Origin of the sequence: Pseudomonas sp. HMSC066A08, assembly GCF_001813025.1 — a bacterium.
GTDB classification, from domain to species: domain Bacteria; phylum Pseudomonadota; class Gammaproteobacteria; order Pseudomonadales; family Pseudomonadaceae; genus Pseudomonas; species Pseudomonas aeruginosa.
Window position 1 is genome coordinate 1 of the sequence record NZ_KV811390.1, and the last position, 86,948, is coordinate 86,948.

Sequence of the window (86,948 nt, forward strand, 5' to 3'; positions counted from 1 at the left end):
GCGCCCCGGCGCTATCCGCCAGCGCAGCGGAACCGCGCCCTACCCGAGCGCCCCGTGCGCCCAGCGCCGGTAGAGTCCGCGCGCCGCCGCGTCGAGCAGGTAGCCGAGCAGGCCGATCAGCAGCACCATCGCCATCAGCTCGGAGTACGCCAGGCGATCGCGGGTGTCGAGGATGTAGTAGCCGAGCCCGGCGCTGACGCCGAGCATCTCGCAGGGCACCAGGACGATCCAGAGGATGCCGATGGCCAGGCGCACGCCGGTCAGCACATGGCCGAGGATGCCCGGCAGGATCACCCGGCGCAGGGTTTCCCAGGGCGTGGCGGCGAGGCTGCGGCTCAGTTGCAGCCAGCGCGGGTCGAGCTGGCGCACACCGGCGGCGGTATTCAGCAGGATCGGCCAGAGCGCGGCGAAGGCCAGCAGGAAATAGATCGGCTGGTCGCCCACGCCCATCAGCATCACCGCGATGGGCATCCACGACAGCGGCGAGATCATCCGCAGGAACTGGAACGCCGGAGTGGTCGCCGCTTCCAGGTTGCGCGAGGCGCCCACCAGCAGCCCCAGCGGCACTCCCACCAGCAGCGCCAGGAACAAACCCAGCAGGACCCGCTTCAGGCTCACCAGCACGTGCTCGTAGAGTTCGCGGCGTTCCAGCAGTTCACCCAGGCTGAGCAACGTCGCCTGCGGCGAGAAGCGCGCCGAAAGGCCGTCGGCGGCGCCGAACAGGGCCACGCCGAGCCACCACAGGGCGAACAGCGTCAACAGCCCGGCGACGCCTAGCGCGCCCTGGCGCAGCGTCTGCCTCACGGGCTGATCTCCTCGCTGCGCTGGAAGCCCCCGGCGAGGCCGAACGCCTGCAACCCGCCGACCTCTGCCAGGGCCTGGCGGACGAAGCGGTCGTCCACCAGGTCACTGGCCACCTGGCGCGGATCGAGGCTGGCGAGGAAGGCATTATTGCCTTCGATCAGGGTATCCTTCAGCCGCCGCACCAGTTCCTCGGTGTAGCTCGGATAGGGATAGGGCTGGAAGTCGATGCGCCGCTCCTGCCAGTCGGCGTGACGGATCGCGCCGCTGGCGAGATAGGCCTGCTGCTCCTCGGCGCCCGGCGCCAGCACCCGGCCGAGGACCTCCGGCGCGTGCGGCGTGTAGCGGTTGGCTCCGGCCTTGGACAGCAACTGTGCGGCCTCGGCGCGGTGCTCGCGGGTCCATAGCTGGGCCTTGACGATGGCGTTGACCACCTTTTGCGACCACTGCGGCCGCCGCTCCAGGTCGTGTTCGTGCATGAACACCACGCAGCAGGCGTGGTTGCGCCAGACATCGCCGGTGAAGCGCTGTACCCGGCCGACCTTGAGGTTCTCCGCCAGGGCGTTGAACGGCTCGGCGACGATGTAGCCGTGGATGCGCTTGCTGGCCAGCGCCGGTGGCATGTCCGAAGGCGGCAGCACCACCAGGTTGACCTCGTCGGCGGCCAGCGCCGCGCCCACCGCGCGGCTCACCGCGCGCAGGCCGTTGTCGCGCAGCAGTTGCTGCAACACCACGTTGTGGATCGAGTACCAGAACGGGATCGCCACGCTCTTGCCGCCGAGCTGGCGCACGTCGGCGATCTCCGGAGCCACCGTGAGCCCCGAGCCGCCGACGTGGTTCCAGGCCACCACCTTGGCCGGCACCTTGCTGCCGTAGCGGGCCCAGACGGTCATCGGCGACAGCAGGTGGATGACGTTGACCTGGCCGGAGATGAACGCCTCGATCACCTGCGCCCAGCTGCGCAGCAACACCGGCCGTTCGGCCTGGATGCCCTCGGCCTCGAACAGGCCGTTGGCATGGGCCACCAGCAAGGGCGTGGCGTCGGTGATCGGCAGGTAGCCGATGCGCACCGGCGCGTCGGGTTCGGCGGCGGCACGCGCCTGCAGGCTGCTCAGCAGCGGCAACGCGCCGGCAGCGCTGAGCAGCGCGGCGAGCTTGAGGATGTCACGTCGGGAATGGGTCGGGTCGTCCAGGCACATGGGAGGCCTCCGGCTGAGCGATGGGATGGGCATGGGTGCGGCTCGCCCGCCGTAGGGTTTTCAGGATCTCGATGCGCAACGCGCCCAGTTCCTCGACCAGCTCCGCGCGTGGCTGCGGCAGGTCGATGCGCCACTCGCCGAGGGTCCGCGCCGGGCTGTCACCCAGTAGCAGGATGCGTTCGGAGAGCAGCAGGGCCTCGTCGATATCGTGGGTGATCAGGACCACGGCGGTGCCGCGCTCGTGGATCGCCCGCAGCAGCAGCTGCTGCATGTCGGCGCGGGTCACTTCGTCCAGCGCGCCGAAAGGTTCGTCGAGCAGCAGCACCTTCGGCTGCCGCGCCAGGCAGCGGGCCAGCGCGGTGCGCTGGGCCATGCCGCCGGAGAGTTGCGCCGGGTAGCGGGCACGGGCGTGCTCCAGGCCGACCGCGGCGATCGCCTGGTCGACGCGGGCCTGGCGGGTCGCCGCGTCGAGGTGCGGCTGGCGGGCGAAATCGAGGCCGAAGGCGACGTTCTTCTCCAGGTTCAGCCAAGGCAGCAGGCTGGGGTCCTGGAACGCCACCGCGACGCCCGGATGCGGTCCGCGCAGGGGCTCGCCGAGTACCCGCACGCTGCCGGCGGCCGGTTCCTGCAGGCCGGCCAGCACGCGCAGCAGGCTGGACTTGCCGACCCCGCTGGGACCGAGGATCGAGACTACCTCGCCGGCGCCCAGGCGCAATTCGAAATCGCCGAGCACCGCCTGCCAGCCGGCACCGCGCGGATAGCCGAGGGCGATCCCGCGAGCGTCGAGGAGCGCCTCGCTCATGCCTTGGCCTCGGCCTGGCGTTGCAGTTCGGCGCGCAGTTGCACCAGGCTCGGCGTAACGATCGGGACGAACGCCGACTCGCGCCAGCGGCGGGCGAAACCGGCGCCGTGCTCGCTCAGGTAGGCCTTGCCGCCGCTGGCCTGCAACTCCAGTTGCACGGCATTGGCGGCGGCTTCGGCGAGCCCGATGCGGATGCGGAACAGGCGTGCCGGCTGGCTGGCGAACTCGCCGCTGGCCAGGCCGGCGTGCAGCGCCGCCACGTGTCCGTCGAGGGTTTCGCGCTGTGCCGCCAGCTCGCCATCCAGCAGCGAACGGCTGCCGCCCAGGTGCCGCTGCACTTCGTCAAGCGCGCGGCGCGCCAGGCCGATGGCCATGCCGCATTGCAGGCCGAGGAAGGCCGGGCGCACCCGTGGCAGGAACTGCCGGGCGTCGTCGTGCAACAGCCAGTCGCGACCGACCGCCACCGCGCGCAGGTCGAGGGCGGCGGTGTTGCTGCATTGCAGGCCGAGCAGGCGCAGGTCCGTCGAGCGCTGCAAGCCGGCGAGGCCTTCGGGAATCGCCAGGACGAAGGGATTGCCGCCCTCCCCGCGTTCGATCGCTGCCGCCACCACGAAATCGCCGCTGCGCAGGTTGGTCACCCACGGCAGGCGACCGTCCAGCCGCCAGCCGGTCTCCTCCGCTTGCGCCACCACCTGCAGCGCCTCGATCCCGGAGAGGAACTTCATCGCGTTGGACAGCCCGGTGGCGCCGGCCAGGCGGCCGGCCAGCAGGTCGCCGAGCAGGCGTTGGCGCAGTTCCTGGTTGGGACTCTGCAACAGGTACTCGATGAAGGCACGCTGGCCCCAGAAGACGAACGCCGCGGTCAGCGAGCGCGCCGCCACCGCGGCCACCCGCTCCACCGCGTCGGCGAGCGTGCCGCCGGCGCCGCCGAGGCGTTCCTCCACCGCCACGCCGAGCACGCCGGCGGCGGCCAGGCGCGGCAGCAGCGCGGCGGGATCGGCGTCGCCGCGGTCGAGGGCGTCGGCCTGGCGGTCGAGCCAGTCGCTCAGGGTCGGGTCAAGCATGGTCGTCACTCCTTGCGCCGGCGCGGCATGCCGCCCGGCAAGCGCAGGCTCAGGCCCGCGGGTTGGTCCAGCGATATTGCTCCAGCTCGGCATTGAGCGGCGTGCGGGCGAACACATTGGCGAAGTTGCAGAGCGTCGCCAGGCTCACCCCGAGGATCACTTCCAGGGCCTGGGCCTGGTCGAAACCGGCGGCGCGGAAGGCTTCGAACTGCTCGTCGGTGACCGCGCCGCGGCTGGCGATCACCGCGCGGGTGAAGTCGGCCAGGGCTTCGTAGCGGGCGTCGGGCAGTTCGCCGCGGGCGCGCAGGGCCTCGATCACCGGCTCCGGCAGGCGCGCCTTGTTGCGCGCCACCGCGGTGTGCCCGGCAACGCAGAAGTCGCAGCCATGGGTGGTGGCCGCCACCAGTTGCACCACTTCCCGCTCGGGCAGGCCGAGGCTGGCCTTGGCGTTCAGCCCGGACACGGTGAGGTAGGTTTCCAGGGCGGCCGGCGCATTGGCCAGCACGCCGAGCAGATTCGGGATATAACCCGAGTTGTTCAGCGCGGTCTGGAGGAACGGACGCGCCGCCTCGGGGGCGTTTTCCAGGGTGAGCACGGGAACGCGTGACATGCTTTCGACTCCGGTGGTTGAGGTGTCGAAGAAGTCTCTTGGTAATAAGAAATCCATTCAATATTCTAAAGTCGCTATCACTTGCTCTTGAGTCTTTCCCTTAGATGAATTCGTCCAACCCGCTTGTCGATTGGTTATTAGACAGCCTCGAAGTCGACACCAGCCTGTTCCATGTCGGTCGCTACTGCGGCGGCTGGCATGCCTCCACCCACGGCCTGGCGCGTGCCAGCTTCCACCTGGTGGTGCAGGGACACTGCTGGGCGCACGTCGCCGGAAGCGCCCGGGGCTGGCGACTGGACAGCGGCGACGCGCTGTTCTTCCTGCGCGACGTCGAGTTCCGCCTGTCCAGCGAGGCCACCGCCGAGGCCGCGCGCTGCCAGCCGCGCGGCGAAATGCAGGCGCTGGAGTGGAACGCGACGGACGGTGCCGGCCTGGTCTGCGGGTTCTTCCACTTCCATTCGGGATTGTCCGGGCTGATCGTCGACGCCCTGCCCGACTGGCTGATCCTGCGCGCCGGCGATCCAGCGCTGGACGCGGCGCGGCGCCTGTTCGCCCTGATCGTCGACGAGTGCCGCCGCCAGCCGGCGCCGTCGCCGGTTCTGCTGGAGCGCCTCAGCCACCTGCTGTTCCTCTACGTGTTGCGCCAGCAGGTGCTCGACAACCCGACCCTCGGCGGCCTGGTGGCACTGGCACGCCAGCCGCAGTTCGCCGGCCTGCTGGAAGCGCTGATCGAGGCACCCGAGCAGCCTTGGAGCCTGGAGCAGATGGCCGAACGCACCGGACTCTCGCGCTCGGCCTTCTTCAAGCGCTTCAACGAACTCAGCGGTCAGTCGCCGGGGCAGGTCCTGCTGGCCCTTCGCATGCACCGCGCCTGCGCACTGCTGCGCGCCGACGTCAGCGTCGCCGAGGTCGCGGCGGCGGTCGGCTACCAGTCCACCGCCGCCTTCACCCGCGCCTTCCACAAGGCCACCGGACAGCAACCGGGGGCCTATCGCAAGGCCAGCCGCTGATCACCAGAGGCCGATCGGTACCAGGCGCCCGCCTTCCGGCTCGCCGTAGCGGAATGCCTGGCCGCGCAGGTCGATCTCCGCGTTGCTGATGGTAGTCCGCCGCTTCAGCCCGCGCAGCCAGTCGAACAGCATCCCGGCATGGGCCTCGCGCACCGCCGCATGCGCCGGGTCGGCGCCGAGGTCGCGCAATTCGCCGGGGTCGCTGGCAAGGTCGAACAGTTGGGCGCGGAAGCCGTCGTAGGCGATGTACTTCCAGCGCTCGCTGCGCACCATGTACATGCGGCAGGCATCGATGGGTCGGCCCAGGCGCTCCCGCGCCGGTGCCTGGAAGGCGTAGTCGTACTCGGCGATGGCGTAGCGGCGCCAGTCCGCCGGCGGCGCGCCATGGACGAAGGGCAGCAGCGAACGGCCCTCGATGCGATGGCTGGCGGGCTCGACGGCGAAGGCTTCGAGGATGCTCGGCAGTACGTCGATGGACTGCACCAGCGCCTCCTCCACCCGGCCGCGGGTGGCGTCCGCCTCGGGGCGCGGATCGCGGATCAGCAACGGCACGCCCACCGCCGCCTCGAGGAGGAACTCCTTCTCGCCCAGGCCGTGGTCGCCGAGGAAATCGCCATGGTCACTGGTGAAGACGATCAGGGTATCGTCCCAGCGCCCGCTGGCGCGCATGTGCTGGAAGAGCTGGCCGAGCTGGTCGTCGACCTGGCGGATCAGCCCCATGTAGGTAGGTATCACCTGCCGGCGCACGTCTTCGCGGGAGAAATTGAGGCTCTCGCGATGTTCGCGGAAGGCGCGGTACACCGGATGGTCGCTTTCTTCGCCGGGCGCCGCGCGTAGCGCCGGGAGCACCTGGTCGGCGCGGTACAGCGCGTGGTACGGCGCCGGCGCGATGTAGGGCCAGTGCGGCTTGATGTAGGACAGGTGCAGGCACCAGGGACGCTCGCCCTGCTCGTCGATGAAATCCATGGCGCGACGGGTGGTATAGGCGGTCTCGCTGTGCGCCTCCGGCAAGCGCGTCGGCAATCCGGCATGGCGCATCCGCCAGCCGCTGAGGATTTCCCCATCGGCGCCGGCGGCGGCGTTGGCCCAGTCGTGCCAGGGGTTGTCGCCGGTGAAGCCGAGGCGCCGCAGGTAGTGGGTGTAGGGCGCGCTTTCGCGCTTGTCGGCGAACGCCGGGTCATCCGGGTAGACCCCGTCATTGCGGTCGTAGGGCTCGAAGCCGGCTTCGGCGAGGGCCGCGCCGCGCGCGCTGGCCGGATCGATGCCGAGCCGCCGCATGCCTTCCAGGTTGGCCGTGGCGTGGGTCTTGCCGACCAGCGCGGTGCGGACTCCCGCGGCGCGCAGGTAGTCGCCCAGGGTCAGCTCCTCCAGCGGCAGCGGCACCGCGTTCCAGGCCACCTGGTGGCTGCTGACGTAGCGCCCGGTGTACGAGGACATCCGCGACGGCCCGCAGATGGTGCCCTGGGTATAGGCACGGGCGAAGCGCACGCCCTCCGCGGCCAGGCGGTCGATGTTCGGCGTGTGCAGATAGGGATGGCCGTAGCAGGACAGGTAATCGCGACGCAGTTGGTCGCACATGATGTAGAGGACGTTGCGGATCGGCTTGGGCTGGCTCATGACGGCTCGCGAAAAGGAAACGACGCTTCATTTCGCGGTCCGCCGCGTCCGGCGGCAAGCGCATTCGGAACATAGTTGGCATGCGTGCGACGCAATTCAGGTGGCGTCGTCGACCCGCTTCAGTTCGTCGATCATCGCCTCCGCCAGCGGCGACAGGCTGTAGCCGGCGCGGCTGACGATGCCGTAGCGGGTATGCAGTTCGTCGAGGTCGTCGGGCAGCTCGCGCACCCGCAGCGGACGCAGGCCTCCCTGTCCCGGCGGCGCCAGGTCGCCGAGGCCGCTGCTGATGCCGATGGCATCCGAGGCGAGAACCACGCCGAGCAGGCTATGGCCGTTCTCGCACTCGATGGCCGGGCGGAAGTCGGGACGCCCGCTGAGGTCCACCAGCACCTTGCGGATGTTCGGCGGGCTGATGTTGGTCGCCAGCGGGAAGCTCAGCAGCTCCTCGGCGGAAACGCTCTCGCGAGCGGCCAGCGGATGCCCCTCGCGGCAGCAGAAATGCCAGCGCCGGGGACGCAGGCGCGAGGTGCGGTATTGCGGGTCGGCCTCGAAATGCCGGGTGTCGGCGACGAAGAACTCGAACTCCTCGGCCTGCAGGCGGCGGTTCAGCGCCTGCCAGTGTTCGACCTGGAAACTCACCCGCGCCTTCGGATAACGCACGTTGAAGCGCCCCACCGCACGCGGCACCAGCCAGGTGGCGGGAGCCGGCCCGGCGCCGAAGCGCAGCTCGCCGGCCTCCAGGCCGTTGAACAGGGCGATCTCGTTGGCCAGGTTGTGCGCGCCGCTGACCAGCCGGCGCGCATGTTCGAGGACGATCAGGCCCTGCTTGGTCGGACGCAGGTCCTTGGCCGCGCGGTCCACCAGGCGGCAGCCAGCGCTGTGTTCGAGCGCCTGGATGCTGCGGCTGAAGGCCGATTGCGAAAGGTTAACCGCCAGCGCCGCGGCGACGAAGCTGCGGTGCTCGTGAAGGGCGATGAAGTGGCGGAGCTGGCGGAGATCGATATGCATTTTCTACATGGAAAATATCGGGCGAATGCAATTGCCGGGGACGGCGTGGGCTTTTTATAAAGGCAATCTCTTATTCCGTAAACGCAATATAAAACATAAATAAATAACCATACGGAATTAGCAGTCACCCCTTCATCCAGGACCCACACATGAATCGCCGACCCGCGTACCGCTCCATCCCGTCGTCCCGCAGCGCACCGTTCCGCCGTCGCCTGCTGCCCCTGTCGATCTGCCTGGCCTGCGCCGGAGGGGCGCAACTGGCCGGCGCCGACGACACCCCCGCGGGCACCGAAGAGGCGCGCCAGGCGCAGCCGGCCACTACCCTGCAGACCGTCACGGTGACCTCGCGGCGACGGGTGGAAAACTCCCAGGATGTGCCCACCGCGATGAGCGTGCTCGGCGGCGAAACCCTGGAGAGCCAGCGCATCTACCGGGTGCAGGACCTGCAGCAACTGGTGCCGAGCACCAACGTCGCCTACGTCCACGCGCGCCAGTCCAGCGTGTCGATCCGCGGCCTCGGCAACAACCCGGCCAGCGACGGCCTGGAAGGCAGCGTCGGGCTGTACCTCGACAACGTCTACCTCGGCCGCCCCGGCATGGCCTCGTTCGACCTTCTCGACATCGAGCAGCTGGAGGTCCTGCGCGGCCCGCAGGGCACCCTGTTCGGCAAGAACACCACGGCCGGGGTGATCAACATCGGCACCCGTGCGCCGAGCTTCACTCCGGAGCGCAGCGTGGAGATATCCGGCGGCGAGGACGGCTACTTCCAGGCCAGGGGCACGATTTCCGGACCGCTCGGCGAGACCCTCGCCGGGCGCCTGTCGGCCTACCGCACCCGCGACGACGGCTACGTGAAGAACCTCCACGACGGCAACACCCTCAACGGCGGCGCACGCCAGGGTTTCCGCGGGCAGTTGCTGTTCGAGCCGAACGACGACTTCAGCCTGCGCTGGATCGGCGACTACAACGAGGAAGACTCCGACAACGGTGTCCTCACCCTGTTCAGCAGCGGCCCCACGGTGAACGGCGTGAACCGCTACGAACAGCGCGCCGCCGCGGCCGGCGCGACGCTGGTGGACGGCCATCGGCGCAAGGTCAACTTCGACTCGGACCAGCAGGTCACGGTGTTCCAGGGCGGAACCTCGGTGGAAGCCAACTGGAAGCTGGCCAACGACTTCACCCTCACTTCCATCAGCGCCTACCGCTGGTGGGATTTCACGCCGCGCAACGACGACGGCCTGGACGTACCGGCGGCCTATAACGCCGGAGTCTCGGTGCGCGACAAGCAGTGGTCGCAGGAAATCCGCCTGGCTTCGCCCAGCGGCGGCTTCTTCGACTACGTGCTCGGCGCCTACTACTTCGGCCAGGACCTCGACAACAAGTCCTTCACCGACTACGGGCCCAGGGCAGACATCTGGAACGGAACCCCCGCCGGCGCCCTGAGCGACGTCAGCACCCGCGGTCGCGGGCACATCGACACCGACAGCTACGCGCTGTTCGCCCAGGGCACCTGGCACCTCACCGAGCGCCTGGACCTCACCGCCGGCGTGCGTGGCACCTACGAGGAAAAGTCCGCCTGGGTCGAACGCTACGCCCCGCTCGGCGGCGCCGCGGTGAGCGGCGCGGCGGCGGCCGCGCGCAACGGCAGGGTCGGCGCCTACGACAGCGGCGACATCGGCCTGCACAGCGTCAGTCCGTCCGCCCTGCTCAGCCTCAGCTACCGCTTCAGCGACCAGGTTCTGGGCTACGCCTCGCTGTCCCACGGCGAGAAATCCGGCGGCGTCAACCTGACCGTGGCCAGCGCTCCCAGCGCCGGTGCCGACTCGCTGCTGATCGGCACCGAGCGCGCCAACGATGCCGAGCTGGGCTTGAAGACCACCCTCCTCGACAACCGCCTGATCCTCAACGGCAACCTGTTCTGGACCGTGGTCCACGGCTACCAGGCCAATGCCTACGACGAGGCCAACCGCACCCAGTACCTGACCAATGCCGGCGACGTGCGCTCGCGCGGCCTGGAGTTCGAAGCGACGGCCCTGCCGATCCGCGGCCTGACCCTGAATTTCAATGCGTCCTACAACGACGTTCGCTACCTGTCCTACAAGAACGCCCCGTGCGCCCCCGAGGTGGCCTTCCAGGCCGGCGCCCCGGCGTCCTGCGACCTCAGCGGGCACCAGGTGGTCGGTGCCTCGAAGTACATCGCCAACCTCAATGGCGAGTATCGCTGGAAGCTCGACGATGGCCTGGAGCCCTACCTCACCGCCAGCTACGCGTTCCGCTCCAGGGCGGTGGGCACCATCGACGATTCCGCATACGGACAGATCCCCAGCTACGCCCTGGTCAACGCCTCCGCCGGCCTGCGCGGCAACTACGGGGACGGCCAGTGGGACCTGTCCCTGTGGCTGAAGAACGCTTTCGACAAGACCTACTTCACCAGCCTCTGGAATTCCGCCAACGGCGGCTACGCCGGCGTGCTCGGCACGCCGCGCACCCTGGGCGTGACCGCCCGCTACGACTTCTGAACCGATCGCCGAGGAACCCGCCATGCCCAGATTCCCGCTGCTCCTGCTCAGCGCCGCGCTGCTCGCCGCCGGCGCCCATGCCGCGCCCAGCGTCTACCCCACCGGAGTGACCCGCTACGACCCGCAGAAGGCCTTCAACCAGTACGTGATCTTCAGCGGCGCCGACCGCAAGACCCACCTGATCGACATGAACGGCAACGAGGTGAAGCGCTGGGACTACCCCGGCTTCCCCGCCGCCGTGATCGACCCGGCCCTGAACGGTGGCAAGCGCGGCCATGTGCTGCTGCAACTGGCCGACCTGGCCGCTCCGGACAAGCTGGCCTCGCCCGGCAACGGCCTGGCCAACCAGGCCCTCGGCGAGCTGGACTGGGATGGCAAGGAGGTCTGGCGCTGGGGCGACCAGGCGCCGGGCGGCGCCGCCCATCAGCACCACGACCAGCGCCGGCTGGCCAACGGCAACACCCTGCTGCTGGCGAACAAGGTCCACGCGGTGAAGGGCTTCGCCGTGCCCCGGGTAATCGATGACGTGATCTACGAGGTCACGCCGCAGGGCAAGCTGGCCTGGAGCTGGACCGCTTCGGAACACCTCGACGAGTTCGGTTTCACCGCCGACCAGCTGAAGCGGGTGCGGGCCAGCGAGAACCCCGACTACCTGCACATCAACAACCTCGCCCCGCTCGGCGAGAACCGCTGGCACGCCGCCGGCGACCGGCGCTTCGCCCCGGACAACCTGCTGCTCGACTCGCGCAACGCCAACTTCATAGCGATCGTCGACAAGGCCAGCGGCAAGGTGGTCTGGCGCCTCGGCCCGAACCTTCCGCCGATCGACCCGAAGAGCGCCCGTAAGCTGCCGCGCCCGGTGGACCAGATCAGTGGCCAGCACGACGCCCACCTCATTCCCGAGGGCCTGCCGGGCGCCGGCAACCTGCTGGTGTTCGACAACCAGGGCGACGCCGGTTACCCCTCGGTACAGCGCGGGCTGGTCTCCGGCTCGCGGGTACTGGAAATCGACCCGCTGAAGAAGCAGATCGTCTGGCAATACACCGCCGAGGACTCGCAGCAGCCCGGCTGGGCCTTCTACAGCGCCTTCATCAGCAGCGCGCGGCGCCTGCCCAACGGCAATACGCTGATCGACGAAGGGCAGAACGGACGCTTCTTCCAGGTAACGCCCGGCGGCGAGATCGTCTGGGAGTACGTCAGCCCCTACTTCGGCAAGGCGCCGCGCGGCGATGCCCGGAGCAACTGGGTCTACCGCGCGCTGCCGGTGGCCTACGACTGGGTGCCCGAAGGTACGCCGCGCGAGGAGAAGGCGGTGAACCTGGCGGTTCCCGGCGCCACGCCGCAGGTCACGGCGCGGCGTTGAAGCGGATGGCGGCGGATTGCGCCGGCGGGCGCTATCCGCCCTACCGCCCCGGCCGCGCCAGCCACTCCCGGCCCTTGAGCATGGCGTTCCAGTACACCCAGGGCAGTACGTGGCGCTTGAGCAGCCAGGCGAAGCGGCTGGCCGCGGTGGGCTCCAGCGGGAAGGTCGGCAGCAGCTTGCCGGCATAGCCGAACTCCGCCAGCACCACCCGGCCGCGCTCGACGGTCAGCGGGCAACCGCCGTAGCCGTCGTAGCGCAGTGGCAGGCCACGGCCGCTGCGCAGGCCGAGAAGGTTCTCGGCCACCACCACGATCTGCTTGCGCGCCGCCGCCGCGGTCTTCGCGTTGGCGGTGCCGCAGACATCGCCGAGGGCGAAGATCTCGCCATGGCGGACATGTTGCAGGGTCGCCGGGTCGACTTCGCACCAGCCGGCCGCGTCGCCCAGGCCGCTGGCGGCGACGAAGGTCGGCGGCAGTTGCGGCGGTACCACGTGCAGCAGGTCGAAGTCCTTCTCCGCCAGGCTGGCGTTGCCGTCGGCGTCCTTCACCTCGAACCAGGCCTTGCGCGCCGCGCCGTCGACCTTCACCAGGTTGGAATTGAACGCCAGCTCGGCCGAATACTTGCGCACGTACTCCATCAGCGGCGGAACGAAATCGGCGACGCCGAACAACGCTGCGCCGGCCAGGTCGAACTCGACCTCGATGTCTTGCAGCACGCCTTCCCGCAGCCAGTGGTCGCAGGACAGGTACATGGCTTTCTGCGGCGCCCCGGCGCACTTGATCGGCATCGCCGGCTGGGTGAACAGCGCCTTGCCGCCGCGCAGGCCGCGCACCAGCTCCCAGGTGTAGGGCGCCAGGTCGTAGCGGTAGTTGGAGGTGACGCCGTTGCGCCCCAGGGTCTCCTCCAGGCCCTCGATGCGCTCCCAGGCCAGGCGCAGGCCGGGGCAGACGATCAGGTTGCGGTACTCCAGGCTGCCGCCGCTCTCCAGCAGTAGCCGGCGCGCCTCGGGGTCGACCCGCTCGACGCGGGTGCGCAACCACTCCACGCCGGGCGGGACCAGCCCGGCCATCGGCCGCGCGGTGTCGCCCTGTGCGTAGGCGCCGCCACCGACCAGGGTCCAGCCCGGTTGGTAGTAGTGGGTGTCCGCCGGCTCGATCAGACTGATGCGCAACCCCGGCGAACGTTTCAGCAGGCTGGCGATCACGCCGATGCCGGCCGCGCCGCCGCCGATCACGGCGATGTCGGTGGTGAGTTCTGAAGCGTTAGCGCTCTGCATGGGAGCTCCTTCGACGGTCCGAGTGGGTGGGCGCGCGACAGACCGCCGCGCGCGAAACCCTATCACCCTAGCAGCACGGCGCCGGCGCGCGGCATCCGGCTGTAATCCGCCGGTAACTGTTGCCCTGGCAACAGCGGAGCAACAGGCAGCGCCCGCGAACCAGCAAAAACTGTTGGAGCAAATCGGCAACTCATTGATTTTTCATTGGATTATCGAACGGCACGGCTTGTGCAAACAGACCCGGCAGAGGCTTGGCGATCGCGCCAGCCACCTATCCGAACTGCCAGAGGTGCCCAGCGAGCATGTCGTTACCGCCTGTTTCCCCTCCCTCCTCCAGGCGTTCCACCCGCACCACCGAACCCGCGAGCCGCGCCACACCGATGCCGCTGGCGGAACCACCACGCTGCAAGGCTGAACCATGACCGACGAAACCGCACCCAAGGATCTTCGTGACCAGGCGCCCCGGCTACTCCCGGCACGCCTCATCGAGAACGACGCCCAGGCGTTGCAGGCCGCCCACGAGGTAGCCGGACTGGCCCGTCGCGAAGCGGCGCTACGCGACCGCGAACGACGCCTGCCCTGGCAGGAACTGGAACTCTTCACTCGCCTCGGCCTGGGCGGCATCTGCATTCCCCGCGCCCATGGCGGCGCGCAGGTTTCCCACGTGACCCTGGCCGAGGTGTTCCGTGTCATCTGTGCCGCCGACCCGGCCCTCGGACAGATTCCGCAGAACCAGTTCGGCCTGCTCAGCGTGATCGACAACGTCGCCAGCCCGGCGCAGAAACGCAAGCTGTTCCGTGGCATCCTCGACGGCCGCCGGCTGGCCAACGCCGGCCCGGAGCGCAATACCCGCCATACCCTGGAGCTGAAGGCGCGGGTCCGCCGCGACGGCGACGGCTACCGGGTCAGCGGCGAGAAGTTCTACTCCACCGGCGCCTTGTTCGCCCACTGGGTGGCGGTCAAGGCCATCGACGAGGAAGCGCGCGCGGTGATGCTCTTCGTCGAGCGCGGCGCTCCCGGCCTGCGCATCGTCGACGACTGGTCCGGCTTCGGCCAGCGCACCACCGCCAGCGGCACGGTACTGCTGGACGAGGTGCCGGTAGCCGGCGACATGCTGATCCACAACGGTCTGCTCGCCGAGATCCCGAGCATCCAGGGCGCCGTCTCGCAACTGATCCAGGCCGCCATCGACGCCGGCATCGCCCAGGCGGCGCTGGACGACGCCCAGGCGTTCGTCCGCGACCGCAGCCGGCCCTGGATCGACGCCCAGGTCGAACGCGCCAGCGATGAGCTCTACAGCATCGCCGAGGTCGGCCGTCTGCAAATCGAGCTGCACGCCGCCAACGCCCTGCTGGAGAAGGCCGGCCAGGTCCTCGACGAAGTGGCCGAGCGGCCGGTGGACGCCGAGTCGGCGGCACGCGCCTCGATCGCCGTGGCCGAGGCCAAGGTGCTGAGCACCGAGATCAGCCTGGCCGCCAGCGAGAAGCTCTTCGAGCTGGCCGGCAGCCGCGCCACGCTTGCCGAGTTCAACCTCGACCGGCACTGGCGCAACGCCCGCACCCACACCCTGCACGACCCGGTGCGCTGGAAAGTCCACGCGGTCGGCGACTACTACCTGAACGGCGCCCGCCCGGCGCGTCACTCATGGATCTGAGGAGCGCCCGATGAACCTCGCACACGCTACGCGCGACAATCCCACGACCGCTGCCCATCGCATCGGCAGCGACGACGAAGCCCTGGAAACGGCCCGTGAGCTGGCCGCCCTGTTCGCCCGCGAAAGCATCCAGCGCGACCGCGAGCGGCGCCTGCCGCTGGAAGAACTGGAGCTGTTCTCCCGTTCCGGCCTGTGGGGTATCGCCGTGCCCCGCGAATACGGCGGGGCCGGCGTCTCGCGGGTGACCCTGGCGAAGGTGGTGGCGATCGTCAGTGCCGCCGACAGTTCCCTGGGGCAGATTCCGCAGAACCACTTCTACGCCCTCGAAGTGCTGCGGGTGAACGGCTCGCCGGCGCAGAAACGTCGCCTGTTCGGCGCCGCCCTGGCCGGCGAGCGTTTCGGCAACGCCCTGGCCGAGATCGGTACGCGTACCGCCAGCGAGCGCCGCACCCGCCTGCGCGCCGACGGCGACGGCTACCGCCTGGACGGGCGCAAGTTCTACTGCACCGGCGCACTCTACGCGCAGCGGGTGCCGACCCTGGCGGTAGACGACGAGGGCCGCCAGCAGCTGGTCTTCGTCCCGCGCGACAGTGCCGGGCTGGAAATCGTCGACGACTGGTCCGGCTTCGGTCAACGCACCACCGGCAGCGGTTCGGCGCTGTTCGACCGGGTAGCGGTGGCCGCCGAGGACGTGGTCTCGTTCCAGGACGCCTTCGAGCGCCCGACCACCGTCGGCCCGCTGGCGCAGATCCTTCACGCGGCGATCGACGCCGGGATCGCCCGCGGCGCCTTCGAGGACACCCTGCGTTTCGTCCGCGAGCGTGCCCGCCCCTGGGTCGACTCCGGCGTCGACAAGGCCAGCGACGACCCCTTGACCATCCATGAGATCGGTCGCCTGGCGATCCGCCTGCACGCCGCCGAAGCGCTGCTGGAGCGTGCCGGGCGGGTGCTCGATCGGGCCACCGCCGAACCGGACGCGGAAAGCGTGGCGGCCGCCTCGATCGCCGTCGCCGAAGCCCGCGCGCTGACCACCGAGGTCGCCCTGCTGGCCGGCAGCAAGCTGATCGAGCTCGGCGGCAGCCGCGCCTGTTTCGCCGAGCTCGGTCTCGACCGTCACTGGCGCAACGCCCGCGTACACACCCTGCACGACCCGGTGCGCTGGAAGTACCACGCGGTCGGCGACTACTACCTCAACGGCCGCCTGCCGCCGCGTCGCGGCACGCTCTGAACGCCGAAGGAACCGCCATGAGCAAGAAGCAGATTCTCCTAAACGCCTTCAGCATGAATTGCGTCGGCCATATCAACCACGGCCTCTGGACCCACCCGCGCGACCGCTCCAGCGACTACCGCAAACTGCGCCACTGGACCGAGCTGGCCCGGCTGCTGGAGCGAGGCCTGTTCGACGGCCTGTTCATCGCCGATATCCTCGGCGTCTACGACGTCTACCAGGGCGGCATCGAGGTGACCGCCCGCGAAGCCGTCCAACTGCCGGTGAACGACCCGCTGATGCTGGTCTCGGCCATGGCCGGGGTCACCGAGCACCTGGGTTTCGGCGTCACCGCCAACCTCACCTACGAGGCCCCCTACCCGTTCGCCCGGCGGCTCTCGACCCTCGACCATTTGAGCGACGGGCGGATCGGCTGGAACATCGTCACCGGCTACCTGGAAAGCGCGGCCAAGGCCATGGGGCAGTCCGCGCAGATCGAGCACGACCGCCGCTACGACCGCGCCGACGAGTACCTGGAGGTCCTCTACAAGCTCTGGGAGGGCAGTTGGGAAGACGACGCGGTGCTCGCCGACCGCCAGCGACGGGTCTACGCGCGGCCGGAGAAGATCCACAAGGTCCGCCACCATGGCGAGTTCTACCAGGTCGAGGGCTACCACCTCGCCGAGCCCTCTCCACAGCGCACCCCGGTGCTGTTCCAGGCCGGCTCCTCGGAGCGTGGCCTGGCCTTCGCCGCGCGCCACGCCGAATGCGTGTTCGTCTCCGGACAGACCCGCGAGGCCACCCGCCAACTGGTGCAGCGCATCCGCGCGGCGGTGGTCGACGCCGGCCGTCGCGCCGAGGACATCAGGATCTTCATGGGCATCAACGTGATCGTCGCCGCCACCGCGGCCGAGGCCCACGACAAGCATGCCGAGTACCGCCGCTACGCCAGCCCCGAGGCCGGCCTGGCGCACTTCGCCAGTTCCAGCGGCATCGACCTGTCGCGCTACGGGCTCGACGAACCGATCCGCTACGAGAAGAACAACGCCATCGAGTCGGTGGTGAAGAACCTCACCGTGGCGCGCACCGACTCCACCGTGCGCAAGCTCCTCGACCAACTGGCCCTGGGCGGCCGCTACGTGACCCTGGTAGGCGACCCGCGCCAGGTCGCCGACGATCTCGAAGGCTGGATCGCCGATACCGGCCTGGACGGCTTCAACCTGACCCGCACCGTGGAGCCGGAGAGCTACGCCGACTTCATCGACCTGGTGGTGCCCGAGTTGCAGGCACGCGGCAGCTACAAGACCGCCTACGCCCCCGGCACCCTGCGGGAGAAGCTCTTCGGCGGCGGCCGCGCGCGCCTGCAGGCGGAACACGCCGGCGCCGCCTTCCGCCAGCGCCCGGCCGCGCGCCAGCGCCAGGCCTGACCCCACTTTCCCTTTCGTTCAGGAGCCCACCATGCTGAACACCCTGAAAACCCTGAGCCTGGCCGTCCTCCTCGGCAGCGGCCTGGCCCAGGCCGCCGACGCCCCGCTGAAGATCGGTACCACCGCCGCCTTCGCCCCGCCGCTGGAGGTCGCCGTGAGCGAAGCCGGCAAGCAGGGACTGAAGGTCGAACTGGTCGAGTTCAGCGACTGGAACGCCCCCAACATCACCCTCGCCCAGGGCGACATCGACGCCAACTACTTCCAGCACGTGCCCTTCCTGGAAAACGCCAACCGCGAAGGCGGCTTCCAGTTGAAGCCGTTCGCGCCGGGGATCATCAACAACGTCGGGCTCTATTCGAAGCGCTACGCCAGCCTCGCAGAGTTGCCGGAAGGCGCCAGCGTGGCCATCGCCAACGACCCGATCAATGGCGGCCGCGGCCTGCAACTGCTACAGAAGGCCGGCCTGCTGAAGCTCAGGGACGGCGTCGGCTACAAGGCGACCCTCGACGATATCGTCGACAACCCGAAGGACATCCGCATCACCGAGCTGGAGGCGGTACAACTGGCGCGCGCCCTCGACGATTTCGACCTGGCCCAGGGCTACCCGCACTACCTGCGCCTGGCCGGGACCATAGACCCGACCCGGGCACTGCTGTTCGACGGGATCGACAACCGGGAATACGTGATCCAGTTCGTCACCCGCGGCGACTACCAGGACCGCGACGGCCGCCTGGCGCGCTTCGTCGACATCTACCAGCATTCGCCGGTGGTCCGCGCCGCGCTGGACAAGGCCCATGGCACGCTGTACCAGCCGGGCTGGGAGTGACGGCCATGACCGTTCCCCCGAGCCTGCTGCCCCTCGAACCGTTCCCGACGGCGCCCGACACGCGCGCCTCCACGCCGCACATCCGTCTCCACGGCCTGGGCAAGCGCTACCCCGGTGGAGTCCAGGCCCTGCGGGAGATCGACCTGGAAATCCACCGCGGCGAAGTGTTCGGCATCATCGGCCGCAGCGGCGCCGGCAAGTCCTCGCTGATCCGCACCCTCAATCGCCTGGAGCGTCCCAGCGAGGGGCAGGTGCTGATCGACGACGAAGACATCGGCGGCTACGACGGCCAGCGCCTGGTCGCCCTGCGCCGACGCATCGGCATGATCTTCCAGCACTTCAACCTGATGTCGGCCAAGACCGTGTGGCAGAACATCGCCCTGCCGCTGCGGGTGGCCGGGGTGCCCCGGGCACGGATCGAGGAGCGGGTCGCCGGGCTGCTGCAACTGGTCGGCCTGGAGGAAAAACGCGACGCCTATCCGGCGCAGCTCTCCGGCGGGCAGAAACAGCGCGTCGGCATCGCCCGCGCGCTGGTGCACCAGCCGCAGATACTGCTCTGCGACGAAGCCACCTCGGCGCTGGACCCGGAGAGCACCCAGGCGATCCTCGCGCTGCTGCGCGACATCAACCGCCGGCTGGGCCTGACCATCGTCCTGATCACCCACGAGATGGCGGTCATCCGCGAGATCTGCGACCGCGTGGTGGTCCTCGAACGCGGCCGCATCGTCGAACAGGGCGAAGTCTGGGAAGTCTTCGGCGATCCGCGCCATGCCGTCACCCGAAGCCTGCTCGGCAGCCTGCGCGCCGCCCTCCCGGCCGACCTCCAGGCGCGCCTGCGTCAGGCTCCCGGCGCCGGCGACCCGGTGCTGCTCGATCTCCAGTACACCGGAGCCAGCCGGCGGGTGCCGGACCTGCTGGCCATCGCCAGGGCCATCGGCCAGCGCGTCGACCTGCTCCACGGCGGCATAGAGCGTATCCAGGGCCGCACCCTGGGGCGCCTGCTGCTACAGGTCGGCGCGCCGCCCGGCGAGCTTCCCGGCGTGCTGGCCAAGGCCGCGCTGGTGGCGGACAAGGTGGAGGTGCTCGGCCATGTCGCCCATGCTTGAACGGCTCTGGCAAGGTTTCCTCGATACGCTGCTGATGATCGGCGCGTCCTCCGCCATCGTCCTGCTGGTGGGTATCCCACTGGCCCTGGTACTGGTCACCACCGGGCCGGGCGGGATCTTCGAGGCACGCCTGCTCAATCGCATCCTGGGCGGCCTGGTCAACGTGCTGCGCTCGGTACCCTTCCTGATCCTGATGGTGGCGCTGATTCCCTTCACCCGGATGATCGTCGGCACCAGCTATGGAGTCTGGGCCGCGGTGGTGCCGCTGACCATCGCCGCCACGCCGTTCTTCGCGCGGATCGCCGAGGTCAGCCTGCGCGAAGTCGACCACGGCCTGGTGGAAGCGGCCCAGGCGATGGGCTGCGAACGCCGCCACATCATCTGGAACGTACTGTTGCCGGAGGCGCGACCGGGCATCGTCGGCGGCTTCACCATCACCCTGGTGACCATGATCAACTCCTCGGCCATGGCCGGCGCGATCGGTGCCGGCGGCCTGGGCGACCTGGCCTACCGCTACGGCTACCAGCGCTTCGACACCCAGGTGATGCTCACCGTGATCATCGTCCTTGTGCTGCTGGTCACGTTGATCCAGTTCGGCGGCGACCGCCTGGCCCGCCTGCTGAACAAACGCCTGTAGAATCCGCCCTCCCGGCCTGGGAGGGCTGGCGCTTTGCCGAGGGCGACAGGAACCAGCGTCGCCGCGACAGCGCATCTTTCCCCGCGCCGGACAGACCTGTATCTGTCGTCCTCCGGTCATCCGGCGACGCCAGACTGGTCGGCAATCCCGTGAAAAAGAAAGAAGGAAAGGCGCCTCATGCGGCAAAGATTCTGGCAAGGAACATTCAAGACCCTGGGCCTCCTCGGCCTGACGGCGGGGCTCGCCGCCCAGGCCGCGGAGCCGTCCGGCAAGGCCCTCAGCGCCGCCGCCGGCGTGCCCTGGCCGGCGGTCATCGCCCACCGCGGCGCCTCGTACGACGCCCCCGAGGAAACCGCCGCGGCCTACCTGCTGGCCCGCGACCTCGGTGCCGACTACCTGGAAGCCGACGTGCAGCGCAGCCGCGACGGCGTGCTGGTCGCCCTCCACGACGACACCCTGGAGCGCACCACCGACGTCGCCGAGGTCTTCCCGGGGCGCGCCAAGGACCCGGTGAGCAGCTTCACTCTCGCCGAACTCAAGCGCCTGGACGCCGGCTCCTGGTTCAATCGCGCCTTCCCCGAGCGCGCCCGGCCCGGCTTCGTCGGCCTGCGCATCCTCACCCTCGACGAGATGCTCGATATCGCCGAGGGCGGCGCCAACAAGCCCGGCCTGTACCTGGAAACCAAGGTACCGGCGCAATTCCCCGGCATCGAAGACGATTTGCGCAAGCTGCTGGAACGCCGCGGCTGGCTGCAACCCCGCGAGCGTGCCGCCGCCGGGCATGTCGACGTGGCCCACGGCAATGGCCGGGTGATCCTGCAGACCTTCGAGAAGAGCAGCCTGGAACTGCTGCAAGAAAGCATGCCGCAAGTGCCGAAGATTCTCCTGCTGTGGCTCGGCGACGGTTACCTGGAAGCCCGCTCGCCAGTGACTTTCAAGGAATCCGGGGAAACCGACAAGGCAGCCTTCTACGCCAGGCAGGAAGTGAAGTCCGAAGCCGAGTTCGGCGCCTGGCTGGACTGGGCCAAGGCCCACGGCGCGCTGGGCACCGGACCCTCGGCGACCCTCAGCGAACGCGGCGAACAGAGCTACGCCGACCTGGTGAAACCCTGGATGAACCGCATGACCCACGCGCGCGGGCTGTTCATCCATGCCTACTCGGTGGACTCGGCGGAAGACTTCAAGGCCCTGGGCGCGGCCGGCGTCGACGGTTTCTTCACCAACCGCACCTCGGAACTGCTGAAGTTCCAGGGCCGCCCGGCGGCGCAAGACATGGACGCGCTGCTGCGCCGGCACGGCTACTGAGCCTCGGCCTGGCCGGCGGATGAGCGCGGGCGGCCATCCGCAGTTACCGCTTCGGCGGCGCGGCGCTAGCCGGCGCTGTCGCTGCCGAAGCGTGCCAGCTGCATCTCGCGCAGCCGGCTGAGGGTGCGACGGAAGGCGAAGGCCAGGTAGCCCTCGGTGTAAAGTGCCTCCAACGGCACCCTGGCCTCCAGGTAGAGCGGCACCTTGCGGTCGTAGCATTCGTCCACCAGCGCGATGAAGCGCCGCACGCCGTCGTCGTGCACCGACAGCTGCGGCAATTCGCGATCCCCCGCCTCCACCAATTGCGCGCCGTCCTCGGTGCCACGGGCTATGCGACCTTCGCGCTGGCTGGCACTCAGGCACGGCAGGTCGTCCATCAGGATCGCCCGGTAGCGGTCGCAAAGGCCGATGAAGTCCAGCGCCGACAGCGGCGCCTCGCAGAGCTGCGCATAGCTGCACCAGAGCACCGACTCGCTGTGCCGGTGCACCGCCAGCGGGCGGTGCCCCAGTTCGATGGGCTGCGTGGATGCCGCTTCGCCGGCACTCAGGCGCGCGAAGAGTTCGGCGAAACCGCTCGCCTGCCCCGCCTCCACCACCCAGTAGCGTTGCTCGGCCCGGCCGGGATGCAGGCGGTGGTCCTGGCCGCCATCCACCGCGACCACCGCCATGTGCCGCTGGATCGCCTCGATCGCCGGGAGGAAGCGTTGGCGGTTGAAACCGTCGGCGTACAACTGCTCCGGCGGCTGGTTGGAAGTGGCCACCAGCACCACGCCCTCTTCGAACATGATGCGCAGCAGGCTGCCGAGCAGGATGGCGTCGCCGATATCGCTGACGAACAGCTCGTCGAAGCACAGCACCCGCACGTCCCGCGCCAACTCGCGGGCCAGGGCGCGCAGCGGGTCGGCCGTACCGGTCAGTTCGAATTGGCGCTGGTGCACCCATTGCATGAAGTGGTGGAAGTGCTGGCGCCGCGCGGGCACGCGCAGGCACTGGTAGAAGTGATCCATCAGCCAGGTCTTGCCGCGCCCTACCGGTCCCCACAGGTAGACGCCCTGGATCGCGCCGTGGCGGTGAGCTTCGTGCAAGGCCTGGAAACAACGCTCCAGCGCCTCGGCGGCGCGCCGCTGCGCCTCGTCGGGAGCGAAACCGCGCTGTTCCACGGCCTGGCGATAGACGGCGAGCGGCGACGTGGCCGGCAGATCGGGAGAGGTATCGGGCATCGGGCAGTTCCACCTGGCGCAGAGCGCGGAGCCAGACGCTCCGCAAAGCGCCGAGTCTACTGCGCCCGGCTGGGTTTGGGCGAATGCCGTAGCGCCGGAACGGCGGATAACGCCCGCGACGGTCTTCACGGGCGGTAGGGTGAATAACCGCTTGCGGTTATCCGCCGCGATCCCGAGCGCCTGGACTCAGATCGACAACCGTACCGCCCGCTCGCCATCGATCCGCTGGCCACCGCGCTTGTTCACCACCAGCTCGCCGATGGCGATCAGCCGTGTGCGCGTGACGTTGCGGCTGAGTCCCAGCAGGTTGGCGGTATGCACCTGGTTGCCGTGGCAGAAACGGTACGCCGCGCGCAGCAGGGCATCTTCGACCCGCCCATGGAGGTTCTCGCCCTGCTCTTCGAACAGACGCTGGAAAGCCTGCTGCAACAAGTGCTCGGCGGCACCGCTCGCCGGGCCCCCGCGCGCCAGCTCCTCGCCACGTTCCAGGCGCAGGTTGGACAGGTGCAGGTCATCGGCGCGGATCAGCCCGTCGCGGCAGATCAGCAAGGTATGGTGGATGACGTTCTCCAGCTCGCGGATGTTCCCCGGCCAGGAATAGGCACGCAACTTCTGCGCCGCCTCCGGGCTCAACTGGCTCTGGCCGTAGCCCAGGCGACGGCTGTATTCGGCGATGAAGTGGCGGGTCAGCGGCAGGATGTCGCCGGGTCGCTCGCGCAACGGCGACAGCTCGAGGCTAACGACATTGAGCCGGTAGTACAGGTCCTCGCGGAAGTGCCCGGCATTGATCGCCCGTTCCAGTTGCACGTTGGTCGCCGCCAGCACGCGCACGTCGATGGGGATGCTCTTGCGCGACCCCAGGCGCACCACCTCGCGCTCCTGCAACACGCGCAGCAACTTGACCTGGATCGGCATCGGCAGGTCACCGATCTCGTCGAGGAACAGGGTGCCGCCGTTGGCTTCCTCGAACCAGCCGGCCTTGGCCGCCAGGGCGCCGGTGAAGGCGCCCTTCTCGTGGCCGAACAGCTCGGCTTCCACCAGCGACTCGGAGAAGGCCCCGCAGTTGACCGCCACGAACGGGCCGTTGCGCCGCGCGCTGAGGTTGTGGATATGCCGCGCCACCAGTTCCTTGCCGGTGCCGGTCTCGCCGATCACCAGCACGCTGGCCTCGCTCGGCGCCACCTGGCGCAGGTGTTCGAGCAGGGCCTGGGACTTCGGGTCCTCGAAGACCTGGGCGGTGGCGCGGATCGAGGTCGCCAGGTTCGGCGAACGTGGCAGCGTCAGCAGCCGGTCGGCAGTACGGGTAGAAGCGTTCATGAGTAGAAGGTCGGTTGCGGCGGTGACTGGTTCAGCGCCCAGTCGCCCAGCTCGCGGATCTTGTAGTCCAGCGGGTCGTGCAGGGTCTGGGTGCGCAGGTTGCGCCAGTAGCGGTCCAGGCGCAGGGCGGCGTGAGTGGAGCGGGCGCCGGTGACTTCGAACATGCGGTTGCACAGGTCGAGGCCGTTGCGCGTCGCGGCGACCTTGGCGGCGGCGATGGCCAGGGCCAACTGGCCGCGCTCGCTGGCGTCCAGCGCCGGGCCCCTGGACCAGGCGGCGTCGAGGCGCTGCGCGGCGCGCTCGACCAGCGCCCGGGTGCTTTCCAGGCCAACCCAGAATTCGCCGTAGCGCGCCAGCACATAGGGGTCGGCATTGGCCTCGGCGACCTCGGAGCGGAACCACGGTCGCGCCTCGCGCAGGGTGTACTGGCGAGCCTCCTCGAAGGCGCCTTCGGCGATGCCGAGGAACACCTCGGTGAAGATCAACTGGGCGATCAGCGGCCGCAGGCAGGCGAACGGTGTGCTCAGCGGCCCGGGATCGAGCAGCAACTCGCTCTCCTCCACCCGCACCCGCTCGAAGATCGCGCTGCCGCTGTCGGTCTGCCGCTGGCCCATGTTGTCCCAATCCTGGCCCAGGCTGATACCGCTGCGCGCGGTGGGGATGGCGGCGATCAGCAGCGCCCCGCCCTCGCCGTCCAGCGCCGAGGCGATGAGCATCTCCGAATCGCGGGCGCCGGAGCAGAAGCTCTTCTTCCCGGAGAACTCGCGCCAGCCGTCGAAGCGCCGGGCCACGGTACGGTTGTCCAGCGGGTTCAGCGCGTTGCCCCAGAACCAGCGGTTGCGCGCGGTCAACTCGAACCACGGCTGCCATTGCTCGGGCCGCGAGAACAGGCGCACGGTGGCCAGCATCAGGTGCTGGAAGCCGTAGACGTGGGCGACCGAGCTGTCGACCCGGGCCAGTTCGCGCACGGTTTGCAGGGTTTCGCTCCAGCTCGCCCCCAGGCCGCCGTATTCGCGCGGGATGATCAGCGACAACAGGCCGCTGCGGCGCAACGCGTCGCGCTCGGCCTTCGGGGTGCCACCGGCAACGTCGCGCTCGGCGGCGTTCTCGGCGAAATCGGCAGCCAGGCGCCGGGCGATCTGCAACGGCGTTTGCGCCTCGGGGCGGGTCTTCGCATTCACAGGGGGGTTCTCCTCGGGGGCACGGCCGCTCAAGCGCCGGCGCGAGCCGGCAGCACATCGTTGGCGATCATCTCGCCGAACGGCCCGGTCAGGTTGGTCAGCCCACGGCCGGCCAGGCTGGCGTAGGGTTCGGGCAGCAGCGGGAAGACCAGTTCGGCGAAGCGGTAGGCCTCTTCCAGGTGCGGATAGCCGGAGAAGATGAAGCTGTCGATGCCGAGTTCGGCGTATTCCCCGATCCGCTCCGCCACCTGCCGCGGATCGCCGACCAGCGCGGTGCCGGCGCCGCCGCGCACCAGGCCGACCCCGGCCCAGAGGTTCGGCTGGATCTCCAGGCGATCGCGGCGGCCGCCGTGCAGCGCGGCCATGCGCCGCTGGCCTTCGGAGTCGAAGCGGGCGAAGGACTGCTGCGCGGCGGCGATGGTCTCGTCGGAGATGTGTTCGATCAGCCTGTCCGCGGCGCGCCAGGCTTCTTCGGCGGTTTCGCGGACGATCACATGCAGGCGGATGCCGAACTTCACCGTACGCCCATGGCGAGCCGCCCGCTGGCGCACGTCGGCGATCTTCGCCGCCACCGCCGACAACGGCTCGCCCCAGGTCAGGTAGACGTCCACCTGTTCGCCGGCCAATTCATGGGCGGCCTCCGAGGAGCCGCCGAAGTACAGCGGCGGATACGGCCGCTGCACCGGCGGATAGAGCGCCTTGGCGTTCTCCACGTGGATGTGCTTGCCGTGGAAGTCCACCGCCTCGCCTTGCAGGACGCGCCGCCAGACCCGAAGGAACTCGTCGGTGACCTCGTAGCGCTCGGCGTGGCCGAGATGGATGCCGTCGCCGCGGTTCTCGTCCGGATCGCCGCCGGTGACCACATTGATCAGCAGGCGCCCGCCGGACAGGCGGTCGAGGGTCGCCGCCATCCGCGCCGAGACGGTCGGCGAAACGATTCCCGGACGGATCGCCACCAGGAAGCGCAGGCGCTCGGTCAGCGGTGCCAGCGCCGAGGCCACTACCCAGGAGTCCTCGCAGGAGCGTCCGGTGGGGATCAGCACGCCATGATAGCCAAGGCTGTCGGCCGCCTGAGCCACCTGCTTCAGGTAAGGCAGCGAGACCGGCCGCGCGCCCTGGCTGGTGCCGAGGAAGTGGCCATCGCCGTGGGTCGGGAGGAACCAGAACACGTTCATCGGCGCACCTCAGGCGATCTTCAGCAGTTCGGAGCGTCCGCCGAACAGTGGCGCGGCGCGCTCGGCGGCGAGGCGGATGCGCGCCTTCAGCGGCTCGCTGACGATCCGGTAGTTGTCGAAGTCGGCCTCGCTGGCGTAGACCCCGATGGGCAGGGTGATCGCCTGGAAGAAGCTGAACAGCGGGCGCAACTGGTGGTCGAGGACCAGCGCGTGGCGCTCGGTGCCGCCAGTGGCGGCGAGCAGCACCGGGGTGTCGATCAAGGCGTTGAGGTCGATCAGGTCGAACAGGTGCTTGAGCAGGCCCGGATAGGAGCCACGGTAGACCGGCGAGGCGACCAGCAGCAGGTCGGCGCTTTCGATCTCGTCGAGCACCGCCTGCAGTTCCGCCGGCGCCTGGTTGCGCGCCAGGGTAGCGCCCAGCGGCGCGGCGATGTCGGTCAGCTCGATGACCCGGCTGTCGATCGGCAGCGACTGGCCAAGTTCGGCGATCAGGGCCTGGGTGAGTACCAGGGTGCGGGACGGGCGATAGGTGCCGCCGGAGACGGCGACGACTTTGAAGGGGCTGGTCATGGGATTTCCCTGTGGACTGTTGCGCTAGGTGCAGTGCCCTGGAGCAAGGGCCGTACCAACAGGGAAATGTGCGCTTTCCGGGCAGTTGCGGCGGGCCTCCGGCCTCGGCCTGTCAGCCACGCAACAGCGCTGCTGTCCAACTGTTGCCCGGGCAACAGTTCAGTTCAGCTTGTAGGCCTGGAGCAGGAATATCTGAAATGCCCGCACCGAATGCTGGTCGCCCGGCGGCAGGACGAACGGCGGCAGGCGCCCCTTGCGGCGCTTGACGTCGGCCCAGCGCTGGCCATTGCGCGAATGGAACTGGCAGAACGGCTGGTCGCCCAGGTAGAACACCCCCGGCCGCGGCTCGCGGATGCGCGGCCAGCGGCGCACGCAATCCAGCAGCGGGCCCAGGTCGGCGAGTTGTTCCGGCGAACAGTACGGCATGCAGCGATCCTCTTCGCCGGGTCGGGAAACCAAGGTTGCTGTGACTGCAGGACCGGGCGGACTCGGCGCGGCCGGGAAAGCGGCTACCGAGAGCGAGCGACACAGGCGAGCGGAGCGAAGCATGGCGACGTCCCTGGTCCGGCCAACGAGATTCACCGCTCCGTTGTAGAACAGCCGCCGTCCGGGTTCTTGCCGGTTTTGTGGGGGAATTGTGAAAGACTGTAAAGCGCCCCGCTCACTTGCCCACCAGCGAGACCACGTTGTGCCGTGGCGAGGTTTCCAGCTCGCCGATCTTCTCCAGGCGGGCGCGCACGATGTTGCGGCTGATCCCCAGCAGACGTCCGGTCTGCAACTGGTTGCCGTGGCAGAAGCGATAGGCGGCACGGAACACGGTTTCCTCGATGTGCTCGTAGAGATCCTCGCGGTTTTCCTCGAACAGCGCCTGCAGCGCCGCCTCCAACGCCGAGGCGGCGGCGCTTTCGGGAGCGCGGCGCAAGCCGTTCGGCTCCTGGCGCGCACGCATGTCGATGAGGTGCAGGTCGGCCGGCTGGATCAGGCGGTTGCGGCAGACCAGCAGCGCGTGGTGGATGGCGTTCTCCAGCTCGCGGATATTGCCCGCCCAGGAATGCCCGAGCAGCTTGCGCTCGGCTTCCGGGCTCAGGCTCGCGCTGGTGTAGCCGAGGCGCCGGCAGTGCTCGACGATGAAGTACTCGGCCAGCGGCAGGATATCGCCGCGGCGCTCGCGCAACGGCGGCAGCTGGATGGTCGCCACGTGCAGGCGGTAGAACAGGTCCTCGCGGAAGTGTCCGGCGACCACCGCGTCGGCCAGGTCGACGTTGGTCGCCGCCACCAGCCGCACGTCGATGGGGATCGGCCGGCGCGAACCGAGCCGCACCACCTCGCGCTCCTGCAGCACGCGCAGCAGCTTGACCTGGATGCTCGGCGGCAGGTCGCCGATCTCGTCGAGGAACAGGGTGCCGCCGTTGGCCGCCTCGAACCAGCCGGCCTTGCTTTGCAACGCACCGGTAAAGGCGCCCTTCTCGTGGCCGAACAGCTCGCTCTCCACCAGGCTCTCGGCGAAGGCTCCGCAGTTGACCGCGACGAACGGGCCGCCGTTGCGTCCACTGAGGGCGTGGATATGGCGCGCCACCAGCTCCTTGCCGGTGCCGGTCTCGCCGATCACCAGCGCGTTGGCCTCGCTGGGCGCCAGACGTTCGATGCGCTCCAGCAACTCGCGGGATCGGGGATCGTTGAACACCAGCACGGTGGCGCGCACCGATTTGGTCAGCTCGCGGGCGTGGGGATGGGTGATGACGGACATGCTGGGTTCCGAGCCGGGGAATGTGCGCCCATCTTGCCCCAGGAACCCATAGATTAAAAAATTCTGAATTCGTATTTATATATTCGAATAAAAAATATAACCCCGTTCCTCAGGGCAGTACGCCAAGCAGCGACCAGACCCGGCGCGCCTCCGAGTCCGCATTGATCAGCTCCGCCAGCAGCTCGCTCAGCGGCTTGTTGCCCCACTCCACCGCGCGCTTGATCAGGTAGGGAACCGGGCTGTGCGGCTCGGTGCGCGCCAGGTAGTCGGCGATCAGCAGCAGTTGCCGGTAGGCGTCCTCGCGACTGGTCGGCGCGCCAGCCGGCCCGCTCGGCGCGCTCGCCGGGAGGCTTTCCTCGCCGTCCGCGTCGCCTTCGGCGGCATCCGCCTCCGCGACCGGGGGCTGTTCTTCGGACAGCGGCGCTTGCGGGTGCATGGCGATGAACTCCTTGAGCAAGGCCAGCCATTGCGCGATGACCTCGCGCAATGGCTGGCAACTGGGGGCGAGTTCGCCCAGGCAGCGCTCGCACCACTGTTCCAGGCGCTGCAGTTGCTGCTGGCAGGCGAGCAGGCTGGCCTGCTTGCGCTGCCATTGCACCAGGGGCTCCGCGCGCAACGCTTCGTCGAGCTTCTTCTGCTGAAGTTGCGCCGCTTCCAGCGCCGCCTTGGCGCTCTTGCTGTCGCCGCTGGCGACCTGCTGGCGCTGCAACCTCTGCCAGGCATAGAGGGTGATCTCGGCGAACGCGCCCTGCCCCATCAGCGGCAGGCGCGTGTGCAGCAGCTCGGCATAGCGGCGCAACAGCCAGTCGATGGGCGGCACCCGCCACGACTGGTCGCCGTCCTGGGCTTGCGGATGCACCTCCTCGGGGTAGCGCTCGCAGAGTTCCGCCAGCAGCACCAGCGCGCGCTGCAATCCGCCCAGCCCGCCGCGTTGCAGCCAGGCCTCGCCGAGCCAGGCGGCGAGCATCAGGTCCTTGCTGCGCCGCTGCAACAGTTCGCTGGCCAACTGCTCCACCGCGGCCCAGTCGGCGCGCTTGGCCTCCGCCTGCCAGACGCCGGTCGGCAGGCTGCTGTCGTCCTCCCGGCGCAACTCGCGCAGGCGGTCGTAGTCCGGGTCGTAGCGCAGGCTGGGGCCGCACGGCTGTCCGGGGTCGATCGGTTCGAGCAGCACTTCCAGGGACAGGGCGTTGCCGGAAAGAGGCAGGGTCATGGGGTACCTCCGGTGCTGGCGACGGTGGCCGGCAACAGCGTCGCGAACGGCGATTGCGGCGCGCGCACCGGCAGCGGCTGGATGGACAGCGGGGTCTTGCCGCCCAGGCTCATCAACGACAGGCGGAGGAACATCCGCGCCTCGTTTTCCGGGCTGTAGGGCGCATACACCGGCAGTTGCAGGACCAGCGGAAACTCCGTGTAGTCGACGTTCGGCGGGCGCTGCCGGGAGAAGTGCGCGCGCATCATGCGCAGCAGCGCCCAGGAGCCCTGGTAGCTCCAGCCGGCCTCGAGGTCGGCCACCGCCAGGCTGGCCTGGCGCGGGTCGTCTGCCGGACGCTGCGAGCCGTTCTTCGCCCAGCGCAGCATGATTTTCAGCGGATCGCCGACATTCCAGGTCAGGCCCTTGTCCTGCGCGCCGGGGAAACGGCTTTCCTGGTCGCCCGAGTACAGGCTCCAGGCGATCACCTGGTCGGCGCCGCGTTCCAGGCTGCGGTCGCTGCGCCAGTCGATGTCCAGGGCGACGCCGAGCAGGCCCGACTTGTCGCGCTCGAACAGCGGGCCGAGCCAGCGCTGCGCCTGCTCCAGGCGGCGGACGAAGTCCTCGGCGGCCGGCAGGTCCGGCGAGCGAACCTGGGCCAGCCCTTCGCGCACCTGCGGCAAGCGCGTCTCCATCAGTTTCAGCAGGTGCCGCACCCGCCCCGGCTCGGCATCGGCCGCTTCCAGGCTGTAGGCGAACGGGAAGCGTCCGGCGAGGTACTGGTTGAAGTAGTCGGCGAGGTCCTTCCAGGCCTGCGCCGCCTGCTGCTGTTGCAACGACTGGCAGCGCCCGAGCGCGCCCTGGCGCAGGTCCACCAGGCGCGTCGCCAGGTCGCTGCGGCTGGACGGCAGGAGCACGCCGTTGAGAATGTCGGCGCAACTGCCGATGTCCATCTGGTTGAAATCGTTACCCACCAGCTTCGCCAGCTGCGCCGCGGTGCTCGCCGGGTTGTCGGCCTTGAATTTCTGCAGTTCGGCGTTGAGCGCGCTGAAGCGCACGAACGCGTTGTAGTCGGCGGTGGCCAGGCTGGATTGCTGCGCCTGCAACCACTCCAGCGCCGGGGCGTGGCGCTCGGCGACCGCCGCCATGGCATTGAACTGGCTGTTCAGGCTTTGCTTCAGCTCGGCACTGTCCTGGGCGCGGAACATCTGCAGGCCGAAATTCGGCGCGCCCGACCAGCGGCTGAAATCGACCGGCTCGCGCAGCACCGCCTGCTCGTCGATGTCGCGCAGGGCCTGGCCGATATCGGCCACGGCCAGCGCGTTGAGGCTGAGCAGCAGGCGCGCGCCGGCCTGCAGGTCCTGCAACTCCAGCAGCGCCGCCTGCAACACCTGGACCTGCTTGACCTGCACGTCGAAACGCGAGGCATTGCGACTGGCCAGGCTGCGACTGCGCGGCCCGAGGCTCTGCCACATGGCCTCGGTCGCCGCGCTGGCGGCGGCGTGCAGGACCGAATAGCGATAGCGCGGGTTGAGCGACGGCAGGGTGCTCTCGTAGTAGCCGGTGAAGTCGTTGAAGAAGCTCAACGCCTGAGTCACGCCGATATCGTCGACGCTCAGCAAGGAGTGGTCCGCCAGTGTCTTGTCCGCCAGGGCCACGGAGACGAAGTCCTTGGTCTTCAGGTCATCGATGGCGCGTTTCAGACCGAGCAGGTCTTCGGCCAGCTTGAGCGTCGCCCCCTGTTTCACCAGCAGGCCGTCGCCGGCAGCCTCCGGAGGCGCGATCCATTCGCTGCGAAACTGCTGCTGCAACTGCACGGTGAGGTTCTGCAGTTCCTCCACGCGATCTCCCAGCAGGCTGCTTTGCTGGGCGCTCTTGAGCAGGTTCTGGTAGCCAGGGACGAGATCCTGGCCGACGCCATTGCCCCAGATCAGGTTGATGCGGTTGACCTGTTGCTGCAGGTGGTTGATCAATTCGCCGATCCCCAGCAACTGGGCCGCCGTGGCGTCTCGTTCCTGGCCGAGCTGCGCGAGTTCCTGGGTCAGGGCATTGCCGGTGCGTTCCAGGCTGTCGGTGAGGAAGTAGGCGTTCAGCCAGCGTGCCATCAGGTCATGGAAGTTATCCGCCGCCGTGGCGGCGACCCGGCCCAGGTCGAGGGCGGCGAGATCGGCCGGACGCTCGGCGAACAGCGTGCGGTTGTAATAGGCCAGGCGCGCCAGGCTGCCGGCGTTGTAGCTGCTGCCCAGGGCATCGTTACTCAGTTGCAGAAGGTCGTCGAGCGGCGTCCTGCGGTTGTCGATGGCCTGGGCGAACAAGCGATTGTGGCGCTCCAGCGTAGTGGCGCGGGCGACCAGGTCCTTCGCCGCCAGGTAATCCTTCCACTGGCTGGGATCGTCGCCCTCCTTCAGGCCGGGTTGGCCATCGCTGCGGATCGCCCGCAGGTCGCTCGCCTCGCCTTCCAGCAGGCTGCGCAGCGGTCGCACCAGCAGGCGCTCGGAAACGCGGCGATACGCGTTGTCGATACGTGCATCCAGGGAGGAAAACCAGGAACTGGGAAACGCCAGCGAAGTGAAGCGCCAGCGCGGCGCCTGTGACACCAGTTGCCACCAGGCCTGGACGTTCTGCCGGACCTGGGCGGCGCGCCGAGTATCGTCGTCGAGCGGCTGGTAGCGCTCGCTGGCGCCATGCAGCAGTTGCGACAGTTCACCGGCGTCGCGCAGCGCGTCGCGCCAGACCCAGGTCATCAGGCCGCCCCAGAGCAGGCACAGGCACAGCGCGGCGAGGCCGATCCCGCGCTGCCAGCGCTGGCGCAGCTGGAGGATGCGCGGCACCGCCTGGGCCAGGCCTTCCTCGGCAAGGATCCGCCGTGCCCACAGTTGGCTGGCGAAGCTGCTGCGCCGACGCGGCGCGTCGACCGCCGGCAGGACTTCGTCGGCTGCCGCGCCCGCCGCCTCGCTGCCGCTCAGGTAGAGACCGCGAAAGCGCGGCGCCTCGCCCCTGGCGTTGCCCTGGAAGACCGGTTCGAGCAGCGCCTGCAACGAACCGCGGAGGCTTTCCAGGCGTGGCGGCAGGCAATACAGCTCATTGTCCACCTGGCCGCGCAAGGTACCGAGTTCGACGATCGACTCGGTCAGGGTGGCGGTGATTTCCTCCAGCGCCTGCTCGCACCAGCGCGACTGCCAGGCCGCTTCGGCGGCGTACGGCGAGGACCAGCCGAGGGCGCGCTCGCGCGCCTCCTCGGGCAGCGCCGCGAGAAGTTCCTGGAAGCCAGGCAGGTCTTCCATGCCAGTGACCACCACGTAGACCGGCAGGCTCAGGCCAAGGCGCTGGGTCAGTTCCACGTAGCGACGGCGCGCGGCGAGGCCGAGGTTGGCCGCCTGCTCGCCGTCCTGCAGCCGCGCCAGCGGAATGTTCCAGACCACTCCGTCCAGCGCGCGCCTGCCACGCAGGCGCAGGAACAGACGCAACAGGCGCAGCCAGGCGCCGCTTTGCCGGCGCAGGCCCTCGTCGGGCAGGAACACCGACTCGGGCACCAGCAGGATCGCCCCCTCGCCGTCCGACCACCAGCGGCCGAACCAGGCCGGGCGCGCCACCGGCAGCAGGCGCCAGGTGGAGCACAACTGCTCGCCCTCGGTCTCGTTGCCGAGCATCAGCAGCCACGGCGCTTCGTAGCGGCCCTGCCAGCCCTGCTCACGCTCCATCTGCCGGACCGCCGCGTAGAAGCTGCGGATCTCCGTACCACCGCGGGTTCGCCACCACCAGCCCAGCGCCCCCAGCAGCAGCGCCAGCAGCACCAGGAGGAGAACCAGCATGAACAGCGTCGCGCCGCTCATGGCGCCTGCTCCGGATCGGCCAGGTGGGTCACCGCCGCCATTTCGTGCTGGATGTCGCGCCAGAACAGGTGTCCGATACCGCTCATCAGCAGCACCAGCCCGAGCACCGCCAGGCCCAGGCGGAAGCCGTCCGGCAGCGCCGCGCGCACCGGCAGGCGCCGGGGCGGCGCAGCGGCGGGCTGCTCAAGGCGGCGGCCGAGGTCGGCGGCGTCCGCCTCGCGCTGCCAGGCGAAGGCGAACAGCGCCTGCCGCCACTTCTCGTGCAGCGCCTCGCCGCGCGGCCCGCGCAGGCGACCGCGGAAGCCGAGGATCAGGCATTGCAGGTAGACGTTGGCCAGGTCGCGACTGGCCGGGGCGCGTTCGTCGAGCAGGCGCTTGATCGCCAGCGGCAGGTATTCGCCCGCCTGGCGACTGCCGTAGAGATGCGACTCCAGCGGTTTGTCCTGCCAGGCGCCCTGCCCCGGCCAGGCGCTGAAGACCAGGGTCTCGTCGACCAGGGCGACGAAGGCATAGACCATCGCCTTGACCTGCATGCCCGCCGCGTCGCCGACGCTGGCGAAGGCGCTGCGCCACAGACGCCGGGTGATGCGGGTGGACAGTTCGAGGGCGCGCTCGACCATCCGCGGCACATCCTGGGCGTCCCGGTCGAGGGCGCCCCAGGCCTCCAGCCATTCCTGCCAGGCCTGGCGGAACGCCGAGCTGAGCGGCTGTTCCAGGTACGCCTGGGGAAAAGGCCCTGCACTCCCTTCGGGCATTGGCGGCTCCTTCCTGTCTAGGTGTTGTCGCTGCCGTCGGCGACGAACAGCACGATCTGCCAGGGATTGCTGGCAACCCCGCTGACCGGCGCGACGATGCGCAGCGGCTGGCCGGCATCGAACCAGTCGCCGGCGCCCTGCACGACGAACAAACGGGTGTCGTCGCCGACGCTGTAGGCCACCTGTTCCTGGCGATTCATCGGCTGCCGCGCCAGCCCGCTCATGCGTTGCCGGGCGAGCAACGGCAGGTGCGGGTCGGAAGCGACGATGGCGCGCTCCAGCCAGTCAGCCGCCGCTTGTTCGCCGGCGCCGGCGGGCATCCGCAGGCCGACCACCAGGCGCTGGCGCGGCGCCGGATCGGGCAGGCGCACGGAAAATACCTGTTCCTCCTGCTCGAACGGCAGGCAGCGGTAGCCCGCGCGGATCGACTCGATGGCCCGCTCCAACCAGTCCAGCAGCGGCTCGTAGCCACGCCGCAGGTCGAGTAAGTCGAGCGCTTCGAAGGCCGGCACGCCGGCCAGCGGATCGAGCGCCGCCCAGGCACCGGCCAGGCCCAGCAGGCAGCCGTGCAGGGCCAGCGGCGAGGCCGCACGGCTTGCCAGCAGGCCTTCGACCTCCGGCAGGCGGGTCCAGAGCGCGGCAAGCTGGCGACGGATTTCCACCGCGTCGTCCTGGTTGCCCGCCTGCTGCGCCAGGCGCAGGCGCCCGCCGAGGAACAGCGCCTTCTCCCGGGCCCGCGCGCAGAGCGACTGCACGCGTCTGCCCAGGGGCGACTCCGGCAGGATCAATGGCGTCGGCGGGACGTAGGGCAGGCTGACGTAGGCGCCGCCCTCCTTCGCCACGCGCAGCAACGGCAGGCACACGGAGTCGGCCTTGCCGTCGTCGCCGACCAGCCGCAGCGACGCTCGCCAGACGGTGATCGGCTCGGGGTGCTCGCCACTGGCCAGGTCCGGCAGCGGCGCGCCGACCCGCGATTGCAGACGGCCCTTCAGCGGCAGCAACTGACCCGCCCGCCACAGCGGACTGACCGCCAGGTGGACGTTCAGCAGCGGCCCTTCGGCGGCCGCCAGCGCCGTCTCCAGGTCGAACTCCAGCGGCGCGTCGACACCAGCCTGCACGCTCACCGGCAGGCCGTCGGGCAGGATCGCTTCGAGGTGCAGGACCCGCACCTGGCCGGCGCACAGCGCCGAGGGGTCCAGTTCCAGGGCGGTCACTCCCCAGAACCAAGGGTTGCAGGCCTGTCCGATGCGCGCCGCCAGCGCCTCGGCACGCAATCCCTGCAACTGGAAATGCTGGGGAAGCAGTTGCATCCCTTCGTGCCAGCACACCGCGTCAGGCAGAACACTCATACGACTCCCCTTCGACGTCCTACGTTGTCGTGCACGACGGTCGCTCGCCTGCCCCTTCGCTAGCGCGTGGCGGGATCGTTGACCAGTCGCATTTCCCGGGTATCCAGACGCAGCCAGACGCGCTGCTGCTGGTCGAGGCGCAAGCGGTGCGCGCCGGGTGTGTTATAGCCGGCGAAGACCAAAAGTCCAGTTGCGCGGTCGCCGCGCAAGGGGAAGGACTCCGACTCGATGAACTGCCCCGGCACCAGTTCCAGGCTCCACACAGCGAACTGCTGCCGGTAGTCGCGGCGGTACTGCTCGCGATTGGCGAACCACTGGCTGGCCGGCAGTCCGGCCAGTTCCTTGAACAGTTCCGCATCCTTCACCGCGACGAAATCCACGGCGATCGGCGAGTCGTCGTTGGCGCGCGCGGCGACATCCAGGGTCAGCCGCTGCAACTCGACCCGCGGCGCGAAGAAATACGAGCAGCCGGCCAGCGCCAGGATCGCCAGCGCCAGGGAGGATTTCCGACATATGGTGAAACATCCGTGCTTCATGGGAGTCCAACGAAAATTTTATTTTGCAAATCCATAGACCTGTTCTAGCGTCTTTTGTAGTTCGTCGCCAGTGACGGACCAGAGGGATCGCCAAGGACAGGTTCTGCGCCGTTTTCCCTGTCATGCCTGTGATCCAGCAAGGGACTGCGATGATCAGGGCATCCCCCCCGATGCATTGCGCCCCCACCATTGCATCGGAGTCAGCCGCCATGGCCGAGAGTACGCAGCACAAGCTGGACCGGGTGCGCCCGCCGCGCGTGCAGATCACCTACGACGTCGAGATCGGCAACGCCATCGAGAAGAAGGAGCTGCCCCTGGTGGTCGGCATCCTCGCCGACCTCTCCGGCAAGCCGGATACCCCGCCGGCGAAGCTGGTCGAACGGCGTTTCGTCGACATCGACCGCGACAACTTCAACGAGATCCTCTCCTCCATCTCTCCCCGCGCCACCCTGCAGGTCGACAACACCATCAGCGGCGACGACAGCAAGCTGAACGTCGAGCTGCGCTTCAACCACATCGAGGACTTCGACCCGGTCAACCTGGTGAAGCAGGTGGTCCCGTTGCGTCGCCTGTTCGAAGCGCGCCAGCGCCTGCGCGACCTGCTGACCAAGCTCGACGGCAACGACGACCTCGACCAGTTGCTGCAGGACGTGGTGGCCAACACCGAAGGCCTGCAGGAAATCAAAGCGGCCCGCCCGGAAGCCGAAGCGGCCCCGGCCGGCGACAGCGAACCCCCGGCCGACCAGCCGGCCTGACCCTCTTCCCGGAGAAGCCGCCATGCCCAAGTCATCCGCCGCCGAACAATCCGGCGAGAGTTCGACCCAGACCCTTTCCCTGCTCGACGAGATCATCGCCAAGGGCCGCATGGCCCACGACGACAGCCAGCAGGACTATGCCCGCGACATGCTCGCGGAATTCGCCACCCAGGTCCTCGACGAGGGCATGGCCGTCGACAAGGACACCGTGGCGATGATCAACGACCGCATCAGCCAGATCGATGCGCTGATCAGCGACCAGCTCAACCAGATCATCCACCACCCCGAGTTGCAGAAGCTGGAAGCCTCCTGGCGCGGCCTGCACCAACTGGTGAGCAACACCGAGACCAGCGCGCGGCTCAAGCTGCGCCTGCTGAACGTCGGCAAGAACGAACTGCAGAACGACCTGGAGAAGGCGGTCGAGTTCGACCAGAGCGCACTGTTCAAGAAGATCTACGAAGAGGAATACGGCACCTTCGGCGGACACCCCTTCAGCCTGCTGATCGGCGACTTCACCTTCGGTCGCCATCCGCAGGACATCGGCCTGCTGGAGAAGCTGTCGAACGTCGCCGCGGCTGCCCACGCGCCGTTCATCGCCGCCGCCAGCCCACGCCTGTTCGACATGAACAGCTTCACCGAACTGGCCGTGCCGCGCGACCTGACCAAGATCTTCGAGAGCCTGGAGCTGATCAAGTGGCGCGCCTTCCGCGAGAGCGAGGATTCGCGCTACGTGTCGCTGGTGCTGCCGAACTTCCTCCTGCGCCTGCCCTACGGCCCGGAGACGCGCCCGGTGGAAGGCATGAACTATGTCGAGGACGTCAACGGCACCGACCACTCCAAGTACCTCTGGGGCAACGCCGCGTGGGTCCTGGCGCAGCGCATCACCGAGGCCTTCGCCAAGTACGGCTGGTGCGCGGCGATCCGCGGTGCGGAAGGCGGCGGCGCGGTCGAGGGCCTGCCGGCGCACACGTTCCGCACCAGCTCCGGCGACCTGTCGCTGAAATGCCCGACCGAAGTGGCGATCACCGACCGCCGCGAGAAGGAGCTCAACGATCTCGGCTTCATTTCCCTGTGCCACAAGAAGAACAGCGACGTGGCGGTGTTCTTCGGCGGCCAGACCACCAACAAGGCCAGGCTCTACAACACCAACGAGGCCAACGCCAACGCGCGCCTGTCGGCGATGCTGCCGTACGTGCTGGCGGCATCGCGCTTCGCCCACTACCTGAAGGTGATCATGCGCGACAAGGTCGGCAGCTTCATGACCCGCGACAACGTGCAGACCTACCTGAACAACTGGATCGCCGACTACGTGCTGATCAACGACAACGCACCGCAGGAAATCAAGGCGCAGTACCCGCTGCGTGAGGCGCGGGTGGATGTCAGCGAAGTGGCCGGCAAACCGGGGGCCTACCGCGCCACGGTGTTCCTGCGGCCGCACTTCCAGCTCGAGGAACTCAGCGCGTCGATCCGCCTGGTCGCCAACCTGCCGCCGCCGGTAGCGGCGTGAGCCCGCCCCCGCCGGCAGCGCCGGCGGGGCGCCCTTCCCGTTCCAGACAGCCCCTCTCCAGGAGTCAGATGCGATGGATGCGATCATTCTCGATTTCGGCAGCGACATCAAAGGCGACAGCCTGCTCGTCGGCTACGAAAACAAGATCGAAATCATGTCCTACAGCCACAACGTGGCGATGCAGGTCACCAACGACGTCAGCAACTCGGAGCGCACCTCCGGCAAACCCCACGTCGGCGAATTCACCCTCACCAAGTTCATCGACACCTCGACCCCGACCCTCAACGAGTATTGCTGCGCCGGCAAGCCGATCGCCGAGGCGACCATCACCATCGGCCGCAACGCCGCCGAGGGCAACGGGCAGATCATGCCCTTCATCGTCTACACCCTGAACAACGTGGTGCTCTCCAACGTCAGCGTCAGCGGCGGCGCCGGCGGCAAGCCGGTGGAAACCCTGTCGCTGAACTTCACCAAGATCAAGTGGGAGCTGACCGCGCAGAAGGACGACGGCACCAAGGAGGGCACGGCTGCCTCGACCTGGGACCTGGCCGCCAACCAGTTGGTCAAGTGACCGGGCGCCGACATGTCCGGAGTCCTGCCGCCGCTGTTCGAGCGCCTCAGCGCCGAGGCCGACGAACATCCCGCGTTCGACGACCGGGCGCTGGCCGAGTCGGTCCGCGGCGAGCTGCTGCGCCTGCTCAATACACGGCGTCCGGCGAATGCGCGCAGCGGCATCCTCGCCTACGGGCTCGCCGACTGGACCGCCGTGCAACGCCTGCGCGCCGAGGACCGGCGCCAGTTGGCGCGCGAGGTGCGGGCGGCGGTCGGGCATTTCGAGCCGCGCCTGCAACTGGCCGAGGTCGAGGTCGAACCTGACCCGGGCAATCCGCAGCGCCTGCGTATCCAGCTCGGCGGCAGCCTGCGCAGCGGGTCGCGCCTGACGCCTGCGCTATTCGTCATCGAACAGGGCAGCGATGGCCTCGAGGTGCGCCATGAGCGATTCGATTGATGCCGACCTGCTCGACTACTACCAGCGCGAGCTGACCTGGCTACGGCACGCCGGCGGCGCCTTCGCCGAGCGCTATCCGAAGGTCGCCCGGCGCCTGCAACTGGCCCCCGGCGAATGCCCCGATCCGCACGTCGAGCGTCTGCTGGAAGGCTTCTCGCTGCTCACCGCGCGCCTGCAACGGCGCCTCGACGACGACTACGCGGAGTTCAGCGACGCCCTCCTCGAACAGCTCTACCCCCTGGCGCTACGCCCGCTGCCGTCCTGCGCGATCGTCCAGTTCGAACCGGACCCGACCCAGGGCAACCTCGCCGAGGGCTACCGGCTGCCGCGCGACACCGCGCTGTTCGTCACCACCCGCGGCGGCGACAGCGTGCATTTCCGCAGCAGCGCCGAGGCGACCCTGTGGCCGCTGGCGATCGACGAAGCGACCCTGCTCGGCGGCGAGGAGGCGCAAGCCCTGACCGGAGTCGGCGCCGCCCGCTCGGCGTTGCGCCTGAGCCTGCGCTGCCTGGGCGAGTACCGCTGGGACGAGCTGTCGATCGAGCACCTGCGCATCCACCTGGCGGCTTCGCCGATGGGCTGCGCGATCCTCTACGACCTGCTCGCCGCTCATACCGTGCAGGTCATGGCGGGGGCGCCCGGCACGCCGCCGGCGGCGCTCTGCGGAATGCCGGCGATCGTCGGCTTCGCCGCCGACGAGGCGCTGCTGCCGGAGGAAGACGGCGGACATCCGGGCCTGCGCCTGCTCGCCGAGTACTTCGCCTTTCCCGACAAGTTCCACTTCTTCGACTTGCCGCTGTCCGGCGCGCTCGCCGACGGACAGGCGCTCTACCTGTACCTGGTCTTCGATCGCGCACCGACGGCACGCCTGCATTTGCAGGCGGAAGACTTCCAGCTCGGCTGCGCGCCGGCGATCAACCTCTTTCCGCGGACCTCGGAGCCGCTGCGCCCGGACGGCACCCGCAGCGAGTACCGCCTGGTCGCCGACAGTCACCGCGAGAACAGCGTGGAAATCCATAGCATCCGCGCCGTGCGCTCGGTTGCCGGGAGCACCGTGCAGCCAGTCCCGGCCTACTATGGCTGCCGCCACGACAGCCACCTCGGCACGCTCTACTGGCACGCCCGGCGCATCGCCGGGCTGACCCCGAACCGGCTGGGCAGCGACCTGCTGCTGAGCCTGGTGGATACCGGCTTCGACCCGTTGCGCGAGACCCCGGCCTTCAGCCTGACCGCCGAGCTGCTATGCACCAATCGCTATCTGGCCGAGCGCCTGGGTGCCGGCACCGCGCTGGGCTTCGAACGGCCCGGGCCGGTCGCCGCCGCACGCCTGCGCAACGCGCCCAGCGCGCAGAGCCAGCCGCGCCTGGACGGCCAATCGCGCTGGAGACTGGTCTCGCAGCTGACCCTCAACCACCTCTCGCTGGTGGAAGGTCCGCGCGCCCTCGAAGCCCTGCGGGAAATCCTCGCCCTGCACAACCTGCGCGACGACGCCAGCGCCCGCCGGCAGATAGAAGGCCTGCGGCAACTCGACTGCCAGCGGGTGGTGGCGCACGTCGGCGAGGATGCCTGGCGCGGCTGGCGCAATGGCCTGGAAATCCGCCTGCGACTCGATCCGCAGCACTTCGTCGGCGCCAGCGGCGTGCTGTTCTCCGCCGTGCTGGCGCAGTTCTTCTCGCTGTATGCCACCGCCAACCGCTTCGTGCGCACGGTCCTGGTGGAAGCCGACAAGGAGGTGAAGACATGGCAACCCCAGGCCGGCTCGCCGCTCTCTCTCTGAGTCAGCGGCTGCGCCGCACGCCGCAGCGCTTCGAACTGTTGCAGGCGCTGCTGCTGCTCGAACGCGAGCGTCCCCAGGCGTTGCCGCTGGGCACCGGCAACGCGCCGCGGGCGGAGGCCCTGCGCCTGCGCGGGCCGCTGCTGCCGCTGTTCGCCTCGAGCGAGGTGGAAAGCCTGCTCGACGACCCGCAGCAACCGGTGCTGTCCACCCCGGTGTTCGGCCTCGGCGGCCCCGACGGCCCGTTGCCCTATGCCTACCAGGAATGGCTGCAACAACGCGCCCGGCAGAAGGACCATGCCCCCGCCGAGTTCCTCGACCTGTTCCAGCACCGCCTGCTCAGCCTGCTCTACCGGGTGCTGCGCAAGCATCGCGTGGCGCTCGGTTTCGCGGTGCCGGCGGCGACCCCGGTGCAGGCGCAGCTACGTGCCCTCAGCGGCCTGTTGCCGAAAGCCCTGCATGAGCGCCTGGCGCTGCCGGACAGCGCGGTGCTGGCACGCACCGCGCTGTTCGCCGGCGGGCGTCGCTCCCTGGCCGGCTTCGCCGGCCTGGTGCGCCAGCACTTCGGCGTGGAGGCACGGCTGGACGCCTACCAGGGCGCCTGGAAGGAAATCCCCGCGGCCAGCCGCAGCCGGCTGCAACGCGGCGGGCGCAACCTGCGCCTGGGTCGCGACGCCATAGCCGGCACGCGCACCTGGGACGAACACGCCGGCATCGCCCTCAGCCTCGGTCCGCTGGATGCCCGCGAGGCCGCCCGCTTCTTCCCCGACGGCGACGCCCATGGCCAGTTGGCCAGCCTCGCCGCGCTGTACTTCGGCCCCGACCTGGATTGTCGCCTGAGCCTGCTGGTGAGCGGCGGCGCGCCGCTGCGCCTGGAGCGCGGTGCACCGCCCAGGCTGAGCTGGAACACCGGCCTGCGGCGCATCGAAGACGGCCAGCGGCAGCGCATCGATCTCGACCTGCGGCAGCCGGAGGTAGCCTGAAATGGAACTCGCCGCCCTCATCGGCCGCCTCAACCCGGACTGTCGCCGCGCCCTGGAGCGCGCCGCGCAACGCTGCCTGCAACGCACCCATCATTACGTAGAGATCGAGCACCTGCTGCTGGAGCTGCTGGACATCGACGGCGGCGACTTCGCCTGCCTGCTGCCGCGCTTCGGCCTGGAGCGCGACGCCCTGGTCGCCGAGATCAACCTGTCGCTGGAACTGTTCAAGGCCGGCAATACCCGCACTCCGGCGCTGTCCGCGCACACCATCGGCCTGCTCGAGGACGCCGTGGTGCACGCCAGTGTGCTCGGCCAGGCGCAGATCCGTTCCGGCCTGCTGCTGCTCGCCCTGCTCGACCGCGAGGAGCGCCGCGCCCTGTTGCTGAACAGCGCGTCGTCGCTGCTGCGGATTCCCCACGAGGCCTTGCAGGCCAACCTGCTGGAGTGGATCCAGGCCTCCCGCGAACAGCCGCCCGCGCCGAACCGTCCGGCGGCAGGCGGCGACAAGCCGGAAAGCGCCCCGGACCCGCTGCTCGACCAGTACACCCAGGACCTCACCGCCGAGGCCCGCGCCGGGCGCATCGACCCCATAGTCGGGCGCGACGGGGAAATCCGCCAGTGTGTCGACATCCTCCTGCGCCGGCGGCAGAACAACCCGATCCTGGTCGGCGCGCCGGGCGTCGGCAAGACCGCGGTGGTCGAGGGCCTGGCCCTGCGCATCGCCGCCGGCGAAGTGCCGCCGTCGTTGCAGGAGGTGATCCTGCGGGTGCTCGACCTCGGCCTGTTGCAGGCCGGAGCCAGCATGAAGGGCGAGTTCGAGCAGCGCCTCAAGGGCGTGATCGACGCCGTGCGCAACAGCGCGCAGCCGATCATCCTGTTCATCGACGAGGCGCACACGCTGATCGGCGCCGGCGGCGCGGAAGGCGGCAGCGACGCCGCCAACCTGCTCAAGCCGGCCCTGGCGCGCGGCGAACTGCGCACCCTGGCGGCCACCACCTGGCTGGAATACAAGAAATACTTCGAGAAGGACCCGGCGCTGACCCGGCGCTTCCAACTGGTCCAGGTCGAGGAGCCGGACGAGACCACCGCCGTGGAGATGCTGCGCGGCGTCGCCGGCAAGCTGGAACAGCATCACGGCGTGCAGATCATGGACGCGGCCATCGTCGACGCAGTGAAACTGTCGCACCGCTATATCTCCGGCCGCCAGTTGCCGGACAAGGCGATCAGCGTGCTCGACACCGCCTGCGCGCGGGTCGCCCTCGGCCAGCACGACGTGCCGCCGCCGCTGGAAAGCCTGCGCCACCGCGAGCAGGCGCTGGAAGAGGAGTTGCAGCGCCTGCGCCGGGAACAGGCCACCGGCCTCGACCACAGCGCGCGTATCAGCGCCCTGGAAAGCGAGTCGGGCGATAACCGCCGGACCATCCGCGAGCTGGAGAGCCGCTGGGACGAGGAACGCGAAGCGGTGCGCGAACTGCTCGACACCCGCCGCGAATTGCTGGCCCTCAGCGAAAGCGCCGACGCGGCCAAGCCCGACGAGGAACTGGACGGTCGCATCGACCACCTGGCCGCCGAACTGGCGCGCCTGGCGGCCGGCCTCGAAGCCATCCGCCAGGACGACCCGCTGGTTCCCGAGCAGGTGGACTCGCGTACCGTGGCCGCGGTGATCGCCGGCTGGACCGGCATCCCGGTGGGCAAGATGCTCGCCGACGAAGCCCACGCCATCCGCTCCCTGGCCCAGCGCATGGGCCAGCGGGTGATGGGCCAGGAGGCCGCCCTAGGCGCCATCGCCCAACGCATCCAGGCCTATCGCGCCGGACTCAGCGACCCGGCCAAGCCGGTCGGCGTATTCCTCCTCCCCGGCCCCACCGGCGTGGGCAAGACCGAGACCGCCTACGCCCTGGCCGACGCCCTCTACGGCGGCGAACGCAACCTGATCAGCATCAACCTCTCCGAGTACCAGGAAGCCCACACCGTCAGCCAGCTCAAGGGCGCCCCGCCCGGCTACGTCGGCTACGGCAGCGGCGGCGTGCTCACCGAAGCGGTGCGCCGCAAGCCCTATTCGGTGGTGCTGCTGGACGAGATCGAGAAAGCCCATCCGGACGTGCTGGAAGCCTTCTACAACGTGTTCGACAAGGGTGTGATGGAAGACGGCACCGGCCTGGTGGTGGACTTCAGGAACACCGTGATCCTCGCCACCAGCAACGTCGGCGCCGAACTGCTGCTGGACAGCCCCGCCGACCAGCTCGGCAGCGACGCCTTCAACGAACGCCTGCGCAAAGTCCTGCTCCAGGCCTTCCGCCCCGCCTTCCTCGCCCGCATGACCATCGTGCCCTACCGCCCGCTGGATGAAGCGACGCTGGAGGGCATCGTCCTGGCCAAACTGGAAAAACTGCGCGAGCGCTACAAGGCGGCGACCGGCAAACAGTTCGACTTCGACCCGGCCATCGTCAAGGCGGTACTCGCCAAGTGCAGTTCGGCGGGCGCGCGGGATATCGAGAATGTGTTGATGGCCCAGGTAACGGGGAAGCTGGCGGAGTGGGTGTTGGAATGATCATCAGCGAGAGGTTGCCGAGATGCCTTACGTATACCTGAGCGAAGCAGAGATAACCCAGATCAACCGTTCGGTCGGCGGTGTCACCACGATTAATGCGGGCGGCTTGACCGCAGCCGCTCAGGGGCCGGCCGCGGGTTTTGCCGGTGTCGACCTGCGTCCCACGCTGGCGGACAAGGCGGCGACCCTCATCATCGAGATATCCCAAGGCCACCCTTTCAACGATGCGAATAAAAGAACCGCTACCGAGGCCCTGGACCAGTTCATTAAAAAGAATCGCGGAGGCCGCGGCATCATCGGTGGGAAACACAAGGCCATCTATGTCGTCAATCAGTGCGCCGACCAGCATCCGGCCCTGACGATAAACAATGGAAAGCTCGTACCGGCGTTGACCAAGCTCATTCCGGCAGCCCAGCCCGGAGAGCCCGCCTGAGGTCAAACCATCATGTGCCACATCATATTGACCATCGCCAATGCTTATGACGAAGAAACACACCAGGGCGGAATCGCACTTTATTTCAAGCACATGTCAAGAGGCAGAGAGGTCAGGTGGTATGACGCGCACATCGAAAAAACAGACGAACTGAACTCAACGATCTCTTATAGGTTGATGTGCGCAACCTCCGATAGTCCTGTCTCCGACAACGTTTCCCTCTATGTCATCTCCCACAGTGTCGGCGGAACTTTCGCAGGCTTTCCCGCCGATCTCCTGGTGCCTCTGCTCAAGGGCTTCTTGAAATACACGGTCAAACTTCCAAAAGATCTCCCCGTGGAAAAGCTGAGCCTCATCGGCTGCGGTACAGCCCGTGGCGATGGCGGCGCCACGTATATAGCGAAAGTCGGAAGTTGCTGGAAGAGCGGTCACCCACTGAAGGTCGTTGCATGGCAGGCCTACGTCACGCTGTTCGACATACGCTTCCTGATAAAGCTCCTGGAGGACGATATCCAGCTTCACCGGGTAGTAGACGCCTACATCGCGGAGTGCCTGAAGTTCCTTGAAGGCAGCGTTTCCATACATGCGCGGACATTATCCGAAAGGCTGTCCAGCGAACTGAGCCAGACCCTTGCCCTGCATAAGAACTTCAGAGCCTTCACCAACATTTTCAACAATAGTGCCTCGTCCCGGCTCGAGGCACTCAGCGACCAAGCGATCCTGGCGCTCGTCGGCAAGAAAGTCGTAAAGCTTCCTACACCTGGAAATTACTTCTCCAACCCTCCCGAGGGCTGGGCAATAACCACCAGCCTGGAAACTTCCGGAGCACGGGGACAGCGCACATTCGGAGACTCCAGGGATGCCCTGGACCTGCTCGGCCCCTTGAACGCCAGCAGGCGTCACTTCATTCAGATGGCCCTGCGCCGATATTTCAGCGCAGCGCTAACCCGACTGGTCCTGCAGTACGTCGAGGACTTGTTCGAGTGGCAATACTTCCCGGCAAAAGCCAAGGTCTCGTTGCTTCGACATTCGGCCTATGAGCAATGAGCGCTATCGGGCAGGGACAGGCTTGAAATGCTTTGAAAGAACGCAAGCCTGCCCGGCACGGACGAGGCGAGGAAGCGGTATCGACAAGCCTGCGAAGCGGGTGCCGGGAATGGACATGGAAAGGAATCGAACAGCGCGTCAGGAACCTAGTCGCAGGTCCGGATCATGAGCCGCTACAACCGCATCCTCTACATCATCGTCGGAACGCATGGCCATCACGAGTGGGACGAATTTGCCACGGCGATCCAGGGAATGGCGCTGTCGGACAAAGGCAGGGCATATCCCGTCGACCGGAGCAACCACTCCTCGCTGCCGCAGATGCTGGAGGGCTACAACAACCCGAAGTATCCGAAAGCCATCGCACTGCTGAAGCTCGAAATCGAAGAGGTCATCGGCGGCGCCGATTTCGCCTTCGTCTCCGACTACGTCTGGGCCACGCACAATTGCGGAAATCCGGGAAAGGTGGTGCTGCTGGGGCATGGTTCGCTGCTGGCCGAGATCGGCGCCTATGCCGATCTGCAGAAGACCTCCTACCTGCAGGTCGCCCAGAGGACCTTCATCGAGACCGTTTTCCCGGACTGGCCGCCAGCGCAGCCGGCCAACCTGCCCCCGAACCCCGACGGCAACCGCCTGGGGCTGAAGACCGTCGCCTTGAAACAGTGCTACGCCGCGCGCACCCTACTGGCCTATGTCAACAAGGACCCGTCCGGCAACTCTCATTCGGCGGCCGCCGGCTCGGCCGCGGACATCACCGCGCAGACCTTGCGTGACAAGGGCTGGGGAGGCACCGGCATGACGCTGACGGCCTCGCCCGAATACAACATCTTCAGCCCCGATAGCGCCGAGATACGGATGTCCACGCAGATGCCGATCGTCGAAGGCGGCAGCTCCGGCCAGACCATCACGTTCCCCGGTTCCCACACGGTGACCACCGACTCGGGAGCCGCCCATGTGAAGACCCGCCTGAGGGTCTTCACCCCGGACGGCACGGCGACGAAGAAGAACGGCGACGACTACTGGAAGGCGGATGCGGCCTCCAGCGTGCTCTACCCCTCGCACTGGATCAGGACGTACAGCTTCCCTTACTGGAGGATCTACCTTCCCGAGTACGTCACCGCGAACCCGTCCGCCAATTCGATCACCTGCGTCGCGCCGGGCAACGCGCTACACCTGAAGAAGACCGAGCTGAAGGTACGTATCGTTCTCTGAACGCCATTTCCCAGGCCGCCTGGGCACAGGAGCGTCGATGCCCCGTTCCACCGATGAAACCACCAGCCTTTCGCTGACCGCTGCCGCATTGGGAGCGCTCTTCCCCGAATCCTTCTCCGGCGAGGAACACCTCGGCCGGCTCGGCCAGTTCCAGCTTCACGGCGTGACCGATGAGGCTCCAACCCTGGACGGCGCCATCGCCACCCACCTCACCGCCACCCTGCACGACGACGCTGGGCTGCGTCCGCTCGACGGCCTGGTCGCGGAGGTCCGCCAACTCCCCGGCGATGCCAGCGCCGAGCGCTACCAGGTGCTGTTGCGCCCCTGGCTCTGGTGGCTGACGCTGGCCAGCAACAACCGGGTGTTCCAGAACCTCGCCACCAGCGACATCGTCACCCAGGTCTTCGACCAGCACGGCTTCAGCGACTACCAGTTGCAGCTCAGCGGCAGCTACCAGCCCCGCGAATACTGCGTGCAGTACGGCGAGAGCGACCTCGCCTTCGTTTCGCGGCTGCTGGAGGAAGACGGCATCTTCTGGTTCTTCACCCATGCCGCCGGCAAGCACACCCTGGTGCTGGCCGATAGCAACGACGCCTTCCCGCCGATTCCCAACGGCCCGCAAGTGGCCTACCTGGGCCAAGGAATCGGCGTGCGCGAGTTGCAGGGCGTGCGTTCGGCGCAGTACAGCCTCCAGGCGGTATCCGGGACCTACAGCGCCACCGACTACGAGTTCACCACCCCGGGCACCTCGCTGTACTCCCAGGCCGAGGCGGTTTCCGGCGCCGCCGGCGTCTACCAGCACCCCGGCGGCTACACCGCCAAGGCCCAGGGCGACAGCCTGACCAAGCAACGCATCGACGGCCTGCGCAGCGAGGAAACGCGCCTGATCGGCGAGAGCGACTGCCGCTGGCTGGTGCCCGGCCACTGGTTCACCCTCAGCGGGCATGACGACGATTCGCTGAATATCGACTGGGTGCTGACCTCGGTCACCCATGACGCCAGTCACGCGCACTACCGCAACCGCTTCGAGGCGATCCCCAAGGCCACCGCCTACCGCCCCGCGCGGGTCACGCCCAAGCCGCGCATGCACACCCAGACCGCCCTGGTGGTGGGCAAGGCCGGCGAGGAGATCTGGACCGACCAGTACGGCCGGATCAAGCTCCAGTTTCCCTGGGACCGCGACGGCAAGAACGACGAGACCTCGTCGTGCTGGGTGCGCGTGGTGCTGCCCTGGAGCGGCAAGGGCTTCGGCATGCAGTTCGTGCCACGCATCGGCCAGGAAGTGATCGTCACCTTCATCGACGGCGACCCGGACCGCCCGCTGGTCACCGGCTGCGTCTACAACGGCGACAACGCCCTGCCCTACGCGCTGCCGGACAACCAAACGCAGTCCGGGATCAAGACCAACTCGTCGAAGGGCGGCGGCGGTTTCAACGAGCTGCGTTTCGAGGACAAGAAGGACGCCGAGGAAGTCTTCCTCCAGGCGCAGAAGGACCTCAACGTCAACGTGCTCAACGACAGCACCGCCAGCATCGGCCACGACGAGACCCTGACGGTGCAGAACGCCCGCACCCGCACGGTGAAGGAAGGCGACGAGACCGTCACCCTGGAGAAAGGCAAGCGCACGGTGACCATCCAGACCGGCAGCGACAGCCTGGATGTGAAGGACACGCGCACGGTGACGGTGGGCGCCGACCAGACCCACAGCACCGGCGGCAACTACAGCCACAAGGTCAGCGGCGACTTCGAGCTGACGGTAGACGGCAACCTGACCATCAAGGTCAACGGCACCCTCGCCCTGCAAAGCGGTGGCAGCCTGACCCTGAAGAGCGACGCCGACCTCGTCGCCCAGGCCGGCACCTCGCTGACCAGCAAGGCCGGGACGTCGCTGACCAACCAGGCCGGCACCTCCCTCGCCAACAAGGCCGGCACGAGCCTGACCAACGATGCCGGCGTCAGCCTGACCAACAAGGCCGGCGCCGAACAGACGGTGGACGGCGGCGGCATGCTGACCCTCAAGGGCGGCCTGGTAAAGGTCAACTGAGGAGAAGCGCATGGCGGCATCCGGCAAGCTCGACCTGGTCCGTGGCGACAGCCATCTCGCCGGTAGCCTGCTCGACGGCAGCCTGGAAGGCCCGTTGCGCATCGACGAGCACGACAGGCCGCAGGCCAGCCTCGGCTACCGGCAGGGCCAGTTGCACGGCGCCAGCACCCTGTTCCATCCCAACGGCAAGGTCTCCGCGCAACTCGCCTTCGTCGACGGCAAGCTGCACGGGCCGGCGAGTTTCCATGCCGCGGAAGGCTGGTTGCAGCGCAAGGCGCACTACCGCAACGGGCTGCTCCACGGCGAAGCGCTCAACTATTTCGCCAACGGCCAGGTGGCCGAGCGCGAGCATTACCGCGACGGCGTACGCGACGGGGTCTACCAACGCTTCCATGGCAATGGCCAACTGGCCTTCGACGGACGCTACCTGAACGGCCAGCTACTGGACGGCGCCCAGCCGTTCGCCGACGACGGCCGGCCGCTGGACAGCGAGGGCAAGCCCATGGCGCGCTGGCGCTGGTGGTGGAGCAGGCTGGCGGAGCCCTAGGCGCGCATCGGCCAGGCGGCGCTCAGGGAATCAGCATCTGCACCTGTCCCGGCACGCTGATCTTGATCACCCCGCCCCAGGTGCAGATCAGCGTGCCATTGGCGTCCAGCGCGGGCATCCCGCCCAGCAGCAGGGTCGGCGGACCGCCGGGGATCCACGGGCTGGCGGTGGCGGGAATGCACGGCATCGGCGTCAGTACGCCGAGGGCGGCGGCGGTGGCGGCGGCCACCACGGGGTTGGCCGGGCTCTGGCAGAGGCCGAAGGTGGGAATGTTCAGCAGCGGGATGTGGTCCATGATGTTCGCCGCCGGCATCCCGCTGGTCAGGGTGCGGTTCTGCGGCAACACGTTGAGCACCGTCGGCGCCGCCCCGAAGCTGCATTGCAGGGTGGCGCCGGCGCAGACCTGCGGGCAGCCCATGCCGTCCTCCCGAGCGCGATGGCGTTGTAGCAGGATAGACCAGCCCATCGCGCTCGCCGTGGGGCTGGCTGCTGTTTTTCTGACGAATGCCCGACATGCGTGTCGCCAGCGGCGCTAGAATTCCGCTGTCATGCGGGGCGGAGCCCCGCGACAGGGATCGACGAAAAAGGATTTTCGGCGGATCGAACGGTGCCCGCAGCGCCCTCGCCGGCCGGCCTGCGGCCGGTCGATGCAGGGGTTGCCGCACCCTGGCCGCCCCCAAGGACGGGACGACAATGCCTAGCACAAGAAGCCTCCCCGCGCGGGTCATCGTCGCCGATGACTATCCCCTGTTCCGCGATGGCCTGAGACGGGTCGTCCGCCGCTACCTCCCGCAAGCCGCCGTGAGCGAAGCGGGCAGCTTCGACGAGGTGCTGCGCCTGGCCTCGAGCGTCTCGTCGGAACCTCCCGCCCTCTTCGTCCTCGACCTGCTGCTCCCCGGCTTCGCCGCCTCCCGGTCCATCGAGCGCTTGCGCCGCGCCTATCGGCACAGTGCAATCGTCATCGTCTCGATGCTCGACGACCCGCGCCTGGTGGACGAGGTGCTGGCCGCCGGCGCCGACGGCTACCTCGGCAAATCCCTGGAGGCCGGGGAGATCGGCACGGCGTTGCAGACGCTCGGCAGCGGCGAACCGGTGGTGCGCCTGCGCGGCGGGTCGAGCGCCGGCAGTCGGCAACGCGCCCGCCTGGACGCACTGACCCCACGGCAGCAAGCGGTACTGCGGCTGATCGCCGATGGCCTGTCGAACAAGGAAATCGGCCGCGCACTGTCGATCTCGCCGTTCACCGTGCGCGTGCACGTTTCCTCGCTGCTGCGCGCCCTGGAGGTGAACACGCGGACGGCCGCCGCGGCGCTGGCGGTGAAGGCCGGCTTCTAGGCAGGTTCTAGGCGGCCGTACCCGGAGTTCCCGCGCAACCATCCGAGAATGCCGAAACGAGAAGTCTGCCGCGATTTTCCGCGAAGTCTCCTCGCAGCGCTGAAGCCCGTCGCGGCGGACCAGTCCCATCCATGAGGGGCGCGCCTGCGCGCCGGCCTCATCGGGAGCGGCGACGCTCGTTTTCAGCAGAGGAACGGCACATGATCGACAGGGTGAAGCCGCTGATGGCGGCATGGGTTCTGGTCTTCGCATCTTCTTCGTTCGCCGGCGAAACGGCGGGAAAATTGCCACGAAAGCCAGCTCTAGGGCCGGAAACCGCGGGGGCGACCCTGGTCATTCCCGGCGAGACCGACAGGCTCGCGTCGCTCTACGCCCGCGCACGGGGCGAAGGCGGCAAGGTGGTGCTCTGGGCCGGCGGCGACGCGCCGAACCAGATGGACTGGTTGAAGACGGCCTTCGAGAGCCGCTTTCCCGGCGTGATCCTGGACGTCACGGTGGACCTTTCCAAGTTCCACGACCTGCGCATCGACCAGGAACTCGCCGCCGGCACCCTGACGCCGGACGTGGCGATGCTGCAAACCACCTTCGATTTCGACAAATGGAAGGCCCGCGACGTGCTGCTGCGCTACAAGCCGGTCGGCTTCGCCCGGCAGAAGAAAGGCTACGCCGATCCCGACGGCGCCTATGTCACGGCCTACAACAACGCCTTCGTGCCGACCTACGCTTCCGTCCTGCTGCCAGCGGAGCGCTATCCGACGCGCTTCGCCGATTACCTGAAGCCGGCCTTCAAGGGCAAGCTGGTGCTGACCTATCCCCATGACGACGATGCGGTGCTGTACGTCTACGACAAGCTGGAACGGCGCTACGGCAGCGGGTTCCTGCGCGCCCTGGCGGCGCAGAAGCCGAACTTCCTGCGCGGCACGGCGGCACCGGCGGCCTCGGTGGGCACCGACTCCATCGGCTCGCTGGGCAACCTGACCGGCTATGCGACCGACAGCGATACGCCGGCCGGCTACTTCATCCCGACCGACGAGCCGTTCATCGTCTGGAACCAGCGCGCGGCGATCTTCAAGGCCGCCCGTCATCCGGCCACGGCCAAGCTGCTGCTGTCCTACCTGGGCTCGGCCGAGTTCCAGTCCAGCTACGGCGGCTGGCGTGCCCGCGCCGACGTCGGCGAAGCGCCTGGGTTGCCGCCACTGGAGTCGCTGAAGAACGTCGACGTGCACGATTTCACCCGCTGGATGGCCGATCGCCAACGGGTGGCCAGCCTGCGCAGGCACATGGCGGAAATCTTCGGCCCGGTACGCGGCGAGTCGCCGTTGCGCGACCCGGCGCTGATGAGCCTGCTGGGGCTGACGGCGAACGATATCGTCGCCCTGCCCGAACCGGACCTGCCGATCTACTGAGCCGCCATGACGGCCTCGCGCACGGACGACGCGGGGTCGTCGCTCCTGGAGAATTGCGCATCCGGCTTCGATGGCAAGCAGGCGGCCTGGAGCGGCTGGGAAGACCCTCATTTCTTATAAAATACTTTTAATAAACTATTCATCTTATTGATTAATAAGAAAAATAAAATACTAGAATTCACTTTAAGTTGAGACGACAAGGCGGCGCATAACGCTGCGCGTTGTCCGCCCTGGCATCCGCTTGCCGCCTCCGCTGCGCAGGGCGAACGAGGCCTCGCGCGTTATCCGCCGACAGGCCTCTGCCAGGGAGGGACGGCGGCCCGGAAAACTCTTCTTCGACAACGACTTCCACGTAGAACCTGATCCATCGCCTGCGCTCGCGCGAACTCACGCAGGCGACGACCAGGACGAAGGACCTAGGCCTTCCGCCACCCCTGCAACTGATTGCGGATCGGCAACTCGCGGATGCGCTTGCCGGTGGCGGCGAAGATCGCGTTGCACAGCGCCGGCGCTATCGGCGGCACGCCGGGCTCGCCGACCCCGCCCAGCGGCAGGTCGCCGTCCGGCTTGAGCAGATGCACCGACACCGCCTTGGGCGCCAGCGGCATGCGCGCCAGCTCGTACTGGTGGAAGTTGTCCTGCTGGACCTTGCCCTCCTTGAAGCTGATCTCGCCCAGTGCCGCCAGGCCCAGGCCCATCACGCAGGCGCCTTCGAGCTGCGAGCGGATGCGCTCGGGGTTGATCTGCGGACCGCAGTCGGCGGCGATGGTGGCCTTGTGCACCAGCAGCGCGCCGTCGTCCTTCACCTCCACCTCGATCACCACCGCCACGTAGGTGACGAAGCTGTAGTGCGCGGCGATTCCCCGCGCCCTGCCCCTGGGCAGCTCGCCGCCCCAGCCGGACTGGCGCGCCGCCTCCTCGATCACCCCGCGCAGGCGGCCGACATCGAGCGGATAGCGTTCCGGCGACTCGCCGTAGTTCCAGCCGTCACCGAGTTCGGCGGTGTCGATCCGCCGCGCCGGGCCGAGCAGCTTGAGCAGGTAGTCCTTCGGGTCCTGGCCGGCCTTTGCCGCCAGTTCGCCGACGAAGCTCTGGATGGCGAAGGCATGGGGGATGTTGGAGACCGAGCGGAACCAGCCGACCCGGGTGTGCGCCGCTGCCTCGGGGTTCTCCAGGCGCACGTTGGGGATGGCGAACGGCAGGTTGGTCAGGCCCATGCCCAGTTCGAAGGCGCCCTGGTGCTTGCTGTCCGGGCCGAACAGCGCGGTGATGCTCGGCGCCACCGAGCGATGCAGCCAGGCCTGCGGCAACCCGTCGGCACCGAGCACGGCCTGCAGGCGCTCCACCGAGACCGTGTGGAAATAGGAGAAATGCAGGTCGTCCTCGCGGGTCCACTGCACGCGCAGGTGGCGACCGGGGAACGCCTTGGCCAGGATCGCCGCTTCGAGCACGTAGTCGGGCTTGGACTTGCGGCCGAAACCGCCGCCGAGCAGGGTCACGTTGACCGTGACCTTGTCGAACGGCAGTTCAAGGCGCTCGGCGATGCGCTCGCGGGTCACTTGCGGCGCCTGGGTCGGGGCCCAGACCTCGCAGGCACCGTCCTTGTACCAGGCGGTGGAGACCGGCGGTTCCATCGGCGCCTGAGCCAGGTGCGGCAGGTAGTACTCGGCCTCGACGATATCCCCGCCCCTGGCGAACAGCGCCGCGGCATCGCCGCTGTCGCGCACCACCTTGCCCGGCTTGCGCGCGGCCTCTTCCAGTTGCTTGCGGTAGGCCGCCGAGTCGTAGCCGCCGTTGACCCCGGCGTCCCACTCGACCACCAGCGCCTCGCGTCCCTTGATCGCCGCCCAGGTGTTCTGCGCCACCACGGCGACCCCGCCCAGCGGCTGGAACTCGGACGGGATCGGCCGGCCCTCGATCTCGATCACCTTGACCACCCCCGGCACCTTCAGCGCCGCGGCGGCGTCGTAGCGCTTGAGCTTGCCGCCGTAGACCGGCGGCCGGGCGACCACTGCGTAGAGCATGTCGTCGAAGCGCGCGTCGAAGCCGAAGCCGGCGCGGCCATTGACGATATCGGCGCCGTCGATGGCGCGCGCCACGTCCTTGCCGATGTAGCGGAACTGCTCGGGTTTCTTCAGCAGCAGCTTGTCGCGCGCCGGCACTTCGAGGCCCGCGGCGGCCTCGGCCAGCTCGCCGAAGGACAGCGAACGGCCGCTGGGCGCATGCAGCACCTTGTTCTGTTCGGCGCGGCACTCGCCCAGCGGAACCTTCCACTGGTTGGCCGCGGCCTGTTCGAGCATCTGTCGCGCCGCCGCACCGCAGCGGCGCATGGGTTCGAACCAATGGCGCATGCTGCGCGAGCCATCGGTGTCCTGGTTGCCGTAGCGCGCTTCGTCGCCGGGCGCCTGGATCACCTTGACCCGGCTCCAGTCGGCCTCAAGTTCGTCGGCCACCACCATCGCCAGGCTGGTGCGCACGCCCTGGCCCATTTCCGAGCGGTTGCAGACGATGCCGACCGTGCCGTCCCGGTCGATGCTCACGTAGATCTTCGGGTTGTCCACCCAGCCGTGGGGCATGGCGTCGGCGCCGAAGGCCTTCTTCTCGGCGGCCAGGGCGTCGCGCCAGCCCCAGTTGGCAGCCACCAGCAGCACGCCGGTGGCGCCGACGCCCTTGAGGAAACCGCGGCGGCTGAGATTGCCGATGACCAGGTCGTCGGGGAACGAGCGCTTCATGCCTTGGCCTCCTGCAACTTGGCGGAGGCGTTGTGGATCGCCGTCTTGATCCGGTTGTAGGTGCCGCAGCGGCAGATGTTGCCGGCCATGGCCGCCTCGATCTGCTCGTCGCTGGGCGCGGGGTTGCTCTTCAGCAACGCCGTGGCCGACATGATCTGCCCGCCCTGGCAGTAGCCGCACTGCGCCACGCCGATGTCCAGCCAGGCCTGCTGGACGACTTCGCCGACCTTGTCGGTGTGCAGGTGGTCGATGGTGGTGACCTTCCTGCCCTGCGCCAGGCTCACCGGCGTGATGCAGGAACGGGTGGCCTGGCCGTCGATATGGATGGTGCAGGAGCCGCACAGGCCCATGCCGCAGCCGAACTTGGTCCCGGTATAGCCGACGACGTCGCGGATGGCCCAGAGCAAGGGCATATCCTCGGTGACATCGAGCTGATGATCCTTGCCATTGAGGTTCAGGGTAATCATCGGTGCACGCCTTTTCTGGTTTCTGGTTATGAAGTCGCACGGCGACTGCGCCGCCCTCCATGGGCGCGGCGAGTCTCTCATCGGACTGAAGGGAGATTATTGGCGAGAGGACTGCGGCGCATAACCTGGCAGAACTGAACGTATCGTTGAATGGAATTCAACGATACCCAAGCCGGGCGGGAATCGCCCGGGCGAGGCAGCATTCCCGGTGGCCCGCTCCTCGCCGCTTCGCCGGAAAGCGAGCGACTCAGCCAGGGGAAACGGCGCTAGCCGCGCCGCACGCGCAGGCGCTCGGCGTGGTAGATCAACGGCCCATGCTGGTCCTCGGCACCGCTGGGGTCGTCCAGCAGCACGCCGGTGATGCGGCCCTGGCGGAACAGCAGGCGGATCGCCAGCAGGTTGGCCCTGGGGTCGCCCTTGAGATCATGGAGGGAACGCGGGGTGTCGGCATCCAGCTGACAAAACACCGATTCGAGCAAAACATCGGAAGGTTCTAACGCCATGCAGTCGTATCCGTCGAGAAGTACCGGTCACCTTGCCTTGCACTGGGTGCCGGTCAAAGCCCATCCCTGGAAAAACGCCTTTCCGCGCATTGAAACAATGCGCAACGATTTTCCTCGCGACGCAGTGTCGCCTACCGCCAGAGCCGTTGCCAAGAGCCGTACATCCCTGCGGCGTGCCCCTGCGACAACGTTGCAATACTTTCTTCACACGAGTTCCGCTACAAAGGTATCTCGCCGGAACCGAGGGTTCCTTGTCCACCCACCCATAACCGAGAAAGCAAGCGGAGGCACCCATGAACCACACTGCATCGATCCCCGCCCTGCCCACGGCCTATGACCTGCTGAACACCCGCATCCAGCGCATCATCCACGCCCCGGCTGCGCAACAGGCCTGCCAGGCCTGCATTTCCCGATTGCCCGGCGAAGACGAGGGCGACTGGGCCCACCTGCTGGAAAGCTTCGACCGTTCCAACCAGTGGCTGCTCGACCCGCAGTGCGACGGCAGCATCGTCCTGCGCTGGAGTTCCGCCGCCTGATCCTGTTTGCCGCGCGGCCGTCGAGCCGCGCGGCCTCCGCTCTTTCCTCCCCTTCGCCGTTCGCGGCTATCGCGGATAGCTTCCCGGCAACAGGATGTCCCGGCCGACCTCGCGGATGTCGGTATGGCCGCAGAAGGCCATGGTCAGGTCCAGCTCGCGGGCTATGATCTCCAGCGCCCGTGTCACTCCGGCCTGCCCCAGCGCGCCCAGCCCGTAGAGATAGGGACGGCCGATCATGGTCCCGCGTGCACCGAGGGCGATGGCCTTGAGCACGTCCTGCCCGGAACGGATGCCGCTGTCGAGCCAGACCTCGATGCGCTCGCCCACCGCCTCGACGATCGCCGGTAGCGCGCTGATGGTCGAGGGCGCGCCGTCCAACTGGCGTCCGCCATGGTTGCTGACGACCAGCGCATCGGCGCCGGAGTCGGCGGCCAACCGCGCATCCTCGGCATCGAGAATGCCCTTGAGTACCAGCTTGCCGCCCCAGCGCCGCTTGATCCATTCGACGTCGCCCCAGTTCAGCCGCGGGTCGAACTGGCGGGCGGTCCACTCGGACAGTGAGCCCATGTCGTCGACGCCCTTGACGTGCCCGACGATGTTGCCGAAACCGCGACGCCGGGTGCCGAGCATGCCCAGCGCCCAGCGCGGCTTGCTGGCGATGTTCAGCAGGTTGGCCAGGGTCGGCCGCGGCGGCGCCGAGAGACCGTTCTTCAGGTCCTTGTGGCGCTGGCCGATGATCTGCAGGTCGAGGGTCAGCACCAGCGCGTCGCAGCCGGCGGCCTTGGCCCGCTCGATCAGGCGTTCGATGAAATCGCGGTCGCGCATCACGTAGAGCTGGAACCAGAACGGCTGGCCGACTTCCGTGGCGATGTCCTCCAGGGAACAGATGCTCATGGTCGACAGGGTGTAGCGCACGCCGAACTCGGCGGCGGCGCGGGCGGCGAGGATCTCGCCGTCGGCATGCTGCATGCCGGCCAGCCCGGTGGGCGCGATGGCCACCGGCATGGCCATCTCCTGGCCGAGCATGCGGGTGCGCAGCGAGCGGTTCTCGATGTTCCGCGCGACCCGCTGGCGCAGCTTGATCGCGGCGAAGTCGTCCTGGTTGGCGCGGTAGGTGCCTTCGCTCCAGGAACCGGAGTCGGCGTAGTCGTAGAACATCCGCGGTACGCGCTTGCGCGCCAGGCGGCGCAGGTCTTCGATATCAGTGATGACGCTCATGCAGTCCACTCCTTCGGGGGTGGCTGGATGGTAGAGCGCGACGCACCGCCGCAGGCGGAATAATTGTCGGCATCGGCGGAAGGAAATTCCGCCGCTTCAGTCGTCCGCCGCCGGAAGGAATTCCCTGCCCTGGGCCACCGCCTCGCGGCAGATCGCCGCCAGCCAGGCGGCGAAACGCTGGCTGGCCGGCGAGGCCTGGTGGCTGCGCAGGTGGTAATGGTGGGTCGGCGCCGAACGCAGCGGGAACAGCGCCACCAGCCGCCCCTCGGCAAGCCAGGCGCGCGCCAGCGACGGTCGCGCGAGGGCCACGCCCTGGCCGTTGGCGGCTGCCTCCAGGGTCATGCCCAAATCGAGCAGGCGCGGCCCGGCGCAGGGCTCCGGCCAGTCCAGCCCGGCCACGCGGAACCACGGCTGCCAGGGCTCCAGCGGCGAGCGCAGCAACGGCAGGCCGGCGAGCATGGCTGGCGTCCAGGGCCGCGGCAGGCCGAGCAGCAGCCCCGGCGCGGCCATCGGTAGCACGCGCTCCTCCAGCAGCCGCTCGCCGGCCGCCACGCCATGGCTGTCGCCGCGCACCTCGACGTCGGCGAGCGGCAGGTCCTGGCCGTCCGAAGGACTCGACAGGAGAATCTCCAGCTCGATTTCCGGACAGGCCTCGGCGAAGGACGCCAGGCGCGGGATCAGGATCTGCCGGGCGAAGGTCGGCGGCGTGCGCAGGGTCAGCCGCTGCTGGCGCTGCACCTGGCGACGATGCAGCGGAACCGCCGCGAGCTGGGCGAGGATCGGCGCGATCTGTTCGAGGTACTCGCGGCCGTGGGAGGTCAGCGCCAGTGAGCGGCCGTCGCGCTGCAACAGGCTCACCCCGAGCATCCCCTCGAGACCGGAAACCCGCTTGCTGGCGGCGCTGCCGGTGATCGACAGGAGTTCGGCGGCGCGCTCGAAGGTACCCAGCCGGGCAGCCGCTTCGAACGCCTGCAACGCTTCGATGGAAGGAAAACGGAAATCGTCGGGATTGAGCATGGGGCAGACTTTACCCGCTGCCCGAGATCAGGGATACCGCGTCAGAGCCGCTGCTCGTTGGCCGCAGCGCGGCGCTCGGGCGCCGCGGAACCGGCGGCACCGCCCCAGGAAGCCTTGCCGGGGCTGTAGACATCCTGTTCGTCGAGGGTCACCAGGCCGCTTTCCACCAGGCGCCCGAGTACCTGGCGGATGCTCACCAGGGACAGCGGCGTACCGGTTTCGGAGAGACGCCGGTGCAAGGTGCGGATCGGCACCCGGCCCTGCTCCCCCGAGGCTTCCCAGAGCGCATCGATCACTTTCAGCCGGGCCAGGCTCATCTTCAGGCCGGCCTCCTTCAACATCTGTTTGACGGGCGAATGGGTCATCGTGACGCTCCTTTCGTGGACGAGTGGGTAGCGGGTCCCCGCCGAAGCCGAGCATCCCTGCTCGCTGCCTGCACGTGTTCCCTGAAACCGGGCGGCTGTGGGCCGCCTCTATGGTTAAAGACGAACGAGCGCGGAAAAACCGTCAGTTTTTTTCCCATCAGATCTGATAGGCATTGCTTATCATTCGCGAATGCTTAGCCGTTGCAGTTGCGGGTCGGCGTCGATCTGCCTGTCGCTGAACGGCAAGGTCTGCCATTGCTGGCGGGAAAACAGCTCGGTCTGGTCGCGGTAGTGCGGCGAGCGCGGATCGCTGGACTGGGAGAAAGCCAGCAACCCGCGAGCCTTGGGCCCTTCCTCGGGAAAGGTCACCAGTTGGATGTAGCTGGTGCCGCCGACCACCTCCAGGTGGTCGCCCTTGCGGACGCTCTGGATCGCGTTGTAGACCCCGAAATGGCCATCGCCGCCGGGAATCGCGATGCGTTCCTGGCCACGGGTGCTCACTTGCAGGTCGCCCCAGCGCGCGCCGTCGGGAATCCCGCTCTTCTCCACCTCCGCCGCCGCGTCCGCCAGCGCCTGGCGCACCTGGGCCGCCACCTGCGGCCGGTCGAGGGCGATGCCTTGCGGCGTATCCAGGGGACGTTGCGCATCGAACGGTTCCTTCCACGCGCCGTCGAGTTGGGCGAAACGTTGCATGAAGCGCTGGAAGTAGACGAAGCCGCTGCCGCTGTCGAGGTTGGCGCCACGGTCCCACTGCGCCAGGGCCGCGCAGGCGCGGGCAAGGGAATTCTCGCCCTGGTTGTCGCGGCACAGGCGGAGCAGGTCCGGCAGCACCTGGTCGGCGCTGAAGACATGGTTGGCGGTGACCATCTCCTCGAGCGTCTTCGCCTCCAGCGGCTGCTTGCCCTGTAGCCGGCTCAGGGCGTAGCGCGCCCGCGGACCGATGGGCTTCTCCTGGCTGACCAGGGGCGAGAAGCCCTGCAGCGGGCTCGCCGGGTTGGTCAGCCAGGCGCTGTCGTTGGAGTTCTGCACGAAGTCCCTGCGCAACAGCACCGGCAGTTGCGCCGCCGGGGTGATGCCAGCCTGGGCCGCGGCCGGGTCGCGGCTCCAGGCACAGCGGCTGTCCTGCCCCTGGAGGGCCGGCAGGCCTTCGGCGACCAGTTGCGGAATGGCGCAGGCGGGAATCAGTTCCGGCTTCAGGTAGGGCACCACCGACTGGTTCATGTACAGGGCGTTGCCCTGCTCGTCCGCGGCCAGGGTGTTGACCCAGGGGATGCCCTGTAGCGCCTCGACGCGCCGGCGCAGGTCGGCGACGTCGCTGGCCTGGTTGATCGAGTACCACTGCTGCAGTACCCGGGTGTTCTCCAGGTTGGCGTCGCGCAGCGCATAGGCCTCGCTGCGGTTCCAGTCCAGCTTGCCGGGCCAGACCACCAGCGGGCCGTAGATCGACTGGTAGACCTTGTGCTCGACGCGCGACAGCTTGCCGTCGGCACCGCGCACCTCGATCGCAACGGACTTCTCTTCCAGCGGCAGCGAACGACCGTCGACCAGGTAGCGCCGCGGGTCCTTCGGGTCCAGCGCCAGGCGATACAGGGTGAAGTGACTGGAGGTATCCACCGTGTGGGTCCAGGCCAGGTGGCGGCTGAAGCCGATGTTGACCACCGGCAGGCCGGGCAGCGAGGCCCCCATCACGTCGAGCCGGCCGGGAATGGTCAGGTGCATCTGGTAGAAACGCATCGCGCCGTTCCAGGGGAAGTGCGGGTTGGCCAGGAGCATGCCCTTGCCGTCCGCCGAACGTTCGCTGCCAACGGCAATGGCGTTGCTGCCGCGCTCCAGGCGGAAGCGCTGGCGCCGCTGCTCGGCGACCTGGAACGCCTGCTCGCCGCTCAGGGCGACCTTCTCCGTGCCGGGCGGCGCGGCGGCCACCAGCGCGTCGGCGAACTGGCCGACCCCGCCCTCCACCAGCAGGCGCCGGGTCAGGCGCAGCAGGTCATCGGTCGCGATGGCCCGCAGCCAGGGCTGGCCAAGGCAACTGGTGGTCTTGCCGTCGGCCTCGCGGAGGAAGCGGTTGAAACCGGCGGCGTAGCCTTCGAGCAACTGGCGTACCGCGGGCGTCTGCGCCTGCCAGAAGGCTTGCAGTGCCTCGGGCTGGTTGAGCCAGGCGTAGAAGATGTCGGACGGCAGGTTGTCCAGCTCGGCCGACGACTTGCCCTCGCTGCCGAAATAGCGCGCCCGCTCGCCGCGCGCGGTGACGATCTCCTCGGCCAGCAGGCAGGCGTTGTCGCGCGCGTAGGCGTAGCCGATGCCATAGCCCAGGCCGCGCTCATCCTTGGCCCGGATGTGCGGCACGCCATAGGCGGTCCAGCGGATGTCCGCGGCCAACCCGGTCGGCCGCGGCATATCGGCCTGGACCGTCATCGTCGAACCCAACAGCATGCCGGCCAGGCCGGTCAGTACGGTACGCATCCCCATCGATGTCGTTTCTCTGCAAAGTGGTGGCCGGAACGGCCGGGACATGCAACGAAAACGCCCTGCGTGCCGGGCATCCCCTGGCGGGGAAACGGGCAACACAGGGCGTGGCGGCGTGGCGCCGATCAACTGGCCAGGGCGTGCTCGTGCAGGGCGCGGGCCGGAGCGCCGGGCTTCAGGTGCTGGTACAGGGAGCCGGAGATTTCCTCGGCGCGCACCGGCAGCACCGACAGCAGGGTGTCGCTGAGGCCGTGGCTGGCCTGGCTGAAGCCCTGCGCGTAGATCGCCACCTTGCAGCGCTCGTCGGTCTGCAGGCGGTAGTCGCGGCCGATCTCGTGGTCGCCGAGGTACTCCGCCAGCGGTTCGAGCAGTTGGCGGTGCAACTGGCGCTCATAGCCGGTGGCCAGGATCACTGCGTCGTAGGTCTCTACGCTTAGCTCGCCGCTACCGGCGTCGCGCAACGCCAGCTCGATGCCCTGGGCGGTGGCGGTCGCGCGCTCCACGGTGGTCATGCAACGGAAGGCGTGGCGCGGGATGCCGGAGACTTTCTGGCGGTAGAAGACGCCGTAGATACGCTCGATCAGGTCGGTATCCACCACCGAATAGTTGGTGTTGTGGTATTCGCGCAGTAAACGCTCGCGTTCGGCATGCTCGCGGCTGTAGATGAGATCGGTGAACTTCGGCGCGAACACTTCGTTAACGAACGGGCTATCGTCCGCCGGCTTGAGCGCCGAGGCACGCAGGATCATGTCGGCCTGCACCGACGGGTAGCTGTCGTTGAGGTCGATGAAGGCCTCCGCCGCGCTCTGCCCGCCGCCGATGATGGCGATCTTCATCGGCTTGCCGCTGCTGCAGGGCTGCTTGGCCATGTGCTCCAGATACTGGCTGTGGTGGAACACCCGGCCGTCGCCCTTGAGCGCACGGAACACCTGCGGGATACGCGGGGTGCCGCCGGGACTGACCACCAGGGCGCGGGTGGTGCGCACCAGCTCCTCGCCGTCGGCGTTGCGCGAGATCACCCGCAGCGCCTCGACCTGGCCGGCGCTCAGCATCGGCTCGATGCGCAGAACCTCTTCGCCGTAGCGGCTCTGCTCCTGGAAGTGGCTGGCGACCCAGCGCAGGTAGTCGTTGAACTCCATCCGGCAGGGATAGAAGGTGCCCAGGTTGATGAAGTCGACCAGGCGATCGTGCTTGTGCAGGTAGTTGACGAAGGAATACGGGCTGGTGGGGTTGCGCAGGGACACCAGGTCCTTGAGGAAGGAGATCTGCAACTCGCTCTGCGACACCAGGGTGTTGCCGTGCCAGCGGTAGTCGCCCTGCTTGTCCAGGAACAGCACTTCCAGGGCGCCCTGCGCCTGGGCCCGTTCCTGGAGGGCAATCGCCAGGGCGATATTGGAAGGGCCGAAGCCGACACCGATGAGATCGTGAACCACGGCGGTTGCAGTTGCCTGAGTCATTTCCAGTTCCTCTGGATTGGCCCCCTTTCAAGCGGGAGCGATAAGTCGAGAGCAGCCCTGGAGGGCCATCTGTTGACTAGGAACGAGGACAGGGAAATGAAATTTAAGCGTTGCCGAGCACGAATAGCGAAATCAGTCGGCTTCCCATTCGCGCATGCGCACCCGACAGTGCTTCATCGCGTTGACGATGTGCTTTTCCACCAGGCTGCGGGAAATATTGAGATGTTCGGCGATCTGCGAATGGGACAGGCCGTCCAGCTTGCGCAACAGGAAGGAACTGCGGCAGATGGCCGGCAACTCGGCCAGCGCGCGCTGCAGGTTGTCCAGGCGCTGCCCCTGGTCGACCACCGTCTGCGGCGAGGGACTGGCCAGGCCCTCCTCGTCGTCCAGGACCTCCAGGGGTTCCGCCCGGCGCACCCGGCTACGACGGTGCTCGTCCACCGCCAGGTTGAGCGCCGTCCGGTACAGAAAAGCCTTCGGATGCTCGATCTGCGCTTGACTGGAGCGCTCCAGAACGCGCAAATACGCGTCGTGGGCGACATCCGCCGCTGCATGTCGATCCCCGAGCCTGGCACTGAGGAATCGCAGCAGCTCCCGATAATGGTTTTCCAAGACGACTCCTGCTCGCTGCCTCTACGGCACTGTCCTTCCAAGGGCGGGATCGCCTGCCGGCGACATTGGCAGTATGAAATCATTAAATTTATAATAATTCTCATCAAGCTTTAAAGCCTTGTTTCGCTCGCAGCGCAATCCGAAGGCATAACTGGAACCCTCGATGAAGACACCCTCTCCCGCCGACAGCGACACCCTTGTGCAGGACGCCGCGCATTGGTGCATGCGCCTGCACGCCGAGGACCTCTCCGAGGAAGAGCGTGGCGAGTTCCAGCGCTGGCTGGCAGCCGATCCCCGGCACGCCGCCGAATACGCAGAAATGGAGGAGATCTGGGCGCTCAGCGAACTGCTGCCGCGAACGCCGGCGCCCGAGCTTCGCAACCACGCCGCAACCCGCCCGCTCGGCCGTCGCCGCAGGGGCTGGAAGAGCCAGGCACGCGCCGCCGCCCTCGCCCTGCTTATGTTACCGACGGCCGGCTATCTCGGCTGGCTGCAAGGCTGGATTCCTTCCAACTACCAGCGCTACGAGGCCGAGGGCAACGTCAGGCATGCCGTTCTTCCCGACGGCAGCGAGGTCGAACTGGACCTCAATACGCAGCTGAGCTTCGCCAATTTCAAGGACATCCGCCGGGTTTCCCTGGACAGGGGCGAGGCCTACTTCCATGTCACCCACGACAGCGCGCACCCCTTCGTGGTCAAGGCCGGCAACGGCTCGATCACCGTCACCGGCACCCGCTTCAACGTCTGGAAGTACCAGGACAACGTGGTAGTCACCGTCACCGAGGGCTCGGTGAAGGTCCGCAGCGAAGGCTCGGGCAACGACAGCAGCCTGACTCCCGGCATGCAGGCCAGCTACTATCCGGGCCTGCTGCAACCGTTGGTCGAAGCCGTGGATACCCGCCAGACGCTAGCCTGGCGCGAGGGCCGCCTGGTACTCGACGACCTGCCCCTGTCCAAGGCCCTGCCGCTGATCAACCGCTACCTCGACGCTCCGCTGGTCCTGGGCGACAGGAGCGCTGCGAAACTGCGCATTGGCGGGATCTACAGCACCCGCGACATCCGCAGCCTGGTCGACGCCCTGCCGAAAGTCCTGCCCGTGGACCTGGAACATCGCGAGGACGGCAGCATCCGCATCAGCAGCCGTTACGCCCAGCTCTGAACCCAGGTTAAATTTAGCCGCCCTGGCCTCGTATATCTGGCAGTGCCCAGCCTGCCGATCCAGCGGCGGCGGTCTCTCCACGCACCGGCCGGATTCCCGAATGAGACGAACCCGTAGTACTCGTCGCGCACTGCTCGTCGCAGTCTGCCTCAGCCCCCTGATCGCCCTGGCCGCCTGGCAGGCCTATCCGTTCCGCAGCAGCAGCTTCGATACCGTGAGCGTCAGCCGCGGCAGCATCGAGAGCAGCGTCTCGGCGCTCGGCACCCTGCAACCGCGGCGCTACGTCGACGTCGGCGCCCAGGCCTCCGGGCAGATCCGCAAGTTGCACGTCGAGGCCGGGGACGATGTGACGGAAGGCCAGTTGCTGGTCGAGATCGACCCCTCCACCCAGCAGGCCAAGGTCGATGCCGGCCGCTATTCGATCGAGATGCTCAAGGCCCAGCTGGCCGAGCAACGCGCCCAGTACACCCTCGCCCGCCAGCAGTACCAGCGCCAGCAGCGGCTGGCCGCCGGCGGCGCGACGCGTACCGAGGACGTGCAGAGCGCCCAGGCGCAGATGCTCGCCACCCAGGCACGGATCGAGATGTACCAGGCGCAGATCCGCCAGGCCCAGGCCTCGTTGCGCAGCGACGAAGCCGAACTCGGCTATACCCGCATCTACGCGCCGATGTCCGGCACGGTGGTGGCGGTCGATGCGCGCGAAGGCCAGACCCTCAATGCCCAGCAGCAGACCCCGTTGATCCTGCGGATCGCCAAATTGTCGCCGATGACCGTCTGGGCCCAGGTTTCAGAAGCCGACATCGGCCGGGTCAAGCCCGGCATGCCGGCCTACTTCACGACCCTCAGCGGCGAAGGCCGGCGCTGGACCGGCAAGGTCCGGCAGATCCTCCCGGTGCCGCCCAAGCCGCTGGACCAGAGCAACCAGGGCGGCGGCAGCCCCACCAGCGGCAGCGGCGGGCAGAGCGGCAGCGGCCGGGTGGTGCTGTATACCGTGCTGGTCGACGTGGACAACGGCGACCACCAACTGATGGCGGAAATGACCGCCCAGGTGTTCTTCGTCGCCGCCACCGCGGAAAACATCCTCACCGCACCGGTCGCCGCCATCCACGACGACGGCAAGGGCGGCCAGGTCGCCTGGGTGGTCGGCAGCAACGGCAAGCCGCAGAGCCGCCAGATCAGGACCGGCATCAGCGACCGCCTGCGGGTACAGGTGCTTGCCGGCCTGGAAGAAGGCGACCGCCTGCTGATGGCCGCTCCCGACGGCAGCGACAGCTGATGGAAAACGCCACGCAACCCGTCCCCCTGATCGAACTGCGCGACATCCGCAAGCGCTACGGCGGCAACGGCACTCCGGAAGTCGAGGTACTCAAGGGCGTATCGCTGTCGATCCACGCCGGCGAGTTCGTCGCCATCGTCGGCGCCTCCGGCTCCGGCAAGTCGACCCTGATGAACATCCTCGGCTGCCTCGACCGGCCCAGCTCCGGCAGCTACCACTTCGCCGGCCACGACGTCGCCGAACTGGACAGCGACGAGCAGGCCTGGCTGCGCCGCGAGGCATTCGGCTTCGTATTCCAGGGCTATCACCTGATCCCCTCCGCCTCGGCCCAGGAAAACGTCGAGATGCCGGCGATCTACGCCGGCACCCCGGCGAGCGAGCGGCATACCCGTGCGCGGGCCCTGCTCGAACGCCTGGGCCTGGCCGAGCGCACCGCCAACCGTCCGCACCAGTTGTCCGGTGGCCAGCAGCAGCGGGTATCGATCGCCCGCGCGCTGATGAACGGCGGCCATATCATCCTCGCCGACGAACCCACCGGCGCCCTCGACAGCCACAGCGGCGCGGAAGTCATGGCGCTGCTCGACGAACTGGCCAGCCAGGGCCACGTGGTGATCCTGATCACCCACGACCGCGACGTCGCCGCCCGCGCCAAGCGCATCATCGAGGTGCGCGACGGCGAAATCGTCAGCGACAGCGCCAACGACGCCCGCCCGGCGCACCCGAGCGCCGGCGTCGAGCGCCACCTGCAGGCCGACGATCTCAGCCAGCGCCTCGCCGAGGGCAGCAGCGAACCCTCGGGGGCCTGGCGCGCCGAACTGCTGGAGGCGGTGCGTGCCGCCTGGCGGGTGATGTGGATCAATCGGTTCCGCACCGCACTGACCCTGCTCGGGATCATCATCGGCGTCGCCTCGGTGGTGGTCATGCTCGCCGTCGGCGAGGGCAGCAAGCGCCAGGTGATGGCGCAGATGGGCGCGTTCGGCTCGAACATCATCTATCTCAGCGGCTACTCGCCGAACCCGCGCGCGCCGATGGGCATCGTCAGCAGCGACGACGTCGCCGCCATCGCCACCCTGCCCCAGGTGAAGAAGGTCATGCCGGTGAACGGCGGCGAGCTGGTGGTGCGCTACGGCAACATCGACTACCACGCCTACGTCGGCGGCAACAACACCGATTTCCCGGAAATCCTCAACTGGCCGGTGGCCGAGGGCAGCTACTTCACCGAGCGCGACGAAGACGCCGCCACCACGGTCGCGGTGATCGGCTACAAGGTGCGCAAGAAGCTGTTCGGCAGCGCCAACCCGATCGGCCGCTACATCCTCATCGAGAACGTGCCGTTCCAGGTCATCGGCGTGCTCGCCGAGAAAGGCTCCAGCTCCGGCGACAAGGATGCCGACAACCGCATCGCCATCCCCTACTCCGCTGCCAGCATCCGCCTGTTCGGCACGCGCAACCCCGAGTACGTGATCATCGCCGCCGCCGACGCCCAGCGCGTGCACCAGGCCGAACGCGCCATCGACCAGTTGATGCTGCGCCTGCACCGCGGCCAGCGCGACTACGAGCTGACCAACAACGCGGCGATGATCCAGGCCGAGGCGAAGACCCAGAACACCCTGTCGCTGATGCTCGGCTCGATCGCCGCGATCTCCCTGCTGGTAGGCGGGATCGGCGTGATGAACATCATGCTCATGACCGTGCGCGAACGCACCCGCGAGATCGGCATCCGCATGGCCACCGGCGCCCGCCAGGGCGATATCCTCCGTCAGTTCCTCACCGAGGCGGCGATGCTCTCGGTGGTCGGCGGCCTGGCCGGGATCGCCCTGGCCCTATGCATCGGCGGCGTGCTGCTGCTCGGCCAGGTCGCGGTGGCCTTTTCCCTGTCGGCCATCGTCGGCGCCTTCAGTTGCGCGCTGGTCACCGGACTGGTGTTCGGCTTCATGCCGGCGCGCAAGGCCGCCCAGCTGGACCCGGTGGCCGCCCTGGCCAGCCAATGACGGACATGTCCATGAAGAATCTTTCTCTGATTTCCGCCTGCCTGCTGCTCGGCGCCTGCGGCAGCACGCCGGCGCCCCTCGACAGCGGCCTGGCCGCGCCCACCCAGTGGCGCTACCTGGCCGCCGGGCGCAGCGATGCCAGCGACATCCGCCAGTGGTGGAAGGCCTTCGGCGCACCGGAACTAGACAGCCTGCTGCAACGCGCCCTGCTGAACAGCCAGGACCTCGGCGCGGCGGTGGCCCGCGTGCGCCAGGCCCAGGCCTCGGCGGTGATCGCCGGCGCGCCGTTGCTGCCGGAGCTGAATGCGACGCTCGGCGCCAGCCGGCAGAAACTCCTGCGCGGCTCGGGCTACAGCGGCACCGACGCCACCTCCGACAACGACGCCGTCGACTCTTTCTCCGCCGGCCTCAGCGCCAGCTACGAAGTGGACTTCTGGGGTGGCCGCCGGGCCGCCTACCGCAGTGCCCTGGAAAGCCTCAAGGCCAGCGAATACGACCGCGCCACGGTGGAGCTGACGCTGCTCTCCGGCGTCGCCAACAGCTACCTGCAGGTATTGGCGCTGCGCGAACAGCAGCGCATCGCCAGGCTCAACCTGGACAACGCCGAGCACGTCCTGCGCCTGGTGGAGACCCGCCATGCCGCGGGCTCGGCCACCGCCCTGGAGGTCGCCCAGCAGAGCAGCCTGGTCGCCAGCCAGCGCAAGCAGCTGCCGCTGCTCGAGCAGCAGGCCCATGAGGCGCTGATTACCCTGGCCACCCTGATCGGCGAGCCGGTGCAGGCGCTACAGGTGGCCGAGCGGCCTTTCGACAGCCTGCGCTGGCCGGAGACCGGAGCGGGCCTGCCGAGCGAACTGCTCAGCCGCCGTCCCGATATCGCCAACGCCGAAGCGCAACTGGCCGCGGCCCAGGCTGACGTGCAGGTGGCGCGCGCGGCGCTGTTCCCCAAGCTGACCCTGAGCGCCTCGCTGTCGTCCGGCGCCAACCGCGCCGCCGACACTTTCCGCAACCCCTATTACAACCTGGGCGCCAACCTGCTCGCCCCGATCTTCAACCACGGCCGCCTGCGCGCCGAGCGCGACCGCAGCCTCGCGCGTCAGGAAGAACTGCTGGAAACCTACCGCAAGGCGATCCTCACCGCCTTTGCCGACACCGAACGCTCGCTGAACAGCATCGACGGCCTCGACCGCCAGTTGCACTGGCAGCAGCAGGAGCTGGAGCAGGCGCAGCGCGCCTTCGATCTCTCCGACAGCCGCTACCAGGCCGGCGCGGAAACCCTGCTGACGGTCCTCGAAACGCAACGCACGCTGTACGCGGCGCAGGATGCCGCCGTGCAGCTACGGCTGGCCCGCCTGCAGGCCTCGGTCGGCCTGTACAAGGCCCTCGGCGGCGGCTGGCAGAGCGACCGCCAGGGTCTCGCGCGGAAAGACTGAGGCCCGCGTTGCGCGGGCCTCCTCCATCCTTACTCGCTCTTTCGCCGTTCAGCGCCTGAGCTGGTCGCGCGCCAGCTTCAGGTTGCGCGCGTACCAGGGCCGCCGCGGCGCACGCTTGAGCCAGCCGCTCAGTTGATCTTCTTCGCTGAAGATGATGCGTACCGCCAGCTTCATGGTTTCCACGTCCAGCTCCACCGAATTGCTGCTCGCCTGCAGATCCGACAGGCCGCAACCATGGGTCGCCGGGCCGAGCCAAGGGTCGTCCACCTCCACCCAGCGCCCAGCCGCAAACCAGGGAATACCCTGCACCTCTCGACGCCGCACTTCGCCGGGATGGAAACGCTCGTGGGCACGGTACCAATCCTCGATACGGTCGTCGATCCAGCCATGGAAGGACCAGAACACGGGATTCACATGGGACGAGAACGGATCGCCGAGGAAATCGTTCTCCGGGCGGAACCAGCGCGGCGAGAAATCCGACGGGACGCGGTCACCCATGACCGGCGACCCGTTGGATGGGTCGCGGGTCACGGTCGCCCAGCGCATATGCAACCAATCGTGCATACCCAGCTCCATCTCCGAGCCGAACTGTCCCAGGGTCAACTTCGCCAGATATTCCGGATCCTGGTACTGCGACTCCCAGGCCAGGAAATTGGAATGGTACGCTTCTGCGCTTTTCAACCCACGCAGCCATTCGCTGTATTCGTCGTCCCCGACCGCTACCCAGGCCGGCGGCACGGAGAAACCATCTGGATTGTCGAAGTAGCGGATGAAGCCGGGACGATCGAATTCCAGCGGAACCGCGGGGCGCGGCAAACGCTTCCAGGATGGCAGGTCTTGCATGGATCGTGCGGTATGCAGCATATGCCGATGCATGAAAAGGAAGTCGATACCAGAAGCGTTGCGATCCTTTCTTGGCCCCCGCGCATCGCGCTCCCGGTCCAGCGGGCCAGGCTGCCAGCCCACCCCACGCAACGCATTGCGCTGCTTCTCCGACAGTTGATGCCACTTGTCCCGCGAGGCGTGCCATAGCTGGTGGAACAACCGGTGCTGCGGCGACACTAACCATCCCAGCAATTTCTCGTTGAGAGCGATGCGTTCGCGAGCTGGCGGAAAGTGTCGCTTGACCGCTACGAAGCGGAAATCTTCCTCCGGCAGCCCCGGAGAACGATCCAGGCGCAAGATATGCCCGCTCAGCGTGCCGTCCCCGGCATTGGCGAAATTATCCCAGACTTCATCAAATACTGCGGAGCAGTCATGGGTCGGCGCCATCGACGCCGAAGCCTGGTCGACCAGGCGCCAGCGAATTCGCGCCGAACTGGCTCCAACGAGGTCGCCGCTCACACGGAACCTGGGCTCATCGCTCGACAGCAGTCGTGTAGGAGTATCGAGATAGCCAATCAGGCCACGCCCCTTGGGAGCGACATCCAGCACCATTTGCAAGCCTTCCGCCGGCAGGCCGGGCAAGCCAGCATCAGCACCGACCAGACGCAGGTCCCACACCCCACGCAAGCGACCACCCAGGCGCATACCCGCGGTATCGGCCAGATCGAGCACGGCCTCGTCGGCCGTGGGCGGTTCCTCTTCTTCGCGGGCCAAGTGACGGCGGGTGTAGTAAGCCACCGGCAACGCCGCCGCTCCGGTCAGCGCCAAGCCGGCCATGAAACCTCGTCGAGAAACCGTCATCGTCCTACCTGTGTCAACCGCGAAGCCCGCTTTATCCAGCTAGAACGTTCCGTCCGTCGGCAAATTTACTGGCACGCCACCAAGCCTCGACACCATGGTCGAGAGGGGCCATGGCTAAATTTTCCCTCTCCCGCCTCGTTCCTCCCTGACAGGTGGGCCCGCTTCGACAGGCAACCGCCGGCGCTCCTCGATCTCGACCCTGACTGAGATGGCAATGACCAGACCACGTACAAGCAAGGCCCTCTACTTAGGCTTACCGATCCTCTTCATTACTCTCGTCGGCGCAGGCCTGCTGGCCTGGAAAGCTTTCGGGCCGAGCAGCGCCAGCTACCCACGCAAAGTCATGAAGCATGCAGAGGAATTGCAGGACCGCATCCTCTCCTTCGACAGCAAGATCACCGTTCCCCTGGATTTCGGTACGACCGGCAACGAAGTGGACAAAGACGGCCCCGGCCAGCTTGATCTGATCAAGGCTGGCCGGGGCCGTCTTTCGGGCGCCGCCCTGGCGATCTTCGGCTGGCCAGAAATGTGGAGCGGGCCCAATTCCCCCCACAAACCGACCCTGGGGTTCGTCGAAGAGGCTCGCCACCAGCAGGAAACCCGCTACAAGATCCTCACCGGCATGGTTCGCGATTTTCCCAACCGGATCGCTATCGCCTACTCGCCCGAAGACTTCCGACGGCTGGCCATGGAAGGCAAGTTCGCCGTAGTCATGAGCATGCTCAATGCCTATCCGCTTGGCGACGACCTTTCCCAACTGGACCGCTGGGCAGCCCGAGGCGTCCGAATGTTCGGCTTCAACTATGTCGGCAACAACAGTTGGTCCGATGCAGCTCGCCCCCTGCCGTTCTTCAACGACTCGCCGGACCCGCTGGGCGGCCTTTCGCCGCTGGGCAAGCAGGCGGTACAACGACTCAACGATCTGGGTGTGATCATCGACGTCTCGCAGATGTCGGGCAAGGCGCTGGAACAGGTAGCCGCGCTCAGTCGCGCGCCCATCGTCGCGTCACACTCGGCCCCACGAGCCCTGGTGGATATCAGACACAATCTCAGCGACCGGCAGATGCAACTGATCAAGGACAGCGGCGGTGTAATCCAGGTAGTTGGTTTCCCCGCCTATCTGCGCCCACTCAGCAAACCCACCCTGGAAAAGCTCAATGCGTTGCGTATCCGCTTCGATCTGCCCCCCCTGGAAGGCCTGGACTATGCCCTGATGCCGGGCGATCCGATCATCGCTATCTGGCCGGAGTCGAAGTTCGGTGAATACGCCAGCACGCTTTATGGAATCCTCGAAGAAGAACCAAAGGCAGGCCTCAAGGAACTGGTCGACGCCATCGACTACACGGTGAAGAAGGTAGGCATCGACCATGTCGGCATCGCCTCGGACTTCAACGACGGCGGCGGGCTGGATGGCTGGAAGGATGTCAGCGAGAACCGCAACGTCACCGCCGAGCTGATCATCCGCGGCTATTCCGACGCCGACATCGCCAAGCTATGGGGAGGTAACTTCCTGCGCGTCTGGGGCGAGGTACAGAAGCGCGCCAAGCCCATCTCCTCCCCCATCCAGCCATAACGGATCTCTTCATGACCGACCGTCGCACCTTCCTCAAGCAGGCCGGTATCATCGCCGCCGGCCTGCCACTGCTTTCTTCGGCCCGACTCACCCAGGCAGCCACCGAGTCGAACAGCGACAAGTGGCAGGCTCTGCGCCAGCTCTTCGACCTCGATCCGCGGTACCTGCATTTCGCCAACTTCCTGCTTGCCTCTCATCCGCGCCCGGTACAGCAGGCCATCGACCGGTTGCGTCTGCGCTTCAATGAAAACCCGGGCGAAACCGTCGACTGGCATCGCGAGGAAATCTGGAAATACGAGGACGAGGCTCGCGCCTGGGCAGGTCGCTACTTCGCCGTGCAACCTGGCCAGGTGGCGCTCACCGGCAGCACCACCGACGGCCTGGCGGCGATCTACGGCGGCCTGCTGGTGCAGCCGGGCAAGGAGATCCTGACCTCCTCCCACGAGCACTACTCCACCTACACCACCCTGGAGTACCGACAGAAACGCATGGGTACCCAGGTACATACCTTCCCCCTGTTCAAGGATCCACACCAGGTCAGCGCCGATGAAATACTCGGCAGCATCGCTTCGCGTATCCGCCCGCAGACCCGGGTGCTGGGCATGACCTGGGTGCAGTCGGGCAGCGGCGTGAAGTTGCCGATCCGCGAGATCGGCAAGCTGGTGCGCGAACTCAACCAGAAGCGCGACGAACAGGACCGGATCATCTACGTGGTCGACGGCGTGCATGGTTTCGGCGTGGAAGACGTCAGCTTCGCCGACTTCGACTGCGACTACTTCATCGCCGGCACCCACAAGTGGCTGTTCGGCCCGCGCGGCACCGGGGTCATCATCGCCCGCTCGGAGCAGCTCCAGGAACACCTGGTGCCGAGCATCCCGACCTTCTCCCGCGCCGACAACTTCGGCACCCTGATGACCCCTGGCGGCTACCACGCCTTCGAACATCGCCTGGCCCTGGGCACGGCCTTCGAGCTGCACCTGCAGTTGGGCAAGGCCGAGGTCCAGGCGCGTATCCACCAGCTCAACGCCTACCTCAAGCAGCGCCTGGGCGAGCATCCCAAGGTCCGCCTGGTCACGCCGACCAGCCCCGAGCTGTCCTCGGGCTTCACCTTCTTCCGCGTCGAAGGCCGCGATTGCGAGACGGTCGCCAAACACCTGATGGCGCACCGGGTGATCAGCGACGCCGTGGATCGCGATGTCGGCCCGGTGGTGCGCCTGGCGCCGAGCCTGCTGAACGACGAGGCGGAGATCGACCGGGTGCTGGAAATCCTCGCCCCGCAACTCGCCTGACCCCTTTCGCCACTCAACGAGAACCGCCATGCACGCATTATCGCCCCTGGCCCTGGCCGCACTGATCGTCGCCACCGCCCCCGCCTTCGCCGACGAAGCGAAGAAACCCGGCACGGTGTTCAAGGATTGCAAGGACTGCCCGGAGATGGTCGTGCTGCCCGCCGGCAGCTTCACCATGGGCACCCCGGACGACGAGGTCGGCCGCCAGCCCGACGAGGGCCCGCTGCACGACGTGACCTTCGCCAAGCCGTTCGCCATCAGCCGCTACCAGGTCACCGCCGGCGAACTGGACGCCTACCTGAAGGCCACCGGCGTCAAGCTGGCCGACGGCGATACCCGCCCCGGCCGCGAATGCATCGCCGGCAAGCCGCGCTACCAGCAAGGCCCTCGCCAGCCGGCGGTGTGCGTCGACTACAACGATGTGAATAACTACGCCGCCTGGCTGTCGAAGAAGACCGGCAAGCACTACCGCATGCTCAGCGAGGCCGAGCGCGAGTACGGCGCCCGCGCCGGCAGCGCCGGCCCCTTCCCCTTCCCGTTCGACGAAGGCAAGGAATACAGCATCGCCAAGCACGCCAACACCTACGGCGCCAGCGATGGCTACAACTTCACCTCGCCGGTGGGCAGCTTCCCGCCCAACGCCTTCGGCGTCTACGACATGCACGGCAACGTCTACGAGTGGGTCGCCGATTGCTGGCACGACCACTACAACGGCGCGCCGAGCGATGGCAGCGCGTGGATGGAGGACAAGTGCGAGCTGGTGCAGATCCGCGGCAACGACTGGGGCGAGCCGCCGATCTTCTCGCGCTCGGGCAATCGCAACAATGCCTACCCCGACACCCGCGGAGACTGGATCGGCTTTCGCGTCGCCCGCGAACTCTGATGGAAAAGGCCGGGACGCTCTCGCTCCCGGCCTTCGCTCAACGCTACGGCAACTCCCGGTCAGCCTTTTTCCGCCAGCAGCGCCAGGCCCTCATGCAGCGCCGGGAACAGACTGTTGTTGAAGTTGTTCCAGCGTAGTTCGAGGATGGTATCCTCGGGCGATATCTCGGTCTTCAACACATCGTGGAATACCTCGCCGGAATCGATGCCATTGTCCACATAGTGGAAGGATGCCCCGGTCCAGTACAGCGGCTCGACCGCGACCTTTTCCAGGGTCGACCAATCCACCACCTTCTCGCCACGCGCTCCATAGAGGGCATCCAGGGTCGCATAGGCACCACGACGCTCGTAAGGCGAGTCCTCGCGCGTCACGCCAGGATGGATATTCATGATCCGTCGTGCGAACGGAGCGCCTGGGCGCACCAGCTCATCGAGGATTACCAGGAGCCCGTCCAATACCACTACATCGGCGCCCAGCTCCACCAGGGTGTCATGCAGGCGTCGCTCGAAATCGCTCTTGCCGGCCACGTGCTCGGGCGTACCCCGTGGGTACCGACGGTAGGTGGACGGCACGCTGAGCAAGAGGTCGTTCAGGGTCTTGCCTTGCACCTGCAGGTCTGCCGGATAGAACCATTGCTGCCCGGGACGATAGGCGAAACCGTAGTCCCTGATTTTTTCCTGGTCGCGCGGCAACCCCGCATCGTCGTCATAGATCACGCCGACCAACTCGTATGCCTCTCCCAGCGACGTCTGGTTCAATCCCTCGACGAGAGACTCCAGCACCGACTTCATGTAGCGCTCTTCGCCCTTGTAGGGGACATACTGACCGGCCTTGTCCGCTGCAGCATTGCGCAGCGACCAGATGTAGGCGAGTTTCCGTTTCTTCATATGGTTCATTCCTGGGAGTGGATCGGCGTCGTGCATGGGAATACACATCGTGTACGCGGCACTCGCCGGGACTTCGAGCGCCCCGGTTGCATGCTCTCCATGAGAGCAACGAACGACCCCCGGCCGAATTTATCGGCAACTGCCGGACGGGCCAGAGCAACTTAAACATTTCCCCCGCCACTTCGTCCTCCAGCTAGGAGAAGTATCCCACGGCGCATGGCACGCCCTTTCCAGCATGCGCCCCACAGTTGCACGGCCTAAATCGGACGACCTCCTTCTCGTCTCACTGGATCAAGACGAGGTCAACGACGCGACTACCCATCGACCTCCATTTCTCCGTAGGCATCCGAGAAGGCCCCATGACCCGAACAGCTGAAAGCCTTGCCCATGAAACCCTGACTCTCCTCAAGCCGTTCTGGCCGCACGTCCTGCTTTCGGTACTGCTGGGAATCGCCGGCGGCCTCAGCGTCACGGCCCTGCTGGCCACCATCAACACTGCAATGAATACAGAAGGCGGCCCGAACCTGCACGTGGCCCTGCTTTTCGCCCTCCTGTGCGTCATGACCCTGGTCTGCTCGACCCTGTCGAAACTGCTGACGAATTATGTTGGCCAGCGCGTGGTCGCCACCCTGCGTCGAGACTTGGCCGCCAGGATTCTCGCCGCGCCGATCGAACAACTGGAACGCTATCGTGCGCATCGCCTGATCCCGGTACTGCTCAACGACGTCGGCGCACTCAGCGTCTTCGCTCTGAGCGTATCGCCCATGCTCATCGCCTTCACTGTGACCATCGGCTGCCTGAGTTACCTGGCCTTGCTATCCTGGCAGATCCTGCTGGTCACGGTGCTGACGGTGGTGCTCGGTAGTGGCGCCCAATATCTGGCCCACCGTCGCGGCACGCATAGCCTACAGGCAGCTCGCGACGGCGAGGACGAACTGCAGAAGCACTACCAGGCCATTTCCGCCGGAGCCAAGGAACTGCGCATACAGCGCGAACGCCGCATCGATTTGCTGGAGAGGCAGATCCATGGCACGACAGAAGACATCTGTAAGGCCAACGTACGCTCCGCCGCCATATTCATAAGCGCCGAGACCTTCGGCTCGATGCTGTTCTTCGCGGTGATCGGAATGGCGATCGCCTTCCTGGCACTCTGGCCCGCTGCCGAAAGAACCGTGTTGGGAGGATTCGTGCTGGTCATGCTGTACATGAAGGCTCCCCTGGAACAACTGGTCATCAACATTCCCAACCTGAGTCGCGCCAAGATCGCACTACGCCGGATCGGCGAACTGGCAGGACAGTTCTCCTCTTCCGAGCCACACCTTCTGGAAAACACTCCCGCTCCGGCGGACATGAGCCTGGAGCGAATCGAACTGCGCCAGGTGCGCTACGACTACCCACAATCCGAAGGCGGTCAGTCTTTCCATCTCGGCCCTCTCGACCTGACCATTCGCCGGGGCGAAATCGTCTTCGTCGTCGGGGAGAACGGCTGCGGCAAAACCACGTTGATCAAGCTGCTCCTGGGTCTATACACCCCACAGCAGGGCGAAATCCGCCTGAACGGCAAGACTGTGGATGACGCGCAACGAGACGACTACCGCCAATTGTTCGCCACCGTCCTCACCGACTACTACCTGTTCGACGAATTGCTTCGCGGCCGCACCGAATTGCCAGCGGAAGCCCACAAATACCTGGAGCGCCTGGACATCGCACACAAGGTGGGTATCCGCAATGGCAGCTTCACCACCACCGACCTCTCCACTGGTCAACGCAAACGCCTAGCGCTGATCAACGCCTGGCTGGACGACCGCCCGGTGCTGGTATTCGACGAATGGGCGGCCGACCAGGACCCCGCATTCCGCCGCGTGTTCTACACCGAGTTGTTGCCCGAACTGAAACGCCAGGGCCGCACGCTCATCGTCATATCCCACGACGACCGTTACTTCGACATCGCCGACAAATTGGTACATATGCACGCCGGCCAGATTGTGGAACCCGCGCTGCACCCCGCCTGATAGACATCAGCCTGACGGGACACCATGGCGTCCCGTCCGCCCTTCCCGCCTCGCGGTGATGCAGCAGCGAAGCTCACCCCGACAAACCGCCTTTCCACACGTCGTATCGCCCGCTCAGCCAGCCCGTCTCTGCGTCTCTCGACTCCCTCTCTTCTACCGCGAAGCGTGCTGAAGACATCGCCGCCGCCCAGTCGCCCAACATTAGCTGCGCGCCTCTATCTTTGTGCCTGCACTGCCGGCAATGACGCACCGTCGTGCTCGTCACGGACCAGCCGACGAGAATCGCCAACAACCCTGCTGGCCGTCACCCGGATTCCGAACGGATAGAAAAAAGCCGGCCCGAAGGCCGGCATTCGTTCCCGTTCCGGCAGGCCCGATGACCGGCCGTCAGCAGCTCAGTAGCTATAGGTAAGCGTGAACAGCACGTTGCGCGGATCGCCGAAGTAGTTGTGGCCATAGTCGACGGACTTGAAGTAGCGCCTGTCGAAAATGTTGTTGACGTTCATCGCACCGGTCAGCTCTTCGGTGAAGCGATAGGCCAGGCGACTGTTCCATACCGCGAAGCCGCTCTGCTCCCGTCCGTAGTAGCCGAACCCGGCCGACCGGCTCTGTGCATTGACGCCGCCGCCGACGGATACCCGCGACCAATTGCCCGGCAACCGGTAGTCGACCCAGGAGCGGAATATGTGCTTCGGTGTATTGACGCTGGCGCCAACGTCATCCGCTTCGCTGGGCACCTCGCCCTGGTAACGCAGCAGGTTGAGGGTGTAGGCGGCATATACCTGCACGTTGTCGAACAACTCGCCGCTGAGCTCGGTCTCGAAGCCGCGGCTGATAGCCTTGCCGCCGCCGTGGTAGCAGGTACCGCCGCAGTTGGCTTCCTGAACGTCATCGGGCAGGTTGGCGTCCTGGATCGGGATGTTGTCCTGTTCCATGCGGAACAGCGCGAAGGTGGCATTCAAGCGGCCATCGTTGAGGATGCCTTTCAGGCCGGTCTCGACGCTTTTCCCGCTTTTCGGTCCCAGGATGCTGCCGCTCGCGGTACGCACCGACTGCGGAAGAAAGATCTTGGTGAAGCTGGCATACGCACTCCACTCCGGATTGAGGTCGTAGATGATGCCGGCATAGGGAATGGCCTTCGCCGACTCCTTGGCCACCGCCTTCGAATAACCCCAAGGCCCATTGGAGGTATAAGCCTTCTGGTAGGACGAAATGCGAGTCCCGAGCACTACGGACAGGTCGTCGGTCAGATAGTATTGCCCCATGCCGTAGACGCCTTTCTGGATCGAAGCGTAGCCATCGTCGCTGCGCCTGACGGAATAGATGTCGTCATCGGATGGTTTGTTGGTATTGACCGGCGAGTTGAAGATATCCCAGTTGGGTACGTAGCGCTGCCTCCAGCCGAAGGTATCGCTGCTGTCCAGGTCCGAATAGTTCGCCCCGAATGTAAGGTTCAGCTGGCGATCGGCAACCTTGGTACGACCATTGACATAGACATCCCCGCCCCAGTGCTCGGAAAAGAAGTCGAAGACGTAGGCATCTCCCCGCAGCGTACTGGTATTGTCCGGATTGATGCTGCCGGCCATCAGCAGGTACTTGTAGTCGTTCTTCTCGCGCGCATTGACCACCGTGGCATTCAACGACCAGTCTTCGTTGAACTGGTGGGCAATATCGAAGTAGAAGGTCTCTTGGATCTTGTCCCAGTAGGACCAGTCGCCGCCGAGGAAAGTCGAGCGACTGAAATGCGGCATCGAACCATCGGTATAGTTGGGCAAGCCGTTGACATCGATGTTGGCGTCGATCCGCTCGCGACTGAAGCCGAAGCCGAGGCGTGTAGCTTCCGTAAGATCGTAATCGAGCGCGGCATAGATGGTCTGGCGGTCATCGCCTACGTGGTCGACGAACGAGTTCTTGGTGTCGTAGTCGAGAACTAGGCGCCCTCGCAGTCTTCCCTGTTCGTCGATCGGGCCGGAGATATCGGCCTGGGTACCATAGTGATCCCAGGAGCCGGCCTTGGCAGTCAGTCGGACCTGGTTCTCCGCCGTCGGTCGCTTGCGCACGAAGTTGACCGAGCCCGAGGGATTGCCGCCGCCCTCCAGCAGACCTTGCGCACCCCGGAGAATCTCTACCCGATCGAAGATCGCGGTCTGCCCGGTGAAGTCCGAACCACGGGCATAGGATTGGCGCTCCAGGGGTACACCGTCGTACTGGAAGTTTTCGATGAAGAAACCGCGAGAGTAGTACTGCTCGCCGGTACCGAACATCGGGATGGAGGTAACGCCCGGCGCGTTGGCCAGGACATCGGATACGGTGGACATGTTCTGGTCCTGCATCCGTTTCTGGGTGACCACCGTTACCGATTGGGGAATTTCCTTGATGCTCTTGTTGCCCTTGCCGATCGACACCGCAGGCGAGGCATAGGAGCCGCTGTTCTCAGTAGTGGGATTCAGCGCCAGGCCTGAGACCACCATTGAATCCAGGGATATCACCGAAGAGGAGTCCTGCAGGCGCAGGATCAGGGTTTTGCCCTGCAGTTCGAAACCGATACCGTTGGCCCCATCCAGCAGTTGGCTGATCGCCTGTTCCAATTCGAGTTTGCCGCTGACACTGCGGCTACGCAGACCACTCAGGTCGCTCGGGTTGTAGAGCACCTGCAGACCCGCCTGGCGGCCAAGCGCCTGAAGCGCCGCGTCGAGCCGCTGGGCGGGAACGTTGAATTCGTACTCCTGCGCGACCGCCTGGGCGCTCACCAGCAGAAGGGCCAGGCCAAGCCTGGACATCTTGTTTGCCCCCAAACTTCCTAAAGCCCTTGCCAGAGGGGAAACCGCATGTGCTGTTGGCATGTTTTTCTCCATATATTTCGTATGGATAAATATTTAAGAATACTTATCAATTACAAAGACGTCTCAGCAGGAAAAACCGGAAAAAAAACTCAACTGTCGTATTTCGTTACCCCGGACATACCCGGGCCGGGTCTACCTGTAGGTAAAACCCGGCCCGGCCCTCGTTTGTCGACGCGCTACGTACGTTGCTTCAAAGACCGCTCGCTAGCCTCGTCAAGCTCCTGCAACAGGCGCTCGTCCTGCATGATCGTGTCGTGCTCGGCCTGGCAGAAGGTTTCTCGCGCCAAGGTGAAAGACATCTGCGCCTGGAACTGCCGCGCCTCCGCCTCGCGCCCTTCGACCCACCAGCAATGAACCCCGGCAACGAGCCCTGCGAGTTCGGCGGCATCCCAGCAGAGCTTGCGCAAGGTCGCCACGGTTTCGAACACACCAATCAGCTCATCCGCCGTGAGGCCATGGCGAACAGGTTTCTCCGCCACCTGAGCACGGATATGACTGGCTACGACAGAGGCATCCACCGACGCCTCGGCCGGAAGCCGGGAGCGCGTCCCCAGGAATATCTCCAAGAACTCATCGAGGACCTGGCCCAGCTCCTGATCGCTTCTTCCCCTGCCGTCGACCAGCGGTGCATCCGCGAGGCCGAGGAAGACGACCTCCTCGCCCTGCTTCTCCAGTTCCCGCGCCACGAAGAGGCTGATGACTGCGCCCAGCGACCAGCCCATCAGGCTGTAAGGACCCTGAGGTTGTCTTTGCCTGATCAGTCCGGCGTACTGCCTGGCCAGCTCCCGCATCGCCAGGCCTTCGGGGCGATAACCGGAGAGCAACGGCGACTGGATACCGATAACCGTGCGTCGTCCCTCCATCCGCCGCGCCAACGGCAGGTAGTCGAAGGCCGTGCCGAAGATTCCGTGAATGCAGAACAACGGCGGCACCTGCTCAAGCCCCCTGTTCAAGCTCACCAGCGGACTCCCTGCATGTGACCGCGACTCCAGCAACGCGGCGATGGTTGGCTTGTGCATCAGGTCGCGCAGGCTGATCTCCAGGCCCGGAGCACGCCACAGCCTGATTCTCCCCACCAGTTGGACGGCCAGGATCGAATCGCCGCCAAGCTCGAAGAAGTTGTCGTGCAAACCGACCCGCTCGACACCGAGTACCTCTCTCCAGAGCCGCGCCAGGTCTTTTTCCGCTTCGGTCTGCGGGGGCGCGTATGCCTGCGTCTGTGCGCCGGCATCCGGCTTCGGCAAGGCCTTGCGGTCGATCTTGCCGTTGGGCGTCAGCGGCAACCGTTCGAGCGCCACCAATTGCGCAGGCACCATGTATTCCGGCAGGCAGCCCTTCAGTGCATTCCTCAGCACATCGCGCCAATCTGGTGCCAGTTCTGACGTGATGGGCACTACGTAGCCAACCAGTTGCGCGCCATGGGCTCCCTCCTGTGCCAGCACCACAGCCTCGCGCACGAGGCCCTGCTCCTGCAGGCGCGCCTCGATCTCGCCCAGTTCGATGCGGAACCCGCGGATCTTCACCTGATGGTCGACACGGCCGAGATAGTCGATAACGCCATCGGAGCGGCGGCTGGCCAAATCTCCGGTGCGGTAGAGGCGTCCGCCGTGTGCATCGAACGGGTTGGGCACGAAGCGTTCTGCTGTCAGGGCGGGACGTGCGAAATAGCCCCTGGCCAGACCGCCCCCGCCGATCAGCAGTTCACCGCCGCCCCCCGCCGGCATGGGTTCGAGTTCGTCATCCAGGACGTGTAGCGCGGTGTTGCCGATGGGTCCGCCAAGATGGATGACCTCGCTGTCGAGCACACGCTGGCAGGACGACCAGATGGTGGTCTCGGTGGGACCGTAGACGTTCCATAGGGAGTCCACGTGCGCGAGCAGACGTCGTGCCAGACCTCCGCCCAGCGCCTCACCACCACAGAGCGCCTTGCGGCCACGCAGGACCTCGGCGCGCTCCGGAGCGCCGTCCAGCAGCATCCTCCAAGTCGCCGGCGTCGCCTGGATGATGCTGACCTCAGCCTCTTCGATGAGGGCCAGCAGCGCCTGCGGATCCTTGCTCTGCTGAGCCTTAGGCATGACGATACAGGCACCGCGGGTCAGGCCCAGGTATAGCTCCAGGCCAGCGATATCGAAGGACAGAGAGGTCAATTGCAGCAGCCGGTCGGAAGAGGTGCACCCCGGCTCCCGCGCCATGCTGGCGAGGAAGTTGAGCAGCGAACGATGTTCGATCTGGACACCTTTCGGCCTGCCGGTCGAGCCTGACGTGTAGATCACATAGGCCAGGTTTTCCGCAGCCAGGGGACGCAGCGGGTCATTCGAGGGATAACCATCCAGCCAGCCAGTCCGATCCAGGTCGAGGGCGGCCACGCCCTTCGCTAAGGGCAACCCAGGGGACAGCCAGGACTGGCTCAGTACCAGCCGTACGCCGCTGTCTTCCAGCATGTAGGCAAGCCGCTCGCGAGGATAGTCGGGATCCAGGGGCACATAGGCGGCACCTGCCTTGAGCACCGCCAGTAGGCCGACAAGCATGTCCGGCCCGCGCTCCATAGCGATTCCCACCAGACTCTCTGTTCCCACTCCCTCAGCGAGCAAGTGGTGCGCGAGGCGGTTGGCGCGTCGGTTGAGTTCACCGTAGGTCAGTAGCTCACCGTCGAAGAGCACCGCAGGCGCGTCCGCGAAGCGCCCTGCCTGCGCCTCGAACAGCGTATGCAGGCAAAGGCCGCGAGGATATTCCGCATCCATGTCGCCGCCAAGCGCCAGGTAACGCTGCCGTTCATCCTCGTCCAACATCCGCAGTTCGCCAAGGCGGACTTCCGGCGCCCGGCACATAGCCTCCAGCAAGTTGCGCCAGTGCGACGCCAACCGCTCTACCGCCTCGGAATCCAGATAACGGCGATCGTAGCTGTACTGTACCTGGAGGGTCTCCCCCAGACCGACCGACAAGGTCAGCGGATAGTTCGTCTGCTCCCGGTTCTCTACCTCACCGAAGCGCAGCCCCGACGGGGCACCCTGCTCCAGTGCCTCCGATACCGGATAGTTCTCGAATACCAGCAGGCTGTCGAACAATCCCTCGCCGCCCTGCCCGGCCCAGCGCTGCACTTCGTACAGTGGCGTATGCTCATACTCGCGCAGGCCCAGGTTGCAGTCCTGCACCTGGCTGATCCAATCGACAACACTCAGGTCCGCCCTCGGGCTAGCGATCACCGGCAGAGTATTGATGAACAATCCCACCTGTTGCTCGATGCCGGGCAACTCCATCGGTCGCCCCGCCACCGTGGCGCCGAAACACACCGTGTCCTGCCCGGTGTAACGCTGCAACAGTAACAGCCAGGCCGATTGCACCAAGGTGTTCAAGGTCACCCGCTGGGTGCGGGCAAATGCCTCGAAATGCTGGGTGGAAACCGGATCGAAGGCGTGGACGAAATGGCCATGTCCGCTCGCTGGCAACAGTTCGCAACGTATAGCCTGTGCCAGGCGAGTTGGCGCATCGAGCTCGGCGAGCCGCTCTTTCCAGTAGCGCTCGGCGCTTTCCCGGTCCTGTCGCTGTAGCCAGGCGATGTAGTCGCGGTACCGGCCGGCCTGAGGAGCAGGCTGACGCCCCGAGTAGCGTTCAAGTACTTCGCCGAGCAGCAGGGAACCGCTCCAGCCATCCATCAGGATGTGGTGATTGGTGTAGATCAGGCGATGCCGGTGGTCGGCCACTCGCACCGAGACCCAACGCAGGAGCGGCGCCTGTTGCAAATCGAACGTCCGCAGCCGCTCCTGGTCTGCCAGGTCCTCCAGGGCTGACTCGAGGTCGGTGCGCCCGCGCCAGTCGTGCTCGGCAAAAGGAAGCGAAACGCTTTTGTGCACCACCTGCAACGGCCGACCCAGCTCTCCTTCCCAGACGAAGCCGCTGCGCAGGACATCGTGCGCCTCCAGGGTCGCTTCCCAGGCCAGGCGGAAGCGGGCGACGTCCAGCCCTTCCACTTCCACCTGCATCTGGTTGATGTAATCGCCAGCGCCCTCTTCGTACAAAGAGTGGAACAACATACCCTGCTGCATGGGAGACAACGGGTAGAGGTCGGCGATCGAGCCGACGGGCAATGGCAGGCTATCCAGGCGTGCCTGGTCGATATCCGCCAGAGGAAAGTCCGAAGGCGTCAGCCCACGATTCCGCTCTTCGCAACAGTGGGCAACCAATGCCTGGAGTTCTGACAAGTATTCGTCCGCAAGCCGCTGGATGGTGGCTTCTTCGAACACTTCCCGACTGAACGTCCATTGCAGACTCAATTCGCCGTCATAGACCTGCCCGCTCAGTGCCAGCAGGCCGTCGAGAACTGCCTCGTCGCTACGCTCGGCACCGCTTCCCTCCCGCGCGGGCACGAACAACCCCTGCTCCTGGTCGAAGCTGCCGTCGAACTGGCCTAGATAGTTGAAGACCAATTGGCCCTCCGGCAGGCACCCGAGCGTTGTCCGAGCTTCATCGTCGCCGAGATAGCGCAGCAGGCCATAGCCGATACCCTTGTTCGGCACGGCCCGTATCTGCTCCTTGATGGTCTTGATCGAGTCGACCAGATCGATTCGTGGACTGAGCCGCAATGGATAGAGGCTGGTGAACCAGCCAACGGTACGGCTCAGGTCGATATCCTCGAAAAGATCTTCGCGACCGTGTCCTTCGAGACGCACCAGCACCTCGGCCTCACCGCTCCAGCGGCAGACCACCCGGGCCAGGGCCGTCAACAGCAGATCATTGATCTGCGTGCGATAGGCCGCCGGAGCCTGCTGCAACAGACGGCGGGTCCACTCTCGCTCCAGCCGCCCGCCAACGTAGGCGGCATGCTTCAGCTGACGTCTCCCATGGGGGTTGTCGCAGGGCAGGTTATCCGACAAGCCCTGAAGCTGTGCCTGCCAGTAGGCAAGCTCCGATTTGAGTGCCGGCCCCCGGGCATGTTCCTGCACACGCTCGGCCCAGGCCTTGAATGAACTGGTCTTCGCCGGCAGGTGCGGCATCTCTCCGGTCGCCAATGCCTGATAGGCCTGCTGCAGGTCTTCCAGCAATATCCGCCAGGACACCCCATCCACCACCAAGTGGTGTACGACCAGCAGCAGTCGCTGGCTGCCGTCCGGCAGGGTCGCAAGCAACGCCCGCAACAGGGGGCCATGACGCAAATCCAGGCTGCGCTGGCAGGCCTCGATCACCTCCTCCAGTTCTTCCGTAGCATCCAGCGTACGTTCCCACAACAACTCTTCGCTCGCTTCCTGTGGCAGGAACTCCGCCTGCCAGCCCCTTTCGCCAGGCATGTAACGCAAGCGCAGGGCATCATGCTGTTCGACCAGCGCCGCCAGGGCCCCCTGCAGCGCCTGAGGGTCGAGCGCCTCGCTGGGTTCCAGCAGCAACGACTGGTTCCAGTGATGGCGCTCAGGGACATCCTCCTCGAAGAAACGTTGCTGGATCGGCATCAGTGGCATCGAACCGAGAACAGGCCCCTGATCGACAAGCTGCCCCGTATCGAACCGCACAGCCCCTGCCAGTCCCTGTATCGTCTGGTACTGGAACAGATCCTTGGGAGTAAAGCGGATTCCCGCCTGGCGCGCCCGGCTAACCAGTTGCAGCGAGATGATCGAATCCCCGCCGAGCTCGAAGAAGTTGTCGGCCATCCCG

67 protein-coding genes are annotated in these 86,948 nt (G+C 67.2%); 33 read left to right on the top strand and 34 right to left on the bottom strand.

What is annotated here, in order from left to right:
• Window positions 1-39: 39 nt before the first annotated feature.
• The 5 genes from HMPREF2886_RS31955 to HMPREF2886_RS31975 are packed head-to-tail and all read right to left on the bottom strand — an operon-like array spanning window position 40 to window position 4,476.
• Window positions 40-804, bottom strand: coding sequence for an ABC transporter permease (locus tag HMPREF2886_RS31955; RefSeq protein ID WP_003107734.1), 765 nt, complete (start codon window positions 802-804; stop codon window positions 40-42).
• Entirely contained in the window at window positions 801-2,000 is a 1,200-nt protein-coding gene (locus HMPREF2886_RS31960; RefSeq protein WP_033970766.1) for an ABC transporter substrate-binding protein, read from the bottom strand. The genes HMPREF2886_RS31955 and HMPREF2886_RS31960 overlap by 4 nt, the downstream gene beginning before the upstream one ends.
• The gene (locus tag HMPREF2886_RS31965; protein WP_003115101.1) at window positions 1,966-2,802 is read right to left on the bottom strand and encodes an ABC transporter ATP-binding protein; all 837 of its coding nucleotides are present in this window, start codon (window positions 2,800-2,802) and stop codon (window positions 1,966-1,968) included. Before HMPREF2886_RS31965 ends, HMPREF2886_RS31960 begins: the two co-directional genes overlap by 35 nt.
• Window positions 2,799-3,866, bottom strand: coding sequence for an acyl-CoA dehydrogenase family protein (locus HMPREF2886_RS31970; RefSeq protein ID WP_033978340.1), 1,068 nt, complete (start codon window positions 3,864-3,866; stop codon window positions 2,799-2,801). The genes HMPREF2886_RS31965 and HMPREF2886_RS31970 overlap by 4 nt, the downstream gene beginning before the upstream one ends.
• Window positions 3,867-3,915: 49 nt before the next feature.
• Window positions 3,916-4,476 carry a carboxymuconolactone decarboxylase family protein gene (locus tag HMPREF2886_RS31975; RefSeq protein ID WP_033970763.1) on the bottom strand — a complete coding sequence of 187 codons (561 nt, stop codon included), beginning with the start codon at window positions 4,474-4,476 and terminating at the stop codon, window positions 3,916-3,918.
• Window positions 4,477-4,580: 104 nt separating this feature from the next.
• On the opposite strand from HMPREF2886_RS31975, the gene HMPREF2886_RS31980 reads away from it, so the two are divergent.
• Window positions 4,581-5,486, top strand: a complete 906-nt coding sequence (locus HMPREF2886_RS31980) for an AraC family transcriptional regulator (RefSeq protein WP_039028104.1) — start codon at window positions 4,581-4,583, stop codon at window positions 5,484-5,486.
• Here the strand turns inward: HMPREF2886_RS31980 and HMPREF2886_RS31985 are convergent, their stop codons facing one another.
• A complete protein-coding gene (locus HMPREF2886_RS31985) occupies window positions 5,487-7,103 on the bottom strand; it encodes an alkaline phosphatase family protein (RefSeq protein ID WP_070749128.1) in 1,617 nt (538 codons plus the stop codon).
• Between the two features lie 96 nt (window positions 7,104-7,199).
• Entirely contained in the window at window positions 7,200-8,111 is a 912-nt protein-coding gene (locus HMPREF2886_RS31990; RefSeq protein WP_003105356.1) for a LysR family transcriptional regulator, read from the bottom strand.
• Window positions 8,112-8,260: 149 nt separating this feature from the next.
• Between HMPREF2886_RS31990 and HMPREF2886_RS31995 the strand changes: the two genes are divergently transcribed.
• Window positions 8,261-10,630, top strand: coding sequence for a TonB-dependent receptor (locus HMPREF2886_RS31995; RefSeq protein WP_052151913.1), 2,370 nt, complete (start codon window positions 8,261-8,263; stop codon window positions 10,628-10,630).
• A gap of 22 nt (window positions 10,631-10,652) precedes the next feature.
• Window positions 10,653-11,993 (top strand): aryl-sulfate sulfotransferase, encoded by a 1,341-nt coding sequence (locus HMPREF2886_RS32000; protein ID WP_033978337.1) that lies wholly within the window; start codon window positions 10,653-10,655, stop codon window positions 11,991-11,993.
• Between the two features lie 40 nt (window positions 11,994-12,033).
• On the opposite strand, the gene HMPREF2886_RS32005 is transcribed toward HMPREF2886_RS32000, so the two are convergent.
• The gene (locus HMPREF2886_RS32005) at window positions 12,034-13,269 is read right to left on the bottom strand and encodes an NAD(P)/FAD-dependent oxidoreductase (RefSeq protein ID WP_033978336.1); all 1,236 of its coding nucleotides are present in this window, start codon (window positions 13,267-13,269) and stop codon (window positions 12,034-12,036) included.
• 418 nt (window positions 13,270-13,687) lie between these two features.
• On the opposite strand from HMPREF2886_RS32005, the gene HMPREF2886_RS32010 reads away from it, so the two are divergent.
• The 7 genes from HMPREF2886_RS32010 (at window position 13,688) to HMPREF2886_RS32040 (ending at window position 21,431) form a co-directional block, all read left to right on the top strand.
• On the top strand, window positions 13,688-14,923 hold the full coding sequence (locus HMPREF2886_RS32010; protein ID WP_070749130.1) for an SfnB family sulfur acquisition oxidoreductase: 1,236 nt from the start codon (window positions 13,688-13,690) through the stop codon (window positions 14,921-14,923).
• Between the two features lie 10 nt (window positions 14,924-14,933).
• Entirely contained in the window at window positions 14,934-16,151 is a 1,218-nt protein-coding gene (locus HMPREF2886_RS32015; RefSeq protein ID WP_070749132.1) for an SfnB family sulfur acquisition oxidoreductase, read from the top strand.
• Window positions 16,152-16,168: 17 nt separating this feature from the next.
• On the top strand, window positions 16,169-17,557 hold the full coding sequence (locus HMPREF2886_RS32020; RefSeq protein WP_070749134.1) for an LLM class flavin-dependent oxidoreductase: 1,389 nt from the start codon (window positions 16,169-16,171) through the stop codon (window positions 17,555-17,557).
• 31 nt (window positions 17,558-17,588) lie between these two features.
• The gene (locus HMPREF2886_RS32025; protein ID WP_058156185.1) at window positions 17,589-18,383 is read left to right on the top strand and encodes a MetQ/NlpA family ABC transporter substrate-binding protein; all 795 of its coding nucleotides are present in this window, start codon (window positions 17,589-17,591) and stop codon (window positions 18,381-18,383) included.
• Complete coding sequence (locus HMPREF2886_RS32030) at window positions 18,380-19,489, top strand: methionine ABC transporter ATP-binding protein (protein ID WP_079387659.1); 1,110 nt, start codon at window positions 18,380-18,382, stop codon at window positions 19,487-19,489. The genes HMPREF2886_RS32025 and HMPREF2886_RS32030 overlap by 4 nt, the downstream gene beginning before the upstream one ends.
• Window positions 19,473-20,126, top strand: coding sequence for a methionine ABC transporter permease (locus HMPREF2886_RS32035; protein WP_033970748.1), 654 nt, complete (start codon window positions 19,473-19,475; stop codon window positions 20,124-20,126). The genes HMPREF2886_RS32030 and HMPREF2886_RS32035 overlap by 17 nt, the downstream gene beginning before the upstream one ends.
• Window positions 20,127-20,303: 177 nt before the next feature.
• Window positions 20,304-21,431, top strand: coding sequence for a glycerophosphodiester phosphodiesterase (locus HMPREF2886_RS32040; RefSeq protein ID WP_003124592.1), 1,128 nt, complete (start codon window positions 20,304-20,306; stop codon window positions 21,429-21,431).
• 65 nt (window positions 21,432-21,496) lie between these two features.
• On the opposite strand, the gene zapE is transcribed toward HMPREF2886_RS32040, so the two are convergent.
• The 12 genes from zapE to HMPREF2886_RS32100 form a co-directional block, all read right to left on the bottom strand.
• Window positions 21,497-22,651, bottom strand: a complete 1,155-nt coding sequence (gene zapE / locus HMPREF2886_RS32045; protein ID WP_070749136.1) for a cell division protein ZapE — start codon at window positions 22,649-22,651, stop codon at window positions 21,497-21,499.
• Window positions 22,652-22,837: 186 nt separating this feature from the next.
• Window positions 22,838-23,968 carry a sigma-54 interaction domain-containing protein gene (locus HMPREF2886_RS32050; RefSeq protein ID WP_070749138.1) on the bottom strand — a complete coding sequence of 377 codons (1,131 nt, stop codon included), beginning with the start codon at window positions 23,966-23,968 and terminating at the stop codon, window positions 22,838-22,840.
• The gene (locus tag HMPREF2886_RS32055; protein ID WP_070749140.1) at window positions 23,965-25,149 is read right to left on the bottom strand and encodes an acyl-CoA dehydrogenase family protein; all 1,185 of its coding nucleotides are present in this window, start codon (window positions 25,147-25,149) and stop codon (window positions 23,965-23,967) included. The genes HMPREF2886_RS32050 and HMPREF2886_RS32055 overlap by 4 nt, the downstream gene beginning before the upstream one ends.
• A 29-nt stretch (window positions 25,150-25,178) precedes the next feature.
• Window positions 25,179-26,324 (bottom strand): FMNH2-dependent alkanesulfonate monooxygenase, encoded by a 1,146-nt coding sequence (gene ssuD / locus HMPREF2886_RS32060; RefSeq protein ID WP_033970745.1) that lies wholly within the window; start codon window positions 26,322-26,324, stop codon window positions 25,179-25,181.
• A 9-nt stretch (window positions 26,325-26,333) separates the two neighbouring features.
• A complete protein-coding gene (gene msuE / locus HMPREF2886_RS32065) occupies window positions 26,334-26,894 on the bottom strand; it encodes an FMN reductase (RefSeq protein ID WP_003089470.1) in 561 nt (186 codons plus the stop codon).
• 159 nt (window positions 26,895-27,053) lie between these two features.
• Entirely contained in the window at window positions 27,054-27,320 is a 267-nt protein-coding gene (locus HMPREF2886_RS32070; RefSeq protein ID WP_033970744.1) for a hypothetical protein, read from the bottom strand.
• 235 nt (window positions 27,321-27,555) lie between these two features.
• Window positions 27,556-28,641 carry a sigma-54 interaction domain-containing protein gene (locus HMPREF2886_RS32075; protein ID WP_033970742.1) on the bottom strand — a complete coding sequence of 362 codons (1,086 nt, stop codon included), beginning with the start codon at window positions 28,639-28,641 and terminating at the stop codon, window positions 27,556-27,558.
• A 109-nt stretch (window positions 28,642-28,750) separates the two neighbouring features.
• Window positions 28,751-29,851, bottom strand: coding sequence for a type VI secretion system protein TssA (gene tssA, locus HMPREF2886_RS32080; protein ID WP_033970741.1), 1,101 nt, complete (start codon window positions 29,849-29,851; stop codon window positions 28,751-28,753).
• Window positions 29,848-33,663: a type VI secretion system protein gene (locus HMPREF2886_RS32085; protein WP_033970739.1), complete on the bottom strand. Its 3,816-nt coding sequence runs from the start codon at window positions 33,661-33,663 to the stop codon at window positions 29,848-29,850. The genes tssA and HMPREF2886_RS32085 overlap by 4 nt, the downstream gene beginning before the upstream one ends.
• A complete protein-coding gene (locus tag HMPREF2886_RS32090) occupies window positions 33,660-34,418 on the bottom strand; it encodes a DotU family type IV/VI secretion system protein (protein WP_033970738.1) in 759 nt (252 codons plus the stop codon). Before HMPREF2886_RS32090 ends, HMPREF2886_RS32085 begins: the two co-directional genes overlap by 4 nt.
• A 17-nt stretch (window positions 34,419-34,435) precedes the next feature.
• Window positions 34,436-35,767 carry a type VI secretion system baseplate subunit TssK gene (tssK, locus tag HMPREF2886_RS32095; protein ID WP_033970737.1) on the bottom strand — a complete coding sequence of 444 codons (1,332 nt, stop codon included), beginning with the start codon at window positions 35,765-35,767 and terminating at the stop codon, window positions 34,436-34,438.
• A 59-nt stretch (window positions 35,768-35,826) separates the two neighbouring features.
• Complete coding sequence (locus HMPREF2886_RS32100) at window positions 35,827-36,303, bottom strand: hypothetical protein (RefSeq protein WP_033970736.1); 477 nt, start codon at window positions 36,301-36,303, stop codon at window positions 35,827-35,829.
• 209 nt (window positions 36,304-36,512) lie between these two features.
• Here HMPREF2886_RS32100 and tssB point away from each other — a divergent pair, with 209 nt between their 5' ends.
• The 12 genes from tssB to HMPREF2886_RS32160 all read left to right on the top strand — a co-directional run bounded on the left by tssB (window position 36,513) and on the right by HMPREF2886_RS32160 (window position 50,162).
• A complete protein-coding gene (gene tssB, locus HMPREF2886_RS32105; RefSeq protein WP_003089493.1) occupies window positions 36,513-37,058 on the top strand; it encodes a type VI secretion system contractile sheath small subunit in 546 nt (181 codons plus the stop codon).
• 22 nt (window positions 37,059-37,080) lie between these two features.
• A complete protein-coding gene (gene tssC / locus HMPREF2886_RS32110; protein WP_003089494.1) occupies window positions 37,081-38,565 on the top strand; it encodes a type VI secretion system contractile sheath large subunit in 1,485 nt (494 codons plus the stop codon).
• A 73-nt stretch (window positions 38,566-38,638) separates the two neighbouring features.
• On the top strand, window positions 38,639-39,136 hold the full coding sequence (locus HMPREF2886_RS32115) for an Hcp family type VI secretion system effector (protein WP_003089495.1): 498 nt from the start codon (window positions 38,639-38,641) through the stop codon (window positions 39,134-39,136).
• A 12-nt stretch (window positions 39,137-39,148) separates the two neighbouring features.
• Window positions 39,149-39,574, top strand: a complete 426-nt coding sequence (tssE, locus tag HMPREF2886_RS32120) for a type VI secretion system baseplate subunit TssE (RefSeq protein ID WP_033970735.1) — start codon at window positions 39,149-39,151, stop codon at window positions 39,572-39,574.
• Window positions 39,558-41,351, top strand: a complete 1,794-nt coding sequence (gene tssF, locus HMPREF2886_RS32125) for a type VI secretion system baseplate subunit TssF (RefSeq protein ID WP_033978330.1) — start codon at window positions 39,558-39,560, stop codon at window positions 41,349-41,351. The genes tssE and tssF overlap by 17 nt, the downstream gene beginning before the upstream one ends.
• On the top strand, window positions 41,315-42,331 hold the full coding sequence (gene tssG / locus HMPREF2886_RS32130) for a type VI secretion system baseplate subunit TssG (protein ID WP_058178344.1): 1,017 nt from the start codon (window positions 41,315-41,317) through the stop codon (window positions 42,329-42,331). The genes tssF and tssG overlap by 37 nt, the downstream gene beginning before the upstream one ends.
• Before the next feature lies 1 nt (window position 42,332).
• Window positions 42,333-44,882, top strand: a complete 2,550-nt coding sequence (tssH, locus tag HMPREF2886_RS32135; protein WP_039028217.1) for a type VI secretion system ATPase TssH — start codon at window positions 42,333-42,335, stop codon at window positions 44,880-44,882.
• 22 nt (window positions 44,883-44,904) lie between these two features.
• The gene (locus HMPREF2886_RS32140; RefSeq protein ID WP_052251837.1) at window positions 44,905-45,315 is read left to right on the top strand and encodes a Fic family protein; all 411 of its coding nucleotides are present in this window, start codon (window positions 44,905-44,907) and stop codon (window positions 45,313-45,315) included.
• Window positions 45,316-45,327: 12 nt separating this feature from the next.
• Window positions 45,328-46,362 (top strand): hypothetical protein, encoded by a 1,035-nt coding sequence (locus HMPREF2886_RS32145; protein ID WP_070749142.1) that lies wholly within the window; start codon window positions 45,328-45,330, stop codon window positions 46,360-46,362.
• A 165-nt stretch (window positions 46,363-46,527) separates the two neighbouring features.
• Window positions 46,528-47,571 carry a hypothetical protein gene (locus HMPREF2886_RS32150; RefSeq protein ID WP_070749144.1) on the top strand — a complete coding sequence of 348 codons (1,044 nt, stop codon included), beginning with the start codon at window positions 46,528-46,530 and terminating at the stop codon, window positions 47,569-47,571.
• A gap of 37 nt (window positions 47,572-47,608) precedes the next feature.
• Window positions 47,609-49,615: a type VI secretion system Vgr family protein gene (gene tssI, locus HMPREF2886_RS32155; protein ID WP_070749146.1), complete on the top strand. Its 2,007-nt coding sequence runs from the start codon at window positions 47,609-47,611 to the stop codon at window positions 49,613-49,615.
• 10 nt (window positions 49,616-49,625) lie between these two features.
• Window positions 49,626-50,162, top strand: a complete 537-nt coding sequence (locus HMPREF2886_RS32160; protein WP_033970723.1) for a toxin-antitoxin system YwqK family antitoxin — start codon at window positions 49,626-49,628, stop codon at window positions 50,160-50,162.
• A 22-nt stretch (window positions 50,163-50,184) separates the two neighbouring features.
• Here HMPREF2886_RS32160 and HMPREF2886_RS32165 read toward each other — a convergent pair whose 3' ends face one another.
• The gene (locus HMPREF2886_RS32165) at window positions 50,185-50,580 is read right to left on the bottom strand and encodes a DUF4280 domain-containing protein (RefSeq protein ID WP_003089513.1); all 396 of its coding nucleotides are present in this window, start codon (window positions 50,578-50,580) and stop codon (window positions 50,185-50,187) included.
• A gap of 275 nt (window positions 50,581-50,855) precedes the next feature.
• Between HMPREF2886_RS32165 and HMPREF2886_RS32170 the strand changes: the two genes are divergently transcribed.
• Together HMPREF2886_RS32170 and HMPREF2886_RS32175 are read left to right on the top strand one after the other, a co-directional pair.
• On the top strand, window positions 50,856-51,497 hold the full coding sequence (locus tag HMPREF2886_RS32170; RefSeq protein ID WP_033970722.1) for a LuxR C-terminal-related transcriptional regulator: 642 nt from the start codon (window positions 50,856-50,858) through the stop codon (window positions 51,495-51,497).
• A 200-nt stretch (window positions 51,498-51,697) separates the two neighbouring features.
• Window positions 51,698-52,903, top strand: a complete 1,206-nt coding sequence (locus HMPREF2886_RS32175; protein ID WP_170868894.1) for an ABC transporter substrate-binding protein — start codon at window positions 51,698-51,700, stop codon at window positions 52,901-52,903.
• 416 nt (window positions 52,904-53,319) lie between these two features.
• Here the strand turns inward: HMPREF2886_RS32175 and HMPREF2886_RS32180 are convergent, their stop codons facing one another.
• From HMPREF2886_RS32180 to HMPREF2886_RS32190, 3 genes are all read right to left on the bottom strand, one after another.
• Entirely contained in the window at window positions 53,320-55,635 is a 2,316-nt protein-coding gene (locus HMPREF2886_RS32180) for a xanthine dehydrogenase family protein molybdopterin-binding subunit (protein ID WP_033970719.1), read from the bottom strand.
• A complete protein-coding gene (locus tag HMPREF2886_RS32185) occupies window positions 55,632-56,102 on the bottom strand; it encodes a (2Fe-2S)-binding protein (protein ID WP_003089521.1) in 471 nt (156 codons plus the stop codon). The genes HMPREF2886_RS32180 and HMPREF2886_RS32185 overlap by 4 nt, the downstream gene beginning before the upstream one ends.
• A 266-nt stretch (window positions 56,103-56,368) precedes the next feature.
• A complete protein-coding gene (locus HMPREF2886_RS32190) occupies window positions 56,369-56,605 on the bottom strand; it encodes a hypothetical protein (RefSeq protein WP_003104944.1) in 237 nt (78 codons plus the stop codon).
• 293 nt (window positions 56,606-56,898) lie between these two features.
• Between HMPREF2886_RS32190 and HMPREF2886_RS32195 the strand changes: the two genes are divergently transcribed.
• Window positions 56,899-57,141, top strand: a complete 243-nt coding sequence (locus tag HMPREF2886_RS32195; protein WP_033970717.1) for a DUF1654 domain-containing protein — start codon at window positions 56,899-56,901, stop codon at window positions 57,139-57,141.
• Between the two features lie 66 nt (window positions 57,142-57,207).
• On the opposite strand, the gene lldA is transcribed toward HMPREF2886_RS32195, so the two are convergent.
• The 6 genes from lldA to fpvI all read right to left on the bottom strand — a co-directional run bounded on the left by lldA (window position 57,208) and on the right by fpvI (window position 64,276).
• Window positions 57,208-58,359 (bottom strand): L-lactate dehydrogenase LldA, encoded by a 1,152-nt coding sequence (gene lldA, locus HMPREF2886_RS32200; protein ID WP_070749148.1) that lies wholly within the window; start codon window positions 58,357-58,359, stop codon window positions 57,208-57,210.
• A gap of 96 nt (window positions 58,360-58,455) precedes the next feature.
• Window positions 58,456-59,376 carry a LysR substrate-binding domain-containing protein gene (locus HMPREF2886_RS32205; RefSeq protein WP_033970715.1) on the bottom strand — a complete coding sequence of 307 codons (921 nt, stop codon included), beginning with the start codon at window positions 59,374-59,376 and terminating at the stop codon, window positions 58,456-58,458.
• A gap of 41 nt (window positions 59,377-59,417) precedes the next feature.
• Complete coding sequence (locus HMPREF2886_RS32210; protein ID WP_003089535.1) at window positions 59,418-59,741, bottom strand: transcriptional repressor; 324 nt, start codon at window positions 59,739-59,741, stop codon at window positions 59,418-59,420.
• Window positions 59,742-59,921: 180 nt separating this feature from the next.
• Window positions 59,922-62,210, bottom strand: a complete 2,289-nt coding sequence (gene pvdQ, locus HMPREF2886_RS32215) for a bifunctional acylase PvdQ (RefSeq protein ID WP_083318651.1) — start codon at window positions 62,208-62,210, stop codon at window positions 59,922-59,924.
• Window positions 62,211-62,332: 122 nt separating this feature from the next.
• Window positions 62,333-63,664, bottom strand: coding sequence for an L-ornithine N(5)-monooxygenase PvdA (gene pvdA, locus HMPREF2886_RS32220; RefSeq protein ID WP_003103622.1), 1,332 nt, complete (start codon window positions 63,662-63,664; stop codon window positions 62,333-62,335).
• Between the two features lie 132 nt (window positions 63,665-63,796).
• Complete coding sequence (gene fpvI, locus HMPREF2886_RS32225; RefSeq protein WP_003103620.1) at window positions 63,797-64,276, bottom strand: pyoverdine signaling pathway sigma factor FpvI; 480 nt, start codon at window positions 64,274-64,276, stop codon at window positions 63,797-63,799.
• 163 nt (window positions 64,277-64,439) lie between these two features.
• Between fpvI and fpvR the strand changes: the two genes are divergently transcribed.
• The 4 genes from fpvR (at window position 64,440) to ompQ (ending at window position 70,132) form a co-directional block, all read left to right on the top strand.
• Window positions 64,440-65,435: a pyoverdine signaling pathway anti-sigma factor FpvR gene (gene fpvR / locus HMPREF2886_RS32230; protein WP_003120136.1), complete on the top strand. Its 996-nt coding sequence runs from the start codon at window positions 64,440-64,442 to the stop codon at window positions 65,433-65,435.
• A gap of 100 nt (window positions 65,436-65,535) precedes the next feature.
• Window positions 65,536-66,711, top strand: a complete 1,176-nt coding sequence (gene pvdR / locus HMPREF2886_RS32235) for a pyoverdine export/recycling transporter periplasmic adaptor subunit PvdR (RefSeq protein WP_033970713.1) — start codon at window positions 65,536-65,538, stop codon at window positions 66,709-66,711.
• On the top strand, window positions 66,711-68,702 hold the full coding sequence (pvdT, locus tag HMPREF2886_RS32240; RefSeq protein WP_033970712.1) for a pyoverdine export/recycling transporter ATP-binding/permease subunit PvdT: 1,992 nt from the start codon (window positions 66,711-66,713) through the stop codon (window positions 68,700-68,702). The genes pvdR and pvdT overlap by 1 nt, the downstream gene beginning before the upstream one ends.
• A gap of 5 nt (window positions 68,703-68,707) precedes the next feature.
• Window positions 68,708-70,132 carry a pyoverdine export/recycling transporter outer membrane subunit OmpQ gene (ompQ, locus tag HMPREF2886_RS32245; RefSeq protein ID WP_070749150.1) on the top strand — a complete coding sequence of 475 codons (1,425 nt, stop codon included), beginning with the start codon at window positions 68,708-68,710 and terminating at the stop codon, window positions 70,130-70,132.
• 48 nt (window positions 70,133-70,180) lie between these two features.
• Here ompQ and pvdP read toward each other — a convergent pair whose 3' ends face one another.
• Window positions 70,181-71,818, bottom strand: a complete 1,638-nt coding sequence (pvdP, locus tag HMPREF2886_RS32250) for a pyoverdine maturation tyrosinase PvdP (protein ID WP_031629095.1) — start codon at window positions 71,816-71,818, stop codon at window positions 70,181-70,183.
• Window positions 71,819-72,032: 214 nt separating this feature from the next.
• On the opposite strand from pvdP, the gene pvdM reads away from it, so the two are divergent.
• Genes pvdM through HMPREF2886_RS32265 form a run of 3 tightly spaced genes read left to right on the top strand, consistent with a single transcriptional unit; the run spans window position 72,033 to window position 75,563 of the window.
• Window positions 72,033-73,391: a pyoverdine-tailoring dipeptidase-like protein PvdM gene (gene pvdM, locus HMPREF2886_RS32255; RefSeq protein ID WP_070749152.1), complete on the top strand. Its 1,359-nt coding sequence runs from the start codon at window positions 72,033-72,035 to the stop codon at window positions 73,389-73,391.
• Between the two features lie 11 nt (window positions 73,392-73,402).
• Window positions 73,403-74,680 carry a pyoverdine-tailoring periplasmic protein PvdN gene (gene pvdN / locus HMPREF2886_RS32260; protein WP_070749154.1) on the top strand — a complete coding sequence of 426 codons (1,278 nt, stop codon included), beginning with the start codon at window positions 73,403-73,405 and terminating at the stop codon, window positions 74,678-74,680.
• 28 nt (window positions 74,681-74,708) lie between these two features.
• Window positions 74,709-75,563, top strand: a complete 855-nt coding sequence (locus tag HMPREF2886_RS32265) for a dihydropyoverdine dehydrogenase (protein WP_070749155.1) — start codon at window positions 74,709-74,711, stop codon at window positions 75,561-75,563.
• Window positions 75,564-75,622: 59 nt separating this feature from the next.
• Here HMPREF2886_RS32265 and pvdF read toward each other — a convergent pair whose 3' ends face one another.
• Window positions 75,623-76,450: a pyoverdine biosynthesis hydroxyornithine transformylase PvdF gene (gene pvdF, locus HMPREF2886_RS32270; protein ID WP_012614135.1), complete on the bottom strand. Its 828-nt coding sequence runs from the start codon at window positions 76,448-76,450 to the stop codon at window positions 75,623-75,625.
• A gap of 359 nt (window positions 76,451-76,809) precedes the next feature.
• On the opposite strand from pvdF, the gene HMPREF2886_RS32275 reads away from it, so the two are divergent.
• Window positions 76,810-78,462, top strand: coding sequence for a cyclic peptide export ABC transporter (locus HMPREF2886_RS32275; RefSeq protein WP_023084236.1), 1,653 nt, complete (start codon window positions 76,810-76,812; stop codon window positions 78,460-78,462).
• Window positions 78,463-78,857: 395 nt separating this feature from the next.
• On the opposite strand, the gene HMPREF2886_RS32280 is transcribed toward HMPREF2886_RS32275, so the two are convergent.
• Window positions 78,858-81,317, bottom strand: a complete 2,460-nt coding sequence (locus HMPREF2886_RS32280) for a TonB-dependent siderophore receptor (protein WP_171048841.1) — start codon at window positions 81,315-81,317, stop codon at window positions 78,858-78,860.
• 164 nt (window positions 81,318-81,481) lie between these two features.
• Window positions 81,482-86,948: non-ribosomal peptide synthetase (locus HMPREF2886_RS32285; RefSeq protein WP_139148439.1), on the bottom strand; the 5,467-nt coding region annotated here is incomplete at its 5' end.

Coding starts and splice junctions, on each gene's coding strand:
- HMPREF2886_RS31960 (WP_033970766.1), bottom strand. CDS start 2,000: ATGTGCCTGGACGACCCGACCCATTCCCGACGTGACATCCTCAAGCTC.
- HMPREF2886_RS31965 (WP_003115101.1), bottom strand. CDS start 2,802: ATGAGCGAGGCGCTCCTCGACGCTCGCGGGATCGCCCTCGGCTATCCG.
- HMPREF2886_RS31970 (WP_033978340.1), bottom strand. CDS start 3,866: ATGCTTGACCCGACCCTGAGCGACTGGCTCGACCGCCAGGCCGACGCC.
- HMPREF2886_RS31975 (WP_033970763.1), bottom strand. CDS start 4,476: ATGTCACGCGTTCCCGTGCTCACCCTGGAAAACGCCCCCGAGGCGGCG.
- HMPREF2886_RS31980 (WP_039028104.1), top strand. CDS start 4,581: ATGAATTCGTCCAACCCGCTTGTCGATTGGTTATTAGACAGCCTCGAA.
- HMPREF2886_RS31985 (WP_070749128.1), bottom strand. CDS start 7,103: ATGAGCCAGCCCAAGCCGATCCGCAACGTCCTCTACATCATGTGCGAC.
- HMPREF2886_RS31990 (WP_003105356.1), bottom strand. CDS start 8,111: ATGCATATCGATCTCCGCCAGCTCCGCCACTTCATCGCCCTTCACGAG.
- HMPREF2886_RS31995 (WP_052151913.1), top strand. CDS start 8,261: ATGAATCGCCGACCCGCGTACCGCTCCATCCCGTCGTCCCGCAGCGCA.
- HMPREF2886_RS32000 (WP_033978337.1), top strand. CDS start 10,653: ATGCCCAGATTCCCGCTGCTCCTGCTCAGCGCCGCGCTGCTCGCCGCC.
- HMPREF2886_RS32005 (WP_033978336.1), bottom strand. CDS start 13,269: ATGCAGAGCGCTAACGCTTCAGAACTCACCACCGACATCGCCGTGATC.
- HMPREF2886_RS32010 (WP_070749130.1), top strand. CDS start 13,688: ATGACCGACGAAACCGCACCCAAGGATCTTCGTGACCAGGCGCCCCGG.
- HMPREF2886_RS32015 (WP_070749132.1), top strand. CDS start 14,934: ATGAACCTCGCACACGCTACGCGCGACAATCCCACGACCGCTGCCCAT.
- HMPREF2886_RS32020 (WP_070749134.1), top strand. CDS start 16,169: ATGAGCAAGAAGCAGATTCTCCTAAACGCCTTCAGCATGAATTGCGTC.
- HMPREF2886_RS32025 (WP_058156185.1), top strand. CDS start 17,589: ATGCTGAACACCCTGAAAACCCTGAGCCTGGCCGTCCTCCTCGGCAGC.
- HMPREF2886_RS32035 (WP_033970748.1), top strand. CDS start 19,473: ATGTCGCCCATGCTTGAACGGCTCTGGCAAGGTTTCCTCGATACGCTG.
- HMPREF2886_RS32040 (WP_003124592.1), top strand. CDS start 20,304: ATGCGGCAAAGATTCTGGCAAGGAACATTCAAGACCCTGGGCCTCCTC.
- zapE (WP_070749136.1), bottom strand. CDS start 22,651: ATGCCCGATACCTCTCCCGATCTGCCGGCCACGTCGCCGCTCGCCGTC.
- HMPREF2886_RS32050 (WP_070749138.1), bottom strand. CDS start 23,968: ATGAACGCTTCTACCCGTACTGCCGACCGGCTGCTGACGCTGCCACGT.
- ssuD (WP_033970745.1), bottom strand. CDS start 26,324: ATGAACGTGTTCTGGTTCCTCCCGACCCACGGCGATGGCCACTTCCTC.
- msuE (WP_003089470.1), bottom strand. CDS start 26,894: ATGACCAGCCCCTTCAAAGTCGTCGCCGTCTCCGGCGGCACCTATCGC.
- HMPREF2886_RS32070 (WP_033970744.1), bottom strand. CDS start 27,320: ATGCCGTACTGTTCGCCGGAACAACTCGCCGACCTGGGCCCGCTGCTG.
- HMPREF2886_RS32075 (WP_033970742.1), bottom strand. CDS start 28,641: ATGTCCGTCATCACCCATCCCCACGCCCGCGAGCTGACCAAATCGGTG.
- tssA (WP_033970741.1), bottom strand. CDS start 29,851: ATGACCCTGCCTCTTTCCGGCAACGCCCTGTCCCTGGAAGTGCTGCTC.
- HMPREF2886_RS32085 (WP_033970739.1), bottom strand. CDS start 33,663: ATGAGCGGCGCGACGCTGTTCATGCTGGTTCTCCTCCTGGTGCTGCTG.
- HMPREF2886_RS32090 (WP_033970738.1), bottom strand. CDS start 34,418: ATGCCCGAAGGGAGTGCAGGGCCTTTTCCCCAGGCGTACCTGGAACAG.
- tssK (WP_033970737.1), bottom strand. CDS start 35,767: ATGAGTGTTCTGCCTGACGCGGTGTGCTGGCACGAAGGGATGCAACTG.
- HMPREF2886_RS32100 (WP_033970736.1), bottom strand. CDS start 36,303: ATGAAGCACGGATGTTTCACCATATGTCGGAAATCCTCCCTGGCGCTG.
- tssB (WP_003089493.1), top strand. CDS start 36,513: ATGGCCGAGAGTACGCAGCACAAGCTGGACCGGGTGCGCCCGCCGCGC.
- tssC (WP_003089494.1), top strand. CDS start 37,081: ATGCCCAAGTCATCCGCCGCCGAACAATCCGGCGAGAGTTCGACCCAG.
- HMPREF2886_RS32115 (WP_003089495.1), top strand. CDS start 38,639: ATGGATGCGATCATTCTCGATTTCGGCAGCGACATCAAAGGCGACAGC.
- tssE (WP_033970735.1), top strand. CDS start 39,149: ATGTCCGGAGTCCTGCCGCCGCTGTTCGAGCGCCTCAGCGCCGAGGCC.
- tssF (WP_033978330.1), top strand. CDS start 39,558: ATGAGCGATTCGATTGATGCCGACCTGCTCGACTACTACCAGCGCGAG.
- tssG (WP_058178344.1), top strand. CDS start 41,315: ATGGCAACCCCAGGCCGGCTCGCCGCTCTCTCTCTGAGTCAGCGGCTG.
- tssH (WP_039028217.1), top strand. CDS start 42,333: ATGGAACTCGCCGCCCTCATCGGCCGCCTCAACCCGGACTGTCGCCGC.
- HMPREF2886_RS32140 (WP_052251837.1), top strand. CDS start 44,905: ATGCCTTACGTATACCTGAGCGAAGCAGAGATAACCCAGATCAACCGT.
- HMPREF2886_RS32145 (WP_070749142.1), top strand. CDS start 45,328: ATGTGCCACATCATATTGACCATCGCCAATGCTTATGACGAAGAAACA.
- HMPREF2886_RS32150 (WP_070749144.1), top strand. CDS start 46,528: ATGAGCCGCTACAACCGCATCCTCTACATCATCGTCGGAACGCATGGC.
- tssI (WP_070749146.1), top strand. CDS start 47,609: ATGCCCCGTTCCACCGATGAAACCACCAGCCTTTCGCTGACCGCTGCC.
- HMPREF2886_RS32160 (WP_033970723.1), top strand. CDS start 49,626: ATGGCGGCATCCGGCAAGCTCGACCTGGTCCGTGGCGACAGCCATCTC.
- HMPREF2886_RS32165 (WP_003089513.1), bottom strand. CDS start 50,580: ATGGGCTGCCCGCAGGTCTGCGCCGGCGCCACCCTGCAATGCAGCTTC.
- HMPREF2886_RS32170 (WP_033970722.1), top strand. CDS start 50,856: ATGCCTAGCACAAGAAGCCTCCCCGCGCGGGTCATCGTCGCCGATGAC.
- HMPREF2886_RS32175 (WP_170868894.1), top strand. CDS start 51,698: ATGATCGACAGGGTGAAGCCGCTGATGGCGGCATGGGTTCTGGTCTTC.
- HMPREF2886_RS32180 (WP_033970719.1), bottom strand. CDS start 55,635: ATGAAGCGCTCGTTCCCCGACGACCTGGTCATCGGCAATCTCAGCCGC.
- HMPREF2886_RS32185 (WP_003089521.1), bottom strand. CDS start 56,102: ATGATTACCCTGAACCTCAATGGCAAGGATCATCAGCTCGATGTCACC.
- HMPREF2886_RS32190 (WP_003104944.1), bottom strand. CDS start 56,605: ATGGCGTTAGAACCTTCCGATGTTTTGCTCGAATCGGTGTTTTGTCAG.
- HMPREF2886_RS32195 (WP_033970717.1), top strand. CDS start 56,899: ATGAACCACACTGCATCGATCCCCGCCCTGCCCACGGCCTATGACCTG.
- lldA (WP_070749148.1), bottom strand. CDS start 58,359: ATGAGCGTCATCACTGATATCGAAGACCTGCGCCGCCTGGCGCGCAAG.
- HMPREF2886_RS32205 (WP_033970715.1), bottom strand. CDS start 59,376: ATGCTCAATCCCGACGATTTCCGTTTTCCTTCCATCGAAGCGTTGCAG.
- HMPREF2886_RS32210 (WP_003089535.1), bottom strand. CDS start 59,741: ATGACCCATTCGCCCGTCAAACAGATGTTGAAGGAGGCCGGCCTGAAG.
- pvdQ (WP_083318651.1), bottom strand. CDS start 62,210: ATGGGGATGCGTACCGTACTGACCGGCCTGGCCGGCATGCTGTTGGGT.
- pvdA (WP_003103622.1), bottom strand. CDS start 63,664: ATGACTCAGGCAACTGCAACCGCCGTGGTTCACGATCTCATCGGTGTC.
- fpvR (WP_003120136.1), top strand. CDS start 64,440: ATGAAGACACCCTCTCCCGCCGACAGCGACACCCTTGTGCAGGACGCC.
- pvdR (WP_033970713.1), top strand. CDS start 65,536: ATGAGACGAACCCGTAGTACTCGTCGCGCACTGCTCGTCGCAGTCTGC.
- pvdT (WP_033970712.1), top strand. CDS start 66,711: ATGGAAAACGCCACGCAACCCGTCCCCCTGATCGAACTGCGCGACATC.
- ompQ (WP_070749150.1), top strand. CDS start 68,708: ATGTCCATGAAGAATCTTTCTCTGATTTCCGCCTGCCTGCTGCTCGGC.
- pvdP (WP_031629095.1), bottom strand. CDS start 71,818: ATGACGGTTTCTCGACGAGGTTTCATGGCCGGCTTGGCGCTGACCGGA.
- pvdM (WP_070749152.1), top strand. CDS start 72,033: ATGACCAGACCACGTACAAGCAAGGCCCTCTACTTAGGCTTACCGATC.
- pvdN (WP_070749154.1), top strand. CDS start 73,403: ATGACCGACCGTCGCACCTTCCTCAAGCAGGCCGGTATCATCGCCGCC.
- HMPREF2886_RS32265 (WP_070749155.1), top strand. CDS start 74,709: ATGCACGCATTATCGCCCCTGGCCCTGGCCGCACTGATCGTCGCCACC.
- pvdF (WP_012614135.1), bottom strand. CDS start 76,450: ATGAAGAAACGGAAACTCGCCTACATCTGGTCGCTGCGCAATGCTGCA.
- HMPREF2886_RS32275 (WP_023084236.1), top strand. CDS start 76,810: ATGACCCGAACAGCTGAAAGCCTTGCCCATGAAACCCTGACTCTCCTC.
- HMPREF2886_RS32280 (WP_171048841.1), bottom strand. CDS start 81,317: ATGGAGAAAAACATGCCAACAGCACATGCGGTTTCCCCTCTGGCAAGG.